Annotated in this window: 102 protein-coding genes and 4 pseudogenes (2 of these 106 only partly in view); 67 read left to right on the forward strand and 39 right to left on the reverse strand. The window is 40.3% G+C overall.

Going from position 1 to position 115,343, the window contains the following annotated elements; genetic code table 11:
* The 4 genes from aldA to QMA12_RS05340 form a co-directional block, all read left to right on the forward strand.
* On the forward strand, positions 1-1,124 hold the 3' portion of the coding sequence (aldA, locus tag QMA12_RS05325; protein ID WP_290208987.1) for an aldehyde dehydrogenase. Its footprint begins 325 nt before the window's first position; 1,124 of the gene's 1,449 nt are visible here — the last part of the coding sequence; the start codon falls outside the window, past its left edge; it ends in the stop codon at positions 1,122-1,124.
* A 198-nt stretch (positions 1,125-1,322) separates the two neighbouring features.
* The gene (locus QMA12_RS05330; protein WP_290208988.1) at positions 1,323-2,495 is read left to right on the forward strand and encodes a cytochrome P450; all 1,173 of its coding nucleotides are present in this window, start codon (positions 1,323-1,325) and stop codon (positions 2,493-2,495) included.
* A gap of 53 nt (positions 2,496-2,548) precedes the next feature.
* A complete protein-coding gene (locus QMA12_RS05335; RefSeq protein ID WP_290208989.1) occupies positions 2,549-2,857 on the forward strand; it encodes a 2Fe-2S iron-sulfur cluster-binding protein in 309 nt (102 codons plus the stop codon).
* 13 nt (positions 2,858-2,870) lie between these two features.
* Positions 2,871-4,148 (forward strand): FAD-dependent oxidoreductase, encoded by a 1,278-nt coding sequence (locus QMA12_RS05340; RefSeq protein ID WP_290208990.1) that lies wholly within the window; start codon positions 2,871-2,873, stop codon positions 4,146-4,148.
* Between the two features lie 9 nt (positions 4,149-4,157).
* Here QMA12_RS05340 and QMA12_RS05345 read toward each other — a convergent pair whose 3' ends face one another.
* Positions 4,158-5,006, reverse strand: coding sequence for an AraC family transcriptional regulator (locus QMA12_RS05345; protein ID WP_176372573.1), 849 nt, complete (start codon positions 5,004-5,006; stop codon positions 4,158-4,160).
* A gap of 95 nt (positions 5,007-5,101) precedes the next feature.
* Here QMA12_RS05345 and QMA12_RS05350 point away from each other — a divergent pair, with 95 nt between their 5' ends.
* On the forward strand, positions 5,102-5,920 hold the full coding sequence (locus QMA12_RS05350) for a hypothetical protein (protein WP_087533940.1): 819 nt from the start codon (positions 5,102-5,104) through the stop codon (positions 5,918-5,920).
* Positions 5,921-5,982: 62 nt separating this feature from the next.
* Here QMA12_RS05350 and QMA12_RS05355 read toward each other — a convergent pair whose 3' ends face one another.
* From QMA12_RS05355 to QMA12_RS05365, 3 genes are all read right to left on the reverse strand, one after another.
* Positions 5,983-8,334, reverse strand: a complete 2,352-nt coding sequence (locus QMA12_RS05355) for an agarase (protein WP_290208991.1) — start codon at positions 8,332-8,334, stop codon at positions 5,983-5,985.
* An 86-nt stretch (positions 8,335-8,420) separates the two neighbouring features.
* Positions 8,421-9,530 (reverse strand): 6-bladed beta-propeller, encoded by a 1,110-nt coding sequence (locus tag QMA12_RS05360; RefSeq protein WP_290208992.1) that lies wholly within the window; start codon positions 9,528-9,530, stop codon positions 8,421-8,423.
* Between the two features lie 81 nt (positions 9,531-9,611).
* Positions 9,612-10,376: a phytanoyl-CoA dioxygenase family protein gene (locus tag QMA12_RS05365; RefSeq protein ID WP_290208993.1), complete on the reverse strand. Its 765-nt coding sequence runs from the start codon at positions 10,374-10,376 to the stop codon at positions 9,612-9,614.
* A 235-nt stretch (positions 10,377-10,611) separates the two neighbouring features.
* On the opposite strand from QMA12_RS05365, the gene QMA12_RS05370 reads away from it, so the two are divergent.
* The 5 genes from QMA12_RS05370 to QMA12_RS05390 all read left to right on the forward strand — a co-directional run bounded on the left by QMA12_RS05370 (position 10,612) and on the right by QMA12_RS05390 (position 18,021).
* Entirely contained in the window at positions 10,612-11,382 is a 771-nt protein-coding gene (locus QMA12_RS05370; RefSeq protein WP_290208994.1) for a helix-turn-helix domain-containing protein, read from the forward strand.
* Between the two features lie 297 nt (positions 11,383-11,679).
* Complete coding sequence (locus QMA12_RS05375; protein ID WP_290208995.1) at positions 11,680-14,448, forward strand: TonB-dependent receptor; 2,769 nt, start codon at positions 11,680-11,682, stop codon at positions 14,446-14,448.
* A 75-nt stretch (positions 14,449-14,523) separates the two neighbouring features.
* Positions 14,524-16,092, forward strand: a complete 1,569-nt coding sequence (locus QMA12_RS05380) for a tryptophan halogenase family protein (RefSeq protein ID WP_290208996.1) — start codon at positions 14,524-14,526, stop codon at positions 16,090-16,092.
* A 33-nt stretch (positions 16,093-16,125) separates the two neighbouring features.
* Complete coding sequence (locus QMA12_RS05385) at positions 16,126-16,878, forward strand: SapC family protein (RefSeq protein ID WP_290208997.1); 753 nt, start codon at positions 16,126-16,128, stop codon at positions 16,876-16,878.
* Between the two features lie 69 nt (positions 16,879-16,947).
* Positions 16,948-18,021 carry a Gfo/Idh/MocA family oxidoreductase gene (locus QMA12_RS05390; protein WP_290208998.1) on the forward strand — a complete coding sequence of 358 codons (1,074 nt, stop codon included), beginning with the start codon at positions 16,948-16,950 and terminating at the stop codon, positions 18,019-18,021.
* 320 nt (positions 18,022-18,341) lie between these two features.
* Here the strand turns inward: QMA12_RS05390 and QMA12_RS05395 are convergent, their stop codons facing one another.
* Together QMA12_RS05395 and QMA12_RS05400 are read right to left on the reverse strand one after the other, a co-directional pair.
* Positions 18,342-19,004 (reverse strand): cupin domain-containing protein, encoded by a 663-nt coding sequence (locus QMA12_RS05395; protein WP_087533931.1) that lies wholly within the window; start codon positions 19,002-19,004, stop codon positions 18,342-18,344.
* 26 nt (positions 19,005-19,030) lie between these two features.
* Positions 19,031-19,804, reverse strand: a pseudogene (locus QMA12_RS05400) (SDR family oxidoreductase).
* A gap of 105 nt (positions 19,805-19,909) precedes the next feature.
* Between QMA12_RS05400 and QMA12_RS05405 the strand changes: the two are divergent.
* On the forward strand, positions 19,910-20,251 hold the full coding sequence (locus tag QMA12_RS05405; RefSeq protein ID WP_087533929.1) for a winged helix-turn-helix transcriptional regulator: 342 nt from the start codon (positions 19,910-19,912) through the stop codon (positions 20,249-20,251).
* A 292-nt stretch (positions 20,252-20,543) separates the two neighbouring features.
* Here the strand turns inward: QMA12_RS05405 and gloA are convergent, their stop codons facing one another.
* Complete coding sequence (gene gloA, locus QMA12_RS05410; RefSeq protein WP_290208999.1) at positions 20,544-21,071, reverse strand: lactoylglutathione lyase; 528 nt, start codon at positions 21,069-21,071, stop codon at positions 20,544-20,546.
* Positions 21,072-21,451: 380 nt separating this feature from the next.
* On the opposite strand from gloA, the gene QMA12_RS05415 reads away from it, so the two are divergent.
* Together QMA12_RS05415 and QMA12_RS05420 are read left to right on the forward strand one after the other, a co-directional pair.
* A complete protein-coding gene (locus QMA12_RS05415; RefSeq protein ID WP_087533926.1) occupies positions 21,452-22,174 on the forward strand; it encodes an endonuclease NucS domain-containing protein in 723 nt (240 codons plus the stop codon).
* Between the two features lie 149 nt (positions 22,175-22,323).
* On the forward strand, positions 22,324-22,752 hold the full coding sequence (locus QMA12_RS05420; protein ID WP_290209001.1) for a hypothetical protein: 429 nt from the start codon (positions 22,324-22,326) through the stop codon (positions 22,750-22,752).
* 87 nt (positions 22,753-22,839) lie between these two features.
* Here QMA12_RS05420 and QMA12_RS22185 read toward each other — a convergent pair whose 3' ends face one another.
* Together QMA12_RS22185 and QMA12_RS05430 are read right to left on the reverse strand one after the other, a co-directional pair.
* Complete coding sequence (locus QMA12_RS22185) at positions 22,840-23,037, reverse strand: Retron-type RNA-directed DNA polymerase (protein ID WP_356948020.1); 198 nt, start codon at positions 23,035-23,037, stop codon at positions 22,840-22,842.
* Positions 23,038-23,294: 257 nt separating this feature from the next.
* Entirely contained in the window at positions 23,295-23,435 is a 141-nt protein-coding gene (locus tag QMA12_RS05430; protein ID WP_290209002.1) for a hypothetical protein, read from the reverse strand.
* 243 nt (positions 23,436-23,678) lie between these two features.
* Between QMA12_RS05430 and QMA12_RS05435 the strand changes: the two genes are divergently transcribed.
* The 3 genes from QMA12_RS05435 (at position 23,679) to QMA12_RS05445 (ending at position 25,696) form a co-directional block, all read left to right on the forward strand.
* Positions 23,679-24,164: a YhfG family protein gene (locus tag QMA12_RS05435; RefSeq protein WP_087534183.1), complete on the forward strand. Its 486-nt coding sequence runs from the start codon at positions 23,679-23,681 to the stop codon at positions 24,162-24,164.
* Positions 24,157-24,741: a putative adenosine monophosphate-protein transferase Fic gene (locus tag QMA12_RS05440; protein ID WP_290209003.1), complete on the forward strand. Its 585-nt coding sequence runs from the start codon at positions 24,157-24,159 to the stop codon at positions 24,739-24,741. Before QMA12_RS05435 ends, QMA12_RS05440 begins: the two co-directional genes overlap by 8 nt.
* A gap of 529 nt (positions 24,742-25,270) precedes the next feature.
* Positions 25,271-25,696 (forward strand): hypothetical protein, encoded by a 426-nt coding sequence (locus QMA12_RS05445; protein ID WP_176372586.1) that lies wholly within the window; start codon positions 25,271-25,273, stop codon positions 25,694-25,696.
* Positions 25,697-25,806: 110 nt separating this feature from the next.
* Here QMA12_RS05445 and bktB read toward each other — a convergent pair whose 3' ends face one another.
* Both bktB and QMA12_RS05455 read right to left on the reverse strand, forming a co-directional pair.
* The gene (bktB, locus tag QMA12_RS05450; RefSeq protein ID WP_290209004.1) at positions 25,807-27,000 is read right to left on the reverse strand and encodes a beta-ketothiolase BktB; all 1,194 of its coding nucleotides are present in this window, start codon (positions 26,998-27,000) and stop codon (positions 25,807-25,809) included.
* Between the two features lie 75 nt (positions 27,001-27,075).
* Positions 27,076-28,230, reverse strand: a complete 1,155-nt coding sequence (locus QMA12_RS05455; protein WP_290209005.1) for a YbfB/YjiJ family MFS transporter — start codon at positions 28,228-28,230, stop codon at positions 27,076-27,078.
* A 143-nt stretch (positions 28,231-28,373) separates the two neighbouring features.
* Here QMA12_RS05455 and QMA12_RS05460 point away from each other — a divergent pair, with 143 nt between their 5' ends.
* Together QMA12_RS05460 and QMA12_RS22190 are read left to right on the forward strand one after the other, a co-directional pair.
* Entirely contained in the window at positions 28,374-29,210 is an 837-nt protein-coding gene (locus QMA12_RS05460; protein WP_087534179.1) for a LysR family transcriptional regulator, read from the forward strand.
* Between the two features lie 139 nt (positions 29,211-29,349).
* A pseudogene (locus QMA12_RS22190) lies at positions 29,350-29,877 on the forward strand (ATP-binding cassette domain-containing protein); the annotation flags it as partial.
* Here QMA12_RS22190 and QMA12_RS22195 read toward each other — a convergent pair.
* Both QMA12_RS22195 and QMA12_RS05470 read right to left on the reverse strand, forming a co-directional pair.
* Positions 29,878-30,134, reverse strand: a pseudogene (locus QMA12_RS22195) (acetyl-CoA C-acyltransferase); the annotation flags it as partial.
* Positions 30,135-30,338: 204 nt separating this feature from the next.
* Complete coding sequence (locus tag QMA12_RS05470; protein WP_087534178.1) at positions 30,339-30,548, reverse strand: hypothetical protein; 210 nt, start codon at positions 30,546-30,548, stop codon at positions 30,339-30,341.
* Between the two features lie 79 nt (positions 30,549-30,627).
* On the opposite strand from QMA12_RS05470, the gene QMA12_RS05475 reads away from it, so the two are divergent.
* Positions 30,628-31,134: a GNAT family N-acetyltransferase gene (locus QMA12_RS05475; protein ID WP_290209007.1), complete on the forward strand. Its 507-nt coding sequence runs from the start codon at positions 30,628-30,630 to the stop codon at positions 31,132-31,134.
* Between the two features lie 114 nt (positions 31,135-31,248).
* A complete protein-coding gene (locus tag QMA12_RS05480; RefSeq protein WP_290209008.1) occupies positions 31,249-31,503 on the forward strand; it encodes a MetJ regulator of methionine regulon in 255 nt (84 codons plus the stop codon).
* 192 nt (positions 31,504-31,695) lie between these two features.
* Here the strand turns inward: QMA12_RS05480 and QMA12_RS05485 are convergent, their stop codons facing one another.
* From QMA12_RS05485 to QMA12_RS05495, 3 genes are all read right to left on the reverse strand, one after another.
* Complete coding sequence (locus QMA12_RS05485; protein WP_290209009.1) at positions 31,696-33,432, reverse strand: AMP-binding protein; 1,737 nt, start codon at positions 33,430-33,432, stop codon at positions 31,696-31,698.
* A gap of 196 nt (positions 33,433-33,628) precedes the next feature.
* The gene (locus QMA12_RS05490) at positions 33,629-34,075 is read right to left on the reverse strand and encodes a DUF3010 family protein (RefSeq protein ID WP_087534174.1); all 447 of its coding nucleotides are present in this window, start codon (positions 34,073-34,075) and stop codon (positions 33,629-33,631) included.
* Between the two features lie 146 nt (positions 34,076-34,221).
* Complete coding sequence (locus QMA12_RS05495) at positions 34,222-34,656, reverse strand: hypothetical protein (RefSeq protein ID WP_290209010.1); 435 nt, start codon at positions 34,654-34,656, stop codon at positions 34,222-34,224.
* A gap of 258 nt (positions 34,657-34,914) precedes the next feature.
* Between QMA12_RS05495 and thrS the strand changes: the two genes are divergently transcribed.
* The 6 genes from thrS (at position 34,915) to QMA12_RS05525 (ending at position 40,292) form a co-directional block, all read left to right on the forward strand.
* Complete coding sequence (gene thrS / locus QMA12_RS05500; RefSeq protein WP_290209011.1) at positions 34,915-36,825, forward strand: threonine--tRNA ligase; 1,911 nt, start codon at positions 34,915-34,917, stop codon at positions 36,823-36,825.
* Between the two features lie 59 nt (positions 36,826-36,884).
* Positions 36,885-37,445, forward strand: a complete 561-nt coding sequence (gene infC / locus QMA12_RS05505) for a translation initiation factor IF-3 (protein WP_087534172.1) — start codon at positions 36,885-36,887, stop codon at positions 37,443-37,445.
* A gap of 211 nt (positions 37,446-37,656) precedes the next feature.
* Entirely contained in the window at positions 37,657-37,857 is a 201-nt protein-coding gene (gene rpmI / locus QMA12_RS05510) for a 50S ribosomal protein L35 (protein ID WP_004587840.1), read from the forward strand.
* 15 nt (positions 37,858-37,872) lie between these two features.
* Positions 37,873-38,235 carry a 50S ribosomal protein L20 gene (gene rplT, locus QMA12_RS05515; protein WP_008110477.1) on the forward strand — a complete coding sequence of 121 codons (363 nt, stop codon included), beginning with the start codon at positions 37,873-37,875 and terminating at the stop codon, positions 38,233-38,235.
* Between the two features lie 162 nt (positions 38,236-38,397).
* Positions 38,398-39,471, forward strand: coding sequence for a histidine kinase (locus tag QMA12_RS05520; protein WP_290209012.1), 1,074 nt, complete (start codon positions 38,398-38,400; stop codon positions 39,469-39,471).
* The gene (locus QMA12_RS05525; protein ID WP_290209013.1) at positions 39,468-40,292 is read left to right on the forward strand and encodes a LytTR family DNA-binding domain-containing protein; all 825 of its coding nucleotides are present in this window, start codon (positions 39,468-39,470) and stop codon (positions 40,290-40,292) included. Before QMA12_RS05520 ends, QMA12_RS05525 begins: the two co-directional genes overlap by 4 nt.
* Positions 40,293-40,389: 97 nt before the next feature.
* Here QMA12_RS05525 and pyk read toward each other — a convergent pair whose 3' ends face one another.
* Entirely contained in the window at positions 40,390-41,826 is a 1,437-nt protein-coding gene (gene pyk / locus QMA12_RS05530; protein ID WP_087534169.1) for a pyruvate kinase, read from the reverse strand.
* 368 nt (positions 41,827-42,194) lie between these two features.
* On the opposite strand from pyk, the gene gndA reads away from it, so the two are divergent.
* The gene (gene gndA / locus QMA12_RS05535; protein ID WP_290209014.1) at positions 42,195-43,568 is read left to right on the forward strand and encodes an NADP-dependent phosphogluconate dehydrogenase; all 1,374 of its coding nucleotides are present in this window, start codon (positions 42,195-42,197) and stop codon (positions 43,566-43,568) included.
* Between the two features lie 115 nt (positions 43,569-43,683).
* Here the strand turns inward: gndA and QMA12_RS05540 are convergent, their stop codons facing one another.
* A complete protein-coding gene (locus QMA12_RS05540; protein ID WP_087534185.1) occupies positions 43,684-44,196 on the reverse strand; it encodes a DUF2062 domain-containing protein in 513 nt (170 codons plus the stop codon).
* 21 nt (positions 44,197-44,217) lie between these two features.
* Here QMA12_RS05540 and QMA12_RS05545 point away from each other — a divergent pair, with 21 nt between their 5' ends.
* The 7 genes from QMA12_RS05545 to tcdA are packed head-to-tail and all read left to right on the forward strand — an operon-like array spanning position 44,218 to position 51,637.
* Positions 44,218-46,440 (forward strand): DNA internalization-related competence protein ComEC/Rec2, encoded by a 2,223-nt coding sequence (locus QMA12_RS05545; RefSeq protein WP_254911249.1) that lies wholly within the window; start codon positions 44,218-44,220, stop codon positions 46,438-46,440.
* Between the two features lie 58 nt (positions 46,441-46,498).
* Positions 46,499-48,244, forward strand: a complete 1,746-nt coding sequence (gene msbA, locus QMA12_RS05550; RefSeq protein WP_087534166.1) for a lipid A export permease/ATP-binding protein MsbA — start codon at positions 46,499-46,501, stop codon at positions 48,242-48,244.
* Positions 48,241-49,221 (forward strand): tetraacyldisaccharide 4'-kinase, encoded by a 981-nt coding sequence (gene lpxK, locus QMA12_RS05555; protein ID WP_290209015.1) that lies wholly within the window; start codon positions 48,241-48,243, stop codon positions 49,219-49,221. The genes msbA and lpxK overlap by 4 nt, the downstream gene beginning before the upstream one ends.
* Positions 49,211-49,408 (forward strand): Trm112 family protein, encoded by a 198-nt coding sequence (locus tag QMA12_RS05560; RefSeq protein WP_087534164.1) that lies wholly within the window; start codon positions 49,211-49,213, stop codon positions 49,406-49,408. Before lpxK ends, QMA12_RS05560 begins: the two co-directional genes overlap by 11 nt.
* Complete coding sequence (kdsB, locus tag QMA12_RS05565) at positions 49,396-50,169, forward strand: 3-deoxy-manno-octulosonate cytidylyltransferase (protein WP_087534163.1); 774 nt, start codon at positions 49,396-49,398, stop codon at positions 50,167-50,169. The genes QMA12_RS05560 and kdsB overlap by 13 nt, the downstream gene beginning before the upstream one ends.
* Positions 50,162-50,836: a TIGR01621 family pseudouridine synthase gene (locus QMA12_RS05570; protein ID WP_290209016.1), complete on the forward strand. Its 675-nt coding sequence runs from the start codon at positions 50,162-50,164 to the stop codon at positions 50,834-50,836. The genes kdsB and QMA12_RS05570 overlap by 8 nt, the downstream gene beginning before the upstream one ends.
* The gene (tcdA, locus tag QMA12_RS05575; RefSeq protein WP_087534161.1) at positions 50,837-51,637 is read left to right on the forward strand and encodes a tRNA cyclic N6-threonylcarbamoyladenosine(37) synthase TcdA; all 801 of its coding nucleotides are present in this window, start codon (positions 50,837-50,839) and stop codon (positions 51,635-51,637) included.
* Here the strand turns inward: tcdA and QMA12_RS05580 are convergent.
* The 3 genes from QMA12_RS05580 to QMA12_RS05590 all read right to left on the reverse strand — a co-directional run bounded on the left by QMA12_RS05580 (position 51,634) and on the right by QMA12_RS05590 (position 54,675).
* Positions 51,634-52,050 carry a SufE family protein gene (locus QMA12_RS05580; protein ID WP_087534160.1) on the reverse strand — a complete coding sequence of 139 codons (417 nt, stop codon included), beginning with the start codon at positions 52,048-52,050 and terminating at the stop codon, positions 51,634-51,636. The two genes, tcdA and QMA12_RS05580, sit on opposite strands and share 4 nt — an antisense overlap.
* Positions 52,051-52,063: 13 nt before the next feature.
* Complete coding sequence (locus tag QMA12_RS05585) at positions 52,064-53,278, reverse strand: SufS family cysteine desulfurase (protein ID WP_290209017.1); 1,215 nt, start codon at positions 53,276-53,278, stop codon at positions 52,064-52,066.
* Positions 53,279-53,388: 110 nt separating this feature from the next.
* Complete coding sequence (locus QMA12_RS05590; protein WP_087534158.1) at positions 53,389-54,675, reverse strand: citrate synthase; 1,287 nt, start codon at positions 54,673-54,675, stop codon at positions 53,389-53,391.
* 413 nt (positions 54,676-55,088) lie between these two features.
* Here QMA12_RS05590 and sdhC point away from each other — a divergent pair, with 413 nt between their 5' ends.
* From sdhC to QMA12_RS05650, 12 genes are all read left to right on the forward strand, one after another.
* Positions 55,089-55,466, forward strand: coding sequence for a succinate dehydrogenase, cytochrome b556 subunit (sdhC, locus tag QMA12_RS05595; protein ID WP_087534157.1), 378 nt, complete (start codon positions 55,089-55,091; stop codon positions 55,464-55,466).
* Positions 55,457-55,804 carry a succinate dehydrogenase, hydrophobic membrane anchor protein gene (sdhD, locus tag QMA12_RS05600; protein WP_087534156.1) on the forward strand — a complete coding sequence of 116 codons (348 nt, stop codon included), beginning with the start codon at positions 55,457-55,459 and terminating at the stop codon, positions 55,802-55,804. The genes sdhC and sdhD overlap by 10 nt, the downstream gene beginning before the upstream one ends.
* Entirely contained in the window at positions 55,805-57,577 is a 1,773-nt protein-coding gene (sdhA, locus tag QMA12_RS05605) for a succinate dehydrogenase flavoprotein subunit (RefSeq protein ID WP_087534155.1), read from the forward strand.
* Between the two features lie 10 nt (positions 57,578-57,587).
* A complete protein-coding gene (locus QMA12_RS05610; protein ID WP_087534154.1) occupies positions 57,588-58,304 on the forward strand; it encodes a succinate dehydrogenase iron-sulfur subunit in 717 nt (238 codons plus the stop codon).
* Between the two features lie 89 nt (positions 58,305-58,393).
* Positions 58,394-61,213 (forward strand): 2-oxoglutarate dehydrogenase E1 component, encoded by a 2,820-nt coding sequence (locus QMA12_RS05615; RefSeq protein ID WP_290209019.1) that lies wholly within the window; start codon positions 58,394-58,396, stop codon positions 61,211-61,213.
* Between the two features lie 3 nt (positions 61,214-61,216).
* A complete protein-coding gene (gene odhB / locus QMA12_RS05620) occupies positions 61,217-62,737 on the forward strand; it encodes a 2-oxoglutarate dehydrogenase complex dihydrolipoyllysine-residue succinyltransferase (RefSeq protein WP_290209020.1) in 1,521 nt (506 codons plus the stop codon).
* Between the two features lie 177 nt (positions 62,738-62,914).
* Positions 62,915-64,081, forward strand: coding sequence for an ADP-forming succinate--CoA ligase subunit beta (gene sucC, locus QMA12_RS05625; RefSeq protein ID WP_087534151.1), 1,167 nt, complete (start codon positions 62,915-62,917; stop codon positions 64,079-64,081).
* Positions 64,081-64,953, forward strand: coding sequence for a succinate--CoA ligase subunit alpha (gene sucD / locus QMA12_RS05630; protein ID WP_087534150.1), 873 nt, complete (start codon positions 64,081-64,083; stop codon positions 64,951-64,953). The genes sucC and sucD overlap by 1 nt, the downstream gene beginning before the upstream one ends.
* Positions 64,954-65,227: 274 nt before the next feature.
* Positions 65,228-66,244, forward strand: a complete 1,017-nt coding sequence (locus QMA12_RS05635; protein WP_176372584.1) for an efflux RND transporter periplasmic adaptor subunit — start codon at positions 65,228-65,230, stop codon at positions 66,242-66,244.
* A 2-nt stretch (positions 66,245-66,246) separates the two neighbouring features.
* The gene (locus QMA12_RS05640; RefSeq protein ID WP_290209021.1) at positions 66,247-69,324 is read left to right on the forward strand and encodes an efflux RND transporter permease subunit; all 3,078 of its coding nucleotides are present in this window, start codon (positions 66,247-66,249) and stop codon (positions 69,322-69,324) included.
* A gap of 91 nt (positions 69,325-69,415) precedes the next feature.
* Positions 69,416-71,314 (forward strand): DUF294 nucleotidyltransferase-like domain-containing protein, encoded by a 1,899-nt coding sequence (locus tag QMA12_RS05645; RefSeq protein WP_290209022.1) that lies wholly within the window; start codon positions 69,416-69,418, stop codon positions 71,312-71,314.
* A gap of 1 nt (position 71,315) precedes the next feature.
* Positions 71,316-72,017 carry a 3'-5' exonuclease gene (locus QMA12_RS05650; protein ID WP_087534147.1) on the forward strand — a complete coding sequence of 234 codons (702 nt, stop codon included), beginning with the start codon at positions 71,316-71,318 and terminating at the stop codon, positions 72,015-72,017.
* A 45-nt stretch (positions 72,018-72,062) separates the two neighbouring features.
* On the opposite strand, the gene QMA12_RS05655 is transcribed toward QMA12_RS05650, so the two are convergent.
* A complete protein-coding gene (locus QMA12_RS05655) occupies positions 72,063-73,637 on the reverse strand; it encodes a BCCT family transporter (protein ID WP_290209023.1) in 1,575 nt (524 codons plus the stop codon).
* A gap of 334 nt (positions 73,638-73,971) precedes the next feature.
* Between QMA12_RS05655 and egtB the strand changes: the two genes are divergently transcribed.
* Positions 73,972-75,180: an ergothioneine biosynthesis protein EgtB gene (egtB, locus tag QMA12_RS05660; RefSeq protein WP_290209024.1), complete on the forward strand. Its 1,209-nt coding sequence runs from the start codon at positions 73,972-73,974 to the stop codon at positions 75,178-75,180.
* Positions 75,177-76,154: an L-histidine N(alpha)-methyltransferase gene (egtD, locus tag QMA12_RS05665; RefSeq protein WP_290209025.1), complete on the forward strand. Its 978-nt coding sequence runs from the start codon at positions 75,177-75,179 to the stop codon at positions 76,152-76,154. The genes egtB and egtD overlap by 4 nt, the downstream gene beginning before the upstream one ends.
* Here the strand turns inward: egtD and QMA12_RS05670 are convergent.
* The 5 genes from QMA12_RS05670 to QMA12_RS05690 all read right to left on the reverse strand — a co-directional run bounded on the left by QMA12_RS05670 (position 76,151) and on the right by QMA12_RS05690 (position 82,195).
* Positions 76,151-76,906 (reverse strand): PhzF family phenazine biosynthesis protein, encoded by a 756-nt coding sequence (locus QMA12_RS05670; RefSeq protein ID WP_290209026.1) that lies wholly within the window; start codon positions 76,904-76,906, stop codon positions 76,151-76,153. The two genes, egtD and QMA12_RS05670, sit on opposite strands and share 4 nt — an antisense overlap.
* A 52-nt stretch (positions 76,907-76,958) precedes the next feature.
* Positions 76,959-78,632: an asparagine synthase B gene (gene asnB / locus QMA12_RS05675; protein ID WP_087534063.1), complete on the reverse strand. Its 1,674-nt coding sequence runs from the start codon at positions 78,630-78,632 to the stop codon at positions 76,959-76,961.
* A 273-nt stretch (positions 78,633-78,905) separates the two neighbouring features.
* Entirely contained in the window at positions 78,906-79,838 is a 933-nt protein-coding gene (locus QMA12_RS05680) for a biotin-dependent carboxyltransferase family protein (protein WP_087534062.1), read from the reverse strand.
* A gap of 2 nt (positions 79,839-79,840) precedes the next feature.
* Positions 79,841-80,500 (reverse strand): 5-oxoprolinase subunit PxpB, encoded by a 660-nt coding sequence (gene pxpB, locus QMA12_RS05685; protein WP_087534061.1) that lies wholly within the window; start codon positions 80,498-80,500, stop codon positions 79,841-79,843.
* A 177-nt stretch (positions 80,501-80,677) separates the two neighbouring features.
* Positions 80,678-82,195: a leucyl aminopeptidase gene (locus QMA12_RS05690; RefSeq protein ID WP_290209027.1), complete on the reverse strand. Its 1,518-nt coding sequence runs from the start codon at positions 82,193-82,195 to the stop codon at positions 80,678-80,680.
* Positions 82,196-82,365: 170 nt separating this feature from the next.
* On the opposite strand from QMA12_RS05690, the gene msrA reads away from it, so the two are divergent.
* Positions 82,366-83,661 carry a peptide-methionine (S)-S-oxide reductase MsrA gene (gene msrA, locus QMA12_RS05695; protein WP_290209028.1) on the forward strand — a complete coding sequence of 432 codons (1,296 nt, stop codon included), beginning with the start codon at positions 82,366-82,368 and terminating at the stop codon, positions 83,659-83,661.
* A 55-nt stretch (positions 83,662-83,716) separates the two neighbouring features.
* On the opposite strand, the gene QMA12_RS05700 is transcribed toward msrA, so the two are convergent.
* The 10 genes from QMA12_RS05700 to QMA12_RS05745 form a co-directional block, all read right to left on the reverse strand.
* Positions 83,717-84,193 carry a hypothetical protein gene (locus QMA12_RS05700; RefSeq protein ID WP_290209029.1) on the reverse strand — a complete coding sequence of 159 codons (477 nt, stop codon included), beginning with the start codon at positions 84,191-84,193 and terminating at the stop codon, positions 83,717-83,719.
* A gap of 157 nt (positions 84,194-84,350) precedes the next feature.
* Positions 84,351-85,229: a LysR family transcriptional regulator gene (locus QMA12_RS05705; protein WP_087534057.1), complete on the reverse strand. Its 879-nt coding sequence runs from the start codon at positions 85,227-85,229 to the stop codon at positions 84,351-84,353.
* Positions 85,230-85,602: 373 nt separating this feature from the next.
* A complete protein-coding gene (locus tag QMA12_RS05710) occupies positions 85,603-86,259 on the reverse strand; it encodes a CoA transferase subunit B (protein WP_087534056.1) in 657 nt (218 codons plus the stop codon).
* A gap of 11 nt (positions 86,260-86,270) precedes the next feature.
* The gene (locus QMA12_RS05715; RefSeq protein ID WP_087534055.1) at positions 86,271-86,969 is read right to left on the reverse strand and encodes a CoA transferase subunit A; all 699 of its coding nucleotides are present in this window, start codon (positions 86,967-86,969) and stop codon (positions 86,271-86,273) included.
* A 53-nt stretch (positions 86,970-87,022) separates the two neighbouring features.
* Entirely contained in the window at positions 87,023-87,946 is a 924-nt protein-coding gene (locus QMA12_RS05720; RefSeq protein WP_290209030.1) for a hydroxymethylglutaryl-CoA lyase, read from the reverse strand.
* Positions 87,939-89,927, reverse strand: a complete 1,989-nt coding sequence (locus tag QMA12_RS05725; protein ID WP_087534053.1) for an acetyl-CoA carboxylase biotin carboxylase subunit — start codon at positions 89,925-89,927, stop codon at positions 87,939-87,941. Before QMA12_RS05725 ends, QMA12_RS05720 begins: the two co-directional genes overlap by 8 nt.
* Positions 89,928-89,935: 8 nt before the next feature.
* Positions 89,936-90,706, reverse strand: coding sequence for an enoyl-CoA hydratase/isomerase family protein (locus QMA12_RS05730; RefSeq protein ID WP_290209031.1), 771 nt, complete (start codon positions 90,704-90,706; stop codon positions 89,936-89,938).
* 10 nt (positions 90,707-90,716) lie between these two features.
* Positions 90,717-92,324 carry a carboxyl transferase domain-containing protein gene (locus QMA12_RS05735; protein WP_290209032.1) on the reverse strand — a complete coding sequence of 536 codons (1,608 nt, stop codon included), beginning with the start codon at positions 92,322-92,324 and terminating at the stop codon, positions 90,717-90,719.
* A gap of 11 nt (positions 92,325-92,335) precedes the next feature.
* Entirely contained in the window at positions 92,336-93,511 is a 1,176-nt protein-coding gene (locus tag QMA12_RS05740) for an isovaleryl-CoA dehydrogenase (protein WP_290209033.1), read from the reverse strand.
* 45 nt (positions 93,512-93,556) lie between these two features.
* Positions 93,557-93,991, reverse strand: coding sequence for a MerR family DNA-binding transcriptional regulator (locus QMA12_RS05745; RefSeq protein WP_087534049.1), 435 nt, complete (start codon positions 93,989-93,991; stop codon positions 93,557-93,559).
* Positions 93,992-94,321: 330 nt separating this feature from the next.
* Between QMA12_RS05745 and QMA12_RS05750 the strand changes: the two genes are divergently transcribed.
* The 11 genes and pseudogenes from QMA12_RS05750 (at position 94,322) to QMA12_RS05800 (ending at position 105,303) form a co-directional block, all read left to right on the forward strand.
* The gene (locus QMA12_RS05750; protein ID WP_290209034.1) at positions 94,322-95,503 is read left to right on the forward strand and encodes an acetyl-CoA C-acyltransferase; all 1,182 of its coding nucleotides are present in this window, start codon (positions 94,322-94,324) and stop codon (positions 95,501-95,503) included.
* A gap of 90 nt (positions 95,504-95,593) precedes the next feature.
* Positions 95,594-97,084: a CoA-acylating methylmalonate-semialdehyde dehydrogenase gene (locus QMA12_RS05755; protein ID WP_290209035.1), complete on the forward strand. Its 1,491-nt coding sequence runs from the start codon at positions 95,594-95,596 to the stop codon at positions 97,082-97,084.
* 102 nt (positions 97,085-97,186) lie between these two features.
* Positions 97,187-98,344, forward strand: coding sequence for an acyl-CoA dehydrogenase family protein (locus tag QMA12_RS05760; RefSeq protein WP_290209036.1), 1,158 nt, complete (start codon positions 97,187-97,189; stop codon positions 98,342-98,344).
* A 10-nt stretch (positions 98,345-98,354) separates the two neighbouring features.
* A complete protein-coding gene (locus QMA12_RS05765) occupies positions 98,355-99,134 on the forward strand; it encodes an enoyl-CoA hydratase (RefSeq protein WP_087534045.1) in 780 nt (259 codons plus the stop codon).
* On the forward strand, positions 99,134-100,279 hold the full coding sequence (locus QMA12_RS05770; protein ID WP_290209037.1) for an enoyl-CoA hydratase/isomerase family protein: 1,146 nt from the start codon (positions 99,134-99,136) through the stop codon (positions 100,277-100,279). Before QMA12_RS05765 ends, QMA12_RS05770 begins: the two co-directional genes overlap by 1 nt.
* Positions 100,280-100,283: 4 nt before the next feature.
* The gene (gene mmsB, locus QMA12_RS05775) at positions 100,284-101,174 is read left to right on the forward strand and encodes a 3-hydroxyisobutyrate dehydrogenase (RefSeq protein WP_290209038.1); all 891 of its coding nucleotides are present in this window, start codon (positions 100,284-100,286) and stop codon (positions 101,172-101,174) included.
* A 3-nt stretch (positions 101,175-101,177) separates the two neighbouring features.
* Positions 101,178-101,939 carry an SDR family oxidoreductase gene (locus tag QMA12_RS05780; RefSeq protein WP_290209039.1) on the forward strand — a complete coding sequence of 254 codons (762 nt, stop codon included), beginning with the start codon at positions 101,178-101,180 and terminating at the stop codon, positions 101,937-101,939.
* Positions 101,940-102,096: 157 nt separating this feature from the next.
* The gene (locus QMA12_RS05785) at positions 102,097-102,588 is read left to right on the forward strand and encodes a hypothetical protein (protein WP_290209040.1); all 492 of its coding nucleotides are present in this window, start codon (positions 102,097-102,099) and stop codon (positions 102,586-102,588) included.
* A 93-nt stretch (positions 102,589-102,681) separates the two neighbouring features.
* Positions 102,682-104,505: a serine/threonine protein kinase gene (locus QMA12_RS05790; RefSeq protein ID WP_290209075.1), complete on the forward strand. Its 1,824-nt coding sequence runs from the start codon at positions 102,682-102,684 to the stop codon at positions 104,503-104,505.
* A gap of 92 nt (positions 104,506-104,597) precedes the next feature.
* Positions 104,598-105,001 (forward strand): annotated as a pseudogene (locus tag QMA12_RS05795) (DUF3859 domain-containing protein).
* A 113-nt stretch (positions 105,002-105,114) separates the two neighbouring features.
* Positions 105,115-105,303, forward strand: a complete 189-nt coding sequence (locus QMA12_RS05800) for an SEC-C metal-binding domain-containing protein (protein WP_087534039.1) — start codon at positions 105,115-105,117, stop codon at positions 105,301-105,303.
* 159 nt (positions 105,304-105,462) lie between these two features.
* On the opposite strand, the gene QMA12_RS05805 is transcribed toward QMA12_RS05800, so the two are convergent.
* The gene (locus QMA12_RS05805) at positions 105,463-105,984 is read right to left on the reverse strand and encodes a TetR/AcrR family transcriptional regulator (protein WP_290209041.1); all 522 of its coding nucleotides are present in this window, start codon (positions 105,982-105,984) and stop codon (positions 105,463-105,465) included.
* A 110-nt stretch (positions 105,985-106,094) separates the two neighbouring features.
* Between QMA12_RS05805 and QMA12_RS05810 the strand changes: the two genes are divergently transcribed.
* Positions 106,095-106,280, forward strand: a complete 186-nt coding sequence (locus QMA12_RS05810; protein ID WP_087534037.1) for a hypothetical protein — start codon at positions 106,095-106,097, stop codon at positions 106,278-106,280.
* 45 nt (positions 106,281-106,325) lie between these two features.
* On the opposite strand, the gene QMA12_RS05815 is transcribed toward QMA12_RS05810, so the two are convergent.
* Positions 106,326-107,537: a porin gene (locus QMA12_RS05815; RefSeq protein WP_290209042.1), complete on the reverse strand. Its 1,212-nt coding sequence runs from the start codon at positions 107,535-107,537 to the stop codon at positions 106,326-106,328.
* A gap of 282 nt (positions 107,538-107,819) precedes the next feature.
* Here QMA12_RS05815 and QMA12_RS05820 point away from each other — a divergent pair, with 282 nt between their 5' ends.
* The 6 genes from QMA12_RS05820 to QMA12_RS05845 form a co-directional block, all read left to right on the forward strand.
* Entirely contained in the window at positions 107,820-109,406 is a 1,587-nt protein-coding gene (locus QMA12_RS05820; protein WP_290209076.1) for an ABC-F family ATPase, read from the forward strand.
* A 153-nt stretch (positions 109,407-109,559) separates the two neighbouring features.
* Positions 109,560-110,042, forward strand: a complete 483-nt coding sequence (purE, locus tag QMA12_RS05825; RefSeq protein ID WP_087534035.1) for a 5-(carboxyamino)imidazole ribonucleotide mutase — start codon at positions 109,560-109,562, stop codon at positions 110,040-110,042.
* A 1-nt stretch (position 110,043) separates the two neighbouring features.
* On the forward strand, positions 110,044-111,192 hold the full coding sequence (locus QMA12_RS05830; RefSeq protein WP_087534034.1) for a 5-(carboxyamino)imidazole ribonucleotide synthase: 1,149 nt from the start codon (positions 110,044-110,046) through the stop codon (positions 111,190-111,192).
* Between the two features lie 145 nt (positions 111,193-111,337).
* Positions 111,338-112,270, forward strand: coding sequence for a putative sulfate exporter family transporter (locus tag QMA12_RS05835; protein WP_290209043.1), 933 nt, complete (start codon positions 111,338-111,340; stop codon positions 112,268-112,270).
* Positions 112,271-112,305: 35 nt separating this feature from the next.
* Positions 112,306-113,442, forward strand: a complete 1,137-nt coding sequence (locus tag QMA12_RS05840) for an endonuclease/exonuclease/phosphatase family protein (RefSeq protein WP_290209077.1) — start codon at positions 112,306-112,308, stop codon at positions 113,440-113,442.
* 379 nt (positions 113,443-113,821) lie between these two features.
* A protein-coding gene (locus tag QMA12_RS05845) for a prolyl oligopeptidase family serine peptidase (RefSeq protein WP_290209044.1) crosses the window boundary here: on the forward strand, positions 113,822-115,343 show its 5' portion. The gene runs 971 nt beyond the window's last position; only the first 1,522 of its 2,493 coding nucleotides appear in the window; it begins with the start codon at positions 113,822-113,824; the stop codon falls past the right edge of the window.

A 115,343-nucleotide genomic window follows, 5' to 3' on the forward strand; every position in this document is an offset into this window, starting at 1 on the left:
CCTTTATTGAATATGCGTGTGATAACGCGTTAACAATTAAAGGGGATGTCATTCCTTCTGATCACGAAAACGAAAAAATTTATATACATAAAGTACCGCGTGGTGTGGTTGTGGCTATTACAGCATGGAACTTTCCGCTGGCATTAGCTGGTCGTAAAATTGGTCCTGCCCTTATTACTGGTAATAGTATTGTTATTAAGCCAACACAAGAAACACCATTAACAACCATGGAACTAGGTGAACTTGCTAACCAAGCAGGTATTCCAGCGGGTGTACTAAACATTATAAATGGTACTGGCTCAGTAGTTGGTCAGCATTTATGTGAAAGCCCGCTAACTAAGCTGATTACGATGACAGGCAGTACCCGTGCTGGACAAATTATTCACCAAGCCAGTGGTAAAAACCTAACTCCTGTTATGTTAGAGCTAGGTGGTAAAGCCCCGTTTATTGTTATGGAAGATGCTGACTTAGATAAAGCAGTAGATGATGCAGTTGCTGCGCGTTTTGCCAACTGTGGACAAGTATGTACCTGCGCCGAGCGTTTATATGTGCATAGCGATGTTTACGACAGCTTTATTGAAAAGTTTATTCCTAAAGTTAAAGCGTTAAAAGTAGGCGACCCGATGGATGCAAGTTCAGATATGGGCCCTAAAGTTAACCAGAGCGAAATTAATAATATTCATTCAATTGTTGAAAAAGGCATTGCCCAAGGCGCAAAGCTTGCTACCGGTGGTAAAGTAGCCACAATAGCAGGCTTTGAAGGCGGCAATTGGTACGAACCAACGGTACTAGTTGATGTTGAACAAGATAATATTTTGGTACATGAAGAAACCTTTGGTCCGGTATTGCCAATCATCAAAATCAACAGCATTGATGAAGCCATTGCCTACACTAACGACAGTGAATATGGTTTGTCAGCGTATTTATATACGCAATCAATGAAATATATTCATCGCTCAATTGCAGAGATGGAAGTAGGCGAAGTGTATGTTAACCGTGGTTTAGGTGAGCAACATCAAGGCTTTCATAACGGTTGGAAGATGAGCGGTATGGGCGGTGAAGACGGCCAATATGGTTTAGAGCAATATCTTGAGAAGAAAACCGTATATTTGAATGAGAAGTAATTAGGTAGGGTGGATTCTCTCACATTTGCCCACCTAAAGCCGATGCAGTGCATCGGCTTTTTTGTGCTTGTGGTTTTTTAACAAAAAATAAATAGGACATGAAATTACCATTTTTAAGCGTTAGTTGTGTATTTTGAGCAAAAATAACGGACTAGTATGGTTCATCAAATTTATATTTTAGGGTGAAGGTATTAAGTCATGACAACAAAAAACACAAAGGTGAGTGAATTTCCTGATGCATTTAAAGCGCAACGCACTACAGCAGGAATAGGCCAAATGGATGACCAAAATGATCCCGTAAATATGGTCTTAGGCTTAAAAGACGTACGAAAAGCCGCGCATAACTGTGCTGTTTTTCAATCAGGTGCAAAACCTGGTCGCATTGTTATTCCTTCGGAAGTTGCCATTCGTGAAACCCGACAAATTCCTTTTGAAGTTGACCCACCTGAGCATGGTGGTTTTCGTGAATTACTAAACCCATGGTTTAAACGTCCACTTGAACAGCCATATCAGGCTAGTTTACAACAGATCATCGACGAGACAATCGAGAAGGCACTAAATGCTAAATCACTCGATATTGTTAGTGAATTTGCACTACCGCTGCAATCAAAAGCATTAACTTTATTACTTAATACAGCGATGGATAAAGCACAAACATGGATTGATTGGGGAACTCACGTATTTAGAAGTGAAGACAGCGACCTAGACGTCGATAAAGCCAATATTCTTTATGACTATATAGATAATGAAATAGATAAAGCGATTGCTAACCCTAGTGACGACTTGTACTCAGTATTATTGGCTGCGCAAGTTAATGGTAAAACAATGACAAAAGAGCAAGTAAAAGGAGTGATGATTTTAACATTTGCTGGTGGCCGCGATACCGTTATTAACGCTATAACAAATTCAATTGCTTACTTTAGCGAAAACATCAATGATTTACAGCGTATTCATGACGAGCCTGAGATTGTAAATCGCGCTGTTGAAGAGCTTATTCGTTACTTCTCGCCACTAACACAGATGGGACGTGTTGCAACCGAAGATACTCAATTATGCGAGCATGCAATAAAAGCAGATAGCCGTATATCTCTGTGCTGGGCATCAGCGAATCGTGACGAAAACATTTTTAAGAATCCAGATAATGTTGATTTTGACCGTAAAGTAAACCCCCATGTAAGTTTTGGCTTTAGTCATCACAACTGTTTAGGGGCCACTCATGCACGACAATTATTACGTCAATTAGTGTTATCCCTAGCAAGTAAAGTAGCCAGCATAGACACCTTAAAAGCAGATGAAAATATCGAAAAGCTGGGTGAGTTCTCAAGAAAAGTGGGTTTTAACAGCTTCCAAGTCAGCCTGAAAGCAAAATAATTAATTTAATAACACACTATAGCAAGTGTAATAAGATCGAGAGGAATCTACTCATGGCAAAAGTAATATTTATGACCAAAACCAATGGCGCAGTTGAAGTTGAAGGTAGTAATGGTTCATTAATGGAGTTAGCCGCGGCGAATGGTGTTGCGGGTATTGATGGCGATTGTGGCGGGGTGTGCTCTTGTGCAACTTGTCATATTTATGTTGCCCCTGAGGATTTTGAAAAAGTGGGTGCAGCAGAGGAAATTGAAAGCGATATGCTAGAACTTGACGATAACGTGACAGAGTATAGCCGTTTATGTTGTCAAATTGAGTTGTCTGACGACATTGATGGCATGACATTTGTTGTTGCGAATTAATCGGTAAACTCTCATGCAAAATACATTTACAGAGCAAAACGACATGGACTCAAATGCAGTGGTAATAGGTGCTAGCCACGCAGGGGTTAACTTTGCGTTTAATTTACGCCAACAAGGCTGGCTTGGGCGTATTACACTCATAGATAGCGACCCTGAATTACCTTATCACAGGCCGCCATTATCTAAAAAAACCTTACAAGCAAGTGAAGCTGTATCAACCCCGTTAAAGGCAGAAAAAGCCTACACAGATAATAACTTAGAGCTATGTTTAGGACAAACGGTAACGGCTATCGATGGTGAAGAAAAAGTCATTACATTAGCGTGTGGTCGATTCATTTCATTTGACAAGCTTGTTATAGCCACTGGCTGCTCAGCGTTTATTCCTCCCATTACCGGGTTGGATGAAACCGTTGATGATGCAGGAAATAATCAGTATTTTGCTATGCGCACGTTTGCCGATGCAAAAGCGATAAAAAATGCACTTAATAGCAGTCGCGATAAACAAGTAGTGATTATTGGGGACGGTTATATCGGGCTTGAGTCTGCATCGTCTTTTGTGTCATTAGGTGCCAATGTCACTGTGATTGAAAAACAAGACAAAATATTATCCCGCGTGACTTCAGCGGTGATGTCTGATTTTTTAACTGAATTACATAAAACGAAAGGTGTTAGTTTACAAACCAGTAAAGACGTAGTCGAAATAAAACACCAAAGCAATAAACACATCGTGGTATGCGGTGATGGCACTCAATACCCCGCAGATTTTATTTTAGTGGGAGTGGGTGTAAAACTAAATACTCAATTGGCAAGCTCAGCAGGGTTAGAGGTTGAGCAGGGTATTAAAGTAAACGATGTTTGCCAAACATCTCACCCAGATATTTTTGCTATCGGTGATTGCACTCGTCATTTTAGTACACTTTATAATCGTTGGATCCGTTTAGAGTCAGTGCAAAATGCCGTTGATCAAGCAAAATCCGCAGCCTTATTTATTGCCAAAAATCAGCAAGGGCCATCGGCTGTGCCTTGGTTTTGGTCCGATCAATACCAATACAAACTACAAATTGTCGGTTTATCACAAGGGTATAACGAGTTAATTGTCCGTGAAGAAACACAAGAGCAGTTTTCTGTTTGGTATTTTCATGATGACACCTTGCTATGTGTTGAAGCCGTTAATAGCAGTAAAGCTTATGTATTGGGCACTCAAGCAATAAAGCAGCGAGTGTCGGTCAATAAGTCGTTACTAAAGGATACCGCAACAGCATTGAGTAAAACGTTGTTGCAAAGCACATAATTGTGCTTGTCAGCGAAGTTGTTGGCGATATTGGTGTGGGGTGACTTTGAAGTGAAACTTAAATTGCTTAATGAAATAGGAAGGACTAGAAAAACCTAAGTCATAAGCAATATCAGTCACTGAAATATCACTTTGGCCTAATAACCGCGCTGCATTATATAGCTTATGTTGAATAAGGTAATCAGAGTAGGGTATACGGAAGTGCTTTTTAAAGACGCGAGAAAAATAAGACGGAGATAAATGGCACATATCGGCTGCTTGCTCCAACGAAAAGTTAATGCCGGCATTGGTTTTTAGTACATCAATAATTGGTATTAACTTTTTAAAGCTTGCGGAACTAGAGCGCGGTTTTTTAACTGTTTCTGTTCCATTTTTACCATATTCGCAAACGAGCGTGATGAGGCTATTAAATAATTGCTTACAGGTTTTACTTGTTGGATTTTCATTATATTCACTGAGTAACCACGCTAATAAATTGTGAAGTTTCTTTTGTACTGCAACAGAAAAGCTAAGGTGTAATCCGGTCTTTAACAGTTCATTAAATTCGCGCAAAGCCTCAGTATTTAACTGTTGTGGCATAAATTGCACTATATACCAAGACTTAGAGCGAGGTTTAAGCTCAAAATCGTGAGTTTCCATAGCAGGGGTAAATACGGCGTCATAGTCTGATAGTTTTGATTCGCCCTGATGATAGAAATAAGTGCCATCAATATGTTCAAAAAAAATAAATTCATGAACTTGGTGAAAATGCATAAAACACGAGTAGCTATCGTGTTGAAGGTAGCTCACGTGATGAATTTCAAAATCGTAGCCATCTTTTATGGTAAATGGCTCGCAATAGATTGCAGGCTTAGACATATAGTTTATTGTTAACAAAGTATGTTTTAAGTGTATCGTGCCTAACACAAAGCTGCAATGTTTGATGAGCCCATTTAATTTATGAGGAAAAGAATATGGAACTAAAATTTTTATGCCCATACTGGGGCTCTGAAGGGATAGCAGCAGAGAAGTTTGTTGCCAATGTAACCGACGCTGGATTTGACGGGGCTGAAATCAACTTCCCTGATGATGATGAGTTTATTGAAACAGTTAAACGTGCTGCCAGTGAAGATAATTTTATTGTGGTAGCACAACAATGGCTTGCACCAACCGTTGAATCGTTTGAGCAATATCGCGCTAAATTTAATGCGCGATTGCGCTTCCTAGCCTCACTTAACCCTGTGTTTATAAACTCACATACCGGGAAAGACTTTTATAGCTTTGCGCAAAATAGCTTATTACTTAAAGATGCTTTAGCGTTAGAGCGCACTTTGGGTATTACTATTACCCATGAGACTCACCGAGGACGGTTTAACTTTGCAGCTTTTGCTACAGAGCCTTTCCTTAAGCAATACCCTGAACTTAAATTAAATGCGGATTTATCTCACTGGACCAATGTCAGTGAAAGTTTACTTGAAGAGCAACAAGGTGCCTTGTTAGCAGCCCAGCAGCAGAGCTACTATATCCATGCAAGAGTAGGGCACACTCAATCCGCGCAAGTGAATGACCCCTTTAGTAGCCAATGGCATGACACATTAAATGTGTATGTACAGTGGTGGCAAACGATTATTGACTTAGCAAAAGCACGCGGTCAGCAAATATTTTATATTTGCCCCGAGTTTGGTCCTTGGCCTTATATGCCGAATGAATTCAATTCTAATAAACCAATAACAGAGCAATGGCAACTGAATGTTACTATGAAAGATTACCTAAAGCAGCACTTGGTTGTGTAACTAGAGGGTATATTTTATAACCGGCTTTAATTTAAAAAAAGCCGGTCATATCAGCGTTTGTATTATTTACCGTAGCGTTTTTCGTACATGGTCGATGTGACTTCTTTTACCGCCTCAATCATTTTAGGGTAAGGAATATCGGTGCCCGTGACGAAGCCGATATTGGCATTTTCGCCATCAAAGGCTCGGCCAGATACAGGTTCATCAACATACTGGAACCAATGCGCGCCAACCATGTAAGGTTTTTCGAGTACGCTTTGCATGTAATTTTTATACATAGCAGCACGGTCTGTTTGATTCGCTGCATGGACAATGCCTGGATTGAATAAGCCAGAGTCAGTAGCTGTACCAATGTGGAATTCGCCAATGACAACCGGTAGGTCGACATCTTCTAAAAATTGCCAATAATGATCTTGCATACCTTCTTCATAAATATTAAAGCTCAATACATCTGAGTATTTTACCGACGCTTTAATAATTTCATCTGGCATGCCCCAGTTAGCCATGCGAGCACCCATGTATAAGTGATTAGGGAGCTTTTTAGCTAACGTACTATTAACCACTTTAAAGTATTGTTCGCCGAGCATTTCTAGCATTTTAGATATATCGGCTATTTGTGCATCGCTGTAAGTGGTAAATGTAACGCCCTTGTCGAGTTCATTCCAGCTAGTGATATCACTTTGCCATGCTTTATTTAATGCATTAATTGAGCTGTACTTTTGTTTAAGGTGCGTAGCAAATGCGTGTTTAGCTGGGCTTTGCTGTGCATCTTTTGAAAGGGCATCGAGTATGATCCCGTAGCGTTTTTCTACGCTGCCTTCACGCTCGCCCCAACTTTTTTCGTTATCTATAAAAATACCGATACACCAAGGGGATGCTTTAATCTTTTGTGCTATTGCATCAATGGTGATTTCAGCGCGTTTTTTAAACTCATGATCATAAAAGTCCGGCATCAGCCCCCAATGGTTAGTATGTCCAGAGAGCGTTTTGAAGTCGCCAATAATCCAACCATTGGCAAAATAGGGTACTGATTCTTTATCGTAAAAAGCTGGATCGACCCAGTTGCCAAATGATGTAAAACCCCAATCTTTCATGCGGTCAAGTGTTACCTCGTGCCATTTGTCTAAATATGACTGAGGTGATGTTTCGCCGTAGCGACGTTGTAAATTTGCACGATAAAAACTATATGTTTCGCCATGTGCAACAGGGCCTTTATGTGTAGAGCGTCGGTAGCTGTAATGCTCGCTCAGTGGTTCATTGTAATCGGGCAACCATTGAAACATATTATGACGTAAATCAGAGGTAACAAAGCGGCTCTGGCGAGCTTGATCTGAGACTTTAATGATCCCCATCGAATCTTCAGGGGTAATCTCATCGCTACTGCGGTTGCGTACAGAATCATCTTTGAAGTCTACGCCGGTAATAGTGGTAAGATTAGCCATGCGAACGTTGGCCGGGCCATGAGAGAAAAATAAATAGCCTTCAGGGTCAACCATCCACCATTTACCGTCTACTTTTTCAGTTCTGAAATAGCCTGTGGCCTCTAACTTAGGTCCGTTGGCGTAACCACCAAATCGAGAGCGGTCGCTCATGCCTTTGGATTTTGCAAGTTCAGCTAGTTCAATATCAGCCAAACGTTTAAGCTGCTCATCAGAGGTGATTGTCAGTGCATTGGTTTGTTTACTGTATTGACCGTATTTGTCGATGATATTGACCATCCAATTGGGATCGGATGGTGGGTTTTTTCTGAGTTTAATATCGCCAATTAATATTGATTTATCTTCTAACACGCCGATAGTGAAGAGGTTCATTGCGCTAATTTTAGTAAATTCGCCACCGTCATCACGCCAAGAGCGCCACACCATTAATCGATCATTTGTTTGCCAAGGTGGCGCATCTCCCCACATGCCAGTATTGGTTAAGGCTTCTTTACCATCTAAAGGAAAATAGACAGTACCTGAGTAATTCGCCGGTAAACTAACCGAGCGGCTTTGTAGTTGTCCTTCTGGGTTTTCTATTGAAAGGTAAACGTGTACTGAGCTGGCGCTGGTATTTTCAACGTCAAAAGCCACGTTATAGTTATTATATGCTGACAGGTCCCACGGGCTCTGTGGAGCTACTTTTAGTTCAGAAATATTTCCCTTTGCAGAAAAACTTAACGCTAATTGTTTATTATTTGCAGACTCAATCAATTGATGGGATGTATGACTATCAAAAAGCCAATCTTGCTGTTGTTGATCTGAAAAATCAACCAACTTAGTAAGTGTTTCTACCTCAGTAAATGGGTCTGCTTGTGAGTTAACGGCTGGCTCTTGCACAGGTGCTTTATGTGTATCGCTGCAACCATTGGCAAACACACAGGCTAAGCTTAGCGCAATTAAATTAAGTGTTATTGAAGGGCGAGGTGTTGTCATTATAGTTTGTTCCTGTTGTAAACTAGAATGAATAACATACGATCATTGTTAACAATAAACAATGATCGTATTCACTTTTATCATTATTAATTCTGTTTTACTAACTTCATAGGATAACTATTTGACGAGTTCCATTGGCCAACATAAAGATTGTCATCTTGATCAACACAAATACAGTGCACATGATTAAATACTTGCCAATCAGTTTGCATCGGTTGTAGTTGGCCGTCCAGATAAACTGGTTGCGGCGCACCTACGTTAGCCACGATTTTATTTGTTTCATCAAAAATACTAATAAAACCTGAATCATCGACATTGCGATTATCAACGTGTGACCAACACACCGGCGCATAAAAAACTGATCCCTTGAATACGGGGCCACCAATATAGGCGCCATTAGCACTGATTGTTTTAAGGTATTGGCCATCTAAAGAAAATACTTTTAAACATTGCTCAAACCGAGAGCTTACGAGCAAAGTTGGGTTATTTTCATCACGTAAGTCCACCTCGATGCCATGGGTATTATGTAAGTTGTAATTGTCATCGTTGTTATCATGCCCACCCCAGTGCTTGATATAGCGGCCGTGTTTATCAAAGTGCAGTAAAAAGTCGCTGCCGTAACCATCAGTAACATATAAGTCACCATTTGGGGCTATGGCGATATCAGTGGGACGAAAAGGTTGCTCAGGTGAATAAGCGCCATAGGTTTGAGGGTGGCCAATCGTGTAAATAAGCTTGCCGTCAAGGGTCATTTTGGCGATAAAACCAGCTTGTGGTATTACATTGTTGGTAGGGCTGTCCCATTGTTCTTTGCTGTGACCATCCCAATGTCGGTTGACAACCCAGCCGCTATCGACAACATATAAGAATTCTTGCTCGCCTTCTTGCACAATTTTAATAGCATGGCCACCTGGAAATAGTGTACCAAATGCATCTAGTAACTCACCTTGTTGCGAGTAAACTAAAATGTTATTGCGCGTGTTATCAGTGATCATAAGAATACGCCCCTGTGAATCCATTACCATGGCGTGGCAATTTTCGATTGGATATTGTTTAGGATCGAGTTTGCCCCAATGCGCATCTACTTTATATTTGAATTTACCATGACCAATTATTTTACCGTGGGGATCTTGGCCGTTTTTAGGGAATGGGTGCGCAAGTTGTTGTTTTTGTTTTTCAGTTAGGCTACAAATCATTGGTTTTCCAAATTAAAAAACCAACTCAAGAAAAGGGCTAACAATCTATGAGTTGGTTTGGCTAGAATTACGGAGGAACAGTTAAGCGGGATTCCAGTTCAAAATGGCATCGTCGTTAACGGGGTCTAACGGATAATACACAGCTTCGTTTTCTTTAAACGATTGATTAGTAACTGCGTTAAATGCGCAGATCATTGACCAACGCGGCTCTGCAGCACGGTTTTGGTTGGATTTATGTAATAAATTACAATGGAAAAACAACACATCGCCAGGCTCAAGTTCAACGTTAACCAGCTCATGATATTTCATAGCCTCTTCGACAAACTCTAAGCACGCGCCTTTTTGATCGCCAGTTTTGCTGTGATCTAAACGCCCTAAATGATGAGAGCCTTTTAAAACTTGTAAGCAGCCATTTGCAATCGTTGCTTTATTAATCGCCACCATACAACTGATCGCTTTAGGATAAAGCATGTAGTTATCTCGATGCCAGTAACCAAAGTCTTGATGCCATTCCCAAGCACCGCCAACAAACGGTTCTTTCATCATAATTTTGGTGCTGGTATGGTAAACCTCTTCACCGATGAGGGTTTCACAGACATCAACTAAACGACGACCACGGGAAAACATACTGTAAAAGTCATCTCCCGTTTTTTGCCATAAACACACTTTACTTACTGCACCATCAGCATCTTTTTTATGCCATGCTCGCTCGTATAGCGAATCATCGTTAAAGGCGGTTTGCTGTAAGCGGGCAATTTCTTGTTCGTCGTAATAGCCTTTTGCAATAACGTAGCCGTCTCGATGAAAGTCAGCAATTTGTTGTGGTGTAAGTTGTCTGTTATTCATAACTGGGTGTCCTGTTGGTGACCATTTTGTTGTAAATTGTTGACAATGATGATTTGGTTTACTTGAGCGGTCAAGCTGTAATTTATATGAAAATATGATATTTATATATGAATGCTATCGGAATAAATTAACTAATTGTTTCTTCATAAATTCACTGTAAATACGGTAGAAAAATTATTTTTTAATTCATATATGAAGATGGCAAATTGATGTGTTATTGCGCTAATGGTGGTTTATGAACACAAAAGTAAAAAATAAATACGCAGTACCCGCGCTAGATAAAGGCCTCGATATTCTTGAGTATTTAGCGCACAAGGGCAGTGCATGTTCACAAAGTGAAATAGCAGCTGGGCTTAATCGAAGTGCAAATGAAATTTATCGGGTTTTGGTAGGCTTAGATTCTCGGGGCTATTTAATACGGGATGAGTTTTCTGGGCGTTATAGCTTATCTTTAAAGCTTTATAACTTATCCCGTTCTATTTCACCCATAGATCAAGTACGCCAATGCGCTATTCCATATATGGAAGACCTAGCAGTTAGTTTAGGGCAGTCGTGCTACTTAACTATGCTGTATCAAAGTCAAGCTATGACGGTAGTACAAGCACGCAGCCACAGTGCAATGCATTTGAGCATTGCTGAAGGATCATTATTTACCTTAAGTAAATCAACCGCAGGACAATTACTATTAGCATATAGCAACGAGGACGTACGCAGCATGTTGATTGAGCACGATATAAGTTATAGTAAATTAAAGCCCAAAGGACTAAACCTGTTACGCCAAGAACTTGATAATATTGTTGCAGACTCTCAGCTTGTGCAAAGTAACCCATTGATCTCAGGTGTTGATGATTTTTCAGTGCCAATAGGTCAACCCAACGCAAAGTTGATAGCGGCATTGAGCATCTCCTCTTTTGATGCAGCATTAACATCAAGGGTAAATAAACACGCCATGCTTGTAGAGCTTAAAAGTACGGCAACTAAAATAACCTCTTTACTCAACACTTAACTTGTTCACAGCGTTAGCCTCATTATTTAAGTGAGGCTCTATCACTACTAGCTGTTTATAATTTCCTCAAATTTAGATAGTTACTTTCTAGCTCCCTTTGCACAAAGCTCTCCCAGTTGTTGATGGTCGTTCTTAATATCAGCGTATTTGTAAAATTTTTGTTTAATTTCGATTGACTTATTGAGTGCTATTCCATTACTGTAAAGTTAATTGTTAACAATGTTTTGGTAACAATTTAGGGGAAACTAAAAAATCATCTATGGCAACTTCGTCTAAACACAACATTTAGGTGTAAAAATGATAAGTACACAATTTAAACTCAATGCAATTTGCATGGCCATGTTAGTCGCAACACCATTGGCTAATGCGCAAACACAAGACACAACTGAAGCTGATAATCTTGAGGTTATACAAGTTACAGGCATTCGTAGTTCGTTAAGTAAATCTGCATCAATCAAACAAACCTCATCGGGTGTGGTGGATGCTATTTCGGCTGAAGATATAGGTAAATTACCAGATACAAATTTAGCCGAGTCATTACAACGTATTAGTGGTGTGTCAATTGATAGAGCCAATAACGAAGGTAACCAAGTAACTGTGCGTGGCTTTGGCCCGAGCTTTAACTTAGTGACGTTAAATGGCCGTCAGATGCCAAATTCATCAGTCATACAAGAAGCAGGCGTGTCACGTAGTTTTAATTTTAGAGAAATTGCAGCTGAAAGTGTCTCAGGCGTATCAGTGTATAAAACAGGTAAAGCGAATGTCGCATCAGGTGGTATTGGTGCAACCATTGATATTAATACTGCTAAACCATTTGATTACGATGGCTTTAAAGCGTTCGCGAATGTTAAAGCGATAAAAGACACCAGCTCAGAAAAATCTAATGTTACACCTGAAATATCCGGCATGATCAGCCAAACATTTGCTGATGATATGTTTGGGGTATTGTTGTCAGTTTCTCACTCAGAGCGTGAAAGTGGTCGTGAACGTGTAGGTACGTCGCAGGGGTGGGTGAAAAATCGTGCTAACCCTGATGGCGTTGATAGCAGTGCGATTGATACTTCAGTAAACCCTACGGGTACTTACTGGGTGCCGTGGACACCAGAAATGGAGCGTTTTGAAACAGAACGTACCCGTGATAACGCCCAATTAGTATTACAATTTGCACCTACAGATAATATAACCGCAACTTTTGACTACACTTTATCGCGTTTTGAAGAAGTTAGTGAAACCAACAAAATGTCGTTTTGGTTCGATAACCCAGGTGGTACAGCAGATCAAAATGGCACTTTATTGGACATCACCAATCCTAATGATGAACTTAATTTTTGGGCATGGGAGCTTTACGAGAAAAAAGAAAATGATTCTTTAGGCCTGAATTTAGCGTGGCAGGCAACTGACTCTCTGAAACTAAGCTTTGATGCTCATGACTCTACCTCTCATTCAAACCCTGACGGTAATACGGCAGAAACCATCGCTAATTTGAAAAATATTCCAGGTTCTGTCGCTTTGATTGGCGCTAACTTCTCTACTGAAGTACCCAGTATCACTATAGATGATTCGACTTTACCCGGTGGTGCATACGCACAAGAAAACATTGTATCTGATTTATACCAGCGCCGTGGTTATGAAATGGAAAACAATATCAAGCAATATCACGCCAGTGGTATGTGGGAAAACTTAAACAGCGGTGCAATTTCAGCAGTTCATTTTGGTGCTATGTACACTGATTATCAAATTGATACCTATTTATCTGAGCAATTTTCATTTGTAGATATTCCTTTAGATAACTTAGGGTTGACGTTTGATGACGCAACAGGTTTTGCCGATGGTTTTACAGGCTCAGATCAGTTATTCCCTTATATGCCAAGATACAATGCCCATGACTTTGTGGATATTGTTAAAGGCGAAGGGCTATTTAGAGAGCCAGATGTTTCAACCAATGGTGTTCAAGAACAAACCTTGGCGTTTTATGTATCATTAGATGTCAGTACTGAGTTTAATAATATTCCAATTGATATGAACGTTGGTGTCCGTTATGAAAGCACAGATGTAACCGGTTATTCTGTGAAACCAGCTATCATCGCGCTTAACTATCGCCATGCTGAAGAGCTACGTCCTGTGTATGCTGATGAAGCCACACCACAAGAGCTGGAAGGTGAATACACACGTATTTTGCCAAATCTTGATTTAAGTGCAGATCTAGATAACGGCTATAAAGCGCGCTTTTCTTACAGTAGAACACTAGCTCGTGCAGGTATTGATGCTATGTTCCCGTCTACCACAATCAATGCACGTCCTGAAGGCCCATTTGATGCCTCACAGGGTAATCCAAATCTATTGCCAATAACATCTGACAACTTTGACTTTTCATTTGAGTGGTACGGTGATAATGGCAGCTATGCATCAGTAGGTTACTTTAAAAAGTTTGTTGAAAACTTTATTGGTGCAGGGGTTGTACAAGGCACACTTGATGACATTAATGGTGAGCCGCTGCGCGATCCAAGTGTAAATCCGCGCCCTGGCTGCCCAGATGGCTCCGACACACCTAATCCTGCTTGTATGAGCCAACCCTCTGATCCGGTTGTTACCTTTGATATTTCAACACCTGATAACTTACAAAATCGTGAAGTAGATGGCTGGGAATTAAACGGTCAGTACATGATTGAAGATACTGGTTTTGGTGTGGTTGCTAACTATACCTTAGTTAACAGTGATGAAGAGTTTGAACCGTATAACTTTGATCAAACTATTGCATTAGCAGGCTTAAGTGACTCTGGTAACCTTGTTGGTTTTTATGAGAATGACGACTTCGAAGTGCGTCTTGCTTATAACTGGCGCGACGAGTTTTTACTTTCGCTAGGGACAGAGCCTACGTTTACTGAAGCCTATGGTCAGCTCGACTTTAACTTTAATTACACGATTAATGAATCGTACTCAGTTAATTTTGATGCGCTGAACTTAACGGACGAAACTGTTCGTCGTCATGGCCGCTTTAGCGAACAGCTGATCTCTGCTGAGCAATATGGTCCACGTTACAGCATAGGTTTCACTGCCAAGTGGTAATAAGCTAAATTTAAAGAGCAAGGCACTTCTAGCCTTGCTCTTTTTACTGGTTATATAGCAATAATAGAGGTTGCTATGAATGACATATTAAAATCAATTGTAATAGTCGGTGGTGGAACCGCTGGTTGGTTAAGTGCAGGGATTATTGCAGCCTATTTAAAAAATCATCACAGTCTTAATTACCACATTACATTAGTTGAATCATCTGATATAGCAATGGTTGGTGTCGGTGAGGGTACATGGCCTACCATGCGCAGGACCTTACAAAATATGGGTGTTGATGAAGCACAGTTTATTAATCAATGTAATGTATCGTTTAAACAAGGTGCCAAATTTGCCAACTGGCATAGCACAAAAGAAAACGACTTTTATTATCACCCCTTAATGATGCCACAAGGATTTGCAGATAATGATTTAACTGCAGCTTGGCTAAACCAAGATACTGACTCAGCAATACCGAACAATCATTTTGCAAATTTTGTTTGCCCACAACACGCATTGTGTGAATACAACCTAGCACCTAAAGCTGTAACAACACCACAATACAGTGGCGTGGCAAATTACGCATATCATTTAGATGCTGGCCTATTTGCCAGATTTTTAAAAAATCATTGCATCAACCACTTAAACGTAACACATGTAGTGGCCAGTGTTTTATCGGTAAATAATAACACCAATGGCGATATACACTCCTTAAGTTTGGATAATAACACGACGCTTTGCGGCGATTTATTTATAGATTGCTCAGGGTTTAAATCTTTATTGTTAGGTGAAAATTTGAACGTTGGCTTTAAATCATGCAAAGACATTTTGTTTGCTGATAGCGCATTAGCAGTACACATGCCGTATGAAGATGAAGCTCAGGCGATTAGTTCACACACCACCTCTACAGCGCAAACAGCAGGTTGGATATGGGATATTGGCCTGCAAACACGACGTGGAGTAGGGCACGTTTACTCAAGCCGCCATATCAGTGAGCAAGAGGCCAAAGAGCAACTTTTTAATTACTTAAACATCTTGCCTGCTAAGCGCGCTGACTTCAATGTTAAAAAGATTAGTTTTGAACCAGGGCACAGAGAAAAGTTTTGGCACAAAAACTGTGTAGCAATTGGTTTGTCGGCTGGTTTTTTAGAGCCATTAGAGGCATCTGCCTTATTGCTGGTGGAAATATCCGCCAACTTTATAGCTGAGCAATTACCGGCTAATCGCCAAGTCATGGATATAACCGCCGCGCGATTTAATCGTACTTTTAGCTACCGTTGGCAGCGTATTATCGACTTTTTAAAGCTGCACTACATGTTAAGTGAGCGAACCGATAGCCTTTTTTGGCAGCAACATTGTGCTGAGAAAAGTATCACGCAAAGCTTACAAGATAACCTAGCATTATGGCGAACACATATCCCAAATGACAACCACTTTGATTATTCTGTTGAGGTATTTCCGGCAGCAAGCTACCAATACGTGCTGTATGGCATGGGGTTTAAAACAGCGACGACCCATTATGGTAATCATTCTAGCACGATTAAAAAAGCGCAAAATCTAGCAACTAAAAATACCAAAGACACGGCAGAGTTAGTGAGTAAATTACCAGATAACCGTACATTATTAAAACAAATCAAGCAGTATGGTTTACAAAAAATTTAGTTAAATCACCGCATTTAAATGAGCAACTTGACGATGACAAAAGCAACATTATTAGATAAAAAAACACACGCAAGCTTATACATAAACAATGAGCCAAGTACTGAATTTGGTGACAATATTAATTACATTCCCATAGTGGCTGACGAGTTAAAACAGTTGGTGCTTGATTACCCTGTGTATTTTATGAAAAATCCACAGACAGGCCAGTTTGAACTGTTTGTTTTAACTGGATTTACAGCGGGAGAGAATCTATTTTTGCACCAAGGAAGTTGGCGAGCGCAACATATACCGCTGCATATCAAGCGCCAGCCGTTCAAACTAGGTCTACCTGATGCAACGATAACCGAGCCAACGGATAACGATTTAGCGGTGCTTATTCATCAAGATCACCCTCGTGTTAATACAGATACAGGAGAGCGCATTTTTGATCAGCAAGGAGAACCCACAACCTACTTAAATACTGTTTGTGAGCAGTTAATGACATTAATGCATGGTAATAAGCGCACTAGCGCGTTTATTACAACCTTGCTAGAGCATGAGCTGCTAGAAGCCGTACAACTGAGCCTCACTCAACAGGGGGAGAAGCAAACGTATAATGGTTTATATGCCATCAATGAACAAGCATTGGCACAGCTTGACGCACACGCGCTTAAGTCATTACACGAAATGGGCTATCTCCAAGCCTGTTATATGATTATCGCTTCAACAGGGCATATACAAAAGTTAATCGGCTGGCTTAACGAAACACCTAAAACAACCGAGCATATAGTGGTGAAAACTCAATAGGTGGCCTATTAAATCAATTGAAGTACTTGAGCCAATTAATAATCTATAGCTAAAGGCAATAGGATTTAGATGAATAAAAATAAAACAGTACGTTGGGGAATTGCCGGGCTTGGTAGCATTGCGCAGCGTTTTGCTTTCGATTTAAAAAATAATGTAAATAATGTAAATAATGTAAATAATGTAAATAATGTAAATAATGTAAATAATGTAAATAATGTAAATAATGTAAATAATGCCGAGCTATATGCTGTTGCATCGCGCTCTCAAGAAAGAGCGGATAAATTTGCCAATGAGTTCGATTGCCAGACTGCGTATGGTGATTATAAATCGCTAGCAGAAAATCCACACGTCGATGTTGTTTATGTGGCGACTATTCATCCATGCCACAAAGAGTTAGTAGCTTTATTTTTAGCCCATAATAAGCATGTTTTTGTAGAGAAGCCAGCCTTTACTAATGTGAAAGATTGGGATGAAATGCTCAATTTAGCAAAGAGTAAAAACCTTTTGCTTATTGAGGCAATGAAATCAGTGACTTTTCCTGCTTATCGTGAACTGCTTAAATTTATTAAAAGTCATAATCTGGCAATTACTTGTATTGAGGCTTCATTTGGTACTAAGAATAAGTTTAATAATACTAACCGCCTATTTGACCCTAAACATTGTGGTGGAGCTACATTAGACGTTGGGGTATATCCTCTATGGTTATATGTCGATATTTGTCGACAGTTAAATATTCCTGTACAGAAACCCTCAGTAAATATTACGCAAGATAATACAATGTCAGCCGTTGATGAAATGGTCTCCTTTGTATTTAACACCAAGGTGCAAGGTAACCTATCAGCTTCAATAACCAGAAACTTACCAACTAAAGCTGTTTTATCAGGCCCAAATGTTGAGATTATTATTCATGAGAAATGGTGGAATCCGCAAATTATTGAGATCACACACCATGGAGCCAAACAAAAAATTGAAATTGATAGTACAGGGGAAAGCTTTGAGTTTGAGATAGAGCATATTTCAACGCTTATCTTAACTAACAAGTTAGAATCTGATGTGATACCTCATGCTAACAGTCGCGCAGTTATTGAGATAATGGAGCAAGCGTTGATAGCCAATGGTTATCAGCATTTGGTTACTATTTAGAATGTTTGATGCTACTTAGTTTTGAGCGAAGTGGTAATTCAATATTATGGTTAATGAAGTCCAGGTTTTAGCCGTTTGCTCTCATTTACTATGTCAGAATCATGGTTAGTGGCAGCGCATGAATAATCTACTGAGTTATTAAATGCTGTGATAATGAAGATAATAAACACTAGCGCAGCTTAAGCCACAGAAATACAGCAGAAGCTTTTTGATGAAAAAATATATGTCCATTTAATTACTTCATTTAAACGGAAATTAATAGTTGGCTTCTACTTCTGGGGTAAAACCAATATTAATATCCGCTTAATGAGTTGATATATTTATAAATGCCCAACTTTAACATAAATCAATGCACCATCCTCTTTTGTAAAGGGCGTATGTTGACTCATGTGAGGACTACGCAGCCATGTACCTTTGGGATAACGCCCATGTTCATCATAAAATGTGCCTTCCAATACAAAGATTTCTTCTCCTCCCCAATGGGTATGTGATTTGAATTGCGTATTAGGAGCCCATTTTACCAAAGCTATGTGCTCACCTTGAAACTCATGTAAAGACATTACCCTTAGCCCATCAATAAGCCCCTGTTGCCAAGGAGTATTTTGCGTATAGATTATTTTTTTCTCTGTGTCATATTGGTCAAATTGATGTAGTTTTACCAATATAGTTGCCCCTTCTTTACCTATATTAGGGCTGTGAGAGGTACCAATCGGATTACGTACGTAGCTTCCCTTTGGGTAGTCTTGATACTCGTCTGAAAACACACCTTCTAGCACGAGGAACTCTTCTCCGCCATCATGGTTGTGTGACGGAAAAGTACTGTTCGGTGCAAAACGAACGATCGAAGTTGCTCGTGCCACTTCATCCCCAATTCGGTCAAGTCGTATACGCTCAACACCGGGCGCAGTGGAACCTACCCATTCATAGTCAGTAGGTTGAATTACTACACGTTGTTCAAAGTTAGCATTGATTAAAGTAGTCATTTAAATTTCTCAATAACAATATTTATTTAATTTCGACCAGACATGACACCACCGTCAATATCTAAAATTGTTCCCGTTACCCAACTTGCATTATCTTGAAGAAGAAAGATGATAGCATTTGCTATGTCATCCGGTGTCCCAATACGACCAATGGGATGAAAACTATTAAAGCCAGCAAGGACATCGTCCATTTCTTCAGGATTAATAAAGGTTTCATAGATCGGCGTATTTACCACAGCGGGTGACACGGCATTAACTCTAATTTTGTACTCAGCTAACTCCATTGCCATGTGCTGTGTCAAGGCATGTAGCCCTGCTTTCGCCATAGAGTATGCGGAAGACGGTGTCGCTTTAATTGCTTGTTTAGCCCACATAGAGCCAACATGAACAACAGATCCTCCTCCATTATTACTCATATTATGAGATACCGCTTGACTTATAAAAAAACTAGCCCGATTCAGTGCAGCATAAGCATCATAATCCTCTAATTCGTGCTATAAATATGGCTTAGGGTTGAAATAACCCGCCGAGTTCACCAAGTATTTAATATGGCGTTTTTCTGTATTTATCGCTTTAATGACTTTATCAACATCTTTTTGTTCATAAAGGTTAGCTTGTAAAATCTCAACATTAGTATCAGTATTTGCTATTGCGGCTAACGCTGATTTTGCCGACTCCAGTTTTGCAATGTTATTGCCTAAGATAATCACACTCGTTCCTTGAATGATTAGCTGTTTTGCTGTGGCTAAGCCCATACCACTTGAGCCGCCAATGATGAGAGCAATGTTCGATATTGTCATGAATTTCTCCGATATATGTTAAAGTTCGGAGATAATTTATCGCAGTAACCTAGTGTTAAAAAGTAAGTACATATTGGTAAGGTAGGTACTTTGGAGTACATCTTAATGAAAAATAAAGAAAATAAATATTTGAGAAAAACGGCGCCTAGTGAAAGTGCAAAAATGGTAGAGACTATTTATGGCTGTAAATGGTCTCTGACCGTTTATCAGCTTATCGCTGATGGAGTAAATCGGCCAGGGGAAATGGTACGAAGTATTGAAGGCTTAACCACTAAAGTATTAAATCAATGTTTACGTAGAAATACTGAGTTTGGTATTTTGGAGCGGGTTTCATACAATGAGGTACCTCCAAAAGTGGAGTATAGGGTCACTAATTTCGGTGAAAAATTTATCAGAATTCTTGATGAACTTGAGAAACTTCAAAGTGAAATTGACAAGACAGAATAAACACATTTATTTTGTAAAATCCATAGTATTATCACTTAATCTCAAGATCCGTGAGTCGCGCATTCTTGTGTATGATGATAAATACACAAGTAAAAACTTTGAGCGCCTTAGAGTGTGGTTATTATAGAGAATTCATAGGTTAGATCTTAAGAGAATTTGAAGTTTAACCCTTTTAATAATTAAATTGTTACGAAAATAATCGTTTAACCAAAAACAGAGTTTACATGCAGACTAACCAAGCTCCAAATCAATTAAAAACCTGCATGAGCAGGCTTTTCGTATTTAAAACTGGCTATTGTGCTTGAATGATTTCAGTAATCCCTTCAGGTGAGAGTATTTCAATCCAGTATCCGTCAGGGTCTTTAATAAAAGCTAAGCCTTTCATAGAACCATCATCTGGTTTTTTAATAAACTCGACATCGAATTTGGCAAAGCGCTCACACGCTGCGTACACATCAGGTACGCTAATGCCAATATGGCCAAAACCTTTGGGTTCTTCATTACCACTTACATAGCCGCTAAAGCTATCATCGTTTTCAGTGCCCCAATTATGAGTAAGCTCAATAAGTGCTGGGCGGCCAAATACCCACTCGGTCTTTTCTTTATCATCACCTTTTGGCATCTCTTGTTCGTAGCCTAAAAAGTACAGTGTAAATTTCATCGCTGGGAAGTCATACTTACCTAGTAGCTTCATACCTAATACGTTTTCATAAAATTCAAGCGAGGGTATGGGATCTTTAATACGCAACATAGTTTGTTGCATCACATAGCCATCGGTGGCCTGCGCAACTTGCTCTGGCGTCTCGTTATAGCTCGACATGAGTTCATCCTTAGTGAAAATTACTTAAAAAACCTTAATGAATATTAAAAAGGCAGGGAATACGCACATCATAAGCAACAGCAGCAAAAATTAAAACCACCTAGCTAAATTACCAGCCAATGAGTCGTATGTTTTATAAGCTAAAAATAGTACATCTATCAATACTAATTATTTGTACAGTGGTTGGCGTTTTGTCCAATAACATTATTAAAAGTCGTTTTGGTGTATTTTAGCAGTGGTAATTTTATAACATACGTAATTGTTTGTTTACATTGGAGTTGTTTAGTGGAATTATTAAGCCATGTAATATACGCCGTTTTGGGGTGTCATAACCCCCCAAAGTGGTGTTCAATAAGCTGTTAGCTGCCTTGTGAGGAATTATGCAGACTGAAAACTATAGGAATTGGCTGGCAACCCAGAATTATCAGGGCGGAACCATCACAGCCCAGATGCATAGAGCTGGCAGGGTCGAGGATTACTATGGCGATCTTGATGCGCTTTATGCTGAGGATCGATTGGAATCGTTAATCCAAGAACTGACCTATACCACCCAAGACCGACGAAATAATAGACCCAATGAATCGAAAATTCCTTTTGAAGGAAATGCCTATAACAATTTAGCATCCTACCGAGATGCCATCCGGCGTTATCGCCGTTTTCTGGAAGATGATATAGAGCGCATCGAGCCCGAAGATGTGCCGGTGATAGAAATGCCCGAACCGGATGTTCAGTCCCAAACTATCGGTCTAGAAAAGGACATGCAGGCCGCTATCCGTCAGAACATCGGCCAGATTGAAACGGGGCTCCGCGTAACCGACAACGGTCGGGAACGTTCCGTTGAAACTGGGTTCATCGACATTACCGCTGAAGATTCAAATTCGGTCCCTGTAGTTATAGAGTTAAAGACAGGGGTAGCTGGGCAGCGGGCTGTAGCTCAAATACTGAGCTATATCGGGAGTGTGATGGAAGAGGAAGGAAACGATCAGGTTCGCGGCATCTTGATTGCGTCGGAGTTTGATCGAAAGGCTCGTGCAGCCGCAAAAGTAGTTCCGAATTTGACGTTGATGCGCTATCAGTTCTCTTTTCAATTTATTCCAGAATAATGGGTGTCAGCTTGGTGTGGGCGGAAGCTAACAAAGCAAATCAATTCGCGCCTTGCGTCGCCGGACACTCACTTCGTTCGCGCCTTGCGTCGCCGGACACTCACTTCGTTCGCGCCTTTGTTTGCGACGTTAGCAGGAGATGTACCACGATGGAATTTTCAGATGTTTGTAAGATTATATTTGGTGCTTTATTGGGAGCTGGTTTAACTATACTTATTGATTGGTTACGTATTCATAGAGAAAAAACGCTTTTGACTAAAATGTTAAAAGTGGAAATATCAGTTTTTGTTAAAAATATTTCCCCATGGATAAAAAAAGATGTAAATCTATTTAGTGAAACAGAATTACCTTCATTAACGCCATTGCCAATGGCTTCTTACGGTGCTTTACCTTTATCTATATCAGCCAAAGTTATGAATACTCATTGGGCTATTAAGCAAGCAAATGACCTGCGTATTTTAGCTATTAATGCTAGAAATAATGGTAACGATACACAATGTAATATGTTTGCAACATTATCCAAAGACTGGCTAGTAAAATCTAATCAGATGGCAAATGAATTAACCGAAAACTTATAAACCTGCTAATCGGGTAGCCAGAGGTCTCCTCCAGCTCCCGCACCACTCATCATGCGTTTTTTATTGATAGGAAGTGCAATGGGCGGTTCATCTCCCGTAATGAATATTGATCCAAATATCTCTTAATGACACTAAACCTTGTGATGCTAAATAGTCATTGCCTAGCGCAATGTTAATTCCTTTTGTTTTTTGAGCTTCTAAAGGGGCCTTCGCTTCCAAGCGCCTACTTTTGGTACTGGTGATACCACAGGCTATGGCGAGCCGTTCGCTAACACCCAATTTCATTAAACTGCGTACTTTTGTACGGGCTATTCCTTAATAGAGCGCGCCATTGCCGCCAGTAGCACATTCTTATCCTACGGCGGCTCCAATGATCTAAATCCACAGTTAGCTGATTCGCATGGAGGTCAAAATAGACAGCCCAATGGGGAGACGGCAGCTTTTTATTGAAGTAATGGCAAACGACTAGGCTGTATAAAATCTGCTTTCCCTTAAATAAACAGCAAAATATTACAGTTGACAAAGGCATGAATAAGTTAATCTTACGCGGACAAACGAAAGTGAATGCATTCACTTTGTTCTGCGGCAACTGTATTGCCTTGTTCATAATATAGAAAAGCTGCAAAACAGCCTGCATTAAAAAAAGGAAGCCCTTTTAAGCCAAAATATAGCGACTCAAACACCTGTCATCCCTTCCAAAACGCCAATAAAAGCAACAGCAAACCCTCTTTATATTTTACGTAAAATCGAAGTAACTAATTGAATCAAAATAGGAACTCGGCTATGGTTAATGCATCAAAATAATAAATTAAAAGACGAGTAATCCTACAGGCTCGTTAGCTTTCTTTTTGATCCAAGCTGCTATCTTTGCCAAATTATAGTAAACTAGATTTAAAGGCGCATATATATGCAGGAGAATTTTTTCTATGAAATACGAATTTGAAGTTTTAGCAGCTCTAGTACAATTTAAATATGTTAATACCAAGGTTATAGTTAATTCTACAGGTATTTCAGAAAGGAAAGTTCAATCAGTTCTTAAAGATTTGCACTCAAATCTAGGTATATGTATTAAAAAAAGAAGAGAGAATAACTCTTTTTATCTCTTTATAGAGTCTTGGGGTGCGTTCGAGACAGGCTCTTCAATTATTGAGCGCTTATATAAGTTGGATTTAGCAAAAGCTAAGGCCCGCCGAATCTCATCAAAACATCAGAGGAAACGTAAATTATTATCACTATCTGATAAAATTGAATATTCAAACTCAGTTAAACTCAAAAACTATAATGAAAGTCTTCGTTTGGAGGGGATATCATCTAAAAAACCTGATTTAAGTGCGAATAAGAAGCAGCTCCAAGATAAACGAAATGAGTTATTAAAGTATTACGCAAAAAGAGCACAATTAGTCAATGCTTGATAAATATGGTGTTGGGGATGATCCATATTGTTACCCCGGAACTAATTTACTTAAGAATAAGTTGTCAATTCAAGATGAAAAATTACTCTCTGAAGCGGAAAGAGACTTATCCTTTGTTGCCGCTGCAGCGATTGAATTCAAAGAGCCCCCATATGATTTAGCTTACCTTTGCAACATTCACCATGCTCTTTTTACAGATTTATACGAGTGGTCAGGAAAACTCAGAGAGGTCGATATTACAAAAGGGCATACTAGATTTTGTAATGTTTCATTTATCGAAAATGAATCTAATAAGTTATTAAACAAGTTGTCGCAAGATAACTATTTAGTGGATCTAGAATACAGCGAGTTCATTACAAAGTTATCTGAATATTATTGTGATCTAAATATGATTCACCCTTTTAGGGAAGGTAACGGTCGTGCTCAGCGTATTTTTTTTGAACATTTAGTTATTAATTCTGGGTTTGAGATATCTTTCGATGCTGTAAGTGTTGATGACTGGATTGAGGCAAATATTTTAGGCGTACATTGTGATTATTCAAAAATGAAAGCTGTTCTTAATATCTGTGTATCCTAAAAGCTAATCGGGTAGCCGGAGGTCTCCTCCAGCCCCCACACCACCCATCATGCGCTTTTTATTAACATGAAGTGCAATGGGCGGTTCATCTCCCGTAATGAATATTGATCCAAATATCTCTCAATGACACTAAGCCTTTTGAAGCTAAATAGTCATTGCCTAGCGCATTGTTTACTCTGTGATACCACATGCAATGGTTAGTCACTGACAGCCAGTTTTATTATGCGTCAACGGTATTGTTTTGTTCATAATATAGAAAAACGGCAATACACGATGCATTAAAAAAGCTAGGCCTTATAATCTAAAATAAGTCACTAAAACCACTGAAATACCTTCAAAACACCAATTAGACCAGCACTAAATCCTTTTTTTATATTTTACATGATATTGAAGTAACCGATTGCACGAAAATGGGAACTCAGCTATGGTTGATACATCAATAAAAATAAATTAAAAACGAGTTATTCTATCAGCTTGTTAGGCATATACAGGATGTATAGTGATCGATTCAAATATTAATAAACCTCTTATGTTTGGCGCATCCTTTAGCGCAATAGCTGCTTTAGCTCATTTGGGGTGCATTATATTTGGTGGTGATTGGTACCGTTTTTTTGGTGCGGGTGAGCAAATGGCTAAAATGGCAGAAGCTGGTGAATCATATCCAGCCATCGTTACATCCGTATTAGTTTTAATCCTTTTCACTTGGTCTGTTTACGGGTTATCTGGCGCAAGGGTTATCGGTAAACTTCCACTGGTTAGAACCGCTTTAGTTCTTATTTCATCTATTTATATTTTACGTGGTGTTTCATTTATTATATTAATGCCTATGTTCCCCGAAAATAGCATTGTTTTTTGGCTAGTCAGTTCATCAATATGCTTATTTATCGGTCTGTTATATTCTGTTGGTACTTACCAGAACTGGTCAAACTTACGTGTGAATATACCCAATAGATAAACTGCAAAGTCAAATCTAGGCTTCAAAATAAAGCGATGACTTTATGAGCCATCATTTCACGCTGTTGGCTCAAAAGTGACACAATAATGAAGTTATAGTTGGCTAATGATTTATAATGCTTCAAAAATAGCGGCTATTCCTTGGCCACCACCTATGCACATAGTGACTAACCCATATTTACCATTAATACGTTTAAGCTCGTACAGGCATTTGGTAGATAATATTGCCCCGGTTGCACCAACTGGGTGGCCAAGTGCAATTGCACCGCCATTTGGGTTTACTTTATCAGCAGGAAAATTAAGCTCATTAGCTACGCAAAGCGCTTGTGCTGCAAAGGCTTCGTTTGATTCAATGACATCCATTTGCTCAATGGTTAAGCCAGTTTTTTTCATGACTTGTTGTACCGCAGGAATAGGGCCTATGCCCATTAAAGTTGGCTCTACGCCTGCTCTTGCATAACCAATTAAACGCCCAAGCGGCTTTAAACCTTGTTGAATGGCTTTATGCTCTGACATAAGTACTAATATGGCTGCGCCATCATTGATGCCTGATGAGGTAGCTGCAGTCACTGTACCATCGTGTTTGAAATACGGTTTTAGTGTGGCAAGCTTTTCACTTGAGGTATCGGCGCGTACGTGCTCGTCGGTATCAAACACATGGATATTATTTCGCGTTTTTATCTCAATAGGGACTATTTGCTCTTTAAAGTGTCCTTTGGCTATCGCTTTAGCTGCTTTATGATGACTTTGCGCTGCGTAAGCGTCTTGTTGGTTGCGGGTAATGTTATATTTTTCTGCAATGTTTTCGGCGGTGATCCCCATTGAGCTGTTATCCCATGGATCTTGTAATGTAGTGGTTAGCTCATCAAGCACTGTGCTATTCCCCATTTTTTGGCCCCAGCGGTTACTCTCTAGTGTGTAGGCTGAGCTACTCATGCTTTCTGCTCCGCCTGCTAAAGCTGCATCTACGTCACCTAGTTGAATTTGTTGGGCTGCTTGTATAATGGCTTCTAAACCTGAGCCACATAAACGGTTGAGTGTTACCGCATGACTACTAATTGGTAATCCTGCATCAAGGCCAATGACTCTGGATAGGTAAGCATCTTTAGGGCCATTATGAATAACTTTACCTATTACACATGAGCCCACTTGAGTTGATGATATATTTGCTCTGGCTAATGCTTCTTTAGCGCAAAGTGTGCCAAGTTCTGCAGGAGTGAAATTTTTAAGACTCCCTCCAAAGCTACCGATAGCGGTGCGTACTGCGCTTAGGATAACTACACTATTGTTATTAAACTTTGTCATTTTTTGTCTCTTATTATTTTTATACCTATTTACTTATCAAAACATAGTTTGAGTTGTTATGTAATTATAAATTAATTACTTAGAACATTTTAAAAGCCTAAGCAAAAACAACGTACCAATCATTACTATGAATGCCGATAAATAAAGTGCCATATTATAGTTACCAAAATACGTTAAAAGGTATCCGCTGGGAATGGGGGCTATTATTTGTGCGGCGCCGTAGGCTAGGGTCATCGTGCCCATAAACCTTGCCGGGTTACTGGGGTAAAAGTTACCTGCCATGGTTAATACAAGACTTACACAGGCTATAAAGGTACCTCCAAACAGCAATACGCTTATTATAATTACAGGTAATGTATTACTTAGAGTTGGGAGCACAATACCAATTGCTTGCAAGGTGTATGCAGCTATTAAAGCTTTAATAAAGCCTGTACGCCTAGCTATCCGATCCCAAATTAATGCTGCGGGAATTGCTGCTATCCCTAATAATAAAAAAGCAAAGCTACCTTGTCCTTTTAGGCTATCAACACGCTCTACTATATCAACGATAAATGTAGAGCTAACTGCGTAGCCGTATCCTGCACAAAAATAGGCCAGCATTATTAATAATTTAAAGGTTTTAGTTGGTGGATTGTCTTTTTTAGTGATCTTTATTTGCTGTTGGGCGCTTGGGTGAGGCATCCATAGCCATGCAGGTATTGCAATTACAGCCGCCATAACGGCTAAGGCTACCCATTGTTGCTGCCAGTTACTCGCTATGGCGAGCATATGCTCTACTAGCAATGATGTAGCAACAATACTTATACCCGCACCAGCAAAGTGTATCCCAAGCTCTGCTCGATGATTATTGTTAACTAGCCATTTTAAAATAAGGCCTGAGGCAATAATAAACCCACCGGCGCCACAAGTACCTGCAATAAAACGAAGTAGTGCCCATACGTATACATTACTTGTTATTACCATTGCCGCAGAGGTAATAACACTCAAAATAAGGTAAATACGATGCAAGTTATATTTGTGATTTAAGTTATGCATGTTTGCAGCTATAAAAACGCCAAACATATAACCCATAAAGTTGGAGGTGGCTAACCAGCCAGAGCCTAGCTCGGTTAAACCTGCACCGCTTTGCATTATGGGGATGAGTAAGCTATACGAAAATCTAGCCACGCCAACGGTGACTATTATGCTGCAAATGCCCGCAAGGTAAGCACGTGTTTTTGTGATGGTCATTTGTTTGTTCTACTTTAAGTTTACGGTTGTTATTCGCTAAGAATACGTGGCTCTGCTAGTATAAAAAATTGAATTATTAAGAATTAAAGATTCTCAAAAAGAGAAGTGTTTAGTGGCTTATTTAAAATTAATGTAAGAACCCTATGGAAATATTAATACTTAAAACGTTTAAAGCCATTGTTGATGAGGGCGGTATTAAAGGTGCTGCTGAAAAACTTAATACTGTGCAATCAAACATTACTAATCGCATTAAAAAGCTTGAGCAAGAGCTAAATACAAAACTATTTACGCTAACTGGGCGCAAGCTTGAGCTAACACCAAGCGGTAAACAGCTTTGTGATTACGCAGATAAAATATTGCAGCTCGAGTATCAGGCAACATCAGCAATTTTAAGTAACAAGGGCAGTTATGAGTTACGAATTGGCATGCCAGAAACCTTTGCAGCTGTACACATGCCTTTAGCTTTAAAGCAACTTAAAGATAATTACGCTCATATTAGAGCTAAAATTTTTACAGATACGAGCGAGCGACTTGTATTTGCCGTTTTAAATAACAAGGTTGATTGCGCCGCAATAGGTAATGCACCAAAACACGAAAACCTTGAAGTCATTCCTGTGGTGTATGAAGAGCTAGTTATGGTTACACCGCTAGATGGCGATCATTACCCTGTATTATTTGTAAGAGACGAGGGGTGTGGCTATAGAAAACATGCCCTTGTTTGGCAGCAAAAATCAGGGCGAGTAAATGATGAATTAATGATCATGAGTAGCGCTGATGGTGTTTTAGGGTGTGTATCTGCGGGCTTAGGTTACACAATAATTGGCAAAAATATGGTGGTAGGTAGCCGATACGAAAAATCATTGTGTATAAGGCCTGTTAACTTTGGGCCTAAGCATGTAGAGCTTTCTATTGTGTACAGAAAAGATTGCCCATTAGAGCCTGGCATACTTGCTTTGGCCAATCTTTTAAAAACAAATTAGCTAAGCAACTTTATTTAATTAGCATTCATCATATAAATATGACTTATCTATTAATTTGGCAATGTTATAGTGTTTTAATTGTTTTCTGATATGGTATAACGTTCGTTGTATTCTAATTTCCCCTTAGTGGAGTGTGAATGTGTCAACACCTACAGCAATTAATCAAACATCACCAATAAAATCTCAACGCCCTGAAAATATCAATAATTCTGAATTAAATAATGCTCTAACCGCTAAAAGCGAAGCCATTATTGAAGTGAATTCGCTAAGTTTTAGCATTAAAAACAACGCTATTTTAAAAAACTTAAACTTTACTGTGGGCTCGGGTGAAATTTACGCGTTACTTGGGGGGAAAGGGGCGGGTAAATCAACTACGTTAAAAACGTTATTGGGTTTTAATAAACCCACGTAAGGCTCAGCAAAAGTAGCGGGTAAAGAGGTTACACAAGCACTAGATTTTGTACGCGGAAAAACAGCGTATTTGCCATAGCTGGCAATTTTATACCCGCATTTAACCGCGTAGCCATGCAAGAAGGTACGTGGGAGCGTCATATGGAAACTTACTCTAAAGGCATGAGGAAAAAAACCTCAATTGCATTAGCCATTTTACGCGAAGCCCCTATATTTACTTGATGAGCCAACATCGGGCCTTGACCCTGTTGCCATTATGGCTGCTAATTGATAGCCCTGCATCTAAGCCTATAACTCTTGATAGATACGCCTCCTTTAGCCCATTGTGGATCACTTTGCCCAAATACAAGCACCAATTTGAACAGGTGATAGTTTAGCTCTGATTATGGCTTCTTTTGCGCATAGCGTGCCTAGTTAAGCTGGCGTGAAATTTTTAAGACTGCCGCCAAAGCCACCGATGGCGGTACGTACCGCATTTACAATTACTACGCTGTGGGTACTTATTGTTGTCATTGTGATCACTTACTTGGTTAGCAATATGCGTCTAAACACTGATTAAGGTATTAATAAAACCACAATTTACCTTGAATCAAAAGGGGAGGAATCTTTTCGCTGATTATTAACCAAGAGTATTGGATGTTTATCCAAAGCACATATTGGAGTAGAAAAATGACTGAAATTACACGATAGCTAATGTCTCAACATGTGCTCAGTGAATTAGTTAGAAGCTTTGTTGAGCTCTCTTGCTGCTTGGTTTGGTAACAGTACTTCAATAATTTCTCTTGCAGGGAGGGTGTAACGTACACCGTCAAACATCACCGAAGTGAATTCGTCGATACTGGTAATGCCTGTTAGTGTCCAGCCTTCACCTCTTTTTGGGCAGTATACAGTTGTTGTTGGTTGAATAACTTTAAATTCTTCACTCATAGTAGTTACCTTAATACTTGTTAGTTGGCTATCTTAAGGTAATAATTAGCTTTGATAAAGTTTATTAACCCTTTTTACTATGCAAAATCCTGTACTTTTAGAACGAGTCTCTCTTAGTTTAATTGCCCATAAACATGCTCCAGCACTTTTAGCTATTTTAACGCAACCCCAAGTCGCAAAATATAACGATTACGCGTTGCCTCTTAGCAGAGAGGAGATTAAGCAAATTATCCAAAATGACATATCAAGTTATTACAATCAAACAGGTTTACGTTTAGCTATTTCAAATAACATAGGTGATTGCCTCATGGGCAGTGTTGGTTTTTATGATATAAATGATGCACAAGCTTGGTTAGGTTTTGAATTATCGCACCAATATTGGGATCAAGGCTATATGTATGAGGTTTTAATTAACCTGATCAATAAGCAGGGTTACACGAATTGGTTGGAAAACCCTATTGCGACAATTTTTGCTCGAGTCGCAGCTGCTAACTGCAAATCTATACAGTTGTTAACTAAAATTGGCTTTCAGCAAGTCGACGATGATACTTGGCGCTTCGCTATTAAGACCTGTGTAGCAGGCTAATTTTAACGGCTAAATTAATTCGTACCTAAAAACTTAGTGGTAGAATGAATATTTGCTTTAATAGACTATAACTTAGGTATTACTAGCTAGTTATCATTTGTTGGTGGTCAGTTTATGGAAACATTCAGGTTAGTTATTCTTGTTTTAGCATGCCTTAGTATTCTGTTTGGTTATTTACGTTTGCTCAGTGATGACAATGGTAATGTGGATTTAAATAATTACCGCTTTACGGGTGGTATTGGTAAGGTTCTTACTGGTGTATTTGAAGGTACCCTTGATTTATGTGCTCGCGAGCTCTCTACAGAAGCTATCTGCGCAATAGCAATATACATGGGCGTGATACTTTTTGTACTTGGTTTTAACATTTAATATATGAAATAGTAATTACCAGCATAGCGACTTTATTAGACTGCGGTATATCGTTATTTATAAGTTTAATGCGGCGAGAGGGTTTCGGTTTATCGAATGTAAAAATTTGAGGAGCTAATTAAAGCCCCTCTATAAAGCATAAAAGGCTGAAATAATTATATAACCCTAATGCCTAATCTAGCAGGAGCATTCTTAAGAAAAAGCAGTTTCTTTTATGTCTTGTTGCATTTGCTCGCGCATTTTAAATTTTTGTAGTTTCCCAGTTACTGTCATTGGATACTCATCGACAAAGCGGATATGCTTGGGGATTTTGAAGTAGGCTAGTTTGTCTTTTAAAAATAAACGAATAGCCTCTTCATTAAGCACAGCTCCTTCACTTGGTTGGATCCAGGCACAGACTTCTTCACCATATTTTTCATCACTAATGCCAAATATAGCGGCGTCTTGTATACCTGGGTACGTATAGAGTACTTCCTCGATTTCCCGCGGGTAAATATTTTCACCACCCCGAATAATCATGTCTTTAATTCGTCCTACAATGGTAACAAAGCCTTCTTCATCCATGACCCCTAAATCGCCAGAGTGTAACCAGCCTTCATTATCAATAGTCGCGGCGGTTTTTTCTTCATCGTTCCAGTAGCAACGCATAATTCCTGCGCCTCTACTGCATACTTCACCTGGGAGGCCAATTTGTTGAATTTCACCGACTTCATTAATAATTTTAACTTCAGTGTGGGCTAAGGCGCGGCCTACTGTACTTACTTGTTTTTCTATCGGAGAGTCTGTTTCGGTGACATTGTTTATAGGGCTACATTCTGTTTGACCATAGCCAATCACTACCTCTTCCATATGCATTAATGTGTGTACTTTACGCATGACCTGCTCAGGGCAGGTTGACCCAGCCATAACACCAGTGCGTAAGCTAGACAGGTCGTAATTAGCGAAGTCTTTATGCTCAAGTTCTGCAATAAACATAGTTGGCACACCATGCAGTGCTGTGCAGCGTTCTTTTTCAACAATATCGAGTGTGGTTTTTGCGTCAAATGAGTCACTTGGAAAGACTGCGGTGGCCCCTTTACTAATACAAGCTAAATTACCCAACACCATACCAAAGCAGTGATACAAAGGCACTGGAATACAAAGTTTGTCTTTTGCTGTTAGCTTCATCGCTTCGGCCATTAAAAAACCATTGTTAAGAATATTTTTGTGCGTAAGAGTGGCCCCTTTAGGGTTACCTGTTGTGCCTGATGTAAATTGTATATTGATATCCTGATCAGCATTAAGAGTTGCAGCAATAGCGTCTAGTTCATATTTATGCGCAGAGGTCGGCATTGATAAAACATCTGCAAAACTGAACATACCCGGCGCTGACTCGTTGCCAATACGAATTATATTTTTAAGATGAGGCAGGTTATGGCTATTTGTTTTTCCGGCTTCGGTGTTTTCAAGCTCAGGGATGAGTTCGTTAAGCATTGCAAGGTAATTGCTCGCTTTAAAACTAGACGCTGTGATAAGCGTTGAACACTCGACTGTATTGAGCGCATATTGTAACTCGTTGGGTCGAAATGCCGGATTGATGCACACCATGATTGCGCCAATTTTCGCTGTAGCAAATTGGGTTAAAGACCATTCAAGGTTGTTAGGAGACCAAATACCAACTCTGTCACCCGGTTTTACACCTAAAGCCAGTAAACCTTGTGCTAACTGATTAATCTGCTGCTGGTATTCTTTATAGCTGAGTCGAACATTTTGGTGGCTTACAATGATAGCTGGGTGTTCTGGGTTATTGTCGACAATACTGTCAAGGTAGTCACCAATTGTTTGATTAATTAAAGGGGACGACTGTGATCCTTTATAGTAGCTTTGTTGTAATGGTAAACTGTTCTGTGTAACTGAGCCAAGTTCAGTGGCGGTTTTACTTACTTGCATGTGTGTGCTCCATGTCATCGTGTGAGAGTGTACAATGTTAGAAAAGCATAAATTGTCGACAAATGAAAGTAAGTTAAGACCAATGTCTCTATTATTATTTGTTAAAAATAAAAAACGCGAGGAACAAAACACTCTGGAAGTGGTTTATTCTCTCGCGTTTTAATGTCTAGGTTGTAAAAATTAGTTAGCTATTTTTTTATACATCATCACTACGGTATGTTTTACGCATAATATAAACATAGGCGTTAATAAATGCATTTTCTTGGTATTTTTTAAGGCCAGTATCTTCAAAATCAATAGGCACTGGGTTACGTTTAAGTTGCTCTTTAATTGTGGTCGGGCTAAAAACTTGCACGTCAAGGTTTTCAATTAGCTGGATAGCAGTTTCCATTTTGAAACCTTTTGCACTACCTGCGAACTTACCTTTTGGCTGGCGCTCACGAATGGCGACAGAATCAATTTGATAATCTTGCATTAATTTAGCAAAATCAAACTGAAATTTACGCATGATCTCTGTGTCATTGCCATTACCAAGGGTAAAGCGTGTTTGACGTACATCGCGAATATCAAATACGTCGTTGTCTTTACTTAAAATACACAGGAGCACGTCGCTACCTGTTATTTCTACACCGCATGTTCTCATTAGTTTTTCTCTAAAAATCTAGTTACTGTCATTATATCAATTAACTTTATTAAAAGCAGTGCATTTAATAAATGATTTCGATGCCAATTCCACCGTGGTCGCTTGAGCAAATATCTTCTGCCATTTGATCTGGCTTTAAGTGATCATTAAAACTTAAATAGTTCAATGAGGTTATTTTTGATAGCACATTGGTTATTAAAGTGGCCAGATAAAAGAATGTAATCAAGTACGTTTGCTCTGCCACGATAATAGTGGCTCGGTGCTCGGGCTTTGTTTTGCTGATGTTGCTCACTTAAACTAAATGCATCGGTTAAGCCAACAATAGGTTGTGCTAACTCTTTACATGGCTCGCAACTGATAGGATGAAAGCCTTGTGTCATAAATGATAGAGCAGGGCTATCTATAGAGTCATTAAAGTCACCGATAACGATTGTTGCACAGTTTTGCTCTCGTTGGGTTTTAAGGGCGTCGTAATAGATAATTGATGCCTCTAGTGAGCGAGAAATTTGCGATTGCATCATACCCACTGTTTGCTGTAATAAATTGAGGCTTGCGATACGTATCGATTTTTGACAACTCATAATGATTTCTCACAGCAAAAATTAGTCTAAGTATGAAATGCGCGGCTTATTTGTCAATTTGTCGGGGTAAATACTTGTATTTCACTGTTTCAGGCGCGACAATAGTGCCGCACTTAGCAAGACTCAACAGGTGCATTAACCGTAAATGGTTAACGATAACAATGCTTATTCGTAAAAGTGTTGTGGAGTTACTTATTTTTAATTTATTTAAATACATGTGATGCATTGTAGGCGTCACCACTGTACAAAGGATTTATAATGCCAGTTATTACCCTCCCTGACGGCAGTCAGCGTAGTTTTGAAAACCCAGTTAGTACTCTTGATGTAGCCAACGATATCGGCCCAGGCCTTGCTAAAGCGACCATTGCTGGTCGTGTTAATGGTGAGCGTGTTGATGCATGCGATTTAATTTCTGAAGATTCGCGCTTAGAAATAATCACCGCTAAAGATGACGATGGGTTAGAGATCATTCGTCACTCATGTGCTCACTTAATAGGTCATGCTGTTAAACAGTTATTCCCTGAAGCAAAAATGGCAATTGGCCCAACAATCGATAATGGTTTTTACTATGATATCGATATGGAACACTCACTAAGTCAAGAAGACTTAGATGCCATTGAAAAGCGCATGTTACAACTTGCTAAAACAAACTACGACGTAGTGAAAAAAACCGTCAGCTGGCAAGAAGCGCGCGATGCATTTGAAGCGCGCGGCGAAACATACAAAATTGAAATCTTAGACGAGAATATCGCCAAAGATGACCGCCCAGGTCTGTATCATCATGAAGAATATGTTGATATGTGCCGTGGCCCTCACGTACCAAATATGAAATTCTGCCAACACTTCAAAATTATGAAAGTGGCGGGTGCTTATTGGCGTGGTGATTCAGAAAACAAAATGCTACAACGTATTTATGGCACCGCTTGGGGCGATAAAAAACAACTCAAAGCATATTTAAAGCGCTTAGAAGAAGCTGAAAAACGTGATCACCGCCGTATTGGTAAAGCACTTGATTTATGGCACTGGCAAGAAGAAGCGCCAGGCATGGTATTTTGGCACAACGATGGTTGGAGCATTTACCGTGAGCTTGAAGAGTTTGTACGTGAAAAACTACGTGAGTACCAGTACGAAGAAGTAAAAGGTCCAATGATGATGGACCGCTCGTTATGGGAAAAATCAGGTCACTGGGATAAATATTCAGATGCGATGTTTACAACTGAGTCTGAAAAGCGTGAGTATGCAATCAAGCCAATGAACTGCCCAGGTCATGTGCAGATTTTTAATCAAGGTTTAAAATCTTACCGCGATTTACCACTTCGTATGGCTGAGTTTGGTTGTTGTCACCGTAATGAACCGTCAGGCGCATTACACGGACTAATGCGTGTTCGTGGTTTTACCCAAGATGATGCCCACGTTTTCTGTACAGAAGACCAAGTGATGGATGAAGTATCATCATGTATTAAAATGGTTTACGACACGTACGAAACGTTTGGCTTTGAAAAAATAGTTGTTAAGCTTTCGACACGCCCTGAAAAGCGTATCGGCGAAGACGAAATTTGGGATAAAGCCGAACAAGCGCTGGCTGATGCACTCAAAGCAAATGACATCGAATTTGATTATTTACCGGGTGAAGGTGCCTTCTACGGTCCTAAAATTGAATTTACTTTGTACGATTGCTTAGACAGAGCGTGGCAGTGTGGTACAGTGCAACTAGATTTTGCATTACCGGGTCGTTTAGGTGCTACCTATGTTGCTGAAAACAACGAACGTCGCACACCCGTAATGATTCACCGTGCTATTTTAGGGTCAATTGAACGCTTTATTGGTATTTTGACCGAAGAATATGCAGGTTTATTCCCAACGTGGCTTGCGCCTAAGCAAGTGGTGATTATGAATATCACCGATAAACAAGCGGATTATGTGCACGAAATTGTACAAAAATTAAATAAACTTGGAATTAGAGCCGCTGCTGACTTGAGAAATGAGAAGATTGGCTTTAAAATCCGAGAACATACATTAAAACGTATTCCTTACTTACTTGTTGTTGGCGATAAAGAAGTTGAACAACAAGAAGTGGCAGTACGTACTCGCACAGGTGAAGACTTGGGCAAATTTAACGTTGATGATTTCGTAGCTAAAATTAGTGAAGAAATTAAAAATCGACAATAAAAATCCGGTGTGCAGGGCATTAACACAACTGCAAACTGCACACTTATTATTTGATATTCTTGGAGGAACGTACCATTAGAGGCGGCAAGAAAGGGCAACAAACAGCTCAAAAAAATCGTATCAACGATGAAATTACAGCTAAAGAAGTTCGTTTAATCGACATCGACGGCGAGCAAGCTGGCATTCAAACATTAAGAGATGCGCAAGCTATGGCTGATGAAGCAGGTGTTGATCTAGTAGAGATCAGCCCAAATGCTGAGCCGCCTGTGTGTAAGGTCATGGATTACGGTAAGTTCATCTTTGAAAAAAGCAAAGAACTAAAAGAACAGAAGAAGAAACAAAAGCAAATCCAGATAAAAGAAATCAAATTCCGTCCGGGTACGGATGAAGGTGATTATCAGGTTAAGCTTCGTAACTTACGTAAGTTCTTAGAAGCGGGTGATAAAGCTAAAATCACTATTCGTTTCCGTGGCCGTGAAATGGCGCACCAAGAAATTGGTATCGAACTACTAAACCGTATTAAAGCTGATTTAGAAGAACTTGCACAAGTTGAGTCTTTCCCAAATCGTGTTGAGGGACGTCAAATGGTTATGATGATGTCTCCTATTGCTAAAAAGTAATAAACGAGCTAGAATACGCACCGAATTTAGCTCAGGTCTACAAGTAATATGCAAGTATTCACCTGAGTTAACCGGTTTTAAAGTAAAACTGCAGCATTTATGTTGGGTTTTCACCGGAATATGGCAGTAAGTTAGGCCTAAAAGTGGAGCTATAGCAATATATCTCACGCCTGCTTACTAATTTTAAAGCAATACATTTGGAGTTATTGCAATGGCTTATAAGCTAAAAAGTCACAGAGGCGCTGCTAAGCGTTTCAAGAAAACTGCTTCTGGCGGTTTCAAGCGTAAACAAGCGCATCTTCGTCATATTCTGACTAAGAAAACTTCTAAGCGTAAGTTACACCTACGTCCTAAGATGATGGTTCATAAAAATGACCATGGTCTAGTTTCACGTATGTTACCATTCGCTTAATAGGGGTTTTTAGAAATGGCAAGAGTTAAACGCGGCGTTGTCGCACGTGCACGTCACAAAAAAGTTTTAAAACAAGCAAAAGGTTACTACGGAGCACGTTCACGTGTTTACCGCGTAGCTTTCCAGGCTGTTACAAAAGCGGGTCAATACGCTTACCGTGACCGTCGTGCTAAGAAACGTACTTTCCGTCAATTATGGATTGCACGTATCAATGCTGCTTCACGTCAAAATGGTCTGTCTTACAGCCGTTTTATCAATGGTCTTAAAAAGACTTCTGTAGAAATCGATCGTAAGATCCTTGCAGATATCGCTGTTTATGACCAAGTTGCATTCGCAGCACTTGTTGCAAAAGCAAAAGAAGGCCTAGCGGCAGCTTAAGCTTTTACATATAAGTAGTGAAAAGGAGCCTGAGGCTCCTTTTTTTGTGCCTGTAAGAAAGTACTTTTGCGGTAAGCCTCTTGAAAAGCAAGACAAGAAGTAGTGATCATTACCTTGCTAAACCGATATAATAATTACAAATAATTGAGGTAAAGATAAATTTTGAATTGGCAATCATTAGTCGATAACCGTCAACGTTTTTTCTGGGTATTACAAGTAGCCGGTTGGATTGGTTATGCGCTGGTAAATTACATTGGCTCCAAAGTATTTGAAATGCGCGATATATACGTTTTTGTTATTGTGCTAAATGCGTACGCGGGTTGTTTAATGACTGTGCCACTTCGTTATATGTATCGCAAGGCATGGAATGCATCTCCTTGGATACTCATGTTAGTGGTATTTAGTGCATCTTATGTTACTGGTACATTGTGGGCGGTTGTGCAAAAGTTTAACTTATGGGAAATATACCGCCATGGCTATAGACCCAATGAGTGGTTTTATTATTTCCAACAAGGACTTGATTCGGTTTACATCATTTTATGTTGGAGTGGTTTATATTTTGGCATTAAATATTATCAGTTACTACAAAGTGAGCGCCAAAAAGCATTAAAAGCCACCACAATGGCCCACGAAGCACAATTAAAAATGCTGCGCTATCAGCTTAATCCTCACTTTTTGTTTAATACGCTCAATGCTATATCTACACTTATATTGGTAAAAGAAAATAAAGATGCCAACTTGATGGTATCAAAATTGAGTGACTTTTTACGTTATACACTCAATACCGACCCGATTAAAAAAGTCCCCCTCGAGCAAGAATTACATGCGTTAATGCTGTATCTTGAGATAGAGCGAGTACGTTTTGATGAGCGTTTGAAAGTAAATATAGATATCAGCGATGAAGCAAAGCATGCATTGGTGCCAAGTTTGATATTGCAACCGATCATCGAAAATGCAATTAAATATGCCATAGCTCACTTATCTGAGGGCGGTGAAATTGACATCAAAGCACAAGTTTTTGCTAATGAATTATTATTGGAAGTAGGCGATAATGGACCAGGTACCGAGCTACTCAATGGTCAACTGGTTAATTCACAGGGGGTGGGTGTTGCAAACACCAAAGACCGTTTGAAAACCTTGTATGAGAATAACTATTCGTTTGTGTTATCACACAATACGCCAAGTGGATTAAAAGTGAATCTGCGCGTTCCGTTTGAAAAGGCTGTTAAGAAATGAGCAAAATTAAAACCCTGATTGTCGATGATGAACCGTTAGCCCGTAGAGGTTTAGCGGTAAGGCTTGAAGAGTTTGACGAGATAGAAGTCGTTAAGCTGTGCAGTTCAGGCCAAGAAGCCATTGATGAATGCCAAGCAGGGCAAATAGATTTAGTTTTTTTAGATATTCAAATGCCAGGTATGAATGGTTTTGAGGTTGCACGCGCACTCAGTGAAAGTGTAAGAGCATTACCTGCTATTGTATTCGTTACGGCATTTGATCAGTTCGCGGTCAAAGCATTTGAAATACATGCTTTAGATTATATTCTTAAACCAGTCGATGACAACAGACTAAAACAGGCGGTAGAAAAAGTGCATACCTACTTAAAAACGCAGCAAGACAACGCCCATAAAAAGAAATTAGCGAGTTTTGTAGCGGGAATAACCGGTAACAATTGCGAAGAGATCTTAAAAAAATTAGCAACTGGCGATACCTTGTCAGATAAACGTTACCCAGAATCATTAGCTGTAAAAGAGCAGGGTGAAATTATTCGTGTTCCTGTAGCGACTATTCAATGGGTTGATGCGGCGGGTGATTATATGTGTTTGCACTGCCAAGATGGCCAGACTCACATACTACGTAAGACCATGAAAGAGTTAGAGCAAGAGTTAGATCCACAATTATTTGTGCGGGTTCACCGCAGTGCTATTGTTAATACAAAGCAGATCAGTAAATTGGTCACCCAAGTAAGTGGTGAGTACCTGTTAGTGTTAGATAACGGGCAAGAGCTAAAAGTGAGCCGAAGTTATCGCGACAAAGTGAAAGCTGCATTAGCAAGCTAGTATTGCTCAAAGCAAGTTAGTTTATAGGCGATTTTTAGTTAATAAAAAACGCGGGCATTTGTGTGCTCGCGTTTTTTGATTTGAACTAATAGTTGAATTAAGCCACTGTGACTATCTTCATGGTGTTAGTTGCACCAACAGTTTCCATTGCATCACCATGAGTGATGATCACTGTATCACCTGATTTTAATGAACCGGCAGCCACTAACGTATTTAGCGCATCTTTTACCATGTTATCTTTTTCACATTGTGTCGAATCGAAGAACACTGGGTATACACCACGGTAAAGTGCTGTTTGTCCTAATGTACTTGCATGACGAGACAGTGAGAAAATTGGCAAACCAGAGCTAATACGTGACATAAGTTTAGCTGTGCTGCCTGACTCTGTTAATGTTACGATTGCTTTCACTGAATCTAAGTGATTAGCAGCGTACATTGCAGATAGTGCGATTGATTCAGCGTTTGATGAAAAACGACTGTCTAAACGGTGTTTTGATACATGGGTCTCTTTTTGTGATTCAGCACCTAAACAAACACGTGCCATTGTTGCAACGGTTTCTTCAGGGTAATCACCGGCAGCAGTTTCAGCTGAAAGCATTACCGCATCAGTGCCATCAAGTACAGCGTTTGCAACATCCATAACCTCAGCACGCGTTGGCATTGGGTTATCAATCATTGATTCCATCATTTGTGTTGCAGTAACGACCGTTCGGTTTAACGAACGGGCACGACGTATAATCAGCTTTTGCTTACCCATAAGCGCAGCATCACCAATTTCAACCCCTAAATCACCACGTGCAACCATGACTGCATCTGAAGCAAGTACGATGTCATCAACGGCTTCAACGGTTTCAACAGCTTCAGCACGTTCAATTTTAGCAAGTAATTGTGCTTTAGAACCAGCAGCTTCTGCAAGTGAGCGTACATAACGCATGTCATCACCACTGCGTGGGAATGATACGGCGATGTAATCAACATCTATTTCAGCAGCTGTAAGTAAATCTTCTTTATCTTTTTCAGTAAATGCAGGGGCTGTTAAACCACCACCTAAACGGTTGATACCTTTATTATTCGATAAAACACCGCCAACAGTAACCGAAGTGTGTACTAGGTGGCCTTCAACACTTTCTACTGTTAATTGAATTAAACCATCGTTTAATAAAAGTAGATCGCCAGGTGATACATCTTGTGGCAATTCTTTATAGTCGATACCAACGGCATTTACATCGCCTTGGCCTTTTTCCATTTTTGCATCAAGGATAAACTTAGCACCTACATCTAAAGTTACTTTACCTTCTTTGAAGGTAGAGACACGAATTTTAGGGCCTTGTAAATCGGCTAAAATTGCGATGTGCTTGCCTAAATTTTTTGCGATATCACGAACAGCTTGTGCTCGGTCTTTATGATCTTGGGCTACGCCATGTGAGAAGTTCAAACGCACTACGTTTGCACCAGCACGGATTATTTTTTCTAGGTTGTTATCACGATCGGTTGCAGGTCCAAGGGTAGCGACTATTTTTGTGCGTCTAAGCATCAAATTCTCCTGTAGGCTTACAAGGTAAGCAGGTTGACGGTTATATTCGTTTTTAAATATTTGTGTTTATACACAAATATGGGGTTTTAAGGCAGTGTGAACACATTATATAAACAAAGTGTTATTTAATTGCTGCCAATATTTATACAAAATTAATATTACGACATTATGACACCGGTGTCAGCGTCAGTCAATGTTCTAATTGATGTTAAATAATCCCTGTGATGCGCGTTGTTTGATATAATACCTAGGCGTGTATTTAGAGCGGTTACTTTAACTCAGGCTCGCATTTTTGAGCGGCTTGGGTATAATGCGCGCGGTATTATTTTCATTTACTAACCAATAGTTGTTACCGAGGAGGACACTAAATGCAAGTTGCATTAGTAGGGTTAGGCGTTATGGGTAAAAATCTGGCTCTAAACCTGATAGAAAAAGGGCTGACACTCGTAGCTTATGATAAAAACCCCGATGCGGGCGAAGAGTTATTAAGTTGTGCTAAATCTCAAGGCATGGCGGACCGTCTGCATATTGTGTCTGATTTAAATGACATGGTTAAAAGGTTAACAGCACCTCGTTCAATTTTACTGTTAGTACCTGCTGGTGAACTGGTTGATAAAGTGTGTACTGAACTAGTAGAAGCTGGCGTTGATTGTAACGATATTATTGTTGATTGTGGTAACAGTAACTACAAAGATGGCATAACTCGTAAATTAAAGTATCAAAACAAATTTGAGTTTGCCACTATGGGGATTTCTGGCGGTGCCGAAGGTGCACGTCATGGGCCAGCAATGATGGCCAGTGGATCAGAGGGCGGTTGGGAGCGTGTCGAGCCATGGTTTGAAAAAGTGGCTGCCAGTTACAAAGGTGAGTCATGTTTTGCTCGAGTAGGTCAATCAGCAAGCGGCCACTTTGTGAAGATGGTTCATAATGGTATTGAATATGCTTTGATGCAACTTATCGCTGAAATGTATCAGTTACTTCGTTTAGGAACGAACCGTTCACCAAAAGAAGTAGCAGCTATTTTTGAGCAGTGGGCAGAAGGCGACTTAAACAGCTATTTATTATCCATTTCTAGCCATATTTTATCTTTAGAAACAGACAATGATGAGTCATTAGTTGATTTAATTGACAATAAAGTCGGTGCTAAAGGCACAGGTCTTTGGACTGCACAAAACGCTCTAGAGCTTGGTATTGCCGTTCCATCGTTAGTAGCGGCTGTGCAAGCTCGTCACTTAACTAACACCTGTGATACTCATGCTGCAAAAGAAATGACTTACGCTGCAAAATCTACCACTGAGGTTAAACTTGATTTAGATGAGCTTAAAGATGCATTTCTACTGGCTAGTTTATTGGCTTATCGCCAAGGTCTTGCGTTAATCAAAGGAGCATCACGTGCGCATCAGTGGAAAGTCGATTTATCGAAAACGCTACAGACATGGCGTGCTGGTTGTATTATTCGTGCCGATTACTTAGATAATATCGCACAAGGTGTCGAGTTTATTGATACACTTGAAAAAGAAGCTGTTTCATTACGTAAAATCACCGGTCAAGCAATGATGACAGGCTTAGCATTCCCAGTGTTAAGTTCTACACAGACTTATTTTTCAACACTAACAACCCCAAGCAATGGGCACTTAGTCCAAGCTCAGCGTGATTATTTTGGTGAGCATGGCATTAAAACCCATGGTGGTGAAATCTGTCATTTAACTGATTTAGTCGAGATTGACGCTAAAGTACGTTAATCAGTTTTAAAGCTCTAGCATCGCGGAGTCTACTAAAAAGCCAGCTAATTTAGCTGGCTTTTTTGATTTGTTCTATATTTGGTACAAACGTAGCGTTTGACTATAATTTATTAACTTAGTCTTTTATGTGACGATTTAGCCATGCTTTACGTACTGAGCGTCGCCAAAGTAAATCAATGCCAAAGTAGCCTATTACCGAAGCGGCTGTTGCACATATCACAGAACCCAATAAAAACGCAGGGCCAATAGTGGTAAGGCTTTCGATGAACCATTGCCAACTTGGTTCAAAAGCAAAGTGTTGCTCAGGCTGTCCAAGTGCAATGGTACCAACTAAGTATGAACAATAAAAAATAGGCGGCATTGTTAATGGGTTGGTGATCCAAACAACGGCAACAGATATAGGCAGATTGACCCTTAAAGGAATAGCGAGCGCTGCGGCTAAAACCATCTGAAAAGGAACAGGGATGAAAGCAAAGAATAAACCGACAGAAAATGCGCCTCGCGCGGAACGTCGATTTAGGTGCCATAGGTTTGCATCGTGGAGTAAACGGCCAAAAATTTGTAAAAATTTATGCTGTTTAATCGTATTGTGATCGGGTAAAAACCGTTGGATCGTTTTCTTAGCCATTTAAAGCAACCATTTACATCAGTGTGGTTAAGCATTGGGTTTGTTATTGGCTGCGTTACAACCGTTTTTTATTATCAGACCCTTGTATTTACTCTCTTAACATTATCTATAGTGATAACGAGCGTGTATTTTAAGCCGTTTTTGCCCGTATTGTTAGGTTTTATTTGCGGGATTTTAGCTGTTTGGGTACATTTTTCATGTTTTTATGCAATTTCTTATTCCAGTGTGACTGAAAATCAATCAAGAATCGTGACATTTGATGTTGTTGAGATTATTTCTAAGCGTGATAACTATTATTTAAAAGCGAAACTTCATAACCCACGAAACATAATTAGCTTTAAAGCTCCACAGGCATTAGTGAGTCTAAAAACCGGTGCAGACATCGCTATAGGTGACAGAATAACGACTCGGCTTAAATTAACTAAGTTCCGCAGTCAAAAAAATTTTCATGGCTTTGATAGAGAGCGTTACTCGTTTAGTCAGCGGTTATTTTTTAAGGCAAAACAAGCTTCCTCATCTTTACAAATAATAAAACCGAATAAAGTCAGTAGCATTCAAGCATATCGTCATTTTATTAAAGCCACTTACGATGATACTCAGATGAGTTGGCTTTATTATGCTCTATTGACTGGGGATAGAGCGTTAATGTCGTATGAACAAAAACAAACCATACAACAGTTTGGTTTAAGTCATTTGTTAGCTATTTCTGGTTTGCATATTGGTCTGATGTTTGGCATTGGATATTTTATCACCAAGCACATAGTGCATGTTTTTATAACTTTTATAAATCAAACCGTTAATCTTTCACTCATTTATAGCACAGGAGGGTTCATTTTAGCGTTTTGTTATGTGTATTTAAGTGACTTTCTAGTTTCAGCCACGCGTGCGTTAATTATGTTGGGGTGTTATTTGCTCGTCTATTTTTATTCTAAGCAAGCTTTAAAGTGGCAGAGTCTATTATATGCACTGGTACTTACTTTAGCAATTGATCCATTTAGCTTGCTAAATCCTGGGCTATATTTTTCATTTTGTGCCGTTGCGATTATTTTTTTAATCTTAAATAAGTTATCGAGTTTTCGTGGTGGTTTTTTCGCATTATTGAGAAATTTAACTGTTATACAATGTGCGCTGTTTATAGGTTTACTACCATTATCTTTATATTTTTTTAATGGAGTTAGCTTAATCGGTTTAGCAGTTAACTTGATTGCGATCCCTTTATTGAGTTTTGTGATCATGCCATGTTTAGTACTGTTTACCTCGCTTAGTATTTTCATCAGCATTGAGCCAATAATTCAAATTTTAGATAGCTTATTAAACCTCTGTTTCAGCGCTCTTTTGAATGTCCCAAATGAATACCGCTGGCTTAGTTCGCATACCTTGAGTTTGGTGTTAGTGCAGACATTTTATCTTAGTGGGATTATTTTCTATCTCTTACCTACAAAAAAAATATTGGCGTTAATTCCTTTGTTTCTAGCGCTAGTTGATACTCTTTTGCAAGTAAAGCCTACTTGGCAACTCGATGTGTTTGATGTGGGCCACGGCACTATGGTCTTGATAAGTAAAAATGCTAAAGGCTTTGTTTATGATTTAGGGCCTATCTATTTTAACCAATATACTCGTGTCCATTCGTATTTGTTACCCCACATTCAAAACAACGCAATTACAGTTGAGCATTCTGTGGTAAGCCATATGGATAAAGATCATGCAGGGGGACTAAAGCCATGGTTAGCACAGGGGTATTTAGAAACGTTTAATTTATTACAACCCAACGGGCCTGAGCAAGGGTGTTTAGCTAAACAGTTTAGGTTTCAAGGTTTAGATTTTACAGTGAGCAAAAACTTAGGGAATTTTACTTCGGATAATGATAACTCATGTGTGATCCATATATCAGATGGCGCATTCAGTGTGTTGTTACCTGGAGATATTACAATGCAACGTGAACATGAATTAATCAAGCAAAACGAACATTTAAAAAGCACCATATTGTTAAGCCCTCATCACGGAAGTAAAACATCATCAAGCGACGAATTTGTGAATGCTGTAAGCCCACAGGTTGTATTGCATTCAACATCTTATAAAGGGCAGTGGGGTTTACCCCATGAAGAGGTTGTAAAACGCTATCAAAAAAAACACGCTCAGCAGTATTCAACAGCTATACATGGCCAAATTAGTATCAAATTTTATCAAAATGAATACAAAATTGAATACGCACGCGCACAAAGTTATTGGTTTCTAAAAGATTGAGTTTAGTTTTGTGTTGCTGGAGGCTACAATAGTCCCAGACTATGAATTAGAGAGTGTTATGGATCAAACTACATCGCAAATCTACAAGCGCTTATTAACCTACGTGGGTGATTATAAGAGTATCGCAATTTTAGCTGTGGTGGGCATGATTGGCTATTCAGCCATGGATGCTTTATTTATTCAACTAATGAAACCTTTTATTGATCAGGGCTTAAATGAACGTAATAGTGACGTACTAAAATATGCACCATTTGTTGTGGTTGCACTTGTGTTTGGTCGTGGGTTTTTCAATTACATGTCATCATATTGCTTGAGTTATGTAGGCTCGCAAGTGGTGCGTTCATTACGACAACAATTATTTGAGCATATCCTGCATTTACCTGTCTCTTTTCATGACAAAAATTCTACTGGCGATTTAATATCTAAAATCACTTTTGATACTGAGCAAGTACAACAAGCGATTACTAAAGCTATGTTAATCGTGGTGCGTGAAGGCGCATTTGTGGTGTTTTTACTTACAGTGATGTTCTACACCAGTTGGAAGTTGTCTTTAATATTTTTGATCATTATTCCATTAGTGGCGATTATTGTCAGTGTGGTGTCAAAACGCTTTCGTCACATATCTAAAAATATACAATCAGCGATGGGGCAAGTGACCCGCAGCTCAGAGCAAATGCTCAGTGGCCATAAAGTAATACATGGCTTTGGCGGTCAAAAGCAAGAAATTGATCAGTTTGCTACTATCAATAACCACAATCGCCAGCAACGCATTAAAATGGATGCTACAAAAGCGCTGAGTGTCTCAGTGATTCAAATTTTAGCTGCCAGTGCTATGGCCGTTATTTTATTTGTTGTTTCTATGCCATCGATGATCGACACCATCAGCTCTGGTGATTTTGTTGTGCTTATTTCATCAATGATGATGTTGTTACGTCCACTTAAGCAACTCGCTAACGTCAATAGTGATTTACAACGCGGTATTTCTGCTGCACAAAGTATTTTTTTAGTACTGGACGAAGAAGTAGAAAAAGATACCGGTTCAGTCACTGTTGATAAAGTAACAGGGTTAATCGAAGTTAAAAATGTGACTTTTAATTACCCAACGAAAGAAGAGCCCGTGTTACGCGATTTATCACTAACCATTAAAGCCGGAGAAAGTATTGCTTTAGTTGGCCGTTCAGGCTCGGGCAAATCAACTATCTCCAATTTACTACCGCGTTATTATGACTTACAAGCACCTAGCGAAATATTATTAGACGGTATTGCACTGAGCGACTATAAACTTGCTGATTTACGAAGGCAGTTTGCCTTGGTGTCGCAACAGGTTGTTTTATTTAACGATACCATCGCCAATAATATCAGCTATGGCATTTCAAGAGAGTTAGCTGACGATGAACTGCTAGCGGTTGCTAAACAAGCCCATGTATGGGAATTTGTAAAAGATTTACCTGAAGGTCTAAATACCATGGTGGGTGAAAATGGGGTGATGCTCTCTGGCGGGCAACGCCAGCGTATCGCTATTGCCCGTGCAATCTTGAAAGATGCACCTATTTTGATTTTAGATGAAGCTACATCAGCCCTTGATACTGAATCTGAAAAGCTGATACAACAAGCGCTCGATCAATTAATGAAAGATAAAACATCAATAGTAATTGCCCATCGCCTATCAACAATCGAAAAAAGTGACCGTATTTACGTGATTGATAATGGCCAAGTTATCGAAAGTGGCGATCATCAGGCACTGCTTGAAAATGACGGCACTTATGCTGCTCTATGCAAAATGCAGTTTGGTGAGCAAGGGTGAGTAAAATAGAACAAAGCTGGTATAAAAGCTTTAGCTTTTTAACCTTACTACTTTTGCCATTGAGCGGACTTTATTGGTTGATTTCAACTCTGCGTAGCTTATGCTACAAAGTTGGTCTATTGGAGCAATTCAAAGGCGAAGTACCGGTCATTGTAGTGGGTAATATTAGTGTGGGTGGTAATGGTAAAACACCGTTTGTTATTTGGCTTGCTCAATATTTGCAACAACACGATTTAAACGTTGCTGTTATTAGCCGTGGTTACGGTGGCTGTTCTGATATTTATCCATTAATTGTTGATAGTTCAATTACGACAGTGCAAGCCGGGGATGAGCCTGTACTTATTCAGCGCCGATTAGGTTGTCCAGTTGTTGTGGGCCCTGATCGAAAAGCCAATATAAAGCTGTTAAATGCAAAATACGATTTAGATGTCATTATCTCCGATGACGGCATGCAGCATTATAAAATGGCTCGTGACATAGAGTGTTGCATAGTGGATAGCGAGCGCCGTTTTGGCAATGGATTTTTGATGCCAGCAGGCCCACTGCGAGAAACTACAAAACGTTTAAAATCGGTTGATTTAGTCGTAGAAAACGGAGGTGATGATAACTTTAATTATCAATTACAGGCTTCGGCGTTAATAAATGTGGCAACCGGTGAAAAAACTAAAAATCAATTACATAGCGCGCATGCAATAAGTGCAATTGGCAACCCTACTCGGTTTGAAAATACACTGCAATCCTCGGGTGTTAAGTTACTTTCTACGACTCATTATCGTGATCACTATGCTTATAGCCCCGCTGATTTTGAAAAATATAACGATGACATTGTCATTATGACAGAGAAAGATGCGGTAAAATGCCGTGCTTTTGCTAAACCAAATTGGTACTTTTTACCCGTTGATGCAAAGCCATCAAGCGCGGTAATTAATAAACTCAATCAATTACTTAAAGAAAAAGGGATCCTCGATGGCCTTTGATACAAAATTACTTGAAATTATCGCTTGCCCAGTGTGTAAGGGTAAATTACGCCTAGACAAAGAAAACAACGAATTAATCAGCACGGCAGCAAAGTTAGCTTACCCAGTTGTTGATGACATTCCAGTATTGCTTGAAAACGAAGCGAGGGAGTTAAGTCAAGAAGAGGTAGAAAAGTGGAATTCGTAGTCGTCATTCCAGCGCGTTACGCATCGACTCGACTGCCAGGCAAACCCCTTGCCGATATTTGTGGTAAGCCGATGATCCAGCACGTGTATGAAAAGGCACTTGCATCTGGTGCAAGTAAGGTGGTTATTGCAACCGATCATCAGAAAGTTTTCGAGGTAGTCAACACGTTTACCAGTGATGTGTTGATGACACGTGAAGATCATCACTCTGGCACAGAGCGTTTAGCAGAAGTAATGGATTTACTTAATCTCAGCGATGAGACCATCGTTGTGAATGTACAGGGTGATGAGCCATTACTTGCAGGCGAAAATGTTAGCCAAGTTGCAGCATTGTTAGCTAATTCGGCTGCACCAATGGCTACATTGAGTGTTGCAATTGAAGACATTGAAGAAGTATTTAACCCAAATGCTGTAAAAGTTGTGAGTGATGTTCATAAAAATGCGCTTTATTTTTCCCGTGCCAGCATTCCTTTTGATCGCGCTAACATGATGAATTCAGCTAATAAAGCTTTTGTAGATAAAGCAAACTATCAACGTCATGTCGGTATATATGCTTATCGCGCAGGGTTTATTAAACAGTACATTGAACTTAGCCCTTCACCGCTTGAACAATTAGAGTCTTTAGAGCAGTTACGTGTACTTTATCATGGTCATCAGATTAAAATTGAGCAAGCACACGTAGCACCTCATGCAGGTGTCGACACCCCTGAAGATTTAGCTCGCGTAGTGCACTATTTAAAAAGTAATTCTTTGAGTGAATAAGTCGTTACCTTTAACAGTTATTGCTGAACATAATGACTTTTATGTTATTGAAAAACCGGCAGGGCTCAACTTCCATAGCGAAGAAGGGCCTGGTTTTGTGGTTTTAGCTGAGCAGCAACTGGGTGAAAAGTTATTTGCCGTCCATCGGTTAGATAAAGTTACCTCAGGGTTAATTATATTAGCACGAAGCAGCCAGACCGCTGCTGAGTTTACTCGGCTTTTCACCGCGCATGAGGTTGATAAGTTTTATTTGGCTTTGTCAGACACTAAGCCAAAGAAAAAACAAGGCTGGATAAAAGGGGATATGGCTAAGTCTCGCCGCAGTAGCTTTAAGCTTTTAAAAACCCATACTAACCCAGCAATCACACGGTTTTATTCATTTAGTGTTGCAGCTAATTTACGCGGGTATATTTTAAAGCCGTACTCAGGTAAGACACATCAATTGCGCGTTGCATTGAAAAGTATTGCAGCACCGATTTTAGGTGATGCATTGTATGGTGGTACTGAATCCCAGCGTACCTATTTACATGCTTATGCATTGTGCTTTACCTGGAAAAATGAGCGATTTAAGTTTATTTGCAAACCAAATAGCGACGCCCTTTATGGGCAATTAATTAAACATGATAACTTTCACACATGGCAACAGCCATGGAACTTGGATTGGTAAATGACAGACTCTGTAACAGATATTCGTTTTGGTGGAATAAAACGCTTATATGGACATCAACAATTCGCATGGCTTCAAAATGCGCACTTTTGTGTTATTGGTATCGGTGGTGTCGGCAGTTGGACTGCAGAAGCATTAGCACGAACAGGTGTTGGTAAACTAACGCTGATAGACCTTGATGATATATGTGCAACTAATGTAAATCGCCAAATTCATGCGCTAACAGGCACTGTTGGTGAGGCTAAAGTTGATGCAATGAAAGCACGCTGTCAGCTTATTAACCCTGAATGTGAAATTGAAGTCATTGATGATTTTATTACAGTGGATAATATTCGCGAGCATATCCAAGGTTTTGATTATGTAATTGATTGTATTGATGCAGTCAAAGAAAAAGCGGCACTTATTGCTCATTGTAAGCGTAATAAACTGCCTATAATCACTACCGGTGGTGCAGGCGGGCAAACGGATCCAAGTCAAATAACATTTGGTGATGTAGCAAAATCAACCCAAGATCCGCTGCTTGCTAAAGTTCGCTATATTTTACGTAAACAGTACAACTTTAGTAGCAACCCTAAGCGTAAATTTAATATTGATTGTGTTTATTCTACAGAGCAATTAGTTTACCCAGGTTCAGATGGCAGTGTGTGCCACGCAAAACAAAACGCAGATGGTTCGATGAATATGGATTGTAATAACGGTTTTGGTTCAGTGACTATGATCACAGGAAGCTTTGGCTTTTTTGTAGCAGCCAAAGCGGTTCGTAAATATCTAGATAAAAAGCAGCGATTCGCTAAAGCTTAAAGCGACTTTTGTTCAGCCATTGCTTGAATACGTTCGACAATGGCTTTGATACCATTACCTCGTGAAGGGCTTAAGTGGCTTATTAAACCAAGCTTTTCAAACTCTTCAAATGCATTAATGGCTAACACTTGACTCGGTGTTAAGCCATTATATAAAGATAATATGAGCGCAAGCAGTCCTTTTACAATACGTGTATCTGAATCCCCAATAATAACTAAACAGTTTTCTTGCAGATCAAACTCTAAATACAGCCAAACTTTACTTTCACAGCCGGGTACAAGTGCATCTGATGTTTTTAAAACGTCAGGCATTGTCGGTAATTGTTTACCAAGTAGCATGATTTCACGGTATTTTTGTTGCCATGCGGGGGAATTATTTAGTGTATGAGCGAGTTCTTTAAACGTTTTATTCATTGCTTATCTACTTTTAATCTAATAAAGCGATGCATTCGTGCAGTGCGTTGATGAAAATATCAATATCTTGGTGAGTATTATAAAAGCAAAAGCTTGCTCGTACACTGCCGTTGATACCTAAATGTGCCATTAAAGGTTGGGTACAATGGTGGCCGCTGCGAACGGCAACACCAAATCCATCAAGTAAGGTCGCAATATCAAATGGGTGTTCGTCTTTGTAATTAAAACAAATGGTGCCAATATTATGTTCTAAATTACTGTAAATTGTGATGCCATTGATATCATTTAATTCACTAACCGCATAGTTAAATAGCCGTTGTTCATAGTCGTAGGCTGCATTCTTATCAAGCGCAGCGAGGTAATCTATTGCGGCAGAAAAACCGATTACACCTGCAATATTAGGTGTACCGGCTTCAAATTTAGCAGGTGCATTGCGAAATGTGCTTTGCAAAAGACTCACCGTTTCTATCATTTCACCACCAGTTTGATAGGGCTGTAAGGCATTTAAACGCTCATATTTACCATACAAGCCACCAACGCCGGTTGGGCCTAGCATTTTGTGAGCAGAAAATACATAAAAGTCACAGTCGAGCTTATTTAAATCAGGCTGTAGGTGCATGGCACCTTGAGCACCATCAACAACAGTGATGGTGTTAAATTCTTTCACAGCACTGAGTAGCGGGCTTAGGTTTGTTATATTTCCCAGAGCATTTGATGCATGAGTGAGTGTAAGTACACTTGGCTTTACTTTTTTTAAAAATTCAACACAGGCTGCAATATTCAATGTTGCATCTGCTTCAAGCGGTAATACGTGTAATTTTGCACCGGTTTTAAGTGCTAATTGTTGCCATGGGACTATGTTTGCATGATGCTCAAGCGGGGTAATTACGATACTTGAATTTTTATCAAGTTGCTCAATTAAGCCATTGGCAATGAGATTAAGTGCTTCTGTGGCGCCTTTAGTCCAAACAATTTCGCGGCTTTGCACATTGAAATATTGAGCAACTTTATCACGCGTTTGTTCGTAGGCTGTGGTTGCTTGTTCACTCAGTGAATGGCGACCTCTATGAACATTGGCATTTTGCTGTGAGTAAAAAAGTTCCGTCGCTGTAATGACTGACTGGGGCTTTTGTGACGTTGCAGCAGAGTCTAAATAAACTAAGGGTTGATTGTTTACTTGTTGCGTTAAAATGGGAAAATCAGCACGAATTTTTTCAACAGCAAACATAGAAAAACCAAACAATAAAAAGTAGCAGGGATTGTAATAGCTTTAATATAATTCTCAACTATTAAACACAAAAAAGGTCGCAAAAGCGACCTTTTTAGCATTAATAAAAATTAACGCTTGTCTGTAGATACGTAATCACGGTGTGTGTGACCAGTATAAAGCTGACGTGGGCGGCTGATCTTATGACCAGGTTGAGAAAGCATCTCGTCCCAGTGCGTGATCCAACCTACAGTACGTGCCATTGCAAAAATTACAGTGAACATGCTTGTAGGAATACCGATTGCTTTTAAGATGATACCTGAGTAGAAATCTACGTTAGGGTAAAGTTTCTTCTCAACAAAGTATGGGTCTTCAAGGGCAATTTGCTCAAGCTTCATAGCAATATCAAGCAGTGGATCTTGAATGTTAAGCTCTTCTAATACTTCGTGACACGTTTGACGCATTACTGTAGCACGTGGATCGAAGTTTTTATAAACACGGTGACCAAAGCCCATTAAGCGGAACGGGTCTGCTTTATCTTTTGCTTTAGCTACGTATTCGTCGATACGATCAACTGAACCAATTTCTTCTAACATGTTTAAGCATGCTTCGTTAGCGCCGCCGTGTGCAGGGCCCCAAAGAGATGCAATACCTGCAGCAATACATGCGTACGGGTTAGCACCTGAAGAACCAGCAAGTCGAACAGTCGACGTTGACGCATTTTGTTCGTGGTCAGCGTGAAGCATGAAGATTTTATCCATTGCTTTAGCTGTTACTGGGTTAACTTTGTATTCTTCAGCTGGTACAGAGAACATCATGTGTAAGAAGTTTTCAGCGTAGCTTAGGTCGTTACGTGGGTAAACAAATGGTTGACCAATGTTTGTTTTGTAAGCCATAGCAGCAATAGTAGGTAGTTTTGCAACTAATTTAATTGCGCTTGTTTTACGCTGATTTGCATCAGTAATGTCAAGATCTTCATGGTAGAAAGAAGACAAAGCACCAACAACACCACAAAGCATTGCCATTGGGTGTGCATCAAAACGGAAGCCTTGGAAGAAATTTGCAATTTTCTCATCAAGCATGGTGCTGTGAGTAATTTGTTTTGCAAATTCAGTGTATTGGTCTTTAGTTGGTAACTCACCGTTTAATAGTAAGTAACATAGCTCAATGTAATCTGAACCTTCAGCTAACTGTTCAATCGGGTAACCACGGTGAAGCAAGATACCTTTGCCACCATCAATGTATGTGATTGAAGATTCGCAAGAACCGGTCGACATGAAACCTGGGTCATAAGTGAAGTGGCCATGTGAACCTAGGGTACGTACGTCAATGACATCTTGACCTGCAGTACCTTGGTAAATCGGAAGTTCGATTGGATCTAGACCATCAATATGGACTGTGGCTTTTTTATCCGCCATCTATTTATCTCCTATTAAGATAACAACTCTGATTGTTATGTTCTGAATCTGTTTAAGCACATTCTTTTCATTTTAACGTGAAAGAGGGGGTTAAAGTCAATTTTTATAAACATTATGCACAAATGTATAATAAATATTCTGCTAGGATTAAATATTATACCATTGGCTAATTCGCAAACGTCTCTAACTAAACAAGAATTGTAAAAAGACCTTTGGCTATATATACTATCAAAGGTTTTATACCGTATTGTCTGTAGGTAAATGTTATTTTTACATGTAATTTTTGCATAAATGTGAACTTTACTCGTATTAAAAGTGTTTACTTAGATAGTTCCATTAAAAAAATTATTTTTTAGTGGGTTTTAGAAAAACAAGTAGATGAGCCCCTATGTGGGCAAGATGGGCAAGTAACTGTGAAAAAGCAAAGACCTGTAAATCTAGATCTAACAACTATATCTATGCCGGCAACGGCTAAAGCATCAATTTTTCACCGCGTCACCGGTGTTGCATTATTTTTTGCTTTAACGTTTGTCATTTGGGCTTGGTCTGAGTCTCTTTCTTCTGCTGAAGGTTTTGAATTCGTCAAGGGTCTGTTTAGCGGATTCATTGCCAAATTTATAGCTTGGGGCACCATTTCTGTATTGGCATACCACCTTATCGGCGGTATTCGTCATATCATTATGGATATGGGACATTGGGAAGAACTTGAATCAGGTAACTTCAGCGCTAAAATTGCTATGGCACTTGGCGTTGTTGCTTCTGTACTAGCAGGAGTTTGGATATGGTTTTAAATCAAGCAACTCTTAAACGTGATGGTGTACAAGATTTTGTCTCATTACGTACCACGGCACTAGTAATTACCGCGTATGCGATTTTTATTATTGGCTATTTTTTAGCGACGCCTGAAGTCACTTACGAAGCATGGCAAGGCCTGTTTTCAAACCTAGCAATGAAAGGGTTTACTCTCATCACCCTGGTTTGCATAATGGTTCACACCCGTATTGGCCTTTGGCAAGTACTAACAGACTATGTTAAATGCGCAAAGTTGCGTGCAGTTTTAGGGTTTATTTTAAACCTTATGGCAGCAGCGTACGTAGCTATTGGTCTAATCGTTTTATGGGGTGTTTAAGTGAAATATTCTGTTCGTGAATTTGATGCCGTCGTGATTGGCGCAGGTGGTGCGGGTATGCGCGCTGCACTTGCAATCACTGAATCAGGCAAAACCTGTGCACTTATCTCTAAAGTTTTCCCAACGCGTTCTCACACTGTGTCTGCACAAGGTGGTATCACAGTTGCTTTGGGTAACTCACACGAAGATAACTGGGAATGGCACATGTACGATACTGTTAAAGGTTCCGATTTCATCGGTGACCAAGACGCTATCGAATATATGTGTAATACAGGCCCTGAAGCTATTACTGAACTTGAAAATATGGGTCTACCATTTTCTCGTTTTGAAAATGGCCGTGTTTACCAACGTCCTTTCGGTGGTCAATCGAAAAACTTCGGTGGTGAACAAGCTGCACGTACTGCTGCAGCAGCTGACCGTACTGGTCACGCATTATTACACCTTCTTTACCAACAAAATGTTAAAAACAAAACTAACGTATTCTCTGAGTGGTATGCGCTAGATTTAGTTAAAAATGACGAAGGTAATGTTGTTGGTTGTACTGCAATTGAAATAGAGACCGGTGAAGTTGTTTACTTCAAGTCTAAAGCAGTTGTATTAGCTACAGGTGGTGCAGGTCGTATCTTCGCATCAACCACTAATGCACACATTAACACTGGTGACGGTGTTGGTATGGCGACTCGTGCTGGTATTTCTATGCAAGACATGGAAATGTGGCAGTTCCACCCGACGGGTATTGCTGGTGCCGGTACACTTGTAACTGAAGGTTGTCGTGGTGAAGGTGGTTATCTTTTAAATAAAGATGGCGAACGTTTCATGGAACGTTATGCACCGAATGCCAAAGATTTAGCGTCACGTGATGTTGTTGCCCGTTCAATGATGACAGAGATTCGTGAAGGTCGTGGTTGTGATGGTCCTTGGGGTCCTCATATTAAACTTAAGCTTGATCACCTAGGTGAAGAAACGCTTAATTTACGCCTTCCAGGCGTGTGTGACCTTGCTAAAACATTCGCACATGTTGACCCAGCTAAAGAGCCAATTCCAGTAATTCCTACTTGTCACTATATGATGGGTGGCGTGCCAACTAACGTAAATGGTCAAGCACTACAAATCGATGCTAATGGTAACGAGAAAGTAGTTGAAGGCTTATTTGCAGTTGGTGAGATTGCCTGTGTATCTGTACATGGTGCAAACCGCTTAGGTGGTAACTCATTACTTGATTTAGTGGTATTTGGTCGTGCTGCAGGTAACTTCCTTGGTACTTACCTAAATGATGTTGAAGTATCAAAAGATGCCTCAGAATCTGACCTAGAAGCGTCACTTGCACGTTTTAATCGTTGGGAAAACTCAACGCCAGGTCAAGGTGAAGACCCAGTACAAATTAAGAAAGACCTACAACAGTGTATGCAGCTTAACTTCTCGGTATTCCGTGAAGGTGACTCTATGGCGTCGGGTCTACAAGAGCTTAAAGAAATTCGTGAACGCTTACAGCATGCGCGTCTTGATGATAAATCATCAGATTTCAATACTGCGCGTATCGAATGTCTTGAGCTAGATAACCTTATGGAAACAGCTTACTCAACTGCAGTAGCTGCAAACTTCCGTACAGAAAGCCGTGGTGCACACTCTCGCTTTGACTTCCCAGATCGTGATGACACGAACTGGTTATGTCACTCAATCTTCAACCCTAATACGGATGAAATGAGCAAGCGTGATGTAAACTATGCGCCTAAACTGCGCGAAGCATTTCCACCTAAAGCACGTACATACTAGGAGCGAGACGATGGCACAAGTACAATTTTCTGTTTATCGTTACAATCCAGATGTTGATAATGCCCCACGAATGCAAGAATATACTTTGCAAACGGAAGAAGGCCACGACATGATGGTATTGGATGCACTTTTACTTTTAAAAGAGCAAGATCCAACACTTTCTTTCCGTCGTTCATGCCGTGAAGGTGTGTGTGGTTCTGATGGCGTCAACATGAATGGTAAAAATGGTTTAGCATGTATTACTCCTTTATCTACGCTACAAAAAAATGGCAAAGGTAAAATTGTAATTCGACCGCTTCCGGGTTTACCTGTGGTACGTGACCTTGTTATTGACATGAGTCAGTTCTACACTCAATACGAAAAAGTAAAACCTTATCTAATTAACGACACGCCAGCGGCGGGTGAGCGTCTTCAAACAATCGAAGAGCGTGATAAGTTAGATGGTCTTTACGAGTGTATTTTGTGTGCATGTTGTTCAACGTCGTGTCCTTCGTTCTGGTGGAATCCAGACAAGTTCATAGGTCCAGCTGGCCTTCTTCATGCTTACCGTTTCTTGGCTGATAGCCGAGATACAGCAACTGAAGAACGTTTAGCAGATTTAGACGATGCGTTCAGCGTGTTCCGTTGTCACAGTATCATGAACTGTGTTAGCGTTTGTCCTAAAGGTCTTAACCCGACTAAAGCAATTGGACAAATCAAATCAATGTTACTAAACCGTTCGGTTTAATAGTATTGTATAAATGTAAGATGGCTAATTCAGATTAGCCATCTTGTTATATAACAATTAATTTCTGCGCTAAAGAAAAGGGCTTATAAATGCACGAAGGTGTGATGAAGGCATGGCTAGAATCTTCACATTTAAACGGCGGTAACGTTGCTTATGTAGAAGAGCTTTATGAAGCGTATTTAGACGATGCGACTTCTGTGCCAGAAGAATGGCGAGAAGTGTTCGAACAATTACCAAAAGTAGATGGTGTGGATGTTGACGTAAAGCATTCAGAAGTTCGTTCACAGTTTGCGGCGCTTGCTAAAAACAAGCATAGAGAAGTAGTGGTAGCAGAAGGTGGAAGCGGTGACCCTAAACAGGTTAAAGTGCTCCAGCTTATAAATGCTTTCCGTTTCCGTGGTCACCAAAATGCCAACCTAGACCCATTAGGTATTTGGCAGCGTGAACGCGTTCGAGACCTAGAATTAGAATACCATGACTTATCTAAAGCTGATTTTGACCGTGAATTTAACGTGGGATCGTTTGCCGTAGGGCGCGATACCATGCCTTTAGGTGATTTATATCAAGCACTCAAAACTACATATTGTGGTTCTGTAGGTGCTGAGTATATGCACATCACATCAACTGAAGAAAAACGTTGGTTACAACAACGCTTAGAATCAGTGCAATCACGACCAACATTCAGTAAAGAAGAAAAGTTGCGTATACTTAAAGGTCTTACCGCAGCAGATGGTCTTGAAAAGTATTTAGGTGCTAAGTTCCCGGGTGCAAAACGTTTCTCACTTGAAGGTGGTGATGCGCTAGTTCCAATGCTTAAAGAGCTTATTCACCGTGCAGGTGAAAGTGGCCAACAAGAAGCCGTTATTGGTATGGCTCACCGTGGTCGCTTAAATGTGCTTGTTAACGTACTTGGTAAAAACCCATCAGAGTTATTTGATGAGTTTGCTGGTAAGCACAAAGAGACGCTAAGCTCTGGTGATGTTAAATACCACATGGGTTATTCGTCTGACTTTGCGACTTCTGGTGGCAATGTTCACATGGCGCTTGCATTTAACCCGTCTCACCTTGAAATCGTAAACCCAGTTGTTATGGGGTCTGTACGTGCTCGTTTAGACCGTTTAAATGATTCTACGGGGTCAAAAGCATTACCGATCACAATTCATGGTGATTCGGCTGTTGCTGGTCAAGGTGTGGTACAAGAAACCTTCAACTTATCGCAAACTAATGCGTTTAGTTGTGGTGGTAGTATTCGTATTGTTGTAAATAACCAAGTTGGTTTTACAACAAGTAAACAAGACGATGTGCGTTCTACAGATTACTGTACCGACATCGCAAAAATGGTTCAGTCACCAATCTTCCACGTAAACTCTGATGATCCTGAAGCGGTTGCATTTGTAACGCAAATCGCCCTTGATTTTAGAAATAAATTTAAACGTGATGTGGTTATTGACTTAGTATGTTATCGCCGTCATGGCCATAACGAAGCGGATGAGCCAAATGCGACTCAACCGATCATGTACCAAAAAATAAAAAAACACCCAGTCCCACGTTTGATCTATGCCGATCAACTCATGGCTGAAGGCTCGTTTACTGAAAGTGAAATAAAAGCACTTGCTGATGACTACCGTAATGGTTTAGACGATGGCAATTGTGTTGTTGAAGAGATTCAACCTGAAACGTCACATTCATCTGATTGGGCTAAATATGTAGGTCATGAATGGAGTGTTGATTACGACGCCAGTGTTTCAGTTGAAAAACTAAAAGAACTAGGCGAAAAAGTAGCTAACTACCCAGAGCAATATAAAGCACAATCACGTGTTAAAAAGATTTACGACGATCGTAAATTAATGGCAGCAGGTGAAAAAGCATTAGATTGGGGTATGGCTGAAACACTTGCGTATGCGACGATTGCGACTGAAGGCACCGATATACGCTTAACGGGTCAAGACTCAGGGCGCGGAACTTTCTTCCATCGTCATGCTGTAGTTCATAGCCAAAGTGATGGTGCAACTTACACGCCGTTACAACACTTAAGTGAAGACCAAGGTACGTTCCAAGTATTCGATTCTGTGTTATCAGAAGAAGCAGTAGTGGCGTTTGAGTACGGTTATGCAACAGCAGAGCCAACGTCATTAGTACTATGGGAAGCACAGTTTGGTGATTTCGCCAACGGTGCACAAGTCGTATTTGACCAATTCTTAAGTTCTGGCGAGCAAAAATGGGGCCGTTTATGTGGTCTTACAATCTTGCTCCCACATGGTTATGAAGGTCAAGGTCCTGAGCATAGCTCGGCGCGTCTTGAGCGTTTCTTACAGCTGTGTGCTGATCACAACATGCAAGTGTGTGTGCCTTCAACACCAGCACAAGTATATGCCATGCTTCGTCGTCAATCAGTGAGACCACTGCGTCGTCCATTGATTGTTATGACACCTAAGTCTTTATTACGTCATCCATTAGCGACTTCTAGCTTAGAAGATCTTGCTGAAGGTGTGTATCACAATATGATTGACGAAATCGATGATATTGATGCGGCTAAGGTAGAACGCGTTGTATTTTGTAGTGGTAAAGTTTATTACGAATTACTGCAAGAGCGTCGTAAGCAAGAAATTGATAACATTGCCATTGTACGTGTTGAGCAGTTATACCCGTTCCCACATGATGAAATGGATGCGATTATGTCGCGTTACCAACATGTGAAAGATTTTGTTTGGTGTCAAGAAGAGCCGCAAAACCAAGGTGCTTGGTATTGTTCTCAACATCACTTTGTAGAAGCAATTCCTCAGGGTGCTAAGCTTAAATACGCAGGGCGTAAAGCGTCAGCATCGCCGGCATGTGGTTACATGTCAGTGCATACTAAAGAACAACAAGCGCTCGTTGCAGATGCGCTTACTATTGAAAATAAAGGATAAGCAATGAGCACAGAAATTAAAGTTCCTGTTCTTCCTGAGTCGGTTGCTGATGCTTCCGTTGCAACATGGCATGTGAGTGTTGGCGACAAAGTAAGCCGTGACCAAAACTTAGTAGATATTGAAACAGATAAAGTTGTTTTAGAAGTTGTTGCACCTAATGACGGTGTGATCACTGAAATTTCACAAGAAGAAGGTGCTACGGTACTTGGCGACCAAGTTATCGGTCTAATAGGTGATGCTGAAGCAGCAGCACCAAATGACGAAGCTAAAGCCGACGCACCTGCTTCGGATAAACAAGAAAGCGCGCCAGAAGAGGCGCCATCAGCTCCAGCATCAGAAGGTAAAGAAGTGGACATTAAAGTACCTGTACTTCCAGAATCAGTCGCAGACGCGACAGTAGCTACTTGGCACGTTCAACCAGGTGACGTGGTTTCTCGCGACCAAAACTTAGTTGACATTGAAACTGATAAAGTTGTTCTTGAAGTTGTTGCTCAAGAAGACGGTGTTATGGGTGAGATCATCCATGATGAAGGCGATACAGTACTTGGTGAGCAAGTAATTGGTAAAGTTAAAGCCGGTGGCGCTCCAGCAGCGCCTGCAGCAAAAGAAGAATCTGCACCTGCTGCAGATTCTAGCGACAGCTCAGATGTATTAACACCATCTGTTCGTCGTTTAATTGCTGAAAAAGGCCTAGATGCGTCTAAAATCAAAGGCACTGGCAAAAACGGCCGTGTAACTAAAGAAGACGTTGATACCTTCTTAAAAGCACCTGCACCAGCGGCTAAGAAATCTGAAGCTTCTGCTCCAGCTGCACCAATGGGTGATCGTACGCAAAAACGTGTACCAATGACGCGTTTACGTAAAACCATTGCTAATCGTCTTCTTGAAGCGAAAAACTCTACTGCAATGTTAACGACATTTAACGAAGTTAATATGAAGCCAATCATGGACCTTCGTAAGCAGTATCAAGAAGTATTCGAAAAGCGCCACGGTATCCGTTTAGGTTTCATGTCTTTTTATGTAAAAGCGGTAACTGAAGCGCTTAAGCGTTTCCCTGAAGTAAATGCTTCAATTGATGGCGATGATATCGTATACCACAACTATTTTGATATCAGCATTGCTGTTTCTACGCCGCGTGGTTTAGTGACGCCAGTACTTAAAGATTGCGATAAGCTGTCTGTTGCTGAAATTGAAAAAGGTATTCGTGAACTAGCACTTAAAGGTCGTGACGGTAAGCTATCACTTGACGATATGACCGGTGGTAACTTCACAATCACTAATGGTGGTGTATTTGGTTCATTACTTTCTACACCTATTATCAACTTACCGCAGTCGTCAATTTTGGGTATGCACAAAATCCAAGACCGTCCTATGGCTGTAAATGGTAAAGTTGAAATTCTTCCAATGATGTATTTGGCGCTGTCTTATGATCACCGCCAAATTGATGGTAAAGAATCTGTTGGCTTCTTAGTGACAATTAAAGAGTTACTTGAAGATCCAACTCGCTTATTGCTAGATGTTTAATCTAGTTGTATAAAATCTAAGCTGTGAATCAACATTCACAGCTTTTTTTTTGCGCCTTTGGTCTTACTGGGGTTTTCATGTTAAGCCTTGGGATCTATACTAAGTGCGCAATTTGGGATAGCTGTGTATTTGCATAAATATTCAGCTCTTTTAGTATAAAAAATTGGATAAAGCATCATGAATTTGCATGAGTATCAGGCAAAACAACTTTTTGCCGAATATGGTTTACCAGTTTCTCAAGGTTTCGCTTGCGATACACCTGAAGAAGCTGCAGCAGCTGCTGAAAAAATTGGCGGCGATATGTGGGTTGTTAAAACTCAGGTTCACGCAGGTGGACGTGGTAAAGCTGGCGGTGTAAAGCTAGTTAAGACTATCGACGAAGTAAAAGAGTTTGCTGCAAACTGGTTAGGTAAAAACTTAGTTACTTACCAAACAGACGAGAATGGTCAGCCTGTTGCTAAAATTTTAGTAGAAAGCTGCACTGATATCGCCAACGAATTGTACCTAGGTGCAGTAGTTGACCGTGCTTCTCGCAAAGTTGTTTTCATGGCGTCTACAGAAGGCGGTGTTGAAATTGAAACTGTTGCAGAAGAAACACCAGAGCTTATCCATAAAGCTGAGATCGATCCATTAGTTGGTCCTCAAGCTTATCAAGCACGTGAACTAGGTTTCAAATTGGGTCTTAACCCAACACAAATGAAACAGTTCGTTAAGATCTTTATGGGTCTTGGCAACATGTTCAACGATTTCGATTTCGCACTTTTAGAAATCAACCCGTTAGTAATCACAGACGAAGGTAATCTTCACTGTCTTGACGGCAAAATCGGTATCGATGGTAATGCACTTTACCGTCAACCAAAAATCCGTGAGTTCCACGATCCATCTCAAGAAGATGCTCGTGAAGCACATGCAGCAAGCTTTGAGCTTAACTACGTAGCATTAGATGGTAACGTAGGTTGTATGGTTAACGGTGCAGGCTTAGCGATGGGTACTATGGACATCGTAAACCTACACGGCGGCAAGCCAGCTAACTTCCTAGATGTTGGTGGCGGCGCGACTAAAGAGCGTGTGTCTGAAGCATTCAAAATCATTCTTTCTGACGACAATGTTAAAGCTGTTTTAGTTAACATCTTTGGTGGTATCGTACGTTGTGACATGATTGCTGAAGGTATCATTGGTGCAGTTAAAGAAGTTGGTGTTAACGTTCCTGTTGTTGTACGTTTAGAAGGTACTAACGCTGAACTTGGTCGTGACGTTCTTAAGAACTCAGGTCTTGATATCATCGCTGCTGAATCACTAACAGATGCTGCTGAGAAAGTTGTAGCTGCTGCGGAGGGCAAGTAATGTCTGTATTAATCAATAAAGATACAAAAGTTATCTGTCAAGGTTTCACTGGTGGCCAAGGTACTTTCCACTCTGAGCAAGCGCTTGAGTATGGTACACAAATGGTTGGTGGTGTAAGCCCAGGTAAAGGCGGTCAAACGCACCTTGGTCTTCCAGTATTTAACACTGTACGTGACGCAGTACAAGAAACTGGCGCGACAGCTTCAGTAATCTATGTACCAGCACCTTTCTGTAAAGATGCAATCTTAGAAGCTATCGATGCTGGCATCGAGCTGATTGTTTGTATCACTGAAGGTATCCCAACGCTAGATATGGTTGACGTTAAAGTTAAGCTTGACGCAACTGGCACACGCATGATCGGTCCTAACTGCCCAGGTGTTATCACTCCTGGTGAAACTAAGATTGGTATCATGCCTGGTCACATTCACAAGCCTGGTAAAGTAGGTATTGTTTCTCGCTCTGGTACTTTAACGTATGAAGCGGTTAAGCAAACTACTGATGCTGGTTTTGGTCAGTCTACATGTGTTGGTATTGGTGGTGACCCAATTCCTGGTACTAACTTTATCGACGTTTTAGAAATGTTCGAAAAAGATCCACAAACTGAAGCAATTGTAATGATTGGTGAAATCGGTGGTACTGCAGAAGAAGAAGCTGCAGAGTACATCAAAGCTAACGTAACTAAGCCTGTTGTTTCTTACATTGCTGGTGTTACTGCACCAGAAGGTAAGCGTATGGGTCACGCTGGCGCAATCATCGCAGGCGGTAAAGGTACTGCTGATGAAAAATTTGCTGCACTAGAAGCTGCTGGCGTACAAACTGTACGTTCACTTGCTGATATCGGTAAAGCACTTAAAGAAAAAACAGGTTGGTAATAACCTAGTTTTTCTTTAATCAAAGGCTCGCTAATTAGTGAGCCTTTTTAATGGTCAGCTTTTCACATGCTGGTTTTATTCCCCGGTTAGCACTCTTGTTTACTTTTTCATTTATTCCTTTTATAAATAAAACCCGTTTATAAACCGTACCTAAATAAATCAACTTATTATTTCACCTCATTGTTTTGCCATTTAATCGTACTAACCTATTTATTGATCACAGAGCTGTTACACTTCGTAGAATAATGGAAATAATAATTAATTAGGTGATCTTTTGAAATTTCGAGTTCTTTTATTTAGTGTTTTGTGTACGTTAACTGGGGTAAGTACTCAAGCGAATAGCGCTAACGTAATTGTAGAACACGTTACAATGGAGCGTGCAAAAGAACAAGTTCAAGCTGTCGGAAATGCCGAAGCAATTCGTTCTGTTACGCTGTATCCAGCTGTTGGTGATAAAGTCACCGCGGTTCATTTCAAACCCGGCGACAAAGTGTCTGCTGGAGATGTCTTATTGGAGCTTGATTCTCGTCGACAAAAAGCTGCGCTTGAAGAAGCGAGAATAAAATTAGCAGATAGCCAACGTATTCAAACTCGCCTAATGCAAAGTCATGCAAAAGGAGCTGTACCTCAAAGTGATTTAGACGATGCTAAAACAATAACTGAACTTGCTAAAGTGACTGTTACTCAAGCCGAAACCGAGTTTGAAGACCGTCAAGTACGTGCCCCTTTTGATGGCATTATGGGCCTTACTGATATTGAGGTCGGTGATCGGATCACACCGCAAACAGCAATCGCTACTATTGATGATACTCGCGCATTGTATATTAATTTTAATGCACCTGAATCTGCTATTAGTATGTTAAGAAACAAGGGCAGTGTGCATGTTTTACCATGGCAAAGCAGCCAGTCAGTGGATGCTGAAATTGCGTACTTAGATTCTCGAATTGACCCGCAAACACGTACTCTACGGGTCAAAGTAAAACTAGATAATTCAAATAATGAGTTTTTACCTGGTATGAGCTTTCGTGTTCACATTGAGGTGTTAGGACAAAGTTTTGCTGCTGTACCAGAAGCCGCTTTATTGTGGGGCGCAACAGGACCCTATGTATGGACAAGCGTTGATGATAAAGCAACACGGGTAGATGTTAAAATTGAACAACGTCTTGCAGGGCGCTTATTAGTATCAGGGTCACTTGGGAAAGACGATATTTTAGTTGTTGAAGGTGTACAGCGTTTACGAGCACAACAAGCGCTTAGTTTTCAATCGCCACTTGCACACACTCAGGAGTAGCTATGAAACAGCAACCTATGATGCAAGATTTGCCTTCAATGGCAATACGTCGGCCTGTTTTAATTGTTGTCCTTAATTTATTAATTATAATTGCCGGTATAGCTGCAATTGCAGGTGTTGAAGTCAGGGAGTTACCAGATGTTGATACCCCTAGGATCACTGTCTCTGCTTCGTTTCCGGGGGGCTCACCTGAGACCGTAGATACTGAGGTTACAGGTAAGCTTGAAGGGGCTGTTGCCCGAGTCAGTGGGGTTAAAACCATTCGTGCGCAAAGTGAGGAAGGTAACGCACGTATTGTTGTTGAATTTAGACCGGGTATCAATTTAGATGATGCAGCAAATGAAACGCGTGAGTCTGTTGCACGTGTACAGCGAGAGCTCCCTGAAGAAGTCGAGCGGGTATCAATTATTAAAGCAGATAACGACGCCGAAGCTGTTGTATCGTTAACGGTTTCGAGCGAATCCTTACCCCTTGAAGCTTTAACAGAATTGGTCGAGGTTGATTTAGCGCCACAATTTTTAACCATACCAGGTGTAGCTGATGTGCGATTAAATGGTGACCGTCAACGGGTTCTACGTGTTCGTTTAGACCCACTAAAACTCACCAGTTTTAATTTAACCGTCCCTGATGTTGCTGAAGTCCTGCGCCAAGCGCCGTTTGATGTACCTGCCGGGAGTTTAAAATCTACGGATCAGCAAGTTATTGTACGCGCAGATGCAACCTCTATTACGGCGGAACAAGTTGCAGATATCATAATACGAGAAGATACTCGCATTGGTGATATAGCCGCGGTGTATTTTGGTCCTGCTGATCCACGCTCTATGGTACGTTTAAATGGCAAGCCAGTAATAGGGATGGAAGTCATCCGACAGGCACAATCAAATACTATTGAAATTTCAGATGAAGTCCTTAGGTTGCTTGAAAAAATGAAAGTTCGATTTCCTGAACTTGAATTTACTCTCACCTCTGACGACGCGCAGTTTATTCGTAGTTCTGTAGACGAAGTGATCAGTTCATTAATATTAACCATTTTGTTGGTGGTGATTACCTTATGGGTATTCATTGGCTCATGGCGTGCAACCTTAGTACCTGCTTTTGCCATTCCTGTTGCTTTAGTGGGCTCTTTAGCATTAATTTGGGCGCTTGGTTTTTCAATTAATATTCTTACTTTATTAGCCCTTGTGCTAGCTACTGGTTTGATTGTGGATGATGCCATTGTGGTCAGTGAAAATATTCAGAGGCAACGGGGTTTAGGTCTTGGCCGTCGTGCAGCGGCTGTGGTTGGAACGCGAGAAGTATTTTTTGCTGTTATTGCAACAACAGCCGTATTGGCGGCGGTGTTCGTGCCGATTGCGTTTTTACCTTCTACAGCAGGGCGTTTATTTAGAGAGTTTGGTGGTGTGTTAGCCGGCGCAGTGATCATTTCTAGTTTTGTTGCGTTATCTTTAGTGCCTGCGCTGACTTCTAAACTTAAATTAAAGCAGGGGGGCTGGCACCCATTTGCAAAATTTGGTCATTGGCTTGCGAGTATTTACTCTAAAACTATTCACTGGGTGCTTGATCACGCATGGTTGACGTTTGTTGCATCCTTATTGGTCGCAGCAGGCTCTGGTGCACTCTATCTAAATTTAGACAATGAATTATTGCCAAGTGAAGATCGCGGAAAAATCAGAATCTTCTCTCGAGGTCCAGATGGCGTCGGCCTTAACTTTATGGACCGCCAAGCTATTCAAATGGAAGATATTCTACTCCCTTATGTTGAAAGTGGTGAGATTGAATCTATTTATACAGTGGTGGGTCAATGGGATCCAAATATTGTTTTTATAACTGTTCCATTAAAACATTGGGATGAGCGTCATTTTACACAGCAAGAAATTATCGATAAAATTCGTGAACCACTCGGTGCTATTCCTGGCGCTGCTGGTCGGCCTAATGGCTCTAATAGCTTAAATCTACGTGGTCAAGGTGGGGGCATTGAGCTTGCTTTATTGGGGCAAGATTACAAACGTATTTTTGCTGCTGCGCAAGACTTTGCCGCACAGATTGAGCAAGCATTACCAGGTGTAGGCTCAGTACGTGTTTCTTATCAACCATCGCAACCACAATTAAGGGTGAACATCGATAGACGACGAGCAGAAGAGCTTGGGGTTGCACTGAGTGATATTGCCATAACATTACGTGCTGCTATTAATGGGGATGATATTGCTGATTTAAATATTGGCGATCAATCTGTGCCTATTATATTGCAAGCGCAAAACCAGACGATTCGTGATCCAAGTGATTTAGCCAATTTATATGTCAGTGCGAGAAACAACCAATTAGTTCCGTTAAGCAGTGTTGCGCATATAACAGAAGAAGGGGTTGCAGCAGAGCTTGAACGTCATGCTCAACGCCGTGCCATTGAGCTTGATATGGAACTGCCAACGGATATGAGTATTGCTGAGCTTGTTACGCAATTACGTGATATTTCAGAGCAATCATTACCTAGCGGAATTAGTCTTGCTTTCAAAGGTGAAGCATTAACTTTTGAAGAAACCTCTAATGAAGTGCTCATGACCTATGTGCTGGCCTTCTTAATTGTATTTTTAGTATTAGCAGCGCAATTTGAAAATGTAAATAGTGCTGTTGTGGTGATGATAACGGTGCCATTTGGTATTACTTCAGCGATACTTGCCTTGTATTTAACAGGCACTTCCCTCAACATTTATTCACAAATTGGCTTAGTTATGCTGATAGGGCTTATCGCAAAAAATGCGATTTTACTTGTTGAGTTTGCTGATCAGTTACGGGATCAAGGCATGACAGTTAGAAAGGCGGTGGAACAGGCTGCATTAGTGAGATTAAGACCAATCACAATGACCTTGATCTCAACATTGCTAGGAGCATTACCGCTTATTATGTCTAGCGGTGCAGGCGCCGAAGCTCGTAACGCAATAGGTTGGGTTGTCTTTGGTGGTTTAGCGTTAGCGGTATTATTTACCTTGTATTTAACGCCGGTTATTTACCTTGGTTTAGCGCGTTTTACTAAGCCTCGTGGTGATGAAACGAAACAGTTAGCGCAGGAGTTAGAGCAAGCCTAAAAACTTTAAGCCGGTGATCGGCTATTTTTCTTTGAAAAAATAGCCGATTAAGCTCACAATCAACAAAATGCTTTAATAAACGGACAGTGTAATGCAAGCCGAACACGTTGATATCGCCAGTTTCCTCAATGAGTATGCTCCATTTGATGACTTACCAGAAGATGCCCTAAATCACATAGCCTGCCAAGTTGAGGTCTCGTATTATCGTGCGCAAACGACAATCCATGAATATGGAGATGATATCAGTGACTTATACGTTATACGCAGTGGTGCTGTAGAAACGTATCGTCGCGATGGTGAGCTTGATAATCGCCTGACCGTCGGTGGTATATTCGGCCAAATGGGCTTATTAATGAACCGAAAGGTTCGTTACCCAGCTAAAGCGCTCGAAGATACCTTACTGTATTGTATTAACATTGATATTTTCACTGAATATTGTGATAAATATGAAGCGTTTGCAGATTACTTTGAAGCCAATGGCACAGTAAGGCTTCATCAGGCAATCGTAGAACAAGCTGATGGTAATGATTTAACTACTGCAAAAGTAAAATCATTATTACACCGAGATGTGGTAACGGTAGCAAAGGATGCAAGCATACAGCATGTTGCTCAAATAATGACGGACGAATCAGTTTCTTCGGTCCTCGTCACTGACGTCGATAAACCAATCAGCGATGATCCAGAAGACGATGATGGACAAGTTGTGGGTATTATTACTGACCGTGATTTACGCAGTAAAGTCATCGCCCTTGGTTTAGATTTTGCTCAGCCCGCTCAACAAATTATGCAAACGGATCTGATCCTGCTCGACAGTAATGCATATGTGTTTGAAGCGGTGCTTGCCATGTTAAGAGACAATATCCACCATTTACCTGTGGTCGTAAAGAAAAAGCCGATAGGTGTTATTTCACTGTCTGATATTTTACGCTACGAATCCCAAAGCAGTTTATTACTTGTTCGCGGCATTTTAGCACAACCCTCAGTTGAGGATCTCGCTTATTATGCCCGTCAGCTACCAAATGTATTTGTTCGTATGGTGAATGAAGATGCAAATTCTCATATGATCGGCACTGCAATGGCTGTTATTGGTCGAACCTTCAAACAACGTTTATTAACTCTAGCAGAAGAGCAGCTTGGTCCACCGCCTGTGCCTTATTGTTTTATTGCTTTAGGTTCTATGGCTCGAGATGAGCAGCTTATTGTGACAGATCAAGATAACGCAATTATTCTTGATAATAGCTTTGATGAAGACAAACACGATGACTATTTCCAAAAACTGGCTGACTTAGTGTGTGATGGCCTAGCATTGTGTGGTTATAAATATTGTGATGGCGAAATCATGGCTTCATTTAAAAAATGGCGATTAACTCGAGAGCAATGGCAGCAGCAATTTGCAGGATGGATAGCAGAGCCTAAACCACAAGCTTTGCTCAATAGCGCGATATTTTTTGATTTAGATGGAGTACACGGAAAAGTAAAATGGGCGCAAGAACTGCAACGCTTTATCGCTAAAGAAGGGCGTAATAATAAACGTTTTTTAGCAAACATGGCCGCTAATGCACGTAATCGCACACCGCCATTAGGTTTTTTTAAGGACTTTGTACTTGAACATAATGGCCAGCATAAACGCTCAATGAACTTAAAGCGTCGCGGTACAGCACCGCTGTCTGATGTTATTCGCGTGCATGCATTGGCTGTGGGTTCACGTAAACAAAACTCATTTGAGCGTTTAGAAGATATTATTGATGCAAAACTGTTACCGGATGGCAAAGCGCAAGATTTACGTGACGCCTTAGAATATATAGCCATGGTACGTATTCGCCACCAAGCTTGGCAAATAGAGCAGCTCAATGAGGAACCTGATAACGACTTAGAGCCGCACCTGCTATCTCCATTTGAACAGCGCAATTTAAAGGAAGCCTTTGCAATTTTAGATAAAGCGCAAAACTTTCTTAAATTTAAATATTCTGCTAACTCAGGTATTAAATAGCATGGTAGCGAATAAAGTTGATTGGCGTGAACGGTATTTACAGCTACAAAATGAAGCGCAAAACCAGTGTATTCAAGCTTATTATCAAGATGTAGTTGTTGACGAAACTAAGCCTATAAGTGATGTTCCTTTAGTGGCACTAGATTTTGAAACGACCGGTCTAAATTATGGTTCTGATGATATTGTCAGTGTGGGCTTGATCCCCTTTGATAGCCGCCGTATATATTGTCGAGACAGTCAACACTGGTTGGTAAAGCCGCAACAAAAACTAGCCGAAGAGTCCATTGTTATTCACGGTATCACTCATTCAGAGTTAATTAACGCGCCAGATTTTTCAGAAATTATTACACCGTTATTAAATGCACTTAAAGGCAAAGTAATAGTGGTCCATTTTGCCCCAATTGAACGACACTTTTTATATCAAGCACTGAAAGCTCGGTTAGGGGAAGGACTTGAGTTTGCGGTGATTGACACCCTTGAATTAGAAAAACGAGCATTAAAAGCAAGGCAGGGACTAATTGGACGGCTATTTAATACTAAACTAGACTCTGTTAGGTTGGCTAACTCACGAACGCGCTATTCATTGCCGGCGTACCAAAATCATAATGCGCTGAATGATGCGTTAGCTACCGCCGAATTATTACAAGCACAATTAGCCCATCATTATCGCCAAGACACACCTCTTGGTAATTTATGGATATAAAAAACGCCGCTAAAAGCGGCGTCTTTATATTTTAGTTTACATTGCTTAGCTTCTAGGCTCAGTTCTAAGACCTAGCAATAAACTCACGCACATAAGTAATAAGACCACGGTAAATGGCAAGCCTGTAGAAACAGCACCGGCTTGCAGTGCCTCCATCGCTTGTGTTCCGCCAATCCACAATAACGTTGCGGCAATTGCACCTTCAATTGATGCCCAAAAAATACGTTGTGGTACTGGCGCATCAACTTTACCACCCGCGGTGATTGAGTCGATAACCAATGAACCGGAATCAGATGAGGTAATAAAGAACACCAAGACTAACACTACAGCAGTGAAAGAGAGTAATTTGGCTAATGGCAGCTCGTCAAACATTTCAAACATGGCAAGGGGGACTTGCGTTAAACCATCTGTACCAAGCTTACCAACACCACTGACTACTTGGTCAATTGCAATACCGCCATAGATAGACATCCAAAGTATCGTAACCAGTGTTGGAATTAATAACACGGCAATTAAGAATTCACGAATTGTACGACCTTCTGATACACGTGCGATGAACATACCAACAAACGGGGACCATGAAATCCACCAAGCCCAATAGAATACAGTCCAACCGTGCATCCAAGTTTCATCTTCACGGCCATGTGGGTTACTTAATGGTACAATGTTTTCAACATAACCCATTATCGTGGTTGGAATATTACCCATTGCAGCAGCAAAGCCAACTAAACAAACAAATGCCATCAAAGCAAAGGCGATTAACATATTAATATTACTTAATAGTTTTACACCACCATCAATTCCACGTACCACAGAAATTATTGCTAATAATGTTACTACAGCAATCACTATAATTTGTAAACCAACACCAGATTCAATACCAAATACATGGTTAATACCGGCAGATGCTTGTTGTGCTCCGAGCCCCAGAGAAGTAGCTAAACCAAATAAGGTGGCCAGTACTGCTAAAATATCAATTAGGTGGCCGGGCCAGCCCCACGTTCTATCACCTAATATAGGATAAAAAATCGAACGTATAGAAAGGGGTAACCCTTTGTTATAAGTAAAAAAGGCAAGAGATAAGGCAACAACAGCATAGATAGCCCATGGATGTAGACCCCAATGGAACATAGTGGCGCCCATCGCCAATTTAGCTGCCTCTGGGGTATTAGGAGTCACATTTAATGGAGTTTCGTACCAGCCGGTAAAGTAAGCAACGGGCTCTGCAACCCCCCAAAACATCAAGCCGATCCCCATACCTGCTGCAAATAGCATTGCCATCCAGGAGAGGCGAGAGTGAGTAGGACGTGCATTTACACCGCCAAGGCGAATTTTACCGTACGGTGAAAAAATAAGGCCGATACAAAATAATAAAAAAATGTTAGCAGACCACATTAAAAAACTATCAAAGTTATTTAATATGCTTAACTTGATCCCATCGAGGCTTGCTTTTGCTGAGTCAGGATCACTCACTAACACCGCAATTAAAAAAATTAAAATTAAGCCAGCGCTAGTGCCAAAAACAGGGTTATGTACGTCAAATCCCCATTTTTGGATATTGTCTTGGCCTACAGTGTAGTCCGTATTATCGATACTATATTTGTCATGATTATCACTCATGAAAAACCTCTTTTGTTGTATTTCCGTTTATTTTAATGGTTTATTCAGCTTTAACCCACCAAGATATTATTTCGATGACTAACTAAAAATTAGTGTTAGGTTACTTGCTAAAGTGTAGAAGCAAACGAAAAATTGTAAATGTAAAGTCGCTAAAGTGCTGAATTATAGCCATTACGGTAGTTAATAGCTTACAGGATCAGTATCTGGCTGTCATGGCAACGCATAAAAATAAATGTATTTAAATCAATAAACATATAAGTCTAATTAATATTTCATCTAAGTGTCACTTCAATGTGTTTTAACTAAAGTTAGACTATAGTAAGTCAATAGGTAAATGAGGGATGATATGACCGCAAACAGTACACAATCATTAATCGCGTACTATAAAAAAGTGAGACAAGATTCTTTATCGCTTATTGCACCATTGAGTGCGGAGGATTGTCAGCTTCAAGCGATGAGTGATGTTAGCCCGATGAAATGGCATCTTGCTCATACCACGTGGTTTTTCGAAACTTTCTTATTGTTACCTCATATGAACAACTACAAGGTGTTTGATGAGTGTTTTTCGGTGCTATTTAATTCTTATTATAATGGCATTGGTGAGCAATTTAGTCGCGCAAATAGAGGGACTCTTTCTCGGCCAAGTTTAGATACAGTACTTGAATATCGAGCGTATGTTGATGATGCATTACAGACATTATTATCAGTCAATACTACTCTAAATGAACTATTGGAACTTGGCTTAAACCATGAACAGCAGCATCAAGAGTTGATGCTCATGGATATAAAGTATAACTTTTCGATTAATCCATCATTTCCAGCCTATCAACACATCGACTGTAAAATAGTTGAAAGTGCACCTGTAAAAAGCATTCATTATATTGATTTTGAGCAAAGTATTACTGAAATTGGGGCAACACAAGGCTGTGGATTTTCCTACGATAATGAACAGCCAACACATCCAGTTTTACTGCAACCATTTAGTGTGGCTAATCGCTTAGTTACCAATGGTGAATATTTAGCGTTTATCAACGAGCAAGGCTACCAACAGCCTAAATATTGGCTTAGTGATGGATGGGCTTTATTACAAAGCACACATGCAAGATGCCCTTTATACTGGCATTGTATTAATGACAAGTGGTATGAATTTACTTTGTATGGCCTGCAACCCTTAGCGATGGATTTACCTGTCAGCCATGTTAGCTTTTATGAAGCGTCAGCCTATGCCTGTTTTGCCAACGCAAGATTGCCCACCGAGTTTGAATGGGAGCATGCAGCACAACAACATTGCCCAGAATTAGTTCAGTTACATGACAACTGCTGGCAATGGACAAACAGTGCTTATTTACCTTATCCGGGGTTTAAACCGATTGCGGGAGTTGCCGGCGAGTACAACGGTAAATTTATGAATAATCAAATGGTGCTTAGAGGCGGTTGTGCATTAACTCCTAATGGTCATTTACGCACTACATATAGAAATTTTTATTATCCACATCAAGCGTGGATGCAAAGTGGAATTAGGTTAGCGAGGGATAATGTATGAGCCAGTTAAAGGTCGTTAGCGAACAGCATATAACAGATGAAAGCTTTTTAAATGATGTGTTGGATGGCCTAAGTCAACAACAAAAGTCATTGCCGTGTAAATATTTTTATGATGATAGAGGCGCAGCACTATTTGAACAAATTACCGCGTTAAGTGAATATTATGTCACCCGAACTGAGCTTGCTATTTTAGAGCAATATTCCCACGACATTGCGAAAATGTTGCCAGAAAATTTATCAATCATAGAGCCCGGATGTGGTTCAGGTAAAAAGGTTGCATATTTATTAGCGCATTTGGCCAATGTAAAAACATTCGTTCCGTTTGAAATATCAAAAGAAATGCTTAATTACTCGCTCGCGCACTTATCGCCTTTATTTCCTGAATTGGTAATTTCTCCCTTACTGGGGGATTTTACCCATAGTCAAATGGTAAAGCAGTTAGCCAAAGATACTGCTTTAGATAACCAAACCAATCTAGTTTATTTTCCAGGTTCAACTCTTGGAAACTTTGCACCTATTAAAGCGATAGAGATTATGAAAAACTTCCATCGCTTATGTGGTTTAAACGGCTATGTGTTAATAGGCATAGATTTAGTTAAAGAACGTCAGGTACTGTTAGATGCCTATGATGATAAAGCCGAGGTGACGGCGCAGTTTAATAAAAATTTACTACAACGTATTAATAATGAGCTCAATGGCACGTTTAATTTGTCAGGCTTTAACCATCAATCCAGATTTAACGAACAACACAGCCGAATTGAAATGCATTTGGTGAGTCAATGTGAGCAAAGTGTTGTCATCAATAATCATTTGTTTGAATTTGCTCAAGGTGAAAGCATACACACTGAAAATTCACATAAGTACACAGTTGACTCGTTTGCTCAATTAGCTGAACAAGCTAATTTAACACTGGCTCACACGTGGCAAGACTGCAATAATTATTTTGCATTGTGCTTATTACGACCGCAGAATTAATATAGCAGCACACTTTGACAGGTTAAGTGATAGTTTAACCGTGCGCCATTTTTAGATGCTTGAATGATGACGCCTTTATTTTGTGTTGTTAATTGCTTAATGATGGGGGCTATAATGCTAACGGCTGAACCTGTTGCTTGGTCTTCGTCTATACCGTAATAAGGGGCGAAGTATCTAAAATACCATTGCTGTGTTTTGCTATCTTTTTGCAAAACGATAAGAGCCGTTGGAGCCGATAAAATAGGTTTGGTCAATATCGAACGAGTACTCAATGGCTGGCTGTCATCTAAAATGACGGTGGTGTAGCCACCTTCCTCTGCACTTGTGTAGCTGCGTAAAACAGTGCTATTGATTGCCTTTACGACAGCCTTATGCGGGGTAACTTCTTTGCTAGCTATTTGCGCCATACTCAGCCGTAATTGTTTTAATTTATAGGTTATTTTAAAGATTTCACCGCTTAGGCTTATAAATTGGTGAGGGTAATAACCTTGATACTGCTGCAAAAATAATGCTGCCGCTAAGGTCCCATGACCACAGCGTTTAATTTCATTACTTTGATTAAACCAACGAATAGGGCAAAGAACTTGGGTGCTATATTTTACATTTATAAAAACAGTCGCAGATTGCTGTGACGTGCGCGCAACTTGCTGCATCATGTAAGTGCTTAGCCCTGTCTGATGTAACACAATCAGTGCTGATGAGCCCGCTTTCTTAGTGCTAGGATGGGTAAAAACAGTTTGTTGCTGAGCCACCAGTACAAAACGTCTTGTTTTGTACCGGTGTAAATTTAATAGACCGTGAGGTTTATTGTTTTTGTGTATAGGCATCGTTATGGATACCGGCCGCGCGACCAGATGGATCCGCATTATTTTGAAACGATGCATCCCATGCCAGAGCTTCAGGTGTGGAACATGCAACAGATTTACCATGCGGCACACATTTAGCGGCTGCGTCACCCGGGAAGTGTGACTCAAAAATTGAGCGATAAAAATACGCTTCTTTTGAATCTGGTGTATTAATAGGGTACTTAAATTTAGCATTTGCTAATTCTTGGTCACTTACTTGCTCAGCAACATACTCTTTTAAAGTGTCAATCCAGCTGTAACCAACGCCATCAGAGAATTGCTCTTTTTGACGCCAAAGTACCTCATCAGGTAAATAGCCATCAAAACCTTCACGCAGAATGTGTTTTTCAATTTTACCGTCTTTACACATTTTAGCTTCAGGATTGATACGCATGGCCACATCAACAAATTCTTTATCGAGGAATGGTACACGTGCTTCAACACCCCAAGCGGCCATTGATTTATTCGCACGTAAACAGTCAAACATATGCAACTTTGATACTTTGCGGTTTAACTCTTCATGAAATTCCTGTGCATTGGGTGCTTTGTGGAAATACAAATAACCACCAAATAGCTCATCAGCACCCTCCCCAGAGAGTACCATTTTAATACCCATGGCTTTAATTTGGCGTGCCATTAAATACATCGGTGTTGATGCTCTAATAGTTGTCACATCATAGGTTTCGATATGATAAATCACTTCTTTTAACGCATCGATCCCTTCTTGAATAGTAAAGTGAATAGGGTGATGAACTGTGCCTATCATGTCAGCCACTTTTTGTGCTGCTGCTAAATCTGGTGAGCCTTCTAGACCAACAGAAAAAGAATGTAATTTGGGCCACCATGCATCACTTTCGTCATTATCTTCAATACGTTTAGCAGCAAAGTTTTGTGTGATTGCTGAGATAACTGATGAGTCTAGGCCACCAGAGAGTAATACCCCATAAGGGACATCGCACATTAGTTGGCGTTTAACGGCAGCTTCAAGTGCATCTTTCACATCTTGAGCTTGAGCGCTATTATCTTTAACAGCTTCAAATGATTCCCAGTCACGCTTATAATATGGTTTAAGTTCACCATCTTTACTATATAGGTAATGACCAGGAGGAAACTCCTGAATACTTTTACAAATTGGTGATAATGCTTTTAATTCAGAAGCAACATAAAAATTACCGTGCTCATCATGACCCGTATAAAGTGGAATTATACCAATATGATCACGACCTATAAGATACGCATCTTGCTCTTCATCGTATAAACAAAAAGCAAAAATACCATTTAAATCATCTAAAAATTCAGGGCCCTTTTGTTTATAAAGCGCCAGAATGACCTCGCAATCAGACTGCGTTTGAAAGGTAAAATCAGCCTCTAAATTTGCAGCTAACTCTTTGTGATTATAAATTTCACCGTTAACCGCTAAAATATGTGTTTTCTCAGGGTTATAAAGTGGTTGAGCACCGCTTGATACGCCAACAATGGCTAAACGTTCATGCACTAAAATCGCTTTTTCTGATGAATATACACCTGACCAATCAGGCCCTCGGTGACGTAATAACTTTGACATTTCAATTGCTTGACTACGCAACTGTGTGGCATCAGACTTTATGTCTAATACACCGAAAATTGAACACATAGTAACTCCTCATTCCTATCATGTGTGCAATTAGGCAGGCTTTGCCTAATTGCGAACCTTTGTTTTAACAGAAATATTTAACTAAGTCACATAGCTTTTACAATATTTTTAGAATAATTTATGCACCACCATAATCTTCATTGCACCAAGGTGGCCACTAAAGCTTGTTGACGACTTCTTTTAAAGCAATGAAAAACACAAATAACCACTAATCCATTATGTTATAGGGCTAATCCTCACAGGATTAAAGCTTGAGCGTTCCATTTTGGTGCATTAATGTTTTGCATTTTCAAGTGCTAGAGATAGCTGAGCAAGGTGAGCATCTAATTTTGCTTTTGCTTTATTGGCCGTGGCTATATCTACGTATTCAAAGCGAATGCTATCGCCTGGTTTTAATTGTGCAAATAGAAATAGATCAGCTTCAATGACTGTGCCAAGGAGTGGATAACCACCTGTCGTTTGGCCATCATTTAATAATACAATTGGCTCACCATTAGGAGGCAGTTGAATTGACCCCGGTGCAACAGCGAGTGAAGGTAATGAATGGCTGTGTGATAATGACTGTGATTGAGTATTCAAACGAACCCCCATTCGGTTACTCTGTGGCGTTACGTGCCATTTTTTACTGCTAAATTCATTGATAATGTGTTGTGTTAATAATTCTTCATGAATACTTGGGTGTATTCGGATCACTTCACGTTTTGCTGGTGATATAGCACCTAGTTTAGGCCAGTGTTCAGTAAATGGTTTAATTGCGAGTGTGTCATGCTCTTTAAGAGCGCAGCCAGTTGCACCGCCAAATCCTGCTGCTAAATCAGTCGAGCGAGAGTTCATTACTTTTTCACACTGGATCCCGCCTTTACAGGCTAAATAAGCCCTAAACCCATTACGTGCGGCTGCAAAGCGGATGGTTTGCCCCTTTTTGACGGTGTATGTCCAACCAGGGTAAATAGCTGTATCGTCTAAATGAGCCTTCATATCAGTGCCAATCAAAGCAATAACGGTATCGCACTCGAATTTGAGTTGAGCCAACCCTAAGGTAATTTCAATCACTGCATCGTTATCAGCATTGTCAAGTAATCGATTGGCTATTACCATCGCATAGCTATCTATTGCACCAGATTGAGCAACACCTAAATGGCGAAAGCCTGTACGTCCTTTATCTTGGACACTCATTAATAAACCCGGCTTAATAACTGTGATCATGATTAAGACTCCACACTAACAAACGATAAGGTATCACCAGGTTGTATAACACTTGGTGGGTTATTAAGGTAATCAAATAAGTTGAAATCAGTATGACCTATTATGTGCCAGCCGCCAGGGGAGTCTGCAGGGTAGATGCCTGTTTGATTAGCACCTATTGCCACAGACCCTTTTGGCACTTTAGTTCGTGGATTATCTCTACGTGGAGTATGTAATTGCTCAGTTAAGCCATGTAAATATACAAAGCCTGGTTGAAAGCCTAAAAATAGTACTTGATAGCGAGCATTACTATGCAGCTGTATAACGTCATGAGTGGTTAAATTATGTGCTTTCGCAACAAAGTCGAGATCAGGTCCATGTTCACCACCATAATGAGTAATAACTTTATGATGTGTGCCTTGATGTTGCATGGTATCGATGTCTTGCCACCAATTTGTTAGCTCATTTTGCCAACGCACTAGTTCATCCGAGTTGTGTAAATATACGCACAGGGAGTTCATAGCGGGTACTACATCTATAAACGCATTGCTTGCTTTGCACTTAGCAGCTAAAGCCCAGATTTTTTTTTGAATCTTTAGCGTGTCTTCAGATAAATGTGTTGCGTCCAAAAATAGGCTATTGCTACTGAGGGTTACAACTGATGTTGTTGTTTTTAAGTCCATTGACGATTATTATTTTTAGTTATTAATAACGTCAAGCTACCACACTCAATTAAAAATGTTTACACCTATGCGACTAGAATAATAGGCGCTCTATATAAATACAAAGCAAATCTAAGTAGGTGCACAAGTAAACGACTGTACTTATGCACCATATATTTAAGGCTTAATTATAAAAGCTTAATTACTTAACAGCCACTCACTTAAAAGTCGCACACCAAAGCCTGTGCCGCCAGGTGAGATTTCATCTTTGCCTTTAGTCGCAAGTGCATTACCTGCAATATCTATGTGTACCCAACGGGTCTCACCAGCAAAGTGCTCTAAAAAGCTCGCTGCCGTTGTAGCACCTGGTCCGCTTGAACCTAGGTTCTTAAGATCTGCAATGTCAGAACTTAACGTGCTTTTGTAGCCTAAAGGCAGGCGCCATAGGTTTTCGTTTACATGTTTACCCGCTAAGGTAAGTTGTGAAATAAGCGTATCGTCTTGTGAAAAAACGCCAGCGTAATCATTGCCCACAGCTTTGATTTTTGAACCTGTTAAAGTGGCAACATCAATCATGATTTCAGGATTAAAATGTTTACGTGCATACCACATGGCATCACTTAACACTAAGCGTCCTTCAGCATCAGTGTTGACTATTTCAACGCTGAGGCCTTCAGCAGTGCGTACAACATCGCCAGGGGCTACAGCAAATTGTGACACCATATTAGCCGCCATGCCCATAACGGCCACGACATTTTTATCCGCTTTAGCTAAAGCCATTGCTTTAACGGTACCAAGCACCGCGGCGGCGCCCGCCATATCCGATTTCATGCGAGCAATTGATGCGCCAGTTTTGATGCTATAACCACCAGAATCAAAAGTGATCCCTTTACCAACTAATGCAATGGGCGTTGTGTTTGAGCCTTTATAATGTGCTACAACTAATCGTGCACCTTGTTCACTGCCACGGCCAACTGCTTCAAGCGCACCCATACCGAGTTCTTTCAATTCATTTGGTTCTAAAACGGTAATTTCAACACCGAGCGCTTCTAATTCTTTTGCCGCTTTTGCAAACGCAACGGGCGTCATATGTGTTGCTACTTCAGAAGTCAGATCACGGGCTAAAAATACGCCTTGTTCTATGCTTTGTAGCGTAGAGTATGTGTTGTTGGTCTGTTTCTTGTTATCTACATCAAAGTAGTATTTTACAGTGACTGTGTTTGGCGTTTGTTTGTATTTCTCGAAGCGGTGATCTCGTAAATTTGCACCGTGGGCAAAATTAGCAGCAAGCTCAGGGTTACTAATAGCACCTTTTACGCTATCAAATACGACGCTTGCAGATTCAACTTTGTTTTGTAGTAGCGTCGCATGAACATTGCCACCCAATTTAGCGATGGTTGATTTGTCTAGTTGTTGTTGCTTGCCTGTACCAACGATGAAAACCCGTTGCTGTTTACGTGAGTTAGTTGTAATAACTTCCAGTATATCGCCGTATTTACCATCAAATTGCTTAATATCAATAGTGTGAGAAAGTTGATTTTTGAACTGTTTATCAACGTCATTAAATGCACTGTTATTGGCATCTTGGCTATAAAAAACCACTAATGTTTGTGCTTTATTGTTAATCTTTGTCGAAAAGTTAATCTCTGCCGCGGTTACTTGCGTACTTATTGCAAGCGCTAAGGCAATTGCAGAAGCTTTAAAAACGTTTTTCATGTTTAACACCCAGTTTTAATATCAAAAGTTAAAATAAAAAGACTTTTTACCTTATCTGGGCTCAAACTTTAAGTTAAACACGACAGATATAAGGTTTGAAGCGTTAAGGCTGAAATTAATACGTCAATTGATAGGTCTAGTAGATTAATAACGCATTTTAGGAGTTTTGTATGTTCAAACAACCGTTATCAATGATGCTTTGCACAGCACTAGTGAGTGCAAGCATTGGTGTATATGCTTTAGCGAGCGATGAAAAAACAGCGAGTAAAAATGTTCAAGCCAGCATGCATGTACAAACACTGGTATTAGGTTCTGGGTGTTTTTGGGGAGCTGAAAAGCGCTATGAAGCAATGCCCGGTGTGATAGATGCTGTTTCGGGCTACGCTGATGGCAATGGCTTTAAAGCCACTTATAGAAATATAACAGCCTCATCTAAACGCTTTGACGATAATAATTACGCTGAAGTTGTCAAAGTTACGTTTAACAGTAATGTGTTAACAGCCGATGATCTACTTAAGCGTTATTTTGAAAGCCATGATCCAACGCAGCTTAATCGTCAAGGCAATGATATTGGCACGCAATACCGCTCTATTATATTAACCAGTAATTCAACACAACTTGATATAGCAAAGCAATTAAAAGCACAGTATCAACTTAAATTAACGGCAGCAGGCTTCGACTCAATTAAAACAGTGATAAAACCGCTGGATAAGTTTTACCCCGCTGAGGAATATCATCAGGACTACATAGCAAAAAATCCAAATGGATATTGCCCTGATCACTCTACAGGTGTGGTGTTCTCAACGCAGCCAAAGAGTGAAGTGGATAATAAAGCGCTGTTAGCAGGTAAGCAGATTGTGATCATTGATTCGCATGATTATTGCCCTTACTGTGAAAAGTTAAAAAAAGAAGTGACAAATGACTACAAAGGCACAATACCTTTGAGTTATAGAAAAGCTGATCAACTAACAGGCCTTACTATTAAATCTCCTACGTGGGCAACGCCTACCATCTTATTTTTAGAAAATGGTAAAGAAGTATTTGGCCGCCAAGGGTATGTGACAAATACTGAATTTTATAAAGCGTTGGGGGCATTTAAATTAGGAGATAGTGAAGCGTATCGTGTTGCTTTTAATGCACGCACTGATAGCCCTTTTTGTAAACAATACGATATTTTTAAAAACACACCGGATGGCCAGTTTATCGATAAGCTAAGTGGCGAGCCTTTATTTGACACTCGCGATAGATTTAAATCAGGCACAGGTTGGCTTTCTTTTACACACCCAATTAAAGACAGTGTCACTGAACATGAAGATAACAGCTTCGGTATGCAGCGAATAGAAATCAAATCTAAATCAACGGGGATACATCTGGGGCATATGTTTCCAGGGGAAGGGCCAAATGGTCAAGATAGGTATTGTATAAATGCAACGGTATTAGAATTTGCTGCCAGAGGTGATAGCTAATTAAAGTGAACGACACACAGAACATCTTAAGTGTGCCGCATCAAAAACAACGCATTTATAACGCTAAGTTTTGTTTAGCACGATTTAAGTTATGGTTAACTAAATCATTGTTAAACATTTGGTTAGCTTCATAAAAGTCTGAAATTGCTGCTGTCTCATTGTGTGACATAATACGGGCAACCCCACGGTTACTTAAAGCAAACGAGGTTAGCTCATTACGCTTATAGCTAGGTACTTTACTTGATTTAAGTAAAGTGATTGCCTGAGTACATAGGGTTTCAGCATCAGCGTAGTTGCTTAATTTTACATTCGCAGCACAGCTATTAAAAGGGATCTCATAAGCGCGATTAGGGTCGTTCTTGATAACTTCGTTGTCTTTAGTCAACGCCATCATTTCACCATTTGAAAGTGCGCTCGCAGATACTTCATTATCAATAACCATTAATTTATAGTCTGTTTGATCAGCAAGTACTGCTGAAGATGATGTTAATAGTGTCGCAACTAAAATTCGCTTCGTTAGTATATTTAACATGATAATTTCCTCTGAGTTATTTGGTTGTTCATAATGAACACATTAACTTTAGTCAGAGCTGGCGAGCGGTACAAACGATAAAAAGACACCTTACAAGTGAAATTTATTTACGTATGTAAGACAGTGAACAGCAACTCCAGAGTTGCTGTATAAATAATTATTTTAAATGTTTGTATGTATCTAGCAGCCATTTAATAAAGAGCTCTAGTGAAGCATTAGACTCGCTGGGTTCGTGATGAACCAAGTAATACTTATCTTTAGTTTTTAGCGGTAAGTTTGTGAAGTTAAACAACCACTCTTCTTCGAACCACGTTTGGCTGATAGGCAAGGGGATAAGTGCGATCCCCATTCCTTGCTGTGCGGCGCGTGCTACACCAAACATGCTGTCGACTTGGATTATTTGTTTCGGCGCGAAGTCTTCAATACCTGCATGCTCAGCCCATTGGTGCCAAGCCCATGGGCGTGCCTTATGCAATATTAGAGGTACTTCATTGAGTGCCTGAAATGGTTCATCTTTCCATGCCTCCCAATTCTTTTTGTTACAGGCTGGAGAGTATGACAACGAAAATAGCTCATGCACCACACCTTCAATAGGCTTAGAGGATGATAAAACAATAGAAAGATCACTTTGCTTAGTCAGCTCCTTACGCGTTTTCATGGTGTTTAATTGTAAATTTGTATTTGGATGCTCTGTGGTCCATTCACTGAGTTTAGGCATTAATAGTTCACTGGCAAAGAACTCAGGTAAGGTAATACTTATATTTACATTTTCTTGCAGCTGACTAAATTCGGTTATGGTCTTTTCAAGCGCTTTTATCAAAGGCGATACAGAGTCATAAAAGTTTTTCCCCGCGGACGTTAACCGAATTGAACGCGTTTGGCGCTCAAAAAGCTCAATACCTAGCTGCTCTTCCAATTGTTTAATTTGATGACTCACAGCAGATGGAGTTAGATAAAGCTGGTTAGCGGCTTCTTTAAAGCTTAACGTTCTTGCCGCAAAACAAAACGAACGTAATCCTCTAATAGGTGTTTGCATAGTCGATGTTAGTAATTCTCAATAAGGATAGTTAAGCAATAAACAACCCAATTTGCAAAGACTTAGCTGAAATAGTTCGTCAACTGATTAATTTTTGCTTATATTAATAAAAAATAAACATATTACGCTTATTAAAATTACAATCGCGAATATTTTTGATTAATCATTGTTACAGTTGATTTATTTGCAATATTAGTAGCATAGATAAGATTTCAGCGATTTTACTACTTTGGGGCAACGAAAATGGCTTTGCTATAAAATGGTGCAATTAGTTTTGCGCAAAAAAAATCCCTCTTGCGAGGGATTTTGGGTAACTCAGCGCCATTGGCACTGGGAATGAGGTCGGTACAAGGTGATTTATTGAGAGGTTAAGTTAAAACACCATCTCTGGAACATCACCAGTGACAAGCAATTTGCCTGCCGTTTTGCTAATAATTTCATCGACTGACACGCCTGGCGCGCGCTCTAGTAGATGAAATGCGCCGTCTTTAACTTCTAACACGGCTAAATCTGTCACTATTTTCTTTACACAGTTAACACCAGTTAACGGTAAATTACAACTTTCAAGCAGTTTTGAGTCACCATGTTTACTCGCATGGGTCATAGTAACAATAATATTCTTTGCGCCAGCAACAAGGTCCATCGCGCCGCCCATGCCTTTAATCAGCTTTTTGGGGATCATCCACGAGGCGATGTTTCCGTTCTGGTCAACTTCAAATGCACCTAAGACTGTTAAGTCTACATGACCACCACGGATCATTGCAAAACTATCTGCACTATTAAATATTGCAGCTCCCGTGGCTGCTGTCACGGTTTCTTTACCCGCGTTGATCATATCAGCATCAAGTTCAGCTTTAGTCGGGTAGGGACCCATACCCAGCAAGCCATTTTCAGACTGTAGCATAACTTCAATGCCATCAGGTACATAGTTAGCCACTAAGGTTGGAATTCCGATCCCTAAATTAACGTAGTAACCGTCTTGTAGCTCTTGCGCAACACGCATTGCGACTTGTTCACGTGATAATGCCATGTTGTGTGCTCCTAATCGCGAGTAGTTGTGCGTTCGATGCGTTTTTCAAAGCTGCCTTTAATAACGCGATTCACAAAAATACCAGGGGTATGAATTTGACTCGGTTCAAGCTCTCCTGGTTCTACAATTTCTTCCACTTCGGCAACGGTAATTTTACCTGCAGTGGCGGCCATTGGGTTAAAGTTCATGGCTGTATGGCGAAAAACAAGGTTACCATATCTATCTGCTTTCCACGCTTTAACAATGGCAAACTCACCGGTGATTGATTCTTCTAGAATATAAGGGCGACCATCAAACTCTTTTACTTCTTTACCTTCTGCTACCGGTGTACCGTAACCTGTTGCGGTGTAAAAAGCAGGAATACCAGCACCGCCTGCACGCATTTTTTCAGCGAGTGTACCTTGTGGAGTGAGTACCACATCAATTTCACCGCTCAGTAGTTGCTGTTCAAATAGGGCATTTTCACCGACATACGAGGCGATAATTTTTTTTATTTGCTTGTCATGTAACAAAATCCCTAAACCAAAGTCATCCACGCCGCAGTTATTTGAAACTACAGTTAGGTCTTTAGTTTGTTTACGTTTAATTTCGCTGATTAATCCCTCAGGAATTCCACATAAACCAAATCCACCAGCAATTATTGTATCGCCGTCTTTTAACCCTTCCATTGCAGCTTCATAGCTTGAAACTACTTTATCGAAACCGGCCATGGGCCCACTCCTTAATTATAATTATGATGTAATCAATCTATATTAAATATAGTTTATTGATTCGCTATTTGATTTTTAAGAGCTAAGGAAACCTTGCTCACAGGTTGTTTGTTTAATGCTGTGCAAATTGCCCAACCAGCTTTAGCCAGTCTTTCTAAATCAATTCCATGCTCTATGCCAAGTCCTTGCAGTAAGTAAACTACATCTTCGGTGGCAACATTTCCTGACGCACCCTTCGCGTAAGGGCATCCACCAAGCCCTGCAACTGCACTGTCAACCGTTGCTATGCCACGGTTTAAGGCTGTGTAAATATTTGTGAGCGCTTGGCCGTAAGTGTCATGAAAGTGAACTGCTAATAATGATTTATCAATATGCGCTAACAACACATCCAATAACTCATCTACTTTATTAGCCGTGCCTACGCCTATGGTGTCACCAAGACTTATTTCATAGCAGCCTAACTCTAACAACATCTGGCTCACTTTTAGCACCTGTTGCGGATTTATATCGCCTTCGTAGGGGCAACCTAATACACAGCTTACATAGCCACGTACACGGATATTATGTTGTTTGGCAAATTCCATGACATCGGCAAAGCGAGCAATACTTTGCTCAATTGAGCAGTTGATGTTCTTTTGGCAAAATGACTCACTGGCTGCTGTGAATATGGCAAACTCTTTAATACCTACTTCATGCGCCGCTTGCGCCCCTTTTAAGTTTGGAGTGAGGGCAGTTAAGTTAGTATCTGGTAGAGTTAGGGCGCTTATTACATCGCGCGAATCGGCCATTTGCGGCACCCATTTAGGGGAGACAAACGCGCCCGCTTCGATATCGCTAATACCTGCCGCTGCTAGTGCGTTAATGAGTGATACTTTGTCTTGGGTGCTAACGGCTCTTTCATTTTGCAGGCCATCTCGCGCACCTACTTCGACAATACGTACTTTTTTAGGTAATGTGTTGGCTGATAAGTTACTCATCGGCGGTACCCACATCAGTCGCATTCTCATCAGTTACTATAGCAAGTAGGGCACCATGACTTACCAATTCCCCTTGTGCAAAGCAATAACTTTGTAATATGCCATCGTGTGGTGCGTTGAGGGTATACTCCATTTTCATTGCTTCAATAATAACAACAGCATCACCTTTTTTAATTTGCTGACCTACTTCGACAAGGTGTTTAACCACAGTGCCATTTAGAGGGGCAGCAAGAGGCAGTGCTTCACTTTCATGCTCACTTACATAGTGCTTGTTGGTTAATTCAAACGTAGTCTGTAGCGCTTTATACATCACGGTAATAGAGTTAGCTGTATTAACAACATGACAGCGATGCTTATCTCCATTAATAAACAACTGGCACAGGTTATTTTCAATCGAGCCTGTGATTGTATAGTCCACTGAGTCTAGGTGAATGATAAAGCCGTCATTCAACTTAGTTGCCGTGATAGGTCTGTCACTAAAAGGGATAGTAATGACGGACTCACGGTTTAGCATAAAGCCAGACAGCTGATCCCAAGGGCTACTACCATTGCTATTTAAATCTGTTAAGTAGCAAAATGCAGCGATAATTTTACTAACTGCATTTAACGCAGCATCATTTGTGATTAATGCATCACCTTGCTCTTCAATAAAGTGCGTATCCGGTGCGCCTTGTTTGAAGGTTGGATGATTGGCTAAGTTATGTAAAAAGCTAACGTTGCAGCTAAATCCAGATAAATGAAATTGCTCAAGAGCAGTACTTAAACGTGAAAGCGCTGCAGTACGGTTATCATCATGAACAATCAGTTTTGCGATCATAGGGTCATAAAACGGGCTTATTTCATCCCCTTGTTTGATACCTGTATCTATTCGTACAAACTCAGATTCAGCAGGTATATACAAGCCGTCAATCGTGCCTGAACAAGGAATAAAGTCATTACTAGGATCTTCGGCATAAATACGCGCTTCGAAACTATGGCCTTGCAGCACAATATCAGCTTGCTCTAAAGGTAGGGTGTTACCAGCCGCCACATTGATTTGCCAATTGACTAAATCTACACCGGTCACCATTTCTGTTACTGGGTGTTCTACTTGCAGGCGAGTATTCATTTCCATAAAGAAAAACTCATCGCCACACAGTAAAAACTCTACCGTACCAGCACCACGATAATTGATAGCCAAGGCACAGCGCACCGCAGCTTCACCCATTTCTTTGCGCAGTCCATCGCTAAGTCCTGGGGCAGGGGCTTCTTCAATGACTTTTTGGTGACGACGTTGTAATGAGCAATCGCGGTCGCCTAAATACACGCAGTTACCGTGATTATCTGCAAATACTTGTACTTCAACATGGCGAGGCTTATTCACATAGCGCTCTAGTAATACGAGATCGTTACCAAAACCTGCAATGGCCTCACGTTGAGCACCTTGCAATGCAGTTAAAAAGTCTTTGGCGTGCTGAACAATACGCATGCCTTTACCACCGCCGCCAAATGCTGCTTTGATAAGCACAGGGTAGCCAATTTTTTCAGCCTCAGCTTGTAAAAACTCAGGTTCTTGTTTATCACCGTAATATCCCGGCACCAAAGGGACATTGGCAGCGGCCATGATCTCTTTTGCACGGGTTTTTGAGCCCATAGCTTCAATGCTTGACGCTGGTGGACCAATAAAAGCGATGTTATGCTGTTCACAGGTTTTGGCAAATTCACTGTTTTCAGATAAAAAACCATAACCTGGGTGGATGCAATCAACATTTGCATCAAGTGCCACCTTGAGGATTTTATCAGCCACTAAATAAGAGTCTTTACTTGGTGCTGCGCCGATATGATAAGCTTCGTCAGCTAATTTAACATGCTGGGCGTGTTTATCGGCATCAGAATAAACCGCCACTGTGGTTAAACCCATCTGTTTCGCAGTACGCATAACGCGACAGGCTATCTCGCCGCGATTGGCAATAAGAATTTTTTGTAATGATTGTGTGCTCATGATGAATCCTATGCTTGCCAACTTGGTGGACGTTTTTCAAAAAAGGCAGTTAAACCTTCTTGGCCTTCTTCAGACACCCGAATATGTGCAATACGTTCAGCCGTTAAGTTTATAATTTGCCCATTGATTTCATGACCTGCAACATCATTTATTAGTTGTTTAGCAGCACGAACCGCAACAGGGCCATTATTAATGAGTGTTTCGAGTAATTGTTCAACAGCACAGTCAAGTTTGCCTGTAACCTGATGCACTAAACCAAGTTGCTTTGCTGTATGAGCATCAAAAATCTCAGCCGTTAAAAAGTATCTGCGTGCTGCACGCTCACCAATAGCTTTAATAACGTAAGGGCTGATCACCGCAGGAATAAGCCCAAGCTTTACTTCACTTAGGCAAAACTGGGCATTATCTTGGCAAACAGCAATGTCACAACAGGCAATTAAACCCAGTGCACCACCAAATGCAGCACCTTGTACGGCACATACTGTTGGCAGTGGGCTGGTTGCCAGTACATGCATGAGTTTGGCTAGTTGTTTTGAATCAGCGAGGTTTTCGCTAAAATCGTTATTTGCCATGGATTTCATCCATGCTAAGTCTGCGCCTGCTGAAAAGTGCTCGCCTTCGGTTTTTAAAACTAAGGCGCGGACATCTAAGCTATTAGCGTGTTCAATACATTGAATTAGCTCTTGAATTACTTGCTCGTTAAAAGCATTACGCTTTTCTGGGCGACTTAAAACGAGTACAGCCACATTTGATTTAGTTATTTGTAGTGTTACTGACATACTCACTTCCTTACATTCTAAAGACGCCAAATTGCGAATCTTGTTTTGGTGCATTTGCAGCTGCGCTTAATGCCAAACCAAGCACATTACGAGTATCAGCAGGGTCGATTATGCCGTCATCCCATAAACGTGCACTTGCGTAATATGGATGACCTTGCTGCTCGTATTGATCAATGATTGGTTTTTTAAATTCACTAATTTGTTCATCAGTCATACTATGACCTTTACGCGCTAAACCATCTTGTTTAACTTGTGCCATTACACCGGCAGCTTGTTCGCCACCCATCACCGATATACGGGCATTAGGCCACATCCACATCATGGTAGGTTCAAATGCACGGCCACACATACCGTAGTTACCAGCGCCATAAGAGCCGCCAATTAATACGGTAAATTTGGGTACGTCAGCACAAGACACGGCCATCACCATTTTGGCGCCATGTTTTGCGATGCCTTCAGATTCGTATTTTTTACCCACCATAAAACCGGTGATGTTTTGTAAAAACACTAAAGGAATATTGCGCTGGGCACATAGCTGTATAAAGTGCGCGCCTTTTTGTGCGGATTCACTAAATAAAATGCCGTTGTTCGCCACAATGCCTACAGGGTGGCCATATATTTTGGCAAAGCCAGTTACTAGTGTGTCACCAAAGTAACGCTTGAATTCATCAAAAGAAGAGTCATCAACGGTACGGGCAATTACTTCGCGCACATCAAATGGCTTTTTAAGATCAGTCCCCACGATGCCATATAGCTCACTTATGTCATAACGAGGCGCTTTAACTTCATCAAGTAAAGGCTGAGTAGGGCGTTGATAATTGATGCGCTCTATACATTGGCGTGCAATTGATAATGCATGGCTATCATTTTCAGCGTAGTGATCTGCCACACCCGAGGTTTTACAGTGCACATCAGCTCCACCGAGTTCTTCGGCTGTGACCTCTTCACCAGTTGCGGCTTTAACCAATGGTGGACCTGCTAAAAATATAGTCCCTTGCTCTTTTACGATAATGCTTTCATCAGCCATTGCGGGTACATAGGCACCGCCTGCAGTACATAAGCCCATTACCACTGCAATTTGTGGAATACCTTTACCTGACATTCGCGCCTGATTATAAAAGATACGGCCAAAATGCAGTTTATCTGGAAATACATCGTCTTGTTCAGGCAGGTTTGCACCTCCTGAATCAACTAAATAAATACACGGTAAATGACAACGTTCAGCGATATCTTGTGCGCGTAAATGTTTTTTAACCGTCAGCGGGAAATAAGTGCCGCCTTTTACAGTTGCGTCATTAGCGATAATCATACACTCAACACCTTTAACGCGACCGATACCTGCAACAACACCTGCGCATGGTATGGCTTGTTCATAAACGCCATGAGCTGCAAATTGTGAAATTTCTAAAAACGGTGAGCCTTCGTCTATAAGAGTGCTGATACGGTCACGAACAAACAGTTTACCGCGGCCTTCGTGACGCTCGATTAATGCAGCGCCGCCACCTTGGCTTATTTGTTTTACTTTGGTGCGTAAATCATCAACCAGCTCAGCCATGTTTTGCTGATTTTGTAGATACTGCGGATCATGTGGATTAACGCTAGATTTTAAAATAGTCATCGCGTAGGTCCTTATCTGCTTTCAGTGAATAATTCACGACCAATTAGCATACGGCGAATTTCTGAAGTGCCGGCACCAATTTCATAGAGCTTTGCATCACGAAGAAGGCGGCCCGTTGCATATTCATTGATGTAGCCATTACCACCAAGAATTTGAATCGCATCTAGTGCCATTTTGGTTGCAAGCTCTGCTGCATATAAAATAGCGCCTGCGGCATCTTTACGAGTTGTTTCACCGCGATCGCACGCTTTAGCAACAGTGTACACATATGAACGAGCGGCATTCATTTGTGTATACATATCAGCTATTTTACCTTGAATAAGCTGGAACTGGCCGATTGGGCTATCAAATTGTTTACGTTCGTGAATGTAAGGAACAACAATGTCCATACAAGCTTGCATAATACCCAGAGGGCCAGCAGCAAGCACTACGCGCTCATAATCAAGGCCACTCATTAGCACCTTAACGCCTTCGTTCAAATTACCTAGAATATTCTCCTCGGGTACTTCGCAGTTTTCGAAAACTAACTCACAGGTATTTGATCCGCGCATGCCAAGTTTGTCTAGCTTTTGCGCTGTTGAAAAGCCTGGAAAGCTACTTTCTACAATAAACGCGGTAATACCTTTAGCACCGGCGGTTAAATCAGTTTTAGCGTAGATAACTAAAGTGTCTGCGTCTGGACCATTGGTGATCCACATCTTGTTACCATTGAGAATATACTTATCGCCTTTTTTCTCGGCTTTAAGTTTCATCGAAACGACATCAGAGCCTGCATTTGGCTCACTCATTGCTAAAGCACCAATGTGCTCACCACTAATTAATTTAGGCAGGTATTTTTCTTTTTGTGCTTGTGAACCATTACGGTTAATTTGATTTACACACAGGTTTGAATGGGCACCATAACTTAGGCCAATAGAAGCACTGGCTCGGCTTATTTCTTCCATCGCAATGACATGCTCTAAGTAACCGAGACCTGCACCGCCTAACTCTTCTGGTACTGTCATGCCTAATAAGCCCATTTCGCCAAGTTGCGGCCAAAGTTGGTTAGGAAAGGCATTATCAAGATCGGTCTTTTCAGCTAATGGGGCGATTTCTTGACTGGCAAAACTATTAACATGATCACGGATCATATCCGCTGTTTCGCCAAGGCCAAAGTTCATTTCTTTATATAGTGAAATAGTGCTCATGATTCATTCCTGTGTGAGAGTCTGTTAATGATTGTATTTTAGTAATTATTCATCTAATTGATTTAAGGTATCGCGACAACGCCGCTCTGCAGTGACCAGCTCCATTAAGACAACTTTTATATCATCCATCTGCTGGCTCAAATCCGCTTTTTTATCAGCAATTAAGTCAAGCATAGTGACTAGCTGTTTAGCACTTGATTTATCTGCATCGTAAAGTTCAAACAAACGACCCGTTTCAGCTAAGGTAAAACCTAAGCGTTTACCACGTAGAATTAATTTTAAGCGCACTTTATCGCGCTTAGAGTAAATGCGTGTTTGGCCATTACGCTCAGGTGATATCAAACCTTGATCTTCGTAAAAGCGAATAGAGCGGGTAGTAATGTCAAACTCTTTAGCTAATTCACTGATGCTAAAAGTTTGTTCATTACTGGCGGGCTCAGCGGAAGAGCTGGCAAAATTTGTTTGATTATCTTGATTCATAGTGTATCTACCTCATTCGAATAACCCCAATATAAGTGAAGTTTACGTAAAGGTAAAGTGGATTGTGAAAGTTATACTTTAGGCGTACGTCATTAGTCAGTGTTACAGCAGGGTATCTAGTTAAATCAGTCTCTCTAGCGCCATTGTGATAATTTAACTACAGTAAAATAAAGATAAGTTTACACTTTTGTTGAGCGTAAAAACCTTGATTTTAGATTTACGTTGGCGTAAACGTAAATATTATGTATGCTCATATACAGATTAATAAACATATTGTTTGGCGTATCTTAACACACAGTGAGAGTGCCAATGACTAAATGGAGCCTTTTTATGACTACCGAAGCCGTTGTTATTGTAGCAGCAAAACGCACCCCTATGGGTGGTTTTATGGGAGCACTTAGCAGTGCAGACGCAACTGAACTTGGCGCAACAGCAATTGCTGGCGCATTGGCCGATACTGGATTAAATGATAGCGCAATTGATGAAGTGATTATGGGCTGTGTTTTACCCGCTGGTTTAGGTCAAGCTCCTGCTCGCCAAGCGATGTTAAAAGCAGGCCTTGCTCGTTCAACTGGCGCAACAACCATTAATAAAGTGTGTGGTTCTGGTTTGAAAGCAGCGATGCTTGCTCATGATTTAATTAAAGCTGGCTCAATTAGAAGTGCGGTTGCCGGTGGTATGGAAAGCATGACTAATTCACCTTACTTTATTCCAAAAGCGCGTGGTGGCATGCGAATGGGTCATGGTGAAATTAAAGATCACATGATGAGTGATGGTCTCGAAGATGCCTATGATAATAAAGCCATGGGGTGTTTTGCCCAAGATACAGCCGATGAATATGGAATAGGCCGCGAGCAGATGGATCAATTCGCTCTTAGCTCATTAGAAAAAGCGAATGCGGCAATAGCAAACGGCTTTTTTGAATCAGAAATTGCCCCACATACTATGAGCAGCCGTAAAGGTGACGTCACGGTCAGTATTGATGAGCAACCAGGTAATGCTCGCCCAGAGAAAATTCCTAGTTTACGTGCAGCATTTAAAAAAGACGGCACCATCACTGCTGCTAATTCTTCATCTATTTCTGATGGTGGTGCTGCACTTGTTTTAATGAGTGAGTCTCACGCGAAAGCCCAAGGGCTAACACCACTTTGTCGCATTGTTGCTCATAGCACCCATTCGCAAAAACCAAGTGAATTTACTCTTGCACCAGTTGGCGCTATGACTAGCTTACTTGAAAAAGCGGGCTGGACTACGGCTGATGTTGATCTGTGGGAGATAAATGAAGCATTCGCCATGGTAACAATGTTAGCAATTAACGAGTTAAAACTTGATGAGAGCAAAGTGAATGTAAACGGTGGTGCCTGTGCTCTTGGACATCCGATTGGTGCGAGCGGTGCGCGTATTTTAGTTACGCTTATCCATGCACTTAAAAACAGAGGCCTGAAAAAAGGCATTGCATCATTATGTATTGGTGGCGGTGAAGCGGTTGCCCTTGCAGTAGAAGCAGTATAAACCAAACTAATTTTAATCTCTCACAGCCGCAGGCTCTTTTAATAATAACTACTGCGGCTTAATCAAATACCCTTTGGGGAGGAGTGCGTTATGCACCAAGTACCATTATTTATCAACGGCGAATTTATTCAATCGACATCAGAGCAACTTATTGATGTTGTTAATCCTGCAAATCAGGAAGTACTAGCCCAAGTACCTTGTACTACAGATGCTGAAATGGATGCTGCCATAGCATCAGCGAGCGAAACATTTAAAACATGGAAAGATGTACCGATCACAGAGCGTGCTCGTATCATGATGAAGTACGCAGCATTGCTTAAAGAGCATCACGATGAGCTTGCAACCATCATTTGCCATGAGCTAGGTAAAACATTCGAAGATGCAAAAGGCGATGTTTGGCGTGGTATTGAAGTGGTTGAGCAAGCAGCAAACGCGCCATCTTTAATGATGGGCGAAACCATGGAAAACGTTGCCCGCAAAATTGATACCTATTCTTACATGCAGCCACTAGGTGTATGTGCGGGTATTACGCCGTTTAATTTCCCGGCGATGATCCCATTATGGATGTTTCCGCTTGCTATCGTGTGCGGCAATACCTTTATATTAAAGCCTTCTGAGCAAGACCCACTGACTCCAATGCGTTTAGCTGAACTTTTTGTGGAGGCGGGTGCACCTAAAGGTGTTTTACAAGTTGTACACGGAACTAAACCTCAGGTCGACCGTTTACTTGAAGATGCCGCAGTTCGTGCCATTTCTTTTGTTGGCTCGTGTGTCGTAGGTGAATATATTTATTCAAAAGGCACGGCTAATTTAAAACGTGTTCAAGCCTGTGTTGGTGCAAAAAACCACATGGTTATTATGCCAGATGCAAGTCGCTCACATGTTGTTAATAACCTTGTTGGTGCATCGGTTGGTGCTGCTGGTCAACGTTGTATGGGTATTTCAGTTGCTGTGTTTGTCGGTCAAGCAAAAGATTGGGTTGATGATATTAAAGCGGGTTTTGCTAATGTGCGCCCAGGTGTTTGGGATGATAAAGATGCTGCTTATGGACCGCAAACATCCGCCGCTGCCAAAGCGCGTATTTTATCATTAATTGAAAGTGGTAAAGCACAAGGTGCAACATGCTTAATTGATGGCTCGGATTTCACTGTTGAGGGTTATGAAAAAGGGAACTGGGTTGGGCCTACACTGTTTAGTGATGTTACAACTGATATGGATCTTTATAACGAAGAGATCTTTGGCCCAGTATTGGCGTGTATGTTTGTTGATTCGCTAGATGAAGCAATTGCCCTGATTAATAACTCACCCTATGGTAATGGCACATCATTGTTTACTTCAAGCGGTGCTGTTGCACGTAAATTCCAACACGAAATTGAAGTGGGTCAAGTTGGTATAAATGTTCCAATTCCTGTTCCGCTACCGTTTTTCTCATTTACCGGTTGGAAAGGCTCATTTTATGGTGATACGCATACCTACGGTAAGCAAGGTATTCGCTTTTACACTGAGACAAAAACTATTACATCACGTTGGTTTGAAGATGACATTGCTTCAGGTCCAAACATGAGTATTAATCTTAAATAACAATAATAAAAAAGAGGGGCACGAAGGTCACTTCACACACACAATGATGCCTTCGTAGCCCTTCACTAATTTTGACAACATACAATTATAAAGAGGTCTCCTATGGACTTTAACCTAACTGAAGATCAACAAGCATTTGCTGATACAGCACGTCAATTTGCGAAGTCAGAGCTTGCACCCCATGCAGCTAAATGGGACCGTGAACATATTTTCCCTAAAGACACAATTAAAGCCGCAGGTGAACTTGGCTTTTGTGGTTTATATACACCCGAGGATGCAGGTGGTTTAGGTTTATCTCGTTTAGATTCAAGCATTATTTTTGAACAACTTGCAATGGGCTGTACGGCCACAACAGCGATGTTAACTATTCATAATATGGCCACCTGGATGATAGCAAGCTTTGGTACAGAGCAAACCAAAGAGCAGTATTGCGATCAGCTTGTAATGGGGGAATTACTTGCCTCTTATTGTTTAACTGAGCCTGGCTCTGGCTCAGATGCCGCATCACTTAAAACCAAAGCTGTGCTTGAAGGCGATGAGTATGTGCTCAACGGTTCTAAAATGTTTATCTCAGGTGCAGGTGAAACTGAAGTACTTGTGGTTATGGCTCGTACTGGTGGCGAAGGCGCTGCGGGTATTTCAGCATTTGTGGTACCCGCTGATGCCAAAGGCGTTGAGTATGGCAAAGCAGAAGAAAAAATGGGTTGGAATGCCCAGCCAACCCGATTAATTAGTTTTGAAGATGTACGTATTCCAGCGCATAACTTACTAGGTGCTGAAGGCGAAGGCTTTAAGTTTGCGATGCAAGGCCTTGATGGCGGGCGTATTAATATTGCTACCTGCTCAATTGGTACTGCACAAGCAGCTTTAGAAACGGCGCGTGAATACCTACAAGAACGCGAACAATTTGGAAAACCACTGGCTGCGTTTCAAGCACTGCAATTTAAAATTGCTGATATGAACACCGAGCTGGTGGCTGCACGACAAATGGTACGTTTAGCCGCGTTTAAACTTGATAGCGGTGACAGTGAAAAAACCACATATTGCGCGATGGCAAAACGATTCGCTACCGACGTAGGTTTTACAGTGTGTAATGAAGCTCTGCAAATACATGGCGGCTATGGCTACATTAAAGAATACCCGTTAGAGCGCCATGTTAGGGATGTACGCGTACACCAAATTTTAGAAGGCACAAACGAAATCATGCGAGTGATTATTGCTCGTCGAATTTTAGCGCAATCAGCAGCTGATATTTTATAAGGAGCACGTCATGTCAAACCCAAGTATTGATTTAACCATTGAAGGTCATGTAGCGATTCTAACGATGTCAAACCCGCCAGCAAATACCTGGACGAAAGACACCTTAATTGCATTAAAAAATACCGTAAATGAGCTCAACGATAATAAAAACATCTATTCATTAGTGATCACCGGCGAAGGCGAGAAGTTTTTTAGTGCCGGTGCTGATTTAAACGTGTTTGCTGATGGTGATAAGGGCATTGCTGCGACAATGTCGCAAGTGTTTGGTGAAGCATTTGAAGCATTAACGGCCTTTCGCGGTGTGTCGATTGCCGCAATTAACGGTTATGCCATGGGCGGCGGTTTAGAAGTGGCTCTTGCTTGTGATATTCGTATTGCAGAAGAGCAAGCACAAATGGCATTACCTGAAGCGAAAGTAGGCTTATTACCGTGTGCTGGTGGCACTCAAAACCTTGCTTGGTTGGTGGGTGAAGGTTGGGCAAAGCGCATGATCTTATGCGGTGAACGTTTAAAAGCCGATAAAGCGCTGCAAATTGGTCTAGTAGAAGAAGTTGTTCCACAAGGTGAAGGTTTTGCCGCTGCTTTAAAACTTGCGACTCAAGTGGCCGATCAAAGCCCTGTTGCAGTAACCGCATGTAAATCACTTATCCAAAAGGGCCGTACACAACCAATGGCGCATGCATTGCCTCTTGAACGTGAACTTTTTGTTGGCTTATTTGATTCTGAAGATCAACGTGAAGGTGTTAATGCCTTTTTAGAAAAACGCAAAGCAAATTGGGTAAACGGCTAATGGTTGAATTAACACTCCTTAATAGTCAAGAAGATGCTGTGGTATTTGAAACCGCAGCGACTGCCAATGGTGCTTTGATTGGTTTGGCTACGCTCAATGCGCCAAAGTCGTTAAACGCACTTAATTTTGACATGATCCAATTGCTAGAACCGCAGCTAAGAGAGTGGGCAGATGATGCAAATATCGCCATGGTTATTTTAAAAGGTGCTGGTGAAAAAGCATTTTGTGCAGGTGGCGACGTCGTTAGTTTACATACCGCGATGAAAACGGGCGAACCTACTAACCATATCGAAGATTTTTTTACCAAAGAATATCGTTTAGATCACTTAATTCACTGTTATGAGAAACCATTTCTAGTGTGGGGTAACGGAATTGTGATGGGCGGCGGCTTAGGGTTAATGGCAGGTGCCAGCCACCGTGTTGTTACTGAAACATCGCGAATAGCCATGCCTGAACTAACGATTGGGTTATACCCTGATGTAGGTGGCAGTTACTTTTTACATAAAATGCCCGAGCAGGTCGGTTTATTTTTAGGCCTGACAGCGGCATCTATCAATTGTGATGATGCGATGTTTGTCTCTTTAGCCGATCACTTTGTTAAAGCTGAAAAATATGACAGCTTGATTGAGCAACTCGTAAATACTAAGTGGGGTAAAACTGCGTCTTTAAATCATGAAAAACTAACGGTATTGCTTACTGAGCTTGATAACCACTCAGGTCGTATGCCAAAGGGCAATGTAAAAGCTAATTTAGCAACCATTCAAAAGTTAGGTGAATTTAATAACTTGCAAGATAAAGTCGCTTATATTTTAAACTTAGATACTGACGATAAATGGTTAGCGCGCGCACAAAAAGCCTTAAGGCATGGCTGTCCACTAAGTTGTGCTTTGGTAGAGCACCAACTTACTAAATCAAAAGGTAAGAGCTTGGGCGAATGCTTCCAAATGGAGTTAGCTATGTCGGTTCGATGTGGCGAAGTGGGTGAATTTCAAGAGGGCGTACGTGCCTTATTGATTGACAAAGATGGTGCGCCTAATTGGCAGTTTAAATCAATCGATGAATTACCCGAACAGCTAATTGAAAGCTTTTTTACTTCCCGCTGGACTGCTGACTCGCATCCATTAACACACCTTACAAAAGGATAATGTTATGTCTCTTTCTATTGGATTTATAGGTTTAGGAAATATGGGCGGCCCAATGGCTGCAAACTTGGTTAAAGCTGGGCATAAGGTAAATGTTTTTGATTTAAACCAGTCGGTCGTAAATCAACTCGCTGATCAAGGCGCTACTGCAGCAATAGACGCCAAGCAATGTGCAACAAACGTAGATGTATTGATCAGCATGTTACCTGCTAGCAAGCACGTTAAGTCACTGTACTTGGGTGAATCAGGGCTTATCAATATTTTAGCTAAATCTACACTGGTTATTGATTGTTCAACAATTGATGCGGCGTCTGCTCGTGAGGTGGGTGCTGAACTTGCAGAGCGAGGTATCGCGTTTGTAGATGCGCCTGTATCTGGCGGGGTTGCAGGGGCAACAGCAGGCACATTAACTTTTATTGTTGGTGGCGCACAAACAGATTTTGCCAAAGCGCAATCTGTACTTGCTGATATGGGTAAAAACATATTTCATGCTGGCGATATTGGTGCTGGTCAAGTAGCAAAAATTTGTAACAACATGCTGTTAAGTATTTTAATGGCAGGCACCAGTGAAGCAATTCAAATGGGTATTAATAACGGGCTAGATGCAAAAGTATTGAGTGATATTATGACAGCAAGTTCGGGTCGCAACTGGACACTCGAATTATATAACCCATGCCCAGGTGTGATGGACACAGCCCCAGCGAGTAATGATTATAAGCCAGGCTTTATGGTTGACTTGATGGCAAAAGATTTAGGGCTTGCGATGGAAGCCGCGCAGCAAAGTAACTCTTCAACCCCTATGGGGTCAATGGCGAAAAATCTTTATACCATGCTACAGCACCAAGGTGCGGGCAGTGATGATTTTAGCGCCATTTTTAAATTGTTTTCAAAGGAGTAACAGGTGGAAATTAAAAATAATACAGTCGTTATCACCGGCGGTGCGCAAGGCTTAGGTTTCGCTATGGCGCATAAGCTTGCCGAACTTGGTGCTAATATCGCATTAGTTGATATGCAACAAGAACTATTAGATGCTGCGGTTAAAGAGTTAGCCAATTATGGTGTTACAGTAAAAGGCTATGTTGCTAACGTGACGGACGAACAGGCAGTTGAGAGCACTTTTGATAATATTAATAGTGATTTTGGTCATATTGGTATTTTGATAAACAATGCCGGTATTCTACGTGACGGCATGTTTATTAAAGCCAAAGAGGGAAAAGTGGTTGCTAAGATGGCGCTTGATCAATTTAAGTCAGTGATTGATGTAAACTTAACTGGCGTGTTTTTAGCCGGTCGTGAAGCGGCTGCGCATATGATTGAATCGGGCAAAGGTGGCGTGATCATTAATATGTCAAGTGTTGCTCGTGCAGGTAATATCGGCCAAACTAATTATGCCGCATCTAAAGCGGGTGTTGTCGCCATGACCACAGGTTGGGCTAAAGAGCTAGGGCGTTTTGGTATTCGTGTTGGCGCTATTGCACCGGGTGTTATTCGTACTAACATGACCGACGCCATGAAGCCAGAAGCTAAGCAACGTATGCTTGCAGTTACCCCAGTCGGGCGCTTCGGTGAAGCTGATGAAATTGCACATACGGCGCAATACATCATCGAAAACGACTTCTTCACAGGCCGTGTGGTTGAAATTGACGGCGGCATTCGTCTGTAACTTTTAGGTATTGTTTAGTTAAATAACAAAAAACACCAATACTGTATTTATGTACAGTATTGGTGTTTTACCTTTAACAAAACTATTTTATTTCCTATATAAACATGTTAAAAATAATGTGTGAGATTTGTTATTAGTTGATATTAAAGGAAATAAGATGACAACAAATGAAAATGTAGAAGTGTCAGTAAACAAAGGGATGTTATTCAAGTTTAACTTCAATAATAAACTCATCACTTATGACTGCTCACCTGTATCGGGCAAAGAAGTTGTAATGGTTGATGGGGAGGTTGTCAGTGAATCAAAAAACTATAAAATGTCAACGAGCCATGAGTTTGTACTTGATGGCCAAGCCGCAAAAATAAACTTAAGCCTCAAAGGGTTCACAAAGAACGTAACAGTATGTGAGTTTTTTGTTGCGGGTGAACTGATAAATGCGTACCAACTTACCTATGGCACCAAAGGCAATATACCGTTAATGGCAAAATTTATTACGCTTACAGTTGCAGCAATGGTAGGTTGGTTTTATGCTGCACAAGTTATTGATACGTGGTTAGCAATTGCGATAGTCTTAATACCCAGTGTAGCGATTATGTTTAAATTTGAACAACCCAATTGGACATGTGAAGATTTACTAAAGAGTGAATGATTGTCACATTAACGTGTAATTTAGTTTTGAAGAATGATCAAACGGTTGGCGTATGTTGCCAGCCGTTTTTTATTTACCCTCAGTGAGAATGCAGTGAAAGCCAAAGAAATCCGCAATTTTTACATCAACGAAGAGCAGTCAGTTTATTTGCTTTCGCATCACGATGCTAAAAAGCACCGCCAGTGGCTTAATATCTGTATAAAAAAACTAACGAATTTAGGTTACTCCGACGTCGAAATGATAGGCTCTGGTGCTTTTGGTTTTGTATTTGCAGGGCTTGATGAACATAACCAACCTTGGGTGTTTAAGTTTTCGCGGATCACTTTAGCACAAAGCGTACGAGACAGATTAGAAGATGAAGCTTATATGCTGTCTCAAGTTAATAATCTTTTAGTGCCGAAATTTTATGGCTTTGAGCGAATAAAAAAGCAGGGCATTTTAATGATGGCCCGTGCTCTAGGTGAAGATTTAGAAAAAGTTTCACTCAAAAGAGGGCGCTTTAGTGCAGCAGCAATCACAGATCTTGCGCTTAAATTACGTAATGTACTAATAGACTTACGTAATCATAAAAACGGTATCAGCCCACAGCCGATAGTGCATGGCGATATTAAACCATCAAACTTGGTCTGGAATGAAGCCACACAGGGGCTATCTTTAGTAGATTGGGGCAGTTCGGTATATGCTCAAATAGACAGTGATGGTGACCCTGTTACCAGCAATTTTATGGATTTAATGTCAGGTGATTTGAGCAGCACTAATGCCCGAATGGGGGATGTTTATTTTATTGGTGATGAGCAAATGTCTGGCGCAAAATCATCCCCGCGTTTTGATGAACAAGGTGTAGCCTCTACACTTTATGCACTTGCCTCAGCACAGTCTTGTCGCTTTGGTGCACAAGTTATTCCGGCCAGTTCGCTTGGACTACCTATGGAATTGGCAAAAGTAATTGATGGCATGTTATCTAAGGAAAAACACATAAGAGATGGTGCAGGGGATTATTTTATGCGTAATATGCCTACCATGGCAAAAGCTTACTTGCCTCAGCTAAATATCCATAAAAATATAAAAGCGCATATTCCCTTTTGGTTTGGTACAGATACTGAGTTACCAGACACAGTTGTATACAGTTCCCGCAAACAGTTTTTACGCCAGGCTGATCATAAGCAGCAACTGCTTGATGTAAACGATGCACAACTTGATCGTTATTATAAAGAGTTTTTATTTGATACTGGCGATACAGAAAAAGCCTTCTTAGCTTCAATAAGCCGTTTAGCTAAATATCCCGTTGTTGGCGGGTTAAGCTTTCATTGGAAAGAAGAATCACTGTACGTAGAGTCGTCTTTAATTATGCATGATGAAAGTTTGGCTGATGCATTTACTCAAGCGGTAAATAATACAGTGATGTTGGCACAAGGAATTAATCAAAAAGGGCTGTTCAAATGTTGCTTATTTGATGCTCGTAAAACAATTCAGTTAGAGCGAGATGGTACAGGGGCATTTAAATTTGAGCAGTTACCCGAACTCGAATACGAAGTGATGAATTTAAAAAGCAGCGATGTAACCCGACCCCATTCATACTTTGAAGATGGTAAAGACCCGGATGAACAACTACAACTTCCTAAAAAAGTGATAAAATGTGTATTTGAGTTAAACCAAATTCATCATACCGGATGTATTATTTTTGAAGCACTCCCTGATAGAATGAAAATTCACCATTATTATCGTTTGCTTGATGCAAATAAAGAGGACGAATTTAAACGATTGCTTAATAAGCTAATGCAATACGCTGTGAGTATAACTGATGTCGGTGTAGCTGGGTTTATGAAACTGCCTTATAAAAACACCCGAGAATTCTCACTCTGTGAAAAACAAGCCGATTTTTTCTACCCTAAAGATCCAAAGCGCTTTGAAGCTTAAAGCTTTGGTAAACAGTATGAGGTTAAAGCGAGTTAATTAAATAATGCGTAATAGGAATATCAATAATGGCAAAAATTAAACCATTAGTATCAATGCAAAGCTATGGTATTTATACTCAATGGGACTCATCGTCAAAAGAATTGCCACAGATACAATCGTTCACGACCAAAGTACCCGCAAAGCTTGATATTGAATTTGGTTTCATCATTAATATCAAAAAAGCGAAGGGGGAAAAATTCATTTTTGTATTTACCACCCAGATATCCCCGATGATGATGGTATCGCCATGGCTCCATTTGAAGGTACTGAATATATAAAAAATAATGACTGGCACTTTTACCTAGGCGACACTCTATGGCAGCCTATAAATAATAAAATAGGTGACTGGCGGATGACCATTGAATTGAACTCAAAAATTATTGCAGATAAAACTTTTTCAGTATATGAACAAGAGGCGATGTCTGAAATTGAGTTTTGGCAAAAGCGAGGTTATTAGTTTTTACGCTAGTATTATTAAAGCGTTTTATTTATTAATAAACAGCTCTCGAGATACACCCTAAACTATGGTTATAATATAGCATTACTAAAAAGGCTAAAAGTATCACGATTATGAATCAAACACATGAAAGTGTATCAGACACAGGCTTGAGGCCTGAAGAATCAACCTGTACAAATACAAGCTGTTGTCCTCCTCCACAGAGTCCACAAGTACGAACTGCCCCAAAAATTTGCCGTAACGATCCATGTGTTTGCGGTAATGGACGCAAGTATAAAAAATGCTGTGGTAAAAACGCATAGAGTCAGTTTTATTAAGTAACGAGTTAACTAAATAGTCACTTATTGTTATTTTAAGCGTTAAAAACACAGGAAGAACACATCATACATTATTTCTTTAGTTAAATAATATAATCGCATCGGTGAATAAATTAAAAGTTTTGAACAAAGTGGGGGATTTTCTCACAATAGTGCTAGTTTGTTGGTCAACATTCTTAACATCGTTTCGGGTTTAGGGTGTGTTTCATTTAAACCGCTAAGCAGAGTCATAAAATAACAATCCATCATTACGGTAGCTTTTACTTCATCATATTGAGGTTGTTCACTAAAGAGCATTTTTTTAAATTCGTTGAGCTGAAAATTAAAAAAATCTGCTTGCCAAATTATATCGCTGATTAACACTTTACTAAATTCTTTATTTTCACAATAAAATGTAAATAAGGGCAGTGCATAATGGCGTAACTTCAAACGAGGAGAGTGTTGTTTATCAGTTAAAGCTGCTGTAGTTATGATGTTATCTATTTGCAATAACATACCAGCTTTAAGTAAATCAATTTTGTTTTCAAAATGGCTAAAAACCGTTCCTGCTGCAACACCTGCATTATTTGCAATTGATCTGGTTGAGGTTGATTCATAGCCCAGCTCTATAAATAGCTCCCAAGCTGCGGCTAAAATTTTATTTCGTGTTATTTCTTTTTTACTCATATTTCAATGCTTTAATTTTTATATCACTTAAAAAGTTTGAATTGCCTTGCTTTATTGAGCGCGCTCAATTAAATTTATGAGCGCGCTCACTTTTAAAAGGAAAATACACAATGAATATCATTAAACGCGTTATAGGCTTCGTTTTATTTATACCTTTTATCTTTTTTTATTCTTACATGCTTGGGCCTATTCTAAAAGCGATATTAGTTCCCGGGGGCATAATATTATTATGGCTTATTTTAGGTCCGAGGGAGGGTTATAAAGCAATAAAAAAAGCGTTTATTGAGAAGAGATAAAGAGAGTGTTGCTAGTTGAACTAAAGTAACGAGCAACATTTCATTTTATAATACGTAGTGGAAGCCGATTGCAATACCATCATCTTCTGATAAGCTCATTTGTTCTTCTTGCTGTTTGTCTGCACTTGAGAAGTCACTAAAATCTTTTCTTGCTTCGATATAAACAAGGGTACTGTTATCAAATAAGTAATGAACCCCTAACACGCTAAATTGTCGTTTAAAGGTGTCATTTGGATCAGCATTAAAGTTTGGTTGAATAACATAGTCATCACCCGCATCAAATACGTTGTATGCTAAAAATGTGCGAATGTTGTTGTCGAATCTATACGAAACAAGAGATTCAAGCCCTACGGCCTTTTTAATTAACCTGCCTAAGTTATCTGTATCATGGTTTTTGTTTTTATTTAAATTTGCAGCAGCATAGAACCCTTTTGCATCAAAATTACCATAAGTAATACCTGCACCATAAACTAAGTCGACCGCTGTTTTCATCGTGGCATCAGTGCCATAAACGATATTAAATTCACCGCGGTTAAAACCTGTTGTAAGTGTCAATTTATCAGTTAACGTATAGGTAAGTGCTGCACCGTATGTAGAATTAAACTCAACTTTTTGCGCTAAGTTACTTTGGTTATTAAATAGTGTTTCGCAATCAGATTCTGAGATTGCTTCTACATCACATGTATAAAAGTCGTTATTTTTAAACTGTACTTGAGCTGCAATACTCAAATCACCGTAATTATTACGGTATTGGAGTAATTTATCACCACGGCCTGTGCCATTTATTGCACCGTCATCTTTATTATAGGTATAGACACCTGCAGCATTACCGTCCCATACTAGGCTGTAGTTAGTACTGTATACTACGTCGTACCACACACCCCATTGTTTGCCTATCGTCAGTTGACCATATTGATCGTGGGCAATGCCTACATAACCTAAACGATTATATAAAAATTCATCTTGAATTGATTCAAATCGGTTGTTGTAAATGATATCGCTACTACCAACAGGATTAACTCCCCATTCGAGCATGGCTACAGCTGACCAATGTTCTTTTAATTGCCTTTTAAAATCAAAATTTATACGCGAGGCACCATTTACTATTTCAGTTTGTCCTTGAGTGTGGATGACCCTTGCATCAATAAACCCACCAATTGTTAGTGAATTAGTCGAATCATTATAGATTTCAAGCGCTTGGGCACTGCAAGAGCTGAAAATCGTAGCGGTTAAAAGTACAGATAGTCCTTTGTTCATTAACTAGGCCTTTATATATTGTGTGTGTTGTTATAAACGCGCAATCCTAACAAAGGTACGCCATGGGTAAAGTGAAAAAATATCATTAAATTAGTATAGAGGAAATTTAAAATGTAAAGACTAAATTAATCCTTATTTTGTTGGGGCTTAAGCTAGGTAATTAGTACTGTAAAAGCATTAAATTAGCTATTTAGTTCAGAAATATTCCATAGAAAAAACACCTGTTTTGGTTTAAACTCCAGCCAATTTAATTTCTATGATTTCCCCTTGGAGGGTAGCGCTATTATTAGTACAGCTAACATCACCATGCAATTTGGTGCTAAACCATTATTTGAAAACATTTCTGCAAAGTTTGGCGAAGGAAACCGTTATGGTTTAATAGGCGCTAATGGCTGCGGAAAATCGACTTTTATGAAGATTTTAAGCGGTGAGTTAGAGCCTTCATCTGGTAATGTTAGTACTGATCCAAATGAGCGTGTAGCTAAGTTAAACCAAGACCAGTTTGCATATGAAGAATATTCAGTTGTTGATACTGTGATCATGGGCCATAAAGAGCTATGGGAAATCAAACAAGAACGTGACCGCATCTATAGCTTGCCTGAAATGAGTGAAGAAGATGGCATGCGTGTTGCCGATCTTGAGACTGAATTTGCAGAAATGGATGGTTACTCAGCTGAGTCAAAAGCAGGTGAATTATTAATGGGCGTGGGTATTGATACTGCGCAGCATTATGGTCCTATGTCAGAAATTGCACCGGGTTTTAAACTACGTGTTTTATTAGCTCAGGTTCTATTTTCAGACCCAGATATTATGCTGCTGGATGAGCCGACCAATAACTTAGATATTTATACGATAAAATGGCTTGAAGATGTATTGAATCAACGTGATTGCACTATGATCATTATTTCTCATGACCGTCATTTCTTAAACTCTGTGTGTACACACATGGCCGATATAGATTATGGTGAGTTACGCCTGTACCCAGGTAATTATGATGAATATATGTTTGCGGCTGAGCAAGCACGTGAACGTTTGTTAAGTGAAAATGCGAAAAAGAAAAGCCAAATAGCTGAATTACAGCAATTTGTATCTCGCTTCTCGGCGAACGCATCAAAAGCAAAACAGGCAACATCTCGCGCTAAACAAATTGACAAAATCCAACTTGATGAAGTTAAAGCGTCATCTCGTCAAACGCCATTTATTCGTTTTGAACAAGAAAAACAATTGTTTCGTAATGCACTAGAACTTAATAATCTAGGTCAAGGATTTGAAGAAATGCTTTTCACTGGGCTTGAAGGCTTAGTTGAAGTGGGTGAGAGAATAGCCATCATCGGTGAAAATGGGGTTGGTAAAACAACACTATTAAACACATTAGCAGGTCGCCTTGCACCAAAACAAGGTGAGTTTAAGTGGTCTGAAAATGCAAATATTGGCTATTATGCACAAGATCACGCCGATGAGTTTGAGCAAGATATGAACTTATTCCAATGGATGGAGCAATGGCAACAAGAGGGCGATGACGAACAGGTCGTTCGTAGCTTTTTAGGCCGTATGTTGTTCTCACAAAATGATATTAAAAAATCAGTCAAAGTTATTTCAGGTGGTGAACAAGGCCGCATGTTATTTGGTAAAATTATGATGCATAAGCCAAATATATTGTTAATGGATGAACCAACCAACCATATGGATATGGAGTCGATTGAAGCTTTAAACTTAGCCCTTGAAGCCTACGAAGGTACATTACTATTTGTATCACATGATCGCCAGTTTGTATCGTCACTTGCTACTCGCATTTGGGAAGTTAAAGATTCTCAGATTATTGACTTTAGAGGCACATACTCTGAGTATTTAGCCAGTAAAGAAGCATAACGCTGTATTTTAATAGTTAAAAGCCATGCATGTCATGGCTTTTTTTATTGGCTGTTTATCGCGATTTTATATTTAATACGTGTATAATGACCGCCTTAAAATGAGGACATAAGTCCGCTATTGGTTCGAAAATTAGTTTACTGAGGAGTATTTATGACTGTTGGCATTATTATGGGTTCCAAATCAGATTGGCCAACTATGGAACACGCAGCGATTATGCTTGATAAATTTGGCATCGCTTATGAAACAAAAGTTGTTTCTGCACATAGAACTCCTCAATTACTTGCTGATTATGCAAGTTCAGCCGCAGATCGTGGTATTAAAGTTATTATTGCTGGTGCCGGTGGTGCAGCACATTTACCAGGAATGGCCGCTGCGTTTACATCGCTACCTGTATTAGGTGTGCCAGTTAAGTCTAAAACCCTAAACGGTGTTGACTCATTATTATCTATTTGCCAAATGCCTAAAGGCGTTGCTGTTGGCACACTTGCAATAGGTGATGCTGGTGCTGCAAATGCAGGCTTATTAGCGGCGCAAATTTTAGGCTGTCAACAGCCTGAGATCTTCGCAAAAGTTGAAGCATTCCGTAAAGAACAAACAGAGACTATTTTAGCCAACCCTAACCCTGCAGAGTAATATGAAAATTTTAATTTTAGGTGCGGGTCAGCTTGCTCGAATGATGAGTTTAGCGGGCGCGCCATTGAATTTAAATGTTGTTGCTTATGATGTTGGCAGCAAAAAAATTGTTCACCCTTTAACTAATGAAGTTTACAGCACTACCTTAGAGCAAAGCATTGCTGAGGTTGATGCAATTACTGCTGAGTTTGAACACATACCAGATGATGTGCTTACATTATGTTGTGCCAGTAATAAATTCTATCCAGGTAAAGCGGCCATTAAAACCGGTGGTGATCGTGCAATTGAAAAAGCACTGTTAAGTAAAACTGAAGTCGCTTGTGCACCTTATAAACTCATTACTGAAAAAGCACACCTTGTTGAGGCAGTAACAGCACTTGGTAAACCGCTCGTTATCAAAACTTGCCAAGCAGGCTATGATGGTAAAGGGCAGTGGCGTTTAAAGTCAGATGATCAAATCGACCAAATCTGGTCTGAAATGGCTGACTTTATTGCATCGGGTTCTGAGCAAATGCCGCATACAATTATTGCTGAGAAAATGATCCCATTTGACCGTGAAGTGTCAATTATTGGGGCTCGTGATAAATCAGGAAACACTGTTATTTATCCATTAACAGAAAACCAACATACCAATGGCGTACTTACACTGTCAGTAGCGGGTAAAGAAAAATCAGCTATTCAGCAACAAGCAGAGGATGCATTTAACAAAATAGCCAATGAGCTTAACTATATAGGCGTGTTAGCTATTGAGTTTTTTGATGTTGATGGACAATTGTTAGTGAACGAATTAGCACCACGCGTGCATAATTCTGGGCATTGGACACAGCAGGGCGTGCATTGTTCTCAGTTTGAGAATCATATGCGGGCAGTTGCAGGTTTACCACTTGGTAGCACAGAACTTAAACAAGTCAGTGCGATGATCAATGTTCTTGGTCAGTCTGCTATCCCACACGATGTTTTGAAAGTGAGCGATGTAACAAGCCATTGGTACGGAAAAACACCAAAGCCTGGGCGCAAAATGGGGCATATAAATGTATCAGCTTCAAGTTTACATGAACTTGGAGAGCGTTTAGCTGAACTTGCTGAATACCTACCCGAAGAGCAATACCCTGGCGTACTTGCAACCAGTACCTCCCTTATTTTGAATTAATAATAAGCAAGCCGAGCAATAAGCTCGGCTTTATTATTTCTGTACTATCCATCTACCGCTTTTTCTTTTTTTATCCAATCGTTTATGTCAGTCTATACTTAAATTCAGATAATAAATCATACGAAAAGTATTATTTAGGAATATTATGCCTGCGACGATTCACTTTCATAAGCTAGCTTATTTACTGTTATTAGGTTTATGCCTTACTCCTTTAATTGGTGCAGGTTCTGCTCTTATTATGGGTGCTGTATTTGCAATTATTATTGGAAACCCGTTTGCTGAGCTTTCTCAAACCGCGAGTAAATGGATGCTAAAAGCAGCCGTAGTAGGCTTGGGCTTTGCTGTCGACATTAACCAAGTAATTGAAGTAGGCCGCAGCTCGTTAGTACTGACAATTGTTAGCATTACTGCGATTATCGGTTTGGGTGAAATACTTACTCAAGTATTTAAGTTAAACAGAAACACTGGTGTGTTAATTTCATTTGGTACAGCAATATGTGGCGGTAGTGCTATTGCCGCCATGGCTCCGGTTATTAAAGCCAAAGATCATGAAGTAGCGGTAGCGTTAGGCGTTGTATTTTTACTAAATGGCGTAGGCTTATTGCTATTTCCTGCAATAGGTCATTATTTAAATTTAAGCCAAGAGCAATTTGGAATGTGGGCAGCTCTAGCTATTCATGACACCAGTAGTGTTGTTGGCGCATCAGCAACTTATGGCGCCGTTGCGCTGAGTATTGCAACAACCGTTAAATTAACTCGTGCGATGTGGATTATCCCTTATACCACGTTAGCGGGGGTATTTTGGCGCTCAGAAGAAAAAGCCAGTATTCCGTTGTTTATTGTAGGCTTTTTAACAGCAGCATTAATAAACACGTATTTGCCAGATTATTCTTCAACGTGGTCATTTTTAAACAGTGCTGCTAAACAGTTATTAGTGATGACTTTATTTTTAATTGGCAGTGGTTTATCCATCAATGTTTTAAAGCAAGCGGGTGTTAAGCCATTTTTAATGGCAATCCTTTTGTGGGTTGTTGTCAGTAGTGTAATTTTAATATTAATTTTAGACGGGTTTATTTAATGAATATAAAATTGATTGTTGCCGCTGTTGCTTGCATGTGTGTGACGTGCACTTTAGTAAATAACGCAAAAGCAGCAGGCAATATAAGAGTGGCGACCTTTAACGTAAGTATGGATGCCACAAATTACACTGCACAGGGTGAAAGTGTTAACCCAAATGCGCTAGTGAATGCGTTAAAAAGTGACCATCAACAGATAAAAAACATTGCAGAAATTATCCAGCGTGTCCGCCCTGATATCTTGCTCTTGAATGAGTTCGATTATGTGAATAAATCCCAAGGCATTGATTATTTTATACAGAATTACTTAAAAGTAAGTCAAAATAAACAACCTGCTATTAACTACCCTTATACATATATAGGCCCTGTTAATACAGGAGTTGCGTCAGAATTTGACTTTGACAATGATGGCAAAAAAACGGGTAAGCTTGGTGATGCTTATGGTTTTGGGTTTTTCCCAGGTCACTATGGCATGGCTGTGCTTTCTCGCTACCCAATTGATTTTGATAAAGTACGTTCATTGCAAAAATTTAAATACAAAGATATGCCAGATGCGCAAATGCCAATTGATCCTGAGACAAAACAGGATTGGTACAATAATGATGAATGGCAAGCAATGCGCTTGAGTTCAAAATCTTTTTGGGATCTCCCCATCGATGTCAAAGGTAAAACGGTTCATTTACTTGCATCGCACCCAACTCCGCCAGTGTTTGATGGCGAAGAAGACAGAAATGGTAAACGTAACCACGATGAAGTTAGGTTAGTTAAAGATTATATTGAAAACGCAAGTTACCTTTATGATGATAAAGGGGTTAAAGGCGGGCTAAAAAGTAATTCTCGATTTGTTATTGTTGGTGACTTAAATGCAGCACCAGAGGGCGATAAAAAGCGCCCAAACACAACAAACCAACTCTTAGCAAACCCGCTAATTAATAGTCAATTTGTGCCGGTGAGTAAAGGCGCTGCAACAAGTTATACAGGTACGTATGCCGCTGCTTATACCGCACATTGGCAAGCACGTGTTGACTATGTTTTACCATCAACTTATGGTATTTCGGTTAAAGACGGGGGCGTTTTTTGGCCAACTAAAAATAGTGAACTGTACCGTTTGATAAAGGATAGAAATGCGTCTTCTGATCATCGTATGGTTTGGTTAGATATACTAGTTAAATAGCGAGGGCGTGTTTATCTTTCGAGGTTAAATTTGCAGCTGCGTGTTTGGTGTTTAGGCAAGGCAGAGCCAATGTAGTGTGGTTGCTCCCCATAAGTAGGCGATAACGCAGCATCAATACCAAACACGCGCTGCCCTTCGGGTTCTGTCTAGGGAAGATTAACTCTTTGTTGCTCAATTTTTACTTAGCCCACTAGGTTACAAATTTCGCGCCGCGATTAAATCCTCCCTAGTTTGAACAAATTTCAACCCTGAAAGGTCAACACGCCCAATACTTAACGGTAAACTTTGGCTGTTTATCCTAAATAATTGCAATACCTATGGTGCTTCTGCTTAAATTGGAGGAATTATAATAATCTTCCTCTATTTAAGCAGAAGCACTATGAACTTAAAAACAGCAAATAGAACCTTAGTAGCCATGGCGATTGCATCAAGCTTTGTGCTTGCTGGTTGTCAAACTACCACCGCAACTTCTTCTGAAGAAGTTGCAAATCCCCCCGTTGCAAGTGTTGTAGCAACGCCTGCAGATTTTGGCAGCAGTGAAATCACTCTCGAACAAGCTATGGCGCATCCTGATTGGTTAGGACGTCAAGCGGAGCGAGCGTTTTGGGCTGCGGATTCAAGCACTATTGTATACGCTCAAAAGCAACAAGGAAATGAGTTAAGGGACTTGTATGTACAAGGGGTCAATAGCCAATCGGCAAATAAAGTTGCGTTGAATAAACTCCATACTTTAGGTGCAAGCAATGCCGTTTATTCTGCAAACCGTTTGCTTCAAGCTTATGTGTATGAAGGAAATATATTTATAAAAAATATAAAAATAAATGAAATTACACAAATAACTCACGACAGTGCTAAACAATCTAACCCACAATTTTTAACAGATGGTAATTTAGCTTTTCGCCAAGGAAATACTTTTTATAAAGTAAACCTAACAACAGGTTTGCAAACTGAGCTTGCAAATTTACATTTAAATGATGCGCCAAAAGGCATTATTGAACCTCAAACGTATATTGCCAAAGAACAGCATAAACTAATTGACTACATTGCCTTAACGCATAAAAATAAGCTTGATAAACAAACACGTAAAGAGCAATTAAAGAGTCAAAATGCAAGTATTGCGAATGCACAATTTTATTTAGGGAAAGGAAATAAAATCTCTGATGTTCAATTATCACCAAGTGGTAAAGCATTAATTGCAGTAGTAACGGATAACCGCTCATGGCGTGAAGACAGTGATATAATGCCAAACTATATTACTGATGATGCGGGGGTAAAAGCTGAAAAAGTCCGTCGCCGCGTTGCCGATGCAAAACCACAAACATCTAAAGTTATCTATATTGATTTAGAAGAAAACACGCAAAAAACACTCGCTTTTGATACGTTACCGGGTTTCGATGAAGACGTACTTGCTACAGTAAAAAAAGAAAATTATGCACGTGAAGGCAAAACATACGAGTCGAAAAAAGAACCTCGTGCAATTAACTTGATTATGGACTGGGGCTGGTCACAAAGTGCTATTGTATGGAATCATGATGGCTCACAAGTAGCGCTAATGCTTGAAGCATGGGATAACAAAGACCGTTGGATTGCATCTGTTGATTTTGAAAACAACACATTAGTTTCTCAACACCGTTTACATGATGATGCATGGGTTAACTATACATACAATGATTTTGGGTGGCTCAATAATTCAGACACACTTTATTATTTATCTGAAGAGTCGGGTTACAGCCATATTTATAAAAAACCATTAAACGGTAAAGCAACCCAACTTACGAAAGGCCAGTTTGTTGTATCTAACTTAACCCTCAGCGATGACAATAGTGCTATTTACTATAAAGCTAACGTTGAGCACCCTGGATTGTATGAGATTTACCGCGTCGATCCACAAACTGCTCAAT

Origin of the sequence: Pseudoalteromonas sp. APC 3893, from assembly GCF_030408095.1 — a bacterium.
Taxonomy (GTDB): Bacteria; Pseudomonadota; Gammaproteobacteria; order Enterobacterales; family Alteromonadaceae; genus Pseudoalteromonas.

What these genes read in the sequence shown, in the direction of transcription:
- QMA12_RS05475 (WP_290209007.1), top strand. Translation starts at nt 30,628, where the DNA reads ATGCAAAATCCTGTACTTTTAGAACGAGTCTCTCTTAGTTTAATTGCC.
- rplT (WP_008110477.1), top strand. Translation starts at nt 37,873, where the DNA reads ATGGCAAGAGTTAAACGCGGCGTTGTCGCACGTGCACGTCACAAAAAA.
- QMA12_RS05700 (WP_290209029.1), bottom strand. Translation starts at nt 84,193, where the DNA reads ATGTTAAATATACTAACGAAGCGAATTTTAGTTGCGACACTATTAACA.
- QMA12_RS05610 (WP_087534154.1), top strand. Translation starts at nt 57,588, where the DNA reads ATGGCACAAGTACAATTTTCTGTTTATCGTTACAATCCAGATGTTGAT.
- QMA12_RS05690 (WP_290209027.1), bottom strand. Translation starts at nt 82,195, where the DNA reads ATGAAAAACGTTTTTAAAGCTTCTGCAATTGCCTTAGCGCTTGCAATA.
- asnB (WP_087534063.1), bottom strand. Translation starts at nt 78,632, where the DNA reads ATGTGTTCAATTTTCGGTGTATTAGACATAAAGTCTGATGCCACACAG.
- rpmI (WP_004587840.1), top strand. Translation starts at nt 37,657, where the DNA reads ATGGCTTATAAGCTAAAAAGTCACAGAGGCGCTGCTAAGCGTTTCAAG.
- QMA12_RS05755 (WP_290209035.1), top strand. Translation starts at nt 95,594, where the DNA reads ATGCACCAAGTACCATTATTTATCAACGGCGAATTTATTCAATCGACA.
- egtB (WP_290209024.1), top strand. Translation starts at nt 73,972, where the DNA reads ATGAGGGATGATATGACCGCAAACAGTACACAATCATTAATCGCGTAC.
- QMA12_RS05495 (WP_290209010.1), bottom strand. Translation starts at nt 34,656, where the DNA reads ATGAGTTGTCAAAAATCGATACGTATCGCAAGCCTCAATTTATTACAG.
- QMA12_RS05800 (WP_087534039.1), top strand. Translation starts at nt 105,115, where the DNA reads ATGAATCAAACACATGAAAGTGTATCAGACACAGGCTTGAGGCCTGAA.
- QMA12_RS05445 (WP_176372586.1), top strand. Translation starts at nt 25,271, where the DNA reads ATGTTTGGCGCATCCTTTAGCGCAATAGCTGCTTTAGCTCATTTGGGG.
- sdhD (WP_087534156.1), top strand. Translation starts at nt 55,457, where the DNA reads ATGGTTTTAAATCAAGCAACTCTTAAACGTGATGGTGTACAAGATTTT.
- sucC (WP_087534151.1), top strand. Translation starts at nt 62,915, where the DNA reads ATGAATTTGCATGAGTATCAGGCAAAACAACTTTTTGCCGAATATGGT.
- thrS (WP_290209011.1), top strand. Translation starts at nt 34,915, where the DNA reads ATGCCAGTTATTACCCTCCCTGACGGCAGTCAGCGTAGTTTTGAAAAC.
- QMA12_RS05805 (WP_290209041.1), bottom strand. Translation starts at nt 105,984, where the DNA reads ATGAGTAAAAAAGAAATAACACGAAATAAAATTTTAGCCGCAGCTTGG.
- QMA12_RS05415 (WP_087533926.1), top strand. Translation starts at nt 21,452, where the DNA reads ATGCAGACTGAAAACTATAGGAATTGGCTGGCAACCCAGAATTATCAG.
- QMA12_RS05840 (WP_290209077.1), top strand. Translation starts at nt 112,306, where the DNA reads ATGTGTGTGACGTGCACTTTAGTAAATAACGCAAAAGCAGCAGGCAAT.
- QMA12_RS05815 (WP_290209042.1), bottom strand. Translation starts at nt 107,537, where the DNA reads ATGAACAAAGGACTATCTGTACTTTTAACCGCTACGATTTTCAGCTCT.
- sucD (WP_087534150.1), top strand. Translation starts at nt 64,081, where the DNA reads ATGTCTGTATTAATCAATAAAGATACAAAAGTTATCTGTCAAGGTTTC.
- purE (WP_087534035.1), top strand. Translation starts at nt 109,560, where the DNA reads ATGACTGTTGGCATTATTATGGGTTCCAAATCAGATTGGCCAACTATG.
- tcdA (WP_087534161.1), top strand. Translation starts at nt 50,837, where the DNA reads ATGACAGACTCTGTAACAGATATTCGTTTTGGTGGAATAAAACGCTTA.
- bktB (WP_290209004.1), bottom strand. Translation starts at nt 27,000, where the DNA reads ATGACAAAGTTTAATAACAATAGTGTAGTTATCCTAAGCGCAGTACGC.
- QMA12_RS05580 (WP_087534160.1), bottom strand. Translation starts at nt 52,050, where the DNA reads ATGAATAAAACGTTTAAAGAACTCGCTCATACACTAAATAATTCCCCC.
- QMA12_RS05560 (WP_087534164.1), top strand. Translation starts at nt 49,211, where the DNA reads ATGGCCTTTGATACAAAATTACTTGAAATTATCGCTTGCCCAGTGTGT.
- QMA12_RS05455 (WP_290209005.1), bottom strand. Translation starts at nt 28,230, where the DNA reads ATGACCATCACAAAAACACGTGCTTACCTTGCGGGCATTTGCAGCATA.
- QMA12_RS05750 (WP_290209034.1), top strand. Translation starts at nt 94,322, where the DNA reads ATGACTACCGAAGCCGTTGTTATTGTAGCAGCAAAACGCACCCCTATG.
- QMA12_RS05715 (WP_087534055.1), bottom strand. Translation starts at nt 86,969, where the DNA reads ATGGCCGGTTTCGATAAAGTAGTTTCAAGCTATGAAGCTGCAATGGAA.
- QMA12_RS05655 (WP_290209023.1), bottom strand. Translation starts at nt 73,637, where the DNA reads ATGAGTGATAATCATGACAAATATAGTATCGATAATACGGACTACACT.
- QMA12_RS05810 (WP_087534037.1), top strand. Translation starts at nt 106,095, where the DNA reads ATGAATATCATTAAACGCGTTATAGGCTTCGTTTTATTTATACCTTTT.
- QMA12_RS05440 (WP_290209003.1), top strand. Translation starts at nt 24,157, where the DNA reads ATGCTTGATAAATATGGTGTTGGGGATGATCCATATTGTTACCCCGGA.
- QMA12_RS05355 (WP_290208991.1), bottom strand. Translation starts at nt 8,334, where the DNA reads ATGACAACACCTCGCCCTTCAATAACACTTAATTTAATTGCGCTAAGC.
- QMA12_RS05420 (WP_290209001.1), top strand. Translation starts at nt 22,324, where the DNA reads ATGGAATTTTCAGATGTTTGTAAGATTATATTTGGTGCTTTATTGGGA.
- QMA12_RS05385 (WP_290208997.1), top strand. Translation starts at nt 16,126, where the DNA reads ATGACAAAAGCAACATTATTAGATAAAAAAACACACGCAAGCTTATAC.
- QMA12_RS05650 (WP_087534147.1), top strand. Translation starts at nt 71,316, where the DNA reads ATGGTAGCGAATAAAGTTGATTGGCGTGAACGGTATTTACAGCTACAA.
- QMA12_RS05640 (WP_290209021.1), top strand. Translation starts at nt 66,247, where the DNA reads ATGAAACAGCAACCTATGATGCAAGATTTGCCTTCAATGGCAATACGT.
- QMA12_RS05395 (WP_087533931.1), bottom strand. Translation starts at nt 19,004, where the DNA reads ATGACTACTTTAATCAATGCTAACTTTGAACAACGTGTAGTAATTCAA.
- QMA12_RS05740 (WP_290209033.1), bottom strand. Translation starts at nt 93,511, where the DNA reads ATGAGCACTATTTCACTATATAAAGAAATGAACTTTGGCCTTGGCGAA.
- QMA12_RS05330 (WP_290208988.1), top strand. Translation starts at nt 1,323, where the DNA reads ATGACAACAAAAAACACAAAGGTGAGTGAATTTCCTGATGCATTTAAA.
- QMA12_RS05645 (WP_290209022.1), top strand. Translation starts at nt 69,416, where the DNA reads ATGCAAGCCGAACACGTTGATATCGCCAGTTTCCTCAATGAGTATGCT.
- QMA12_RS05380 (WP_290208996.1), top strand. Translation starts at nt 14,524, where the DNA reads ATGAATGACATATTAAAATCAATTGTAATAGTCGGTGGTGGAACCGCT.
- QMA12_RS05480 (WP_290209008.1), top strand. Translation starts at nt 31,249, where the DNA reads ATGGAAACATTCAGGTTAGTTATTCTTGTTTTAGCATGCCTTAGTATT.
- QMA12_RS05460 (WP_087534179.1), top strand. Translation starts at nt 28,374, where the DNA reads ATGGAAATATTAATACTTAAAACGTTTAAAGCCATTGTTGATGAGGGC.
- QMA12_RS05590 (WP_087534158.1), bottom strand. Translation starts at nt 54,675, where the DNA reads ATGGCGGATAAAAAAGCCACAGTCCATATTGATGGTCTAGATCCAATC.
- QMA12_RS05770 (WP_290209037.1), top strand. Translation starts at nt 99,134, where the DNA reads ATGGTTGAATTAACACTCCTTAATAGTCAAGAAGATGCTGTGGTATTT.
- QMA12_RS05735 (WP_290209032.1), bottom strand. Translation starts at nt 92,324, where the DNA reads ATGACTATTTTAAAATCTAGCGTTAATCCACATGATCCGCAGTATCTA.
- QMA12_RS05340 (WP_290208990.1), top strand. Translation starts at nt 2,871, where the DNA reads ATGCAAAATACATTTACAGAGCAAAACGACATGGACTCAAATGCAGTG.
- msrA (WP_290209028.1), top strand. Translation starts at nt 82,366, where the DNA reads ATGTTCAAACAACCGTTATCAATGATGCTTTGCACAGCACTAGTGAGT.
- QMA12_RS05680 (WP_087534062.1), bottom strand. Translation starts at nt 79,838, where the DNA reads ATGATCACAGTTATTAAGCCGGGTTTATTAATGAGTGTCCAAGATAAA.
- QMA12_RS05375 (WP_290208995.1), top strand. Translation starts at nt 11,680, where the DNA reads ATGATAAGTACACAATTTAAACTCAATGCAATTTGCATGGCCATGTTA.
- QMA12_RS05745 (WP_087534049.1), bottom strand. Translation starts at nt 93,991, where the DNA reads ATGAATCAAGATAATCAAACAAATTTTGCCAGCTCTTCCGCTGAGCCC.
- pyk (WP_087534169.1), bottom strand. Translation starts at nt 41,826, where the DNA reads ATGCTTAGACGCACAAAAATAGTCGCTACCCTTGGACCTGCAACCGAT.
- QMA12_RS05490 (WP_087534174.1), bottom strand. Translation starts at nt 34,075, where the DNA reads ATGAGAACATGCGGTGTAGAAATAACAGGTAGCGACGTGCTCCTGTGT.
- QMA12_RS05730 (WP_290209031.1), bottom strand. Translation starts at nt 90,706, where the DNA reads ATGTCAGTAACACTACAAATAACTAAATCAAATGTGGCTGTACTCGTT.
- QMA12_RS05725 (WP_087534053.1), bottom strand. Translation starts at nt 89,927, where the DNA reads ATGAGCACACAATCATTACAAAAAATTCTTATTGCCAATCGCGGCGAG.
- egtD (WP_290209025.1), top strand. Translation starts at nt 75,177, where the DNA reads ATGAGCCAGTTAAAGGTCGTTAGCGAACAGCATATAACAGATGAAAGC.
- QMA12_RS05615 (WP_290209019.1), top strand. Translation starts at nt 58,394, where the DNA reads ATGCACGAAGGTGTGATGAAGGCATGGCTAGAATCTTCACATTTAAAC.
- QMA12_RS22185 (WP_356948020.1), bottom strand. Translation starts at nt 23,037, where the DNA reads ATGAAATTGGGTGTTAGCGAACGGCTCGCCATAGCCTGTGGTATCACC.
- QMA12_RS05705 (WP_087534057.1), bottom strand. Translation starts at nt 85,229, where the DNA reads ATGCAAACACCTATTAGAGGATTACGTTCGTTTTGTTTTGCGGCAAGA.
- QMA12_RS05360 (WP_290208992.1), bottom strand. Translation starts at nt 9,530, where the DNA reads ATGATTTGTAGCCTAACTGAAAAACAAAAACAACAACTTGCGCACCCA.
- QMA12_RS05765 (WP_087534045.1), top strand. Translation starts at nt 98,355, where the DNA reads ATGTCAAACCCAAGTATTGATTTAACCATTGAAGGTCATGTAGCGATT.
- msbA (WP_087534166.1), top strand. Translation starts at nt 46,499, where the DNA reads ATGGATCAAACTACATCGCAAATCTACAAGCGCTTATTAACCTACGTG.
- gndA (WP_290209014.1), top strand. Translation starts at nt 42,195, where the DNA reads ATGCAAGTTGCATTAGTAGGGTTAGGCGTTATGGGTAAAAATCTGGCT.
- QMA12_RS05345 (WP_176372573.1), bottom strand. Translation starts at nt 5,006, where the DNA reads ATGTCTAAGCCTGCAATCTATTGCGAGCCATTTACCATAAAAGATGGC.
- QMA12_RS05760 (WP_290209036.1), top strand. Translation starts at nt 97,187, where the DNA reads ATGGACTTTAACCTAACTGAAGATCAACAAGCATTTGCTGATACAGCA.
- QMA12_RS05370 (WP_290208994.1), top strand. Translation starts at nt 10,612, where the DNA reads ATGAACACAAAAGTAAAAAATAAATACGCAGTACCCGCGCTAGATAAA.
- QMA12_RS05835 (WP_290209043.1), top strand. Translation starts at nt 111,338, where the DNA reads ATGCCTGCGACGATTCACTTTCATAAGCTAGCTTATTTACTGTTATTA.
- gloA (WP_290208999.1), bottom strand. Translation starts at nt 21,071, where the DNA reads ATGTCGAGCTATAACGAGACGCCAGAGCAAGTTGCGCAGGCCACCGAT.
- QMA12_RS05710 (WP_087534056.1), bottom strand. Translation starts at nt 86,259, where the DNA reads ATGGCATTATCACGTGAACAAGTCGCAATGCGTGTTGCGCAAGAGCTA.
- QMA12_RS05335 (WP_290208989.1), top strand. Translation starts at nt 2,549, where the DNA reads ATGGCAAAAGTAATATTTATGACCAAAACCAATGGCGCAGTTGAAGTT.
- QMA12_RS05365 (WP_290208993.1), bottom strand. Translation starts at nt 10,376, where the DNA reads ATGAATAACAGACAACTTACACCACAACAAATTGCTGACTTTCATCGA.
- QMA12_RS05485 (WP_290209009.1), bottom strand. Translation starts at nt 33,432, where the DNA reads ATGCAAGTAAGTAAAACCGCCACTGAACTTGGCTCAGTTACACAGAAC.
- QMA12_RS05390 (WP_290208998.1), top strand. Translation starts at nt 16,948, where the DNA reads ATGAATAAAAATAAAACAGTACGTTGGGGAATTGCCGGGCTTGGTAGC.
- mmsB (WP_290209038.1), top strand. Translation starts at nt 100,284, where the DNA reads ATGTCTCTTTCTATTGGATTTATAGGTTTAGGAAATATGGGCGGCCCA.
- QMA12_RS05435 (WP_087534183.1), top strand. Translation starts at nt 23,679, where the DNA reads ATGAAATACGAATTTGAAGTTTTAGCAGCTCTAGTACAATTTAAATAT.
- odhB (WP_290209020.1), top strand. Translation starts at nt 61,217, where the DNA reads ATGAGCACAGAAATTAAAGTTCCTGTTCTTCCTGAGTCGGTTGCTGAT.
- QMA12_RS05350 (WP_087533940.1), top strand. Translation starts at nt 5,102, where the DNA reads ATGGAACTAAAATTTTTATGCCCATACTGGGGCTCTGAAGGGATAGCA.
- QMA12_RS05785 (WP_290209040.1), top strand. Translation starts at nt 102,097, where the DNA reads ATGACAACAAATGAAAATGTAGAAGTGTCAGTAAACAAAGGGATGTTA.
- QMA12_RS05830 (WP_087534034.1), top strand. Translation starts at nt 110,044, where the DNA reads ATGAAAATTTTAATTTTAGGTGCGGGTCAGCTTGCTCGAATGATGAGT.
- QMA12_RS05405 (WP_087533929.1), top strand. Translation starts at nt 19,910, where the DNA reads ATGAAAAATAAAGAAAATAAATATTTGAGAAAAACGGCGCCTAGTGAA.
- QMA12_RS05585 (WP_290209017.1), bottom strand. Translation starts at nt 53,278, where the DNA reads ATGTTTGCTGTTGAAAAAATTCGTGCTGATTTTCCCATTTTAACGCAA.
- QMA12_RS05540 (WP_087534185.1), bottom strand. Translation starts at nt 44,196, where the DNA reads ATGGCTAAGAAAACGATCCAACGGTTTTTACCCGATCACAATACGATT.
- QMA12_RS05525 (WP_290209013.1), top strand. Translation starts at nt 39,468, where the DNA reads ATGAGCAAAATTAAAACCCTGATTGTCGATGATGAACCGTTAGCCCGT.
- QMA12_RS05470 (WP_087534178.1), bottom strand. Translation starts at nt 30,548, where the DNA reads ATGAGTGAAGAATTTAAAGTTATTCAACCAACAACAACTGTATACTGC.
- pxpB (WP_087534061.1), bottom strand. Translation starts at nt 80,500, where the DNA reads ATGGACTTAAAAACAACAACATCAGTTGTAACCCTCAGTAGCAATAGC.
- QMA12_RS05720 (WP_290209030.1), bottom strand. Translation starts at nt 87,946, where the DNA reads ATGAGTAACTTATCAGCCAACACATTACCTAAAAAAGTACGTATTGTC.